The following is a 115,343-nucleotide window of genomic DNA, read 5'->3' as shown; positions in this document are numbered from 1 at the left end:
TGCCGCAATATGACGAGTTAGATCCGACACCATTTATGGCGCCTTTTTACATGGTGGCATTCGGGATGATGGTTGCCGATTTTGGCTATGGGTTGCTCTTGTTTCTGGCGACATTCCTGGGGAAAAAGCTGTTCCACCTCAGCAAAGGCCTGGAACAAAATTTGACCCTCTTTCAGTTGTGCTCGATCCCTACGATTATTTGGGGCTTGATCTATGGCAACTTCTTTGGATTTGAATTCTCATTCCAACTGTTGTCTGCCCAGGATGATGTCAATCAGATCTTAGTCTTATCCGTGATCTTTGGGTACATTCAGATCATGTTTGGCTTGGCGCTGAAATTCTATATTTTATGGAAGAAAAAAGACCAGAAACTGGCTGCGATGTTCCAAGCCGGTTCGTGGATCGTCTTTTTGATCAGTGTCGTTTTTGTCGCCGCAGGAATGCTGCTTTTCCCTGACACCCCGTTACAAATGATTGGGATCGTAATGATCGCTGCCAGTCTTTTAGCAGTGGCAATCGGAGGCAGTTTAGAAGGAAAAACGTTGGCAGGAAAAATCGGTTCTGGATTGTACGGATTGATGGATGTGACCAATTATGTTGGTGACTTGATCAGTTACACCCGTCTGATGGCGTTAGGGGTTGCCGGCGGAAGTATCGCCTCAGCCTTCAACTTGATCATTAGCTACTTGCCGCCAGCAGCCCGGTTTACCGTCGGTATCTTATTATTTGTGGCGCTACATGGCCTGAATATTTTCTTAAGTTACCTTAGTGCGTATGTTCATGGTATTCGCTTGCAGTATTTGGAGTATTTTGGAAAATTCTTTACGGGGGGCGGACGTGCCTTTGACCCGTTCAAATCAAATGAAAATTATGTAGAGATCATCTCAGAAGAAAAGTTACAGGAGGATAATAATGGAAAATTGGATTAGTTTCTTTTACGAAAATGGTGGAATTGTTTTTGCAGCTTTAGGTGTAGCGACCGCAACGATTTGTGGTGGTATCGGATCAACGATCGGTGTTGGGATGACCAGTGAAGCAGCATCAGGCTTGATCTCAGAGCAGCCAGAGAAATTCGGGCAAGCGTTGATTTTGGAATTGCTTTCTAGTACCCAGGGGCTATACGGCTTTGTAATCTCCTTTATGATTTTTGGTCAGATCAGTGGTTCGATCTCATTCGATCGCGGGTTGTATTTGTTTATCGCTTCATTACCGATCGCGTTAACAGCAATTATCGCCGGTAAATGGCAAGGACGTGCCGCAAGTGCTGCGATGCAGATTTTAGCAAAAAAACCAGAACATGTGACCAAAGGAATTATCTTGGTAGCGATGATGGAAACGTATTGTATTTTAGGGTTCGTGATTTCCTTCTTGCTTGTCTTGAATTAAGAGGAGGGAAAAGTGAATGTCTGATATTACACGTTTAACTGACAAAATAACCGCTGATGCGGAAAAGAAATACCAGCTTCAAATCAAAGAAGCACAAAAAGAAAGTGAAAACCAAGAAAATTTAAAACGAGCACAGTTAGAAAAAGAGCTTAATGAACGGTTAGCTTTTTATGAAAAAGAAAAACGTGCTGCGATGTATTTGGAAATCTCAGATGTGCATATCCAATCAAGAAACAAGGTCTTGGCAGCAAAGCAGTCCGTCTTAGATGAGCTGTTTTCTGAGGCTTTGACCCGTTTAAACACGATGGATCAGGCAGCATTTTATACGTTTATCGCGAAAGGCTTGGCGAATGCACGGTTAACTGGTGAGGTCGAGTTGCTTTTAGGTGAGAAGTCCCGTCATTTTGTAGATGAGGAATTCCTTACTAAGTTGCAAGCATCGGTCCCAGAGGTTCAGCTGAAACTGGTAAATAAAACGATCCCTCGCAAGGGTGGCTTTTTGTTGCGACAAGAAGCAATTGAGTTGAATTTTACCTTTGATGCGCTACTAGAAGCCAACAAAGAAGAGTTAAGCAATACGTTACTGCAATTGATTTTTGAACAGTAAGCAGGTGCAAACAGATGAATGACATCAAATATAATACGTTGAATACGAGAATTCGGACGTATGAATCGCAATTATTCGATCGTAGTCGCTATGAGCGAATGCTCTCAGCTGCCAGCGCAGAGGAAATCTATGGGATGCTGCAAGAAACGGTTTATGGTGACTTCATCAATGAAGATGATCGTGTACACGATTTTGAACAAGTCCTGATGGCTGAGTTGAAACGGGTATACGAAACGATGTATCAGTTGACACCAGAAAAAGCGATCGTTGATTTCTTTGCTTTGAAATATGACTATCAAAATCTGAAAGTTTTAGTAAAAGCGGCGTATATGCAAGAAGATTTTTCGGCGTATCTCGTCCCAATCGGCACCCAGCCACTTTCCGTCCTTAAAGATCTGGTCAAGACCAGAAAAAGTACTCAGGTCGCGCAAGAGATGGTTGCCTGTGTGGAAGAAGTCTTTTCTTATATTGAGAACTATCATGAAGTCCAGTCCATCGATATCATCTTTGACAACCATTATTGGGAGCAATTATGGACGATCGGTAAAGAATACCAAGACGAGTTGCTGCAAAGCTTGATTCGCCGTCAAATCGATATCTTCAATATTTCAACAACGTTGCGCAGTTACGCGATGAAACGCAAGCGCGGCTTTATCAGCGCAGTTTTAGCCGACCATGGGAATTTACCTGCAAGTGAGTTGTTAGCAGAAATCACGACTTCTCTTGAGGCGTTTGTGGGATACTTGCAAGGAACCCCTTATAAAGAGCTGATCAATCATAGTTATGAAGAATTGGTAGAAAAGAAGACCTTGAATACCTTTGATATACGTAAAGACAATTTTCTAATGGCGAAGCTCAAAGAACAAAAAATCGTGCCTTTTGGGCCGTCAGCATTGGCAGGGTATCTGTATGCCAAGGAAATTGAAAGCAAGAATTTGCGTATTCTCTTGATTGGTAAAATCAATAAGGTGCCAGAAGAGATTTTAAGAAGTCGGGTGCGTGATAGTTATGCATAAAAAAATAGCAATGATGGGTGGTAAGAACTCGATCTTGCCTTTCAAAGGGCTGGGGATCGATATCTTTCCAGTCAGCGATTTGGATGAAGCCGCCCAACAATTAGAAGAGATAGCTGAAGCGTATGGTGTGATCTTTTTGACCGAGCGGTTGATCGAACAATTAGAACCGATCGTTCGTCGTTACGAAGAAGTACCGACACCAGCGATCATTCCGATTCCAAGTAGTACGGGTAGTTTAGGGATCGGCATGGCACGCATTCAGCAAAATGTGGAAAAAGCGGTAGGAATGAATATATTAGATTCATAACAGACAAGTCAGCCAGCTAGGAGGAATAAATGTGGCATTTGGCACAATTGAAAAAGTATCGGGACCACTGGTCACCGCCTCAGGATTAAGTGGCGCAAAAATCCACGAAATCTGCAAAGTCAGTGACAAGGGCCTTATCGGTGAGATCATTGAGATCAAAAAAGGGCTGGTTTCGATCCAAGTATACGAAGAAACAGCGGGGATCGGACCAGGCGAGCCCGTAGAAACGACAGGCGCACCATTGTCTGTCGAACTAGCACCAGGTTTGTTGACTCAGATGTTTGATGGGATCCAACGACCATTAGATACATTTATGTCGCAAACAGAGAGTGATTTTTTGGAGCGGGGGGTCACCATCGATCCACTGAATCGCCAAAAGAAATGGACCTTCGTCCCACAAGTACAAGTCGGCGATACTGTACAAGCCGGTGATATTTTAGGTTCAGTACAAGAAACTTCGGTGATCGAGCATAAGATCATGGTGCCACCAAACTATGAAGGAACCGTCAAAGAAATCATGGTGGGAAATTTTGCGATTACTGAAGTCATCTGTGTTCTAGAAACCATCGAGGGTGAAAAATCCTTGACAATGGTACAGAAATGGCCGGTTCGTCAACCACGTCCCGTTACTGCTAAATTAAATCCAGGCGAACCGCTAGTCACTGGACAGCGAGTCATCGACACCTATTTTCCAGTGGCAAAAGGCGGATCAGCTGCTGTTCCTGGACCTTTTGGTGCCGGAAAAACAGTCGTTCAGCATCAGATCGCTAAATGGTCAGATGTGGATATCGTGGTTTATGTCGGCTGCGGTGAGCGGGGCAACGAAATGCGGGATGTCATGAACGAATTTCCTGAGTTGATCGATCCGAATACCGGCAAGTCGATCATGGAACGAACGGTCTTGATCGCCAATACATCGAATATGCCAGTTGCTGCTCGGGAAGCCTCGATCTATACAGGAATCACCATCGCGGAATATTACCGCGACATGGGCTATAGTGTTGCCATCATGGCAGACTCAACATCACGTTGGGCAGAAGCGCTGCGGGAAATGAGTGGGCGCTTGCAAGAGATCCCGGGAGATGAAGGCTATCCGGCTTACCTTGGAAGTCGAATTGCGGAATACTATGAGCGAGCAGGGCGTTTCCATTCATTAGGCACGCAGCCTCGGGAAGGAAGCATTACCGCAATTGGTGCGGTTTCACCTGCTGGAGGAGACATCTCAGAACCGGTCACTCAAAATACCTTACGAATCGTGAAAGTTTTCTGGGCATTGGATAGCATGCTGGCGCAAAAACGGCATTTTCCATCCATCAACTGGATGAATTCCTATTCCCTTTATGAGGATCAAATCAATTCTTATTTGGATCAATTATTAGGTGATCGCTGGTCGGAGCTAGTCAATGAATCCATGGCGATTCTCCAAGAGGAAAGCCGATTAGAAGAAATCGTTCAGCTGGTAGGGATGGATTCTCTTTCCCAAAAAGACCGCTTGACGATGATGACTGCTCGTTCTTTAAGACAAGACTACTTGCAGCAAAACGCCTTTGATGACGTTGACACGTATACATCTCGTAATAAGCAGTTCAAAATGTTGGAGAATATTCTTTACTTTAATGAACAAGCCCAACGTGCACTGCAGCTAGGTGCTTACTTAGATGAGATCACCAAAGGAACGGTTGATCTGCGTGAGCGCATCGCCCGCAGCAAATACATTCCTGAAGAAGAATTGACCCGCTTGGATACGATCAAGCATGACATCAAAGAAATGTTACAACGAATCATTGAAACTGGAGGTGTTCATTGATGTTAAAAGAATATCGTACAGTTTCCGAAATCGCCGGCCCCTTAATGGTGGTCGAAAATGTTCGAGGTGTTAAATTCGACGAACTCGTTGAGGTCCGCATGGACACAGGCGAGATCCGTCAAGGACAAGTACTGGAAGTCAGTGATGACAATGCTGTTGTCCAAGTCTTTGAAGGAACCAGTAATTTGAGTGCAGAAGAAAGCAAAGCAAGGTTTCTAGGGACTGGTTTGACCCTAGGGGTTTCTCTAGATATGATGGGTCGGGTGTTTGACGGTTTAGGAAAACCGAAAGATAATGGCCCGAGAATCTTGCCAGAAAAACGCATCGATGTAAACGGTGAAGCCATCAATCCGATGGCACGAGACTTCCCAGATGAATTTATCCAAACGGGGATCTCAACCATCGATCATTTAAATACATTAGTTCGTGGACAAAAACTACCAATCTTTTCTGCGTCTGGTTTGCCGCATAAAGAGATCGCTGCTCAAATCGCACGACAAGCAACAGTACCTAGCCAAGAAGGCAATTTCGCGATCGTCTTCGCAGCAATTGGGATCCCTTTTGAAGAAGCTGAATTTTTCGTGGATGAATTCCGCAAAACCGGTGCGTTAGATCGTTCTGTTTTGTTTATGAACCTTGCCAATGATCCAGCAATCGAACGGATCGCTACCCCTAAGATGGCATTGACCGCAGCAGAATATTTGGCTTTTGAAAAAGGCATGCACGTTTTAGTGATCATGACCGATATGACGAACTATTGCGAGGCATTGCGAGAAATCTCCGCTGCCCGCCGAGAAGTTCCAGGACGTCGCGGCTATCCAGGGTATCTATACACCAATTTAGCGACGCTGTATGAACGGGCAGGACGTTTGATGGGCAAAGAAGGATCGGTCACACAAATACCGATCTTAACGATGCCAGATGGCGATAAAACCCACCCGATTCCTGATTTGACCGGCTATATCACGGAAGGACAAATTATTTTGTCGCGGGACCTTTACAAGCGCAATATCAACCCGCCAGTGGATATTTTACCAAGTCTTTCACGGTTGAAGGACAAAGGAACGGGAGAAGGTAAGACCCGTGCCGATCATGCGGCAACGATGAATCAAATCTATGCCGCCTATTCCGATGGGAAAGCTGCCAAAGAGCTATCGATCGTTTTAGGGGAGTCTGCCTTATCTGATCTTGATAAAAAGTACGCGCGCTTTGCTGATCTTTTTGAAAAAGAGTACGTCAATCAAGGATTTGAAACCAATCGGACGATTGAAGAAACGTTAGATTTGGGCTGGAAGCTATTAGCTACCTTGCCAAAACAAGAGTTGAGCCGTATCAAAGAAGAATTTATCGACGCCTATTACCCGACGGACGAGGATGTGAGTTCTTAATGGCGATCTTAAATGTCAATCCGACACGGATGGAACTAAGTCGTTTGAAAAAGCGGCTGACGACGGCAACCCGTGGTCACAAATTATTGAAAGACAAGCAAGATGAGCTAGTACGTCAGTTCATTCAGCTAGTAAAGAAAAACCAGGAACTTCGCAAAAAGATGGAGACCGCATTGCAAGCAGGAATGGAAGAGTATGTGCTGGCTTCTAGTAGTATTCCCGATGTCGTTTTGCAAGAAGCCTTTATGATCCCTTTGAATAAAGTGACCTTAGATGTGCAAAGCCGAACCATCATGAATATGGATGTGCCAGTGTTGAACCCTGTTTACGAAGAAGAAAGCTCGGATGATGATTTTTCCTACGGTTTTGTGAGTACCACCAGTGAGCTGGATCTCTCGTTGTCCCATCTGGATCAAATGCTACCAGTGATGCTGCAGTTGGCCGAGATCGAGAAAACCTGTCAACTGATGGCCAATGAGATCGAACGGACGAGACGAAGAGTCAATGCGTTAGAGTATATGACGATTCCCAAGCTGACAGAAACCATTCAATACATCGAAAGCAATCTGGCAGAAGACGAACGAGCAACATTGACTCGCTTGATGAAGGTAACGGACATCATTGCAGAAAATGAAGCGAAGTAAGGCTTTTGCAAGCAGTGTGATTACAGCAAAAGGCACGTAGAAAGGAGGATTCTTTCTACGTGCCTTTTTTGCTTGTTAAGAGCGTAAGAGCAGTTGGTCATCTTTCAACTCAGCACCACTATTTTGATGGAACATTTCCATCAATTCAGGGACCGTCAAATGCTGCTTTTGCTCACCGGCAATGTCTACGACGATCTTGCCTTGATGAAGCATGATCAGGCGATTGCCATAACGAATGGCATCTTCCATGTCATGAGTGACCATGAAAGCCGTCAACTGTTGGGACCGAATCAACTGATCGGTCAATGCCATGACCGTCAATGAGGTTTTAGGATCAAGGGCCGCGGTATGTTCATCTAATAAAATCAATTTAGGCGGCTGCAACGTTGCCATCAAGAGGGTGATGGCTTGACGCTGTCCGCCTGATAGCAAACCGATCTCAGCAGAAAGGCGATTTTCTAAGCCTAAGTTTAGGCTGGCTAACTTCTCTTGGAAAAACGCGCGGTTTTTCGCTTTGACGCCTGTTGCAAATCCGCGGACTTGGCCGCGTTTGTAAGCCAATGCTAAATTTTCTTCAACGGTCAAACGAACCGCGGTCCCCATACGTGGATCTTGAAAGACCCGACTAATATCTTTTGACCGTTTGGTCACGGATAAACGAGTAATGTCTTTCCCATCTAAGGTGATTTTTCCTTGTTCTGTTGGGATCGTTCCTGCGATACTGTTTAAGAGGGTCGATTTTCCAGCACCATTCCCACCGATGATCGTAATAAAATCACCGGTATTCATCGTCAGGTCAATGCCTCGCAAGACATGGTTTTCATTGATCGTTCCTTTTTCAAAGATTTGGTGTAGATTCTCGATTGTTAAGACTGAAGTCATTAGGATTGGCCTCCTTTGGTTTTTGGCAGCATCTTTTTGAGTCCTAGTTTTGAACGAAGCTGCGGTAAGGAGAGGCAGATGACTAAGACGATTGCAGATGCCAATTTGATATCGTTGGCCTCGACATTGAATTCAAATACGACGGCCAAGATAAAGCGATAAACGATTGCCCCGATCACGATGGTGATCAATCGCAAAAGCAAAGATTTATTGGCAAATAAAACTTCTGCAATAATGATCGATGCTAAACCGATCACGATTGTACCGATCCCTGAGTTCAAATCAGCGAAGCCATTGTTTTGGGCTAAGAGGGCACCAGAGAGGGCGATACAGCCGTTAGAGATCATATAGCCGATAATCTTCATGTTATCAGTGTTGATGCCGTTGGCCTCGCTCATAGCTAAATTGTCGCCCGTCGCTCGCAACGCTAAGCCGATTTCTGTACGGAAAAAGAGGAACAAGCACAAAATGACGATTGCTGCGAAGAGAAAGCCTGCAAGAATCACGGCATTGTTTTTGGTCAGTCCCATGGCTTGAAATTGGGTGAAGACCGTGTCTTGTCCCAGCAAGGCGATGTTGGGAGCACCCATCACACGATTTGTGATGGAATACAGTCCAGTCATCGTGATGATCCCCGCCAATAAGGCAGGGATTTTTAGTTTTGTGTGCAGCAGACCAGATACTAAGCCGGCTACCATGCCGCCGCCAAAGCCCATCAGACTCGCTAAAATAGGCGAGAGACCATTCGTAATACTGATTGCTGCGATCCCTGCGCCTAAGGGGAAACTCCCTTCTGCAGTTAAATCAGCGATATCTAAAATTCGGAAGGTCAAAAATACCCCGATCGCCAGCAATGCCCAAAGGATCCCTTGAGAGGTGGCAGATTGTAGTAAGAGCAAGAATGTGTCGACTAAATTCATATGATTTCCTCAAATCTAAGTTAGTATGGTTATTCTGGTGCAGTGATGCTGGCAGGATCAATTCCTAAAGCAGCAGCCATCTCTTCATTGACGACTAACTCTAAATTATCCGCTGTTTCAACGGGCGTCGTTGCTGGCTCTGCATCGCCATCCAAAATTTTCGCTGCTAGTTTCCCTGTTTGAATGCCAAGGGATTTATAATCAATACCGTAAGTTGCTAGGGCACCATCATCGACTTGTTCTACGGAACCAGCGACGATCGGTGTTTTGGTTTCTTTGGCCACTTCGCCGACGATTGCAGCAGCAGAGGCAAAGGTATTATCTGTTGGAACATAAATGCCGTCAACCTCTTTTGCAAGGCTGGTGGTTACTTGTTGCACATCATTGGTTGTATTGGCGGTCAATACTTTTACATCAACGCCCGCAGCTTTTAAGGCTTCTTCTGCCAAGTCAGCTTGGATTTTTGAATTGGCTTCACCTGCGTTATACATAATGCCGATCGTTTTGGCATCAGGCACGATGCTTAACAGCAAGTTGATCTGTTGCTCAATCGGTACCATGTCTGAAGTACCGGTGATGTTGCGACCAGGTTCTTCATTTGAATCGGCCAATTTCGCTCCAACTAAGTCAGTGACTGCGGTAACTACGATTGGGGTATCGGTCGTTTCATTTGCTAAAGATACAGCAGCAGGGGTGGCAATGCCTAATAAAAGATCTGGTGAGGCATTCACTAGGCGTTCGCTCATACTTTTTAAATTGTCTTGACTGTTTTGCGCATTTTGGTATTCGATCGTTAGGTTTTCACCTTCTGTGTAGCCCGCTTCTGCTAAGCCTTCTTTGAATCCTTCGTAGGCTGCATTCAAGGAGCCATGTTCGACCAATTGTAAGACACCGACTGTTTTTGTTCCGTCGTTTTCTTCCGAAGTGTTGCTTGATTCTCCGCAAGCTGCCAATGCCAGTAGGGAAGCTGTCAGTAACCCAGTCGTGATCCATTTTTTCATTTTCATTGTAATTCCTCCTATGATCGTCTCTTTTTTATGGGGGTTTACCTGAACAAAAAAATCCATTCAGACAATCGTCTAAATGGATTCGATCCTATACCAAGCGTAAACGTATATTGGCAACCATTTAGAAGATTTTCTACATGGCAGCAAGTTCAAGTTAAAATGCTTTAGCCATCATAGATACAAACAAAACTCGTTTTTGGTTTGCATCCATAATGTGATATGAATACAAACTATCTAAAGTAGCTAAAGTAAAAGGTATTCAGTTGTGGGGATACGGTCGTGTTTAACATAAAAAGTTCCTCCAAACTTGAATTGATTTTAGTATAGACAAAAAAAAGCGGACTGTCAAATGTTTTTCCTGAATTATCTGAAAATTTTTGAATAACATGCAGAAAATGTTTGGAAAACAAGTTTTGTTTCAATCATTTTCAAAGAAAGAAAAAAACTTTGTTCCTTCAAGCTTTTTAGCTAAAAAAGAAGCAAAGTTTTTTTCAGGGTCATTCGTTTTCTTCTTTATAATAACGAATGGTATTTTTGATTTCACGAATACTATAAAGCAGATCATCTTCGAAGGATTGATCTTGATCGATATCGATCGTCTCATTGAACATCGCTTCGTATTCAGCGATCGTTAGCTTTTGACGGTCATCGAGCAACGCTTGGTGTGCCGCTTGCGCCAACTGTTTTTCATAGCCAGGTACCAACAAGCCGCTGAAAAATTCAGCAACCGCTCCTGATCCGTAGCTAAATAATCCGATTCGATCATTTGCTTGCAGGCTAGAGGAATTTTCCAATAAAGAGATCAAGCCCAGATACAGTGAACCAGTATACAAGTTGCCGGTACGACGGCTGTAAACGATCGATTCTTCATAGCGAGCCATCAGGCGTTTTTGTTCTGTTTCATCTTCTTCGGCAAAAACAGCCAACAAGGCTTTTTTACCCATTTTTGTATAAGGGATATGGAAGCTCAAAGCCGCATAATCTTTTGCTGTCCGCTGATTTTTTTCGCAATGGGCTTGCCAAACTTGTTTGAAAGAATCGATATAAATGGCATTTGACAAATGACCATCTACCATTGGATATTGATGTCCTACTGGACGCCAAAAATCATAAATATCTTGCGTCAACATCAAATTATCATTTTCAAGCTGCAAAATTGCTGGATCCGCCGAGATCAACATAGCAACAGCGCCCACACCTTGAGTGGGCTCGCCACCAGAAGCTAAGCCATAACGGGCGATATCTGAAGCCACGACCAAAACTTTGCTTTGTGGATTGGCTTGTACATGGGCTTTGGCAAATTGTAAGCCCGCCGTTGCGCCGTAACACGCCTCTTTGATTTCAAAGGACCGTGCAAATGGCTGGATACCTAATAGGCGATGCAAAACCACTGCCGAAGCTTTTGATTCATCGATGCCAGATTCTGTTCCGACGATCACCATATCAATTGCTTGTAAATCTTCTTTCGAAAGGATATCTTTTGCCGCGTGCATGGCAAAGGTGACGATATCTTGTGTTTTTTTATTGACCGCCATTTGATCTTGACCGATCCCGATCGTAAATTTATTCGGGTCTACCTCTCGGGCGTGAGCTAGATCAACCATATCTATAAAATAGGGGGGGACAAAAAAATTTATTTTATCAATACCAACGTTCATTCCGTCGCTCCTTTATGTTCTACATACTTAGTAGGCTACACGTTCTAAGGTATCATATTTTTTGAAAAAAATGAAAAAGAATTGATTAGAATTTAAACTTTATTAAAGAAAGTAGAAAAGGGTGCGACAACCGAATGTGGGGTATTCTTTTTTGGAGGATTTAATGATATATTTCAAGAGGAGGTGACGTACGTGGAAGAAGTTGTCATTATCGACGCACTAAGAACGCCAATTGGCAAATACCATGGGTCATTAAAAGAATATTCAGCAGTAGAATTAGGAACAGTTGCTGCAAAAGCCTTGTTGGCAAGAAACCAACAAGCAAAAGAACATATCGCACAAGTGATTATCGGAAATGTGCTACAAGCTGGCAGTGGTCAAAATCCAGGACGCCAAGTTTCCTTGCAAAGTGGGCTTTCCTCAGATATTCCAGCCTCAACGATCAACGAAGTATGTGGTTCGGGAATGAAAGCGATTCTAATGGGGATGGAGCAAATTCAATTGAACAAGGCATCCGTCGTATTGACTGGTGGGATTGAAAGTATGACGAATGCGCCGCTCTTTAGTTATTATAACAAGGCGGAAGATCAGTATTCAGCTCCGGTGTCAACAATGATGCATGACGGATTAACAGATGCATTCAGTAGCAAGCCAATGGGACTGACGGCTGAGACGGTAGCAGAAAGATACGGGATCACTCGCAAAGAGCAAGATGAGTTTGCCTATCACTCACAAATGAAAGCTGCCAAAGCGCAAGCAGCAAAGAAATTTGATCAAGAGATCGTGCCGTTGACTGAAAAATCAGGAACCGTTTTACAGGACGAAGGCATTCGCGCCGCTACGACAGTCGAAAAATTAGCTGAATTAAAAACAGTTTTCAAAAAAGACGGTACGGTGACTGCTGGGAACGCCTCAACCATCAATGATGGGGCGGCCATGGTCTTGATCGCGTCAAAAAGCTATTGTGAAGAGCATCAGATTCCTTATCTGGCAGTGATCAAAGAGATCGTCGAAGTTGGCTTTGCCCCAGAGATCATGGGAATCTCACCGATCAAAGCAATCGATACGTTACTGAAAAAGCAAGCACTGACGATTGAAGATATCGGTATTTTTGAGATCAATGAAGCCTTTGCAGCTTCTTCGATCGTAGTAGAACGTGAACTTGGTTTGGATCCGAAGAAAGTCAACCGTTACGGCGGGGGCATTTCACTGGGACATGCCATTGGAGCGACCGGCGCTCGGATCGCAACGACCGTCGCTTATCAGCTAAAAGACACCCAAGAGCGCTACGGAATCGCCTCTTTGTGTGTCGGCGGCGGATTAGGGCTAGCGATGCTGTTAGAAAATCCTTCGGCGACAGCAAGTCAAACGAATTTTGATGAAGAGTCGGCATCACAAAAAACAGAAAAAAAAAAGTTCTACGCCCTCGCGCCTAATGAACGATTAGCCTTTCTTGAAGCACAAGGAGCGATCACAGCAGCAGAATCCTTGGTTTTTCAAGAAATGACACTAAACAAGGAAACTGCTAATCACTTGATCGAAAACCAGATCAGTGAAGTAGAGATCCCGTTAGGCGTAGGGCTGAACCTGCAAGTGAATGGCAAAGCATACAATGTCCCGTTAGCCACAGAAGAACCCTCGGTGATCGCAGCGATGAGCAATGGAGCAAAAATGACTGGTCCCATTACAACGACCAGTCAAGAACGTTTGCTTCGGGGCCAGATCGTCTTTATGGATGTTCAGGATCCGGAAGCGATTTTGGCAAAAGTTGAATCCGAGCAAGCAGCGATCTTTGCAGTGGCGAATGAAACGTATCCTTCCATCGTGAAACGCGGCGGTGGATTGCGAAGAGTGATCGGTCGGAACTTCTCGCCAGCAGAATCTGACTTAGCAACCGCTTATGTGTCGATCGATTTAATGGTTGATGTCAAAGATGCGATGGGCGCCAATATCATCAATTCGATTTTAGAAGGAGTGGCAGAGCTTTTTCGCAAATGGTTCCCAGAAGAAGAAATTCTCTTTAGTATTTTAAGCAATCTCGCTACGGAATCGTTAGTAACAGCCACTTGCTCGGTGCCTTTTGACAAATTGAGCAAGACCGGAAATGGCAGACAAGTTGCCGAAAAAATCGTTCATGCAGCTGATTTTGCCAAGATCGATCCATACCGTGCCGCTACCCATAACAAAGGGATCATGAATGGCGTTGAAGCGCTGATTTTGGCTACCGGAAACGACACTCGCGCCGTTTCTGCCGCTTGTCATGGCTATGCTGCCCGTAATGGCCGCATGCAAGGGTTGACTTCCTGGACAATCGTAGAAGACCGTTTGATTGGTAGTATCACATTACCGTTGGCGATCGCCACAGTCGGGGGTGCCACGAAAGTATTGCCAAAAGCCCAAGCGGCGTTGGCATTGACTGGTGTTGAAACGGCGAGTGAGTTGGCTTCGCTGGCGGCAAGTGTCGGGTTGGTTCAGAATCTGGCAGCGTTGCGGGCATTGGTTTCAGAAGGTATCCAGCAAGGCCATATGAGCATGCAAGCCCGTTCATTAGCCATTTCAGTAGGAGCAAAAGGATCCGAGATTGAACAGCTGGCAGCTAAGCTGCGAGCTGCGACTCAAATGAACCAAGAGCAAGCCCGTAAATTTTTAACCGAAATACGCAATTAAAAAAGGTTCTCTAGGCATTTGTCTAGAGAACCTTTTGTTTATCGTTTCAAAATCGCCGTGTGGGCATACGCCTCGATCAATGGAATGACTTCTAATTTTACTTTGTATTTGCGCTCTAGCGCAGTTTCGATGGTAAAAGTATCACTTTCTGTTTCAGAAATCGTTGCTAGAACACGATCTTCTTTCGGGGAAGCTTCGATCACGATCGTTTCTCCTGAAGATTGTTTGGCAGAAAATTTAGGGAATGCTGCGATTTTTTCAGCAAATGCTGAAAAAGTCATTGTGTCGTCAGCAGTATCAGCCATTGTTTCAGTTGCTTTTTCTACTTCTTTAGTTGATGCAGAGGTAGTCGGTGCAGCCGCTTCAGCTGGTGCTGATTCTTCCTTCACTTTCGCTGGTTCTTTTGCAGGAGCGGGTGCCGCACTTTCTTGCGGATTGGTCGGCAACCAGTAAGCAGCGATCTCATCGACTAAGTTATCGCTGAAACGATCAAGCAAACCAGCTTCTAAGCGTTGGATTCGTTTCACGACGATCTTGAAGTTCTCATCTAAAGGAACAGCGATTTTTTGTTCTTTTGGCGTTTCCTTCAACAATTCAATCAATAATTCCTCTTGGTTTTTAGGATTGATATACACAGTCGTCGGAAGGTCAAACTTATCTGCTGTTTTGCGCTCGATCGCTGTAAACAACTGTTGTCGAGCTGTTTCATAAGACGGGCGGAATTGTTGTTTCAATTTTGCTAATTGTTTCTTTTTCATAATCTTCTCCTCTCGATCACTATCGATTATAAGGAAAATTTGCAGAAAAGAACAGTGATTCTCATGAAAAAATACAAAAAAATTTATATACTTCCTGAAAAAACACCAACGCTGCTAAAAAAGCGGCGCTGGTGTTTCTACTAGATCATTGATTTGATGGTACTTGGGCATCAGGACCAAAAGGTCATTTTCTCCAGTTGCGACTAAGTAGTTTTCCCAAAGAAAAAAGCGTGGTTCCCCAGTAAGTTTCTCGGTCAGCATCTGCTGATAGTCGCTGGTCGTCCATTGACGTGCTGGAAAGTGTTGGACTTTGTCTGGCCAAACGAGAAAAACAAAATCAGCATGTAAGGCTTTTTGAACAGCAGGGGAGAGATGATTCAAATCAGTTTTTTTCATAGGCTTCTCCTTTATAGAGAGTGAAATTAAAACCCTGTCGTATCTGGATTGGTCGCTTTCCCAACCACACCATCTAATTGATCGATCGTTTTCATGTCCTCTTCAGATAGCTCAAAATCAAAGACGTGAATGTTTTCTTCGATCCGACTTGGTGTGACTGATTTTGGTAATGGCAAGAAACCATGTTGTAAAGACCAGCGTAATGCAACTTGAGCGATTGATTTTTGATGCTTTTCAGCTAATGCTTTCATTTCTGGTACATCAAAGATCTTCCCAGTACCTAATGGGCTGTATGCTTCAAGCAATACATCGTGTTCTTGGCAATAAGTCACGACTTCTTCTTGTAACTCGCCAGGTGCAAGGAAAATTTGATTGACCATTGGGAAGATAGTCGCTGTTTTTTTCAATTCTTCAAAATGATGTGGTAAGAAGTTGCTGACGCCGATCGCTTTGATTTTGCCTGCTTGATACAACTCTTCAAAAGCACGCCATGTTTCTGCGTTCGCTGTTTGCCAATTGTCGCGAAAAGCCACTGGATTTGGCCAATGGATCAAGAAAAGATCGATATAGTCTGTTTGTAATTTTTCTAAAGATTCTTCAAAAGAGGACATCACAAGATCATAAGAATGGTTCGCATTCCATAATTTTGTAGTCAAGAAAAGCTCTTCGCGGGGAATGCCGCTTTCTTTGATCGCTTGACCAACACTGGCTTCGTTTTTATAGCCTTGTGCTGTATCAATATGGCGGTAACCTACTTCTAGTGCTTTTTTGACTGATGCTACGGCAACGTCGCCGTCTGGTGTTTGCCATGTGCCAAAGCCTAGCTCAGGGATGGTCACATTGTTTGATAACGTATAGCTGTTCATGTTCATTCCTCCGTTTTCTGTGATACTTCTAGTTTAGCAGACGAGGCAGGAATTTCCAATGATTGCACCTTTTAAAAAGAAAGCGAATGTTGAAGGAAAATGCCGATTCGCTCTTGTCAGTTCGCCTATTTATTTTGTACACTAGACAAATGGATAAGGAGCGTAACCAATGGATATTTATTTGAAACATGCGATTTTACACATTGTGGACCGTCAAACAGGCGATCCAGTTTTTTCTCAAGTTGAACTTGATTTAACAACGGAATACATTCGTGATTATTTGACGAAGAAAATACAGAAACTTGCTACACCGCAAACCAAAACAGGTCGTTTACTCGAAACTTCAACGATCGCTCAATTAGTCAAACAAGCACCAGACGACTTTATCGCAGCCAGTGAAGCGATCGTGCAACGCTGGTATGAAGCGTACAAGGAAAGTGAAGATGCGCCAAGTGCGGATGCGTTTGTCGTCTTATATGAATTAGATACAAGAATGCAGCTGGCTTTTTTGAAGGTCAATTATCAAGATGGCTATACGCATTTTATTGATAATGGGGAGGCTGGGATCGAAAATAATTTGATTTTGCATCGTGCCTTACTAGCAGGTAAAACCCAAAAGGCAGATGAAGGGATCACGATCGATGTGGAGAGCTTAGACTTTGAACTGATTGAAAAGAAATATAGCTTTTCAGGTGAAAAATACGCCTACTTTTCAACAAAAGTCATTGATGCCGAACCGATCCCATCTTTAGAAGAAAATGTCAAAGTCATCAAAAAAGTAGCCGAAAAAATTGGTCAGAAATTTGAAACACCCACCTATAACGTTGTTGCCGATTTGAAAGAAGCGGTCTACGATACGATCGAAGAGTCTGGTCATATCGATGTGAGTGAAGTGGCGCAAAAAGTCTTTAAAGACAATATTACTGCTCAGCTTTCATTTCAAGAAGAAGTGGTTGAAAAAGGATTCGTCAATCAAGCACCGATGATGCGGGATGTTCGTGAGATCTCGGAGAAAAAATTTGGTAAGCAAAAACTAAAACTATCGAATGGAATCGAATTGATCGTTCCTTTGGATGTTTACCGAGATCCGAATTTGATCGAATTTATCAATAACCCCGATGGCACGATTTCCGTAACGATCAAAAATGTAGAAGAAGTGATTAATCGGATGTAACAAGAGCTGTTTCTAAGCAGACGATGGCAAAACAAGTACAAAAAAGCGGCTCTTTGTCAATAATGAAAATGGGGCTGAAGAATCAATTCTGATTCATCAGGCCCATAAATTATAGAGCACAAAAAGCAGGGCGTCCTCATTTAGAAAGAGGACGCCCTGCTTTTATACAGACGCTTGCTTGATAGCAGCAATTATTGAGGGGTCAACTTTTCAAGAGCCGCTTGAGGAACGTCTTCTTCAGAAACTTCTTCCCAGCTTATAACGCCTTTGTTTGGATTGACCAATAGTTTCAAATAGGCGCCTTCTTTCAAAGGAGCGGAACGGTGTTCATTCATTTTGACCGTTTTGACGTCACCAGAGGCGCTGTAGGCTGTTTGTGTATAATGATAGATGTTTTCAACGACCCCCTCGTCACTGACTTCGGTATCGTGTTCCCCCGCACCGTTGATAACTGTATAGTAGTCACTTCCACCATAGTAATAGTCATAAGTAAGGAAGCAGCCGCCAAGAAAAATTGCTGTAAAAACCAGCGCTGCAATGATTTTCTTCACATTTCTCACCTCATCTTCTATTATTCATAAAAACTAGGCTTGCGTCCAATGGATCACAAAAAGCAAAGAAATTCTTAGGGATTAGCTGCCGAGACCTCTTGCTTGACTTTGACTAATTTTGACCTATAATAAGGGTAGATTTAAACTTACAAAAAATAAGTTAATCCTTATCTCTTTGGAAGCGTAAATCGCAAAAATATGATTCGAGTCAACCAACGACTCAACTTTCTCTAGGAGGGAAACAATATGGCAAAACAACATTATGATCGTAGCAAACCCCATGTCAACATCGGAACGATTGGACACGTCGACCATGGGAAAACCACCTTGACTGCTGCAATTACCACAGTTCTTGGGAAAAAAGGGCTTGCCAATCCGCAAGATTACGCAAGTATCGACGCGGCTCCTGAGGAACGCGAACGTGGTATCACAATCAATACTGCTCATGTGGAATATGAAACGGAAAAACGGCACTATGCCCATATCGATGCACCGGGACACGCGGATTATGTGAAAAATATGATTACAGGGGCTGCTCAAATGGACGGTGCAATCTTGGTCGTATCAGCGACAGATGGCCCAATGCCACAAACACGGGAGCATATTTTGCTTTCTCGTCAAGTGGGTGTGAAACATTTGATCGTCTTTTTGAATAAGACGGACCTTGTCGATGATGACGAGTTGATCGATTTAGTTGAAATGGAAGTCAGAGAATTGCTGACTGAATATGATTTTCCTGGCGACGACATTCCTGTGATCAAGGGCTCTGCGTTAAAAGCCTTGGAAGGGGACCCAGATGCTGAAGCAGCGATCTTAACGCTGATGGATACAGTAGATGAATATATCCCAACGCCAGAACGTGATACTGACAAACCATTGTTGTTACCGATCGAAGATGTCTTTTCGATCACAGGACGGGGGACCGTTGCTTCTGGTCGGATCGATCGCGGCATGGTAAAAGTCGGGGATGAAGTAGAAATCGTCGGAATCAAACCTGAAACACAAAAAGCAGTCGTGACAGGGGTAGAAATGTTCCGCAAAACGATGGACTTCGGAGAAGCTGGCGATAACGTAGGGGTATTGTTACGGGGCATCACCCGTGATGAAATTGAACGTGGCCAAGTGTTAGCAAAACCAGGTTCTATCACACCGCATACGAAATTTCAAGCGGAAGTCTATGTGTTGACAAAAGAAGAAGGCGGTCGCCATACCCCATTCTTTAATAACTATCGCCCACAATTTTACTTCCGTACAACGGACGTAACTGGGAATATCGTTTTACCAGAAGGAACGGAAATGGTGATGCCTGGTGACAACGTAACGATCGATGTGGAATTGATCCATCCGATCGCTGTAGAAAATGGAACGACCTTCTCGATTCGTGAAGGTGGACGAACAGTCGGTTCTGGTATTGTCACCACGATCGAAAAATAATGATGAGTGAAACAGTGCTTCCTTTTGAAGAAGCGCTGTTTCCTTTTTCTTGTCAAAAGATCGCCAATCCCTCAGTCAGCTTAGGATTGCTTGTTTTTTTCTAAATAATCTTGTGATTTTATTAAGGATTTTTTAGGAGAGAAAAAATTCTAGTCAGCCCGTTCATTTCATAGTACGATAGATTCTGACTTAGAAAAGATGGGATGTATTTGATGAGAAAAATTCGACGTTTCCTAGGATTTATACTGAAGCTGGCCCTCGTGTTGCTGCTGATCGGGGCAGGGGTTTGGGTCTATCGAAACTACACGGCATTGAAAGCTGTCTATGCGTATGAAGAAGCAATCGCGCAACAGACGCAAGCCCATGACATCTCTGAATATCAGTCATTAGCCATGAGCATCATGCTGACGGAGTCAAAAGGACAAGGCAACGACCCGATGCAAAGTTCTGAAAGTGTTTATGGAAAACAAAATCAGTTCGATACGCCAGAACAAAGCATCGAACAAGGTGTTTCCTATTTAGCAGAGTTGATTGAAAAAGCCGAGCAAATGAACTGTGATCTTTGGACCGCCGTACAGGCATATAATTTTGGTACAGATTATATTGATTATGTCGCTGCCCGAGGGGGAGTGAACACCTTAGAGTTAGCAGAAACATATTCCAGAGAGGTTTTATCTCCATTGTTAGGCAATGATACGGAACAAACCTATCGTTACTGGGGCATCCAATCCGTTTTTTATAATGGTGGTCACCTGTATCATAACGGCGGCAATTTATTCTACGCTGATTTAATAAAAATGAATCAATGGAAGATCAATGTTACGGCGCGTTTCTTTTCATAAGCGTTGTAAAATAACTGAAACAAAAAAGCTTGAAATACAAACAAAATATGGTAAAATCATTATGAGTGATTCTGTCTAATTATTCTTCGCACTGATATCTATTAGTGCGTTTTTTTACCTAGTAAACCGATGAATACTTACCAAATGGAGGTGAGTGGATGGCACGAATTCCTCAAACGGTCATTGACGACATTCGCGAACGTAGCAATATCGTCGATATCGTGGGACAGTATGTCCAGTTAAAGAAGTCTGGAAAAAATTATTTTGGTTTGTGTCCGTTCCATAATGAAAAATCACCTTCTTTTTCCGTTGCAGAGGACAAACAAATTTTTCATTGCTTTGGTTGTGGTCGTGGTGGAAATGTGTATGGTTTCTTACAGGAGCTTGAAGGCATCAGTTTTCCAGAAGCAGTCGTCAAAGTAGCAGAAATGAACGATATTCCTCTTGATCCGCAATATCAGCAGTCTGAAGGCATCAATGAAGCGACCTCACAAACGAGTCAATTGATTGCGTTACATGAAAAAGCCGCCGAAGTCTATCATCACATGTTGGTGAATACAGCTGCTGGACAAGAAGCGCTTGATTATTTATTAGATCGTGGATTGACGATGGCACTGATCGAAGAGTTCAATATTGGCTTTGCACCGAATGAACGCTCGTTTTTGGAGAAAGTTTTTTTGAATGAAAAAGCCAAAGCAGAGTTTTTTCCTGATACAGGACTCTTTGTTCAGCGCAACGATGGCTCACTGGCGGATCGCTTTTACCAGAGAATCATGTTTCCGATCCGCAATCCTCAGGGGAAAACGATTGGTTTTTCTGGTCGGTGGTTAGCAAGCGAAAAAGTCGGTGATCAAGACCAACCAAAATATTTAAATAGTCCTGAAACGATTCTTTTCAATAAACGCGAGGTTCTTTTCAACTTTGACAAAGCGCGACGAGCGATGCGTAAAGATGGTCAAGTGTATTTATTTGAAGGATTTATGGACGTGATCGCCGCTTGGCAAGCAGGGATCGAAAATGGGATCGCCTCGATGGGGACCAGCCTGACCAATCAGCAGATCGCTCACATCGAGCGAGTGGCACAAGAAGTGATTCTTTGTTACGATGGAGATAGTGCAGGGGTTGAAGCCACGAACCGTGGGATCGATCTTTTGCAAAACAATAGCCGCTTGAAATTATCTGTGGTTCGAGTGCCGGAACGGATGGACCCAGATGACTATTTGCGCAAATATGGGACAGAAGCTTTTTATAAATTAGCTGTACATGGGAAAGAAACCGTCTTTGCTTTCAAAATGGATTACCATCGAGCAAATCGAAATTTGGCCAATGAGAAAGAGCAGCTAGATTATGTCCAAGTCGTTTTAAAGGAATTACAGCGGGTGGATTCTTTGCTGGAGCAAGACCGTTATTTGACTCAGTTGTCCACAGAGTTCAATTTGAGCCGTGAGACCTTGCAGCAGCAGCTCAAGCAAAACCGGCAAGAGCAGCAGCCGCGGCAAGATGCACCGCCGCCAGCGCCAACAACCAATAATCCTATGGTCTTTACGCCGCCAACGCGGCAGCAGCCCAAAACACAGGTAGAAAAAGCACAAGAATTATTATTGTACCGTTTGTTTCATGACAGTACGTTAAACCATCGCTTTCGAGCGAGTGGCATATCCTTTATCCATGATCGTTACCAACAGCTTTATCTGCTGTTTGATGCGTATATGGAAACAGAAGAACACTTTGTTTTAGCAAAGTTCTTAGATTTTTTAAAAGAAGATTCAATGAAAAAAATGGTGATCGATATTGCAGATCTTAAAGCTTCTGAGGAAGGGACTGAACAAGAATTTCAGGACATTCTGCAGGTATTTCAAAAGTCGGGCATTGCTGAAGAAATCAATCAAAAACGAATCCAGCAGCAAGAAGCAAGACAAAAAGGAAACCAGCAATTAGAACTTGAACTTGCGATCGAAATCATTGATTTGACCAAACGGTTGAAACAAGCTAAATAGCGAACTGAAAGGGGCTTTCTTTCATGGCAGAAGAAACAAAAAAAACGTATGACAAAGCAGTTGCCGAATACATCCGAGAAAACAAAACAAAGGGGCAAGTTGTTTACGATGACATTACGAATCGTTTAGCAACGCCGTATACTTTGGATGCTGATGCAATGGACAAATTAATTCAAAAACTGGAGGATTCAGGCATCAGTGTCGTGGATGAAAATGGAGAGCCTTCAGTCCATAGTCTAAAGAGCAATGAAAAACGACAAGAAACACAACCTCAAGAAGATCTGTCTGCACCAACTGGTGTGAAAATCAATGACCCCGTTCGGATGTACTTGAAAGAAATCGGTCGTGTGCCGTTATTGACCGCAGAAGAAGAAGTGGCGCTCGCACTGAAAATCGAAGAAGGCGATCAAGAGGCAAAACAGCGTTTGGCAGAAGCCAACCTACGTTTGGTCGTTAGTATTGCCAAACGTTATGTGGGTCGAGGAATGCAATTCCTTGATTTGATCCAAGAAGGAAACATGGGCTTGATGAAAGCCGTTGAGAAATTCGACTACCGCAAAGGGTTCAAATTTTCGACGTATGCGACCTGGTGGATCCGTCAAGCGATCACCCGTGCGATCGCTGACCAAGCGCGAACCATTCGTATTCCTGTGCATATGGTGGAAACCATCAACAAATTGATCCGTATTCAACGGCAATTGCTGCAAGACTTAGGGCGCGAACCGACACCAGAAGAAATCGGCGCAGAAATGGATCTGCCGACGGAAAAAGTTCGTGAAATCTTGAAGATCGCTCAAGAACCTGTTTCATTAGAAACACCGATCGGTGAAGAAGACGATTCTCATCTAGGTGATTTTATTGAAGACCAAGATGCCACAAGTCCAGCAGAGCATGCGGCTTATGAGCTGTTGAAAGAGCAGCTAGAAGATGTACTGGATACGTTGACTGACCGTGAAGAAAACGTGCTGCGCTTGCGTTTCGGAATCGATGATGGTCGTACTCGGACATTAGAAGAAGTCGGCAAAGTCTTTGGGGTAACGAGAGAACGGATTCGTCAGATCGAAGCAAAAGCATTACGGAAACTACGCCATCCATCTCGTTCAAAACAATTGAAAGATTTCTTAGAATAATCAAGGTTTATCGACTTTCCAAAGGAACCCTTTGGAAAGTCTTTTTTATTAAGATTCTGTCCTCTCGACACAAGATTGGTAAAGAACTTAATAAAAACGTAACCAAGCAAGTGTTGGCTAATTGCCAAGAATGTGATAAATTTAATTTTGTGCATCTGCATCAAAACGTAACAAACAACGAAGTGTCAAAAAAGACCCATTATTTGCTGGTCTAAAAAAAGAAGCAGTAGGTACAGCAAGCGTCTGATGAAAGAGGCGACTGCTTCATAAAAGGAAATGCAAAAAACAAAAGGAGTCAGTTTGAATCAATGAAGAAGACATGTCCTGAATGTGGATTTCAAGCAATAGAAGAAACACCCGTTTGTCCCAATTGCGGGTTCCAATGGAACCAGGCAAAGGAGAATGAACTGGAACCAACATCTGACTCTTCCGTTACGCCAGAAGAGCCCCAGAATAAAAATGATGATATTCGCTGGTCAGACTTTAAAAACGTCCCAATCGGAAAAATGGAGGAGCACTTAGGTGATCGGCCATCCTCAAATGAAGAAACGATCGACCTCGCGCAGCAAGGGACTCTTTCCGATGAGCAACACGTAACCCCCACATCAGCCTCTAAGAAAGAAGCTGAGGAAAAAACGGAAGTAGAAAGCTCTAGCGCAACGCAAGAGCAAACGACATCAGCCAGTGAGGAAGCAAGTGAAACCGATGCATTAAGTACGGAGGAACAGCATGACGCTGATATTTTGGCTGCTTATATCCGCCAACACAAACTTGATGAAGAAGAAAAAGCCGCTGCTCTAGAAGCAGAAGCCGACGCTGATGATTTGTCTGCTACTGAAGAAGAAAGTCAGGAACAAGCCAGTGAGGAACCTCTACTGATAAGCGAAGATGAACCAGTGACGGATCCAGTCATTAAAGAAGCGAAGAAGCAGCCAGAACCAGTGATCGATCCAATTCCTGAGCCGATCACCGCAGCGGATGAAGCACCGAAAAAGGCGACTACTGAAGAAAAAACGTCGACGCCTAGCGAAAAAAAGAAGCGTCCTCGCAAAGCACTCTATATTACAGCGGCTTGTTTATTAGTGGCAGCTGGTGGCGGTTGGGCGTATTACTATCAACAGCAGCAACAAGAAACTGCCCGAGAAACGCAACTGGCGCAAGAAAACCGTACACTCGATCAAATTGAAAATGAGCTGAATGATTTTTACACAAATGATGAACGAGTGTTCATTAAAAACGACAAAACATCAGAACAGCTGACGGCTGTGACGAATCAGTTGGCAGAGTTTCAAGACCATGAACGGTACGATGCCTTGTCACAAGAAGCTGCGACGATCGCTGACAAACTAGCAACTTTGACCGAGATCAACAGCTATTTTAGCAGTCCTGCCGTTGTGGAAGATCAATTGGAAGAAGTCTCATTGAAAGAAGCGGCTGCCGTCACAATGGCGAAGCGTGAGAACGGGGATGCCTTTGATGAGTTGATCAATCAAGCCATCGACATGGGACAAAAAGAGTTCAGTGCGATCGAGGAAGTTCAAAATGCGGTGAAGAGCATGGTGGCTTTAAGTGGTGATGGTGAAGCACCTGCAAGTGTCACCCGCGAGAACTACAATGCCTTGATGAAAAAAGTCCAAGCTTTGCCGATCGATTCACTGGTTGAAAGTCTTACGACGGAACTACGTAAAGTCGATACTGCCTTGACGAAGCGTGAAACAGCTACCCAACAAGCAGCGGCACAACAACAAGCGGCCCAAGAAGCAGCACAAGCGGCGGCTTCTGAGAACAACGCTTCCGCTTCAAGCGGCGGTTCTACAAGCACTGCGACGCCTGCACAAAGCACGTCTGAAGAAGAGTATGTGCTTTCGCCAAATACGCCAACAAATACCAATAATCAGCCAATTATTCCAGCCCGTCAAAGTGATTTGAATGATGTAAACAATAGCGCTTGGGTGTGGGCAGATGGTGTCCAAGAAAAAATCATTGCCACAGCGATTGCCCGTGGTTACGTGGTTGATGGTGGTTATACTTTTGAACGCGTGCGGATCGTCAACGGCGAAGGCTATTACAATTTTTATGCGACAAATGCCCAAGGCAGCTTGCTTAAAGGAACGGATGATTCAGCGTTCCCGCTATACTTATTTACGGTAAACGCCAAAACTGGCTATTTCAGAGGCAATGGGAACGATCACACCGTTCGCTAAGTCTCATGAGTCACTAGAAAACTTTCAGAGTTATTACATGCACATGTGAAAAACACTTGTTTCCCCTCCCTGTTTTCGATATGATGAAAGATAATCGTTCAAATAGGGAGGGGTTTTTGTGCAGAAAATAGAAAGATATGATCGCTTTGAAGATGGGGTCATTGCTTGTGTACCAACGATTCTTGGGTACTTAGGGATTGGTTTTGCGATGGGGGTCGTAGGAAAAGGTGTTGGGTTGTCGATTCTTGAAATTATTTTAATGTCTATTATTGTCTATGCAGGCAGTGCTCAATTTATTATTTGTGCATTACTCGCGATTCAAGCACCTTTCATGACGATCGTCGCAACTGTCTTTTTAGTGAATTTACGACATTTCTTAATGAGCTTATCAGTGGCTTCCTATTTTAAAAAGACTCCGTTGCTTTCTGCTATTGGGATTGGGACGCTTTTGACTGATGAGTCCTATGGCGTTTTGACGACGGCACTGCAACAAGACAAACCAGTCACAGCGAAATGGACCCATGGGTTGAACGTGATGGCGTATTTGAGTTGGATCTTCGCAACCTTTTTGGGCGGACTATTAGGCTCGTTTATTCCAGATCCAGAAGCGTTAGGCTTAGATTTTGCCTTGGTAGCCATGTTTGTTGGTCTTTTTTTATTTCAAGTAGAGCGACCCCTCAAGAAGAAAACCCAGCAAACGCTCTTCGTACTCGGGGCAGTTGTGGGGACATTGATTTTATTTATGCGTTTTTCTACTGCTGAGATCGCGGTAATTGCTGCGACCTTGGCAGGATGTTTGGTTGGGACGGTGACACATCATGACTAATTTTGTTATACTAATGCTAGCATGTGGGTTGGTTACTTGGATTCCGCGGATCGTTCCTTTTTTATTTTCTAAAAAGCTCGTATTTCCAAAACCTTTCACCATCTTTTTGAGTTACTTGCCGTTGTGTATTTTGGCGGCATTGTTGGTTCAAAATTTGCTGATCTTTCGAGAAGGGCAATTTCCCATCTTGAAAGTCAAAGAAACTGTTGCCTGTATCCCAGCATTGTTGGTGGGGTATTATACAAAAGATTTGATGAAGATCGTTATCACAGGCGTTATTGCTATGGCACTGCTGCGTTTCTTTTTCTAGCAACGGGCAGTTTTTATGAAGAAGGAGAGAATAGATGAAAGACTTATTAGCATCCGTATTTAGCGGATTGATCATTGATGAAAATGAACAGAATTATTTTGTTCAAAAAGGCGGGGTTACCTTCCGACTAGCCAAGGAAGAAGGCGAACATCATTTAGGTGAAGCCGTCGAAGGGTTTGGCTATCAAAACCAAAAGCAAGAAAATGTGCTCACTACGAATATTCCGAAAAGCCGCAAAGGGCATTATGCCTTTGGTACAGTCACAGGAAGCCGTCGCGACTTAGGCGTTTTCGTCGATATCGGTTTAAAAGACAAGGATATGGTGGTTTCATTAGATGAATTGCCAACAATGCGGGAACTTTGGCCCAAAAAAGGCGACCGTTTGATGGTCAGCTTGCGCGTCGATGACAAAGAGCGTATATGGGCTTCGTTAGCAGATGAGAAAATCTTCAAGGCACTGAGTAAAAATGGTACGGAACAGATGAAGAATCAAGATGTTACAGGTACCGTGTATCGCTTAAAACTAGCGGGAACCTACTTATTGACGGATGATTTTTATATTGGCTTCGTCCACCCATCAGAGCGCTATCAAGAGCCGCGTCTTGGGGAAGTTGTCAAAGGACGAGTGATTGGGGTTCGTCCAGATGGGGTCTTGAACCTTTCGTTGAAACCAAGAGCTCACGAGGCGATTTCAAATGATGCCGCCATGGTCCTAACCTTTTTAGAACGAGCACCAGAAAATAAAATTCCTTTTACCGATAAATCAGCACCAGAAGAGATTTTACAAACGTTTGGTATTAGTAAAGGCCAATTTAAACGGGCGTTAGGAACCTTGATGAAACAGCGTTTGATTGAGCAAAAAGATGGCTTTACGATTCTTGTTAAAAAACCTAATTGAGAATACTTGTTTCTTTTGCTGTTCTAATTTATAATGATTACAATGTTTGTCTTGAGTGATTCTCACTCAAATTAGAATCGTTATAAATTAGCGGCATACGGAGGCAACTATGAACACAACAGCAGCGTTAAAAAAGACCAAGAAACAATTGCACGAGTCGGGGTTCAAATTAACTCCTCAGCGAGAAGCGACGTTGTTGGTCTTATTAGAAAATGAGAAAGATCATTTATCCGCCGAAGAGATTTTCTTCTTTGTGCGCAAAAAAAATTCTGAGATTGGCTTAGCAACCGTCTATCGAACATTGGAGATTTTGACGGATTTGAAAATCGTCGATAAAGTCAGCTTTAATGACGGTGTCGCTCGTTATGACCTACGTAAAGAAGGCGCCAAACATTTCCATCATCATTTGTTGTGTTTGGAATGCGGCAATATTGAAGAGGTTGAAGAGGATCTGTTGGGCAGTGTCGAAGAGATCGTCGAACAAAAGTACCATTTTTTAGTAAAGGATCATCGGTTGACATTTCATGGTGTCTGCCAAAAATGCCAAAACAAAGCCTAGTGTCTGTAGCTGGGCAATTTGAAAAGATTTTGTTATCACCCGAATGATAGTCAGATGGTTTCAATAGGAAGAGTGTCCTTTTTTCCGATTTGAAAGAAACCAAAAAATCTGCTATGATTCGGGTGTTTCCTTGGGAAAAAGATACGGGTAAATGCCTCTTTTTTGTTGGCAAGCTACTATCTAAACGAGCCAGAATTTGATATGATAAAAAAGCTGAAAGTAGAGGAAGCCCCATGAACGAACAAATTATTGATTATCTTCATTATTTGACCATTGAGCGCGGGCTATCCCAAAATACCCGTGCCAGCTACCAGCGGGATCTGCAACAGTATCTTGCGTTTTTACAAAAAAAACAAGTGACGCAGTGGCAACAGATTGACCGAGTGATCGTTTTGTCTTTTTTGCAAAGTTTGCAAGAGGCGGGAAAATCCTCGGCAACCGTGATTCGGATGGTTTCCAGTTTGCGAAGATTCCATCAATATTTGCGTCAAGAACGGTTGACAGATCATGATCCGATGCAGCATATTGATTCGCCGAAAAAACAGCAGAAGCTACCTGACACTTTGAGTTTGCAGGAAGTGGAGCGCTTGATCGAAACACCAGATACTCGAGCGGTGTTGGGCATTCGCGATCGAGCGATTTTGGAAGTGATGTATGCGACAGGTTTGCGCGTCAGCGAGTTGATCGGTTTGAAATTGAATGATTTGCATTTAAGTATGGGCTTGTTGCAAACAACCGGGAAAGGCGACAAAGAACGGATCGTCCCATTAGGGGATTTAGCGATTCAATGGATCGAAACGTATCTCAGCGATGCACGTCCGTATTTGACGAGAAAAACACCGGATGAAAGCCACCTGTTTGTAAACAACCATGGCACGCAGCTGTCTCGTCAAGGAATCTGGAAAAATTTAAAAGCCTTGGTTCGACAAGCTGGGATCACCAAAAATGTGACTCCCCATACGTTGCGCCATAGTTTTGCGACTCATCTATTAGAAAACGGCGCAGATCTGCGAACGGTTCAAGAGCTGTTAGGACACGCAGATATCTCGACCACTCAGATTTACACGCATATAACGAAGAAACGGATGACGGAAGTGTACAAGCAGCACTTTCCGCGCGCCTAGAAATCGAGGATGGAATGGAAGAAATCAAAATAAAATTAGCTGTCTTTGAAGGACCGTTGGATTTGCTGCTTCATTTGATCAAAAAACTGGAAATCGATGTTTATGACATTCCAGTTGCAACCATCACCGAACAATACATGCAGTATATCCATGCCATGAAAATTTTAGAATTAGAAGTCGCTGGTGAATATTTAGTCATGGCGGCAACTCTGATGGCGATCAAAAGCCAGATGCTGTTACCGAAACAAGAGCTGATTGCTGAAGTGGAAGAGTACGAAGAAGATCCACGGGATATGCTGGTGGCACAGCTGCTAGAATACCGCAAATTTAAGTATGCAGCCGAGCAGCTTTCCGAAAAAGCGGAAGAGCGAAGTTTGTATTATACGAAAGATCCGATGGATGTCGATGAATACAAAGAGGAAGAAGATCAGTTAAGAGCCAATCAATTCAATACGATCGATCTCTTTTTGGCTTTTCAAAAAATGATCGAGAAAAAGAAAAATCGCCAAGTACTAGAAACCAAAATTTCTCCTGATGAAAGCACCATCGATGAAAAGATGGCGGCGATTCAGCTGGAGATGCAACATGTCAGTGCCAAAAAAGGCCGCAGCTTTGATTCGTTTTTTACGACCTACAATAAAACAGAAGTTGTGGTAACTTTTATGGCACTATTAGAATTAATGAAAAAAGGAACGATTCGAGTAGAGCAAACAGACAATTATGCGTCGATTCTGCTCTATCCAACAGGTAAAGAAGATGAGTAAATATAGTGAATTAGAAGCGATCTTATTCGTCGTCGGTGATGAGGGGATCGGACTTGAAGAATTGAGTTACTTAGTCAAAAGCAATACTGCCAGTGTCTATCAGCATTTGCAGGAACTAAATCAGCAATATGAAGAAAATGAACATACTGCGTTGCATATTCTTGAAGTGGGCAATCATTTCATTTTGACCACCAAGAAACAATTTGCCCCTTTATTGAAGAAATATGCTGAATCACCGATGGGCAGCTCGTTGTCTCAGGCCGCTTTAGAAACGTTGTCGATCATTGCTTACAAGCAGCCGATCACTCGGATGGAAGTAGAAGAGATCCGCGGCGTCCAATCTAGCGGATCGGTTCAAAAATTGGTGGCAAAACGACTGATTGAAGAAAAAGGCCGCGTTGACGGACCAGGACGAGCGATCCTATATGGTACGACGGAATACTTTATGGATTATTTTGGCTTAAAAAGTTTGGCTGAATTACCCGATATCCAATCCATGGAAGATGAACTTGAAGAAGATGCACCGTTTGATCTTTTTTACGACCGCTACAAACAAGCAGAAACAGAAGGAGAATGAAGATGGAACGTTTGCAAAAAGTGATTGCCCATGCTGGCATCACCTCAAGAAGAAAAGCTGAAGGATTGATAACTGAAGGCCGAGTGCGTGTCAACGGGCAAGTGATCAAAGAATTAGGGGTCCAAGTTAGCTCAAAAGATGTTGTTGAAGTCGATGGTGTACCAATCGAACAAGAACAACACGTCTATTATCTATTCTACAAACCTCGTGGTGTGATCTCAGCTGTAACGGATGATAAAAAGCGCAAAGTCGTTTTGGATTATTTTGCTGAAGTCCCTGAACGGGTGTATCCAGTCGGCCGCTTGGACTATGATACCTCCGGTTTGCTGCTACTGACAAATGATGGGGAATTATCACAGACACTGATGCATCCAAAACACGAAGTCGAAAAAGTGTATGTTGCCAAGGTCAAAGGCATTGCGGATAAAAAGCAACTGCTCCCATTGACAAAAGGAATTCGGATCGAAGGGCGTAAGACCGCGCCTGCTCGCTTTGAAATCTTATCGACAGACCAAACGGCACAATCTAGTATTGTGCAATTGACGATCCACGAAGGTCGCAATCATCAAGTCAAAAACATGCTAAAAGCAGTTGGTTTGCCTGTGCAAAAACTAAAACGGGAAAACTATGGTCCGTTAGATTTAAAAGGTCTTCGTCCAGGGGAATACCGAGAGTTGTCGAAGAAAGAAGTCAGCCAGCTGAAAAACAGTGCAAAATAGTTGAAAAGTATCTGAAAACGTAACTATTGTTAATTTTTAGATTTTGTGTATAATAGAACATGTAATAAATAGAATAAAGGTTCGTCTTCAGGGGCAGGGTGCAATTCCCGACCGGTGGTTATAGTCCACGACCTATTTCTTCGGAAATAGCTGAATCGGTGAAATTCCGATACCGACAGTACAGTCTGGATAAAGAAGATAGAGCGTATTTGATTTGCTTATGGCTATTTCGAATGCCCTCTTTTTTCCCTGTGGAAAAAAAGAGGGCATTTTTTGTCTGGCGCCGACAAGAAAGCCGAGGAAATTTAATAGGTTCGTTTGAAGAGGAATCCTGAACTTAGGAGGATTTATACTGATGAACAACAAAACAAGAAAAATGGTGACGATCGCCATGTGTGCTGCTATGGGAACAATTTTGCAATTTATCGCTTTTCCAATTTTTCCGGCATTCAGCTTTTTAAAGATCGATTTTAGTGATATTCCCGTGATGATCATGATGTTTTTATTTGGTCCTTGGAGTGGGGTAGTGACTGCCTTCATTCGTTCGGTCCTGCATTTGTTCTTATCTGGTTTTTCACCTGCTGATATGGTGGGAGATACGGCAAGCTTTTTAGCATCATGTGCCTTTACTTTGCCAATGTACTACTTTTTCCGCAAAGGTATCCACACCAAAAACAAAATGGTTGGTGTCATCAGCGGTATCTTGTCGGTAACGATTTTTATGAGTGTGGCGAACCTATTTGTGATCACACCGCTTTATCTACGCTTTTTCGGGGTCACAGCCGATCAATTTTTAGGAATGTCTTTGCCGCAATATGTGGCGATCGGGATCTTACCTTTCAATTTGGTCAAAGGCGCAATCGTCAGTGCCGTCTTTTTAGCACTTCACGCCAAACTGCTGCCATGGTTGGCTCGTAAGCAGCCTCATCATTCTGCTATAGGAAAATAAAAAAATGAGCCGACTTGCTGTTGCAGATGAAAGGTCTGTCAATGGCAAGTCGGCTTTTTTTATTTTTCCATGATAATCGCACGGGTAGGGCATTTGCGATAAGCAGTTTTGACTTTTTCTTGTTGGTCTTGTATGATAAACTGTTGCCGAGCATTCGGTTCTTGGGCAAATAAAACGATCCCGTCTTCATCATAATCGAAGATCTCGGGGGCATAGATCGCACATAGGCCACAAGCAATGCAGCGCTCAGGAATAATTTTACAGCGTTGTGACATTTTTTAGTCCTTTCTGGAGGGGAAATATGGATTCTTTTATTTTAGCGCTGTTTTCTGATAATGACAAGCTGCGCCCATCGACACTTTATCAAATTCTCATTGGTAAGCGTACTAGCTCTGTCTTGAGTTATGCCTTTTTTTATGATCGCTTAGGTCTCTTTCAAGCGTTGCCCCAGTTCAATGAGAAAGCGTATCAACAGACGCTCGCGGACTTGATCCAACGAGGGGCTCTAAGTCGAGATTCAGATGGTCTGCTGCTCAAAACGACCGCTATAAACAGCCAGCAGCCAGGTGAACGATTGTTGCGGTATGCGAATTACTTTCGTTATGGACGAACGACGGAGGAGGCTTGGCGTTTTGTTCGGCTGCTGGTTCAAGCAGCTGCGTATCAAGGCGTGACCAATCAGTATATTCCCGTTGAAAACACGCCACTCTATACAGAACCTGTCCGTCAGCTGATCCGTCACGATCCTGACATCAAAAAGTGCCTGTATCAAGAGCTATCAGCAATTTTTGACCAGCTTCCCGCAGAAGTGGCAGATTTTTTAGCGGGCACCTTATCGGGTCCAGATATTCTAGGGCAGGCGTTTTTTCAGCTTTTACCAGAAAATGTTCAAAGTAAGCCTTGGGACACTCTTTATGTAGGAGCTTCGATCCATCAATTTTTAACCTTGATCGAAAAAACGCCCCTGACGATCCTGTTTCGAGGATTGTCGCCTTTTCTAAAGAGAAATTTAAACCAAAGCATGGTGGAAAGCCGAGCATTGTTTTTGCGAGGCGATTCTGTCGAGCAGATTATGGAAAAAAGAAGGATCAAACGAGGAACTGTTAATGATCATTTGATTGAGTGGGCATTGCTTGATCCAACGTTTCCTTTTCAGCGCTTTGATACAGCGTTGTTGAAAAAGCTGCCAGAAGCTTCTTGGAAAAATAGCTATCAAGAATTACAGGCGATTCTTACGACTGATTTTTTGACGATTCGTTTGTTACAGATTGCTCAGAAGCGGGGGATTCGATGTTAGAAGATGCACTGAATCAGTATTTTGGTTTCAAAACATTCCGCCAAGGACAAAAAGAAGTCATCGAAAGTGTTTTAGCACAGCAAGATACGTTAGCGATTCTGCCTACTGGGAATGGCAAAAGTCTGTGCTATCAGCTGCCAGGGTACCTAGTAGACGGGATCGTGATCATTATCTCGCCGTTAGTCTCTTTGATGGAAGATCAAGTCTACGGCTTACAAAAGCAAGGGGAAAAACACGCGATTGCGTTTAATAGTCAATTGGACCTTGCTGATCGCCAGTATGTGATGCAGCATTTGCAGAAGTACAAGTTTTTGTTTTTAAGTCCAGAAATGATCGTACAAGAAGCTGTTTTGCATCAATTGGAACAGGTTAAGATCGCCATGCTCGTGGTGGATGAAGCCCATTGTGTTTCGCAATGGGGCATTGATTTTCGACCAGAGTACTTGCAGCTTGGTGAAGTAAAGAAACGCTTGAAGGCACCTGTTACGTTAGCCTTGACGGCTACAGCAACAGCACAAGTGGAAGCAGACATACGGCAAGTATTATTAGCAAAGAACGCCAATGTCTACCGTTATTCGATGAACCGCAGCAATATCGGCTTGTTCGTAGAGCAAACGACAGACAAAGATGCGGCATTAGCAGACTATCTCAGCCGTTTGGGTGGGTCAGGGATCATTTACTGTTCGACAAGAAGCAAAGTCGAAGAAGTCTATAACAAACTGCGTCAGCGCTATTTGGTAGGCTATTATCATGGTGGTCTCGCGAGTGATCAAAGAAAATCCCTGCAACAGCAGTTTTCTCAGAATAAATTAAAATTACTCGTTGCTACCAATGCGTTTGGGATGGGGATCAATAAGGAAGATATTCGCTTTGTGATCCATTATGATCTACCTGATTCATTAGAGAATTACAGTCAAGAAATCGGGCGAGCTGGTCGTGACGGCAAACAAAGCAATGCGATTTTGCTTTATCAGGAACATGATGAGCAGATCCATTACTTCTTTCAGCGAGAAAACAAAGAAGAACGCCTTGCTTTAGAACGAATGGTTCAGGAGAAGAGGAAAGAACCCTTGACACCGTTGCAAGAAAAGTGGCAGCAAAAAATGAAAGAGTTGGGAACTTCCTTTTGGCTGGAAACATTAAAACGCAATGAACAGCAAAAACAAGAACAATTACAGAAAATGTTGGCTTATATTCATTTTACAGGTTGTCGCCGACAATTTTTACTGGCGCATTTCGGAGAGGAAGCCCAGGAGAATCCTTATTGTTGCGACAATGACGGGATCGAAATAGCGGGTGAAGAACAGCTGCCCGAGAAAAAGGAAGCCCATCATTGGCAGGAACGTTTAATAAAAATTTTTAAAGATATAAATTGAATCGTATTTTGTAGGACAGTTTTTATTTACCTATGGTATAATACATCGGAAGGAAACTAGGAGGGAATACGAGTGAGCAAGAAAGACAATGACTACAATTCAGAAAATCAAGAACCGTGGGAACAACCAATCTATGATACAGAATACGATGATTCTGCATCAAGATCCCAACAAAGAAAACAAAAGCGTGGGAATTCACTCTTTTTGACGATCGTTTTAGTTTTGCTTTTCTTGATCGTGGCAATTCCGGTTGGTGCCGGTATTTGGGTATTGAACCATAACAATGATGCCCCAACCACAGCAAGTTCGAGCAGTACTGTAGAAAGTACGACAGAGTCTTCAACAACCGAATCATCAACGACGGAATCATCCACTACGGAATCGACAAGTGAAACGAGTTCGTCAACAAGTGAATCAAGTTCTTCTAGCAGTTTTTCTGCGCCAGCTTCATCAACACCTTCAAGCAGTGAGCCGGCACAAGAACAAAACAATGCTGGACAAGATACTACCCAAAATAACCAAGGGCAAGGCGCTGCTGGTAATGAACAGTATACCACTGTGCAAGCAGGTGAAGGTCCTGAACAAGTGGCAGCTCGTACAGGTATCTCAGTTGAAACCCTATATCAATTAAATGGGATTGATCCGAACAACTACATGCTTTACCCTGGCGACACGTTAAGAGTTAAATAAAAAACCGCTTTGGCGGTTTTTTTTCTTGAAAGAGAGAAGCCAAGGTGGACGATAAGCAGAAACGATGAAGGAATACACATCGTTGGGAAACGAGGAGTAAGAAAAATGAAAAAAATCAACATCGCTATTGATGGTCCTGCGTCATCTGGGAAAAGCACAGTGGCAAAAATCATCGCGAATGACCTGGGATTTATTTATACGGATACCGGTGCCATGTATCGAAGCATCACGTATTTAGCTTTAAAAACGGGCTGTTCACTTGAAGATGAAGCGGCGATCGCTGCTTTGATCGATCAATACCCCATCACTTTTGAACCGACTGAACACGGTCAAGAGGTCTTTGCGGGAGGAGAGCAAGTCACAGAAGCGATCCGTCAGCCAGAAGTAACCAACGCAGTTTCGAAGGTGTCGGCATACCCTGCGATCCGCGAAAAACTCGTCCAACAACAGCAGATGATCGCTAAAGATGGCGGTGTCGTGATGGATGGCCGCGATATTGGTACGGCGGTTTTACCACAAGCAGAAGTCAAAATTTTTTTGGTAGCAAGTGTGGAAGAACGCGCACAGCGCCGTTTTAAAGAAAATCAGCAAAAAGGGATCAAAACCGATTATGGGACGTTGAAAGAAGAGATCCAGCAAAGAGATTATCTGGATTCTCACAGAGAAGTCTCCCCTTTGAAACAAGCGGAGGATGCGGTTCGAATCGATACGTCTGGTTTAACGATCGAGCAAGTCGTCGAAGCAATCAAAAAAACCATCAAAGAAAAAATTGATTAACAAAAACAATGGGTGAACAATGGGTGTTCCCCATTGTTTTTTTATTTTTCGAAACCAAAAGATGAAAGTGAGTAAGAAAACAGAGGTGAAAAGACTTTTTTAACGAAAAAACCGTAGTTTTTTAGGAAAATAAGAGAAATCGCTTTATTTTTTTTTCATTCTATTTTAAACTAAAAGATGTAGTGCAATTATTGCAGAATTGTTGGTTAGGAGGACATGAGAGATGACAGAATTTGAAAATAATCAGGTTGAGAGTGGAAATGAATCAATGGAAGCCGCTTTAGACAATTTCCAAGAAGTAAAAGTTGGAGATATCGTTAAAGGTGAGGTATTGGCCATTGAGGATAAACAAGCGATCGTAGGGATCGAAGGCGCCGGCGTTGAAGGCGTTGTTCCTGCAAAAGAATTATCAACTTTACCTGTTGAAGACATCAACGAAGCAGTCAAAGTTGGGGATGTCTTAGAATTGGTTGTGATTTCAGCAATTGGTAAAGACAAAGAAAACGGCAGCTATCTCCTTTCTAAACGTCGCTTAGACGCGAAAAAAGTTTGGGAAGATATCGAAAAAGATTTCCAAGAAGGAAAAATCATTGAAGCACCAGTCACCAACGTCGTTAAGGGCGGGTTAGTGGTTGATGTAGGTGTTCGTGGGTTTGTCCCAGCATCAATGGTCGAAGACCATTTTGTTGCGGATTTCGAAGATTACAAAGGGAAAACATTGACCTTCAAAATCGTTGAGATCGAGCCTTCAGAAAACCGTTTGATCCTTTCTCATAAAGCAGTTGTCGAAGCAGAAAAAGCAAAACAAAAAGAAGCTTTATTAGCTGATTTATATGAAGGACAAGAAGTAGAAGGAAAAGTAGCGCGTTTGACCGACTTTGGTGCCTTCGTAGACCTTGGCGGCATCGATGGACTTGTCCATGTCTCTGAAATTTCTCATGGACATGTTGGCAAACCGAGTGATGTTTTATCTGTTGGCGATACCGTCAATGTGCGTATCTTATCTGTTGATGCAGACAAAGAACGTGTGTCACTTTCGATCAAAGACACATTGCCTGGACCTTGGACCAATATTGAAGAGCAAGCGGCTGTTGGCAGTGTCTTGACGGGGACTGTTAAACGCTTGACAAGCTTCGGTGCGTTTGTGGAAGTCTTCCCAGGTGTTGAAGGGCTGATCCATATTTCACAAATCTCCCATAAACACATTGCGACACCACATGAAGTCTTACAAGAAGGTGATGAAGTGCAAGTGAAAGTGCTTGAAGTGAACCCTTCAGAACACCGAATCGCATTAAGTATCAAAGCATTAGAAAAAGCCGAAAACACCAATGAAACACAAGAGGTTTCAGAGGATGATTATCAATTGCCAGAAGAATCAACTGGTTTTACTATGGGTGATATCTTAGGCGATGCCTTAAAAGACAGCGACGAAGAGTAATTGTATGCCATCAGCTTATAACGATTCGATGTTTGAATTTGTTATAAGCTGGTTTTTTGTTTGTCAGGAAAGCTTGCAACTTTCCATGGCTTTAGGTAAACTAAGTAAGATTGAATACAAGAAGCAGCGTACAAGGACTGCTTTTTTAAATGGAGGGTAAAAAATGTCAAATCCAACAATAGCGATCGTTGGACGTCCGAATGTGGGGAAATCGACCATTTTCAACCGGATAGCTGGAGAACGAATTTCGATCGTTGAGGATACTCCAGGAGTGACCAGAGATCGTATTTATGCCACTGGTGAATGGCTAGGCCGTGAGTTTAGCGTGATCGATACAGGTGGGATCGATTTAAGTGATGAGCCGTTTATGGATCAAATCAAGCATCAAGCAGAAATCGCCATCGATGAAGCAGATGTCATTGTTTTTATTACGAGTGCTCGTGAAGGAGTAACCGATGCTGATGAGCTTGTGGCTCGTTTGCTGTACAAAAGCAATAAACCCGTGATTTTAGCCGTCAACAAAGTTGATAATCCCGAGATGCGTACCGACATCTATGAATTTTATGGTTTGGGTCTAGGCGATCCATACCCAATCTCAGGAAGTCATGGATTAGGGATCGGGGATGTCCTTGATGAAGCTGTCAAACACTTCACCAATGAAGCAGAAGAAGAAGATGATTCCATCATCAAGTTTAGTTTGATTGGTCGACCAAATGTCGGTAAATCCTCTTTGATCAATGCAATTCTTGGGGAAGAGCGAGTGATCGTTTCTGATATCGAAGGAACGACTCGTGATGCGATCGATACCCATTTTACCAGCGAAAGCGGTCAAGAATTTACCATGATTGATACGGCAGGGATGCGTAAAAAAGGGAAGGTCTACGAGTCTACTGAAAAATACAGTGTGATGCGGGCGATGCGGGCCATTGAACGCTCAGACGTCGTCTTGATGGTCTTGAACGCCGAAGAAGGGATTCGCGAGCAAGACAAACGGATCGCTGGCTATGCCCATGAAGCAGGCCGTGGAATCATTATTGTTGTCAATAAATGGGATACATTGAAAAAAGAAACGAATACGATGCGTGATTTTGAAGAAGAAATCAGAGATGAATTCCAATATTTGGATTACGCGCCAATCATTTTTGTTTCCGCAGTGACGAAACAGCGCTTGAATAAGCTGCCGCAATTGATTGAAGAAGTCAGCATGAATCAAAACATGCGTATTCCATCTGCGTTGTTGAATGACGTCATTATGGACGCTGTGGCGATCAACCCAACCCCAACAGACAAAGGCAAACGTTTGAAGATTTTTTATGCGACGCAAGTAGCTGTCAAACCGCCAACTTTTGTTATTTTTGTCAACGAAGAAGAACTGATGCATTTCTCTTATGCACGTTTCTTAGAAAATCAAATCCGCAAGGCATTCACTTTTGAAGGAACGCCGATTCGGATCATTCCTCGCAGAAGAAAATAGAGATTTTATCATACTTTGTTTCTTTTTACAAAGAAATCTGTCCTTTTCTAGAAAAATGGGAAAAAACCAAAAAAAAACCCCCTAAAAACGTTAAAATCCTTGATATTACAAGGTTCTTATGATAACGTTATATCAGAATATTGATGGTAATCAATATTTGACAAAAACCTTGGACCACTCAAGATTTTTGTTGATGCATGACATCAAAAAAAATATCAGGAGGTGAAACCATCCATGGCAAATAAAGCAGAATTAATCGAAAAAGTTGCAGCAGCTACTGACTTAACTAAGAAAGACGCAACTGCAGCAGTAGACGCTGTATTCTCAACAATTCAAGACGCTTTAGCTAACGGTGAAAAAGTTCAATTGATCGGCTTTGGTAACTTTGAAGTTCGTTCTCGTGCAGAACGCAAAGGACGCAACCCACAAACTGGTGAAGAAATCAAGATCCCTGCTAGCAAAGTACCTGCATTCAAACCAGGTAAAGCTCTTAAAGACGCAGTGAAATAATTGAGTCTTGTAGAAACCCTTGAGTAATCAAGGGTTTTTTCTTTTGTCTAACTAGGAACTGCCACCATGCAGGCGGATCGAATGGGAAAAGAAACGGTTATTATTGTCAGAAAATTCAAAAATATTTTTTGTTTTTCTTTTGATCTAAAAAAAACAAGGGTTGCGGGCACACCCTAAATTCTCAAGCAAGAATAAAGGTGATTTAAAAGTCATTTTTATCAAAAGAAGCAAGCGATTAAATGACATCTAATGTGAGGAAGGGTTCCTTGAAATTGTCATTATTGAAAAAAAATTCAGAAAATTCGTTGACAAGTGTTTTTGCAAAGGGTATATTGGTAAACAATTACAAGAACGTTACTATTTCTAATGAAGGAGCCATTTTCTATGCGCAATTTTAATCAATATTTATTAGTCATTATTATTGATACCAGGACTTAGAACACGGAAGCAAAAATTATCCGTTTGTTTGAGTCCTATTTGCGTAAGTAAAATGGGATTCTGGCAAAGCATCCCAGTTTTTTATAACCGGGATGCTTTTTTTTATTCCAAAATGCAGGAGATGATGAGTGTGAGAAGTGATCAGATTAAAAAAGGGATCGATGCAGCGCCAGCTAGGAGTCTGCTCTATGCCACAGGACAAGTAAAAAATATCCATGACATGAACAAGCCATTTATTGCGATATGTAATTCCTATATCGATATTGTGCCTGGACATGTGCATTTACGGGAGTTAGCAGATATCGCTAAGGAAGCGATTCGTGAAGCTGGCGGCATCCCTTTTGAGTTCAATACGATCGGTGTGGATGATGGCATTGCGATGGGCCATATTGGCATGCGTTATTCGCTACCCAGCCGAGAATTGATCGCTGATTCCGCAGAAACCGTGATCAATGCTCACTGGTTTGACGGCGTATTTTATATCCCGAATTGCGACAAGATCACTCCTGGCATGATTTTAGCAGCGATGCGGACGAACGTACCGGGGATCTTTTGTTCTGGCGGTCCGATGAAAGCCGGTATTGATCCACGGGGCCACCAGATAACCTTGTCTTCCATGTTTGAAGCCGTGGGGACTTACAAGACTGGCAACATGACGAAAGAAGACTTTGAATTTATGGAGCAAAATGCCTGTCCGACTTGCGGTTCCTGTGCAGGGATGTTTACTGCCAATTCAATGAACTGTCTCTTAGAGATCTTAGGATTGGCAATGCCAGGCAATGGTACGATTCTTGCCGTGTCTGAAGAACGACGAGAACTAGTTAGACAAGCCGCCTTTAAGTTGATGGATCTTGTTGAAAAACAAGTGAAACCTCGAGACATCGTGACCAAAGAAGCTATTGATGATGCCTTCGCTTTAGACATGGCGATGGGGGGTTCCACCAACACAGTGCTGCATACCTTAGCGATCGCCAATGAAGCTGAGATCGATTATGACTTAAGACGGGTCAATGAAATCGCTAAAAGAGTGCCTTATCTCTCAAAAATCGCGCCATCATCAGCCTATTCGATGCACGATGTTCATGAAGCTGGCGGCGTTTCGGCAATCATAAGGGAGCTTTGTGATATCGAGGGAGCGATTCATCCTGATCGACCGACTGTCACAGGCAAGACGTTACGAGAAAATGTCGCTGAAGCGAAGATCCACAACGAAGAAGTTATTCATCCCAAAGAAAACCCGTATAGTCCTGTGGGTGGTCTATCGATCTTGTACGGTAATATCGCCCCAGAAGGCAGTGTCATCAAGGTCGGTGGGGTCGATCCAAGTGTCCAAGTGTTCAAAGGCAAAGCGATCTGTTTTGATTCACATGATGAAGCAGTTGCTGCCATCGACAATCATACCGTACAAAAAGGACATGTTGTAGTGATCCGCTATGAGGGACCAAAAGGAGGACCAGGTATGCCAGAAATGTTGGCGCCTACCTCAAGTATCGTTGGACGTGGGTTAGGCAAAGATGTCGCCTTGATCACCGATGGCCGCTTTTCAGGAGCGACCCGAGGAATCGCCGTGGGCCATATTTCGCCAGAAGCCGCTGCAGGGGGTCCATTAGGCCTTGTCAACGATGGCGATGAAATCATTATAGATTTACCAAATCGAACGCTGAATCTGCAAGTATCCGATGAAGAGCTTGCCCAGCGTGCACAAGAACGACCGAAGTTTCGTTCAAAAGTGAAAAAAGGATGGCTTGCACGTTATACCGCTTTAGTGACTTCTGCCAATACGGGCGGGATTATGCGAGTACCTGATGAGGAGGAGTAGCAATGGAAAATATCGAGTATCAAGCATCGCATCTAAGGACTGGCGCACAAGTATTAGTGGACAGCTTACAAGAGCAAGGCGTCGAAATGATCTTTGGCTATCCGGGCGGCGCCGTCCTGCCGTTATATGATCAATTATATGATGCAGCGATTCCGAATATTTTGACGCGTCACGAGCAAGGCGCGATCCACGCCGCTGAAGGCTATGCCAAAGCTACTGGCAATGTTGGGGTCGTTTTAGTGACGAGCGGACCAGGTGCTACAAATGTCGTCACGGGCATTGCCGATGCTATGAGTGATTCCGTACCATTGGTAGTTATCACGGGACAAGTGGCGGTACCAGGAATTGGCAAAGATGCCTTCCAAGAGGCGGATATTCTGGGTATCACGTTGCCGATCACGAAGCACAACTACCAAGTCCGCTGTGTCGATGAGCTGCCAAAAGTGATCGCTGAAGCCTTTCATATCGCTTCCACAGGGCGAAAAGGACCGGTTGTCATCGACCTTCCGAAAGATATTACCTTACAAGAAACCGCTGAAACCTGCTCGTTGCCAATCACAAGGAAAAGCTATCAACCAACGGCAGAGCCTTCCCGTCTGCAAATCGAAAAACTGATGCAAGTCTTGGAAAAAGCTCAGCGACCAGTGGTATTGGCGGGTGCAGGCGTGATCGCTGCCGAAGCTGCGGCTGAACTAAATGCATTTATTGCCAAGTACAAGTTGCCGACAGTGACAACGTTGCTTGGCTTAGGCTTACTGCCAAGTGATCATCAATTTTTCTTAGGCATGGGCGGTATGCATGGCACCTATGCGGCGAACATGGCTTTATCAGAAGCCGATTTGATTATCAATATCGGCTCTCGCTTCGATGATCGCTTAGCAACGGCCGGCAGTCAGTTCGGCAAGCAGGCCATCGTTGCTCATATCGATATTGACCCAGTGGAGATCGGCAAGATCGTAGAAACAAAGATCCCAATCGTCGGCGATGCCAAGGCTGCTTTGCAGCAAATGCTGCGGTACCCACCAACAAGAGGAACCTGGACGACTTGGTTGGATCTATGCCAAAAACGGAAAAAGGAAAAACCTTATCGCTATGATCGCACTCAGACACAAGAAATCAAACCACAAAAAGTCATCGAAGAAGTAGGGCGTTTGACCAAAGGAGAGGCTTACGTCATCACCGATGTTGGTCAGCATCAAATGTGGGTCGCGCAGTATTATCCTTTTCGCTTTCCCAAACAATTGATCACCAGTGGCGGACTAGGGACGATGGGCTATGGCATCCCTGCAGGAATCGGCGTTCAATTTGCTCATCCAGAAAAAATGGTCGTGGTGTTCGTTGGCGATGGTGGATTTCAAATGACGAACCAAGAATTTGCGATTTTGAATGAGTATGGCTTGAATGTCAAATTTGTGTTATTGAACAACTGCTCTTTAGGAATGGTTCGCCAATGGCAAGAAACATTCCATGGCAAGCGGCGCTCTGCCTCCGTTTTTGCGCAGCAGCCTGATTTTGTCAAACTGGCACAGGCTTATGGCATTGAAGGCTGTCGGATCGATGCCCCAGAGCAACTGGCTGATCAATTGGCAGCAGCTTTTTCTCAAGCAGGGCCGCAGCTGATCGAAGTAATGGTCTCGCCATCTGAGCATGTGCTACCGATGATCCCACCGGGGAAAGCCAATCATGAAATGATGGGGGTCTAAGGGGATGAAACGGGTATTAGCAGCAATCGTCCATAATGAAGCAGGTGTTTTGAGCCGTATCACGAGTGTCTTAAACCGCCGGCAGGTCAATATCGAGAGTATCTCTGTCGGCACAACGGAACGGCCAGAATTTTCACGAATGACGATCATTGTCAACGTGAACGATTTGGCAGAAACAGAACAAGTGACTAAGCATTTGAACAAGCAGATCGATGTCTTGAAGGTTTCTGATATTACAGAAGTTCCTCATATCGAACGGGAGCTGGTGCTGATCAAAGTCAATGCGCCAACCACAAGCCGTTCGGAGATCCAAGCAGTGATCGATCCATTTCGAGCACACATTGTCGATGTGGCACTGAAAACGATCGTTGTGCAAGTTGCCGGCGATACGAAAAAGGTAGAAGCATGCATCGAAGTTTTACGTCCATACGGCATCAAACAATTGGCACGGACGGGTGTCACTGGCTTTACAAGAGGGTAAGTGCAATTTTGAATTGATTAAAATAAAGAAAGAATTCGGAGGAAACAAGTATGGTAAAAGTATATTACAACGAGGAAGTTACAGATAATCTAGGAGACAAGAAGATTGCGATCGTCGGCTACGGCTCTCAAGGGCACGCTCATGCGCAAAATTTACGGGACACAGGTCATGAAGTCTTTATCGGCATTCGTGAAGGAAAGTCAGCAGAAGCTGCAAGAAACGACGGATTTGAAGTCTTTCCAGTAGCCGAAGCCACTCAAAAAGCGGACGTAGTCATGATCTTGGCACCCGATGAGATCCAAGGATCGTTGTATAAAAATGAGATCGAACCGAATCTTTCTGCCGGCAATGCATTAGCATTTGCGCATGGTTTTAATATTCATTTTGATGTGATCGCGCCGCCAGAAGAGGTGGATGTGTTCCTAGTTGCGCCTAAAGGACCGGGCCACTTGGTGCGTCGAACCTTTACCGAAGGGTTTGCGGTGCCAGCCTTATTTGCAGTCTATCAAGATGCGACTGGCAACGCACAAGCGACAGCTTTATCTTATGCAAAAGGCATTGGTGCCACACGGGTCGGCGTTTTGGAAACGACCTTTAAAGAAGAGACCGAGACCGATCTTTTCGGGGAACAAGCCGTACTTTGTGGCGGTTTGACCAGCATGATCGAAGCTGGCTTTGAAACATTGGTAGAAGCGGGGTACCAACCGGAATTGGCTTATTTTGAAGTTTGTCATGAATTGAAACTGATCGTTGACTTGATTTATGAAGGAGGCTTCAAAAAAATGCGCCATTCGATCTCGAATACGGCTGAGTATGGTGACTACGTTTCTGGTGATCGGGTGATCACTGCACAAGCCAAAGAAAACATGAAAGCCGTATTGACAGACATCCAAAACGGCCAATTTGCGAAAGGATTCATTGAAGACAATCAAAACGGCTTCCCTGAATTCCATAAAATGCGTGAGGAAAACGGCAATCATCAAATTGAAAAAGTCGGCAGCGAGTTACGGAAAATGATGCCGTTTGTTGCGAAAGATTAGGAGGGACGCGTTTGTTGGTGACAGTTTCTGCAATCGAACAAGCCTACGAGCGACTGCGGGGAGCAGTGAGTCATACGCCGCTGCAGTATGATCGCTTTTTATCTGAGAAGTATCAAGCGACGGTCTTGTTGAAGCGAGAGGACTTGCAAAAAGTCCGCTCCTTCAAATTACGCGGTGCCTACTATGCGATCACCCAGGCAGATCCTGAACTGACTCGTCGTGGCGTCGTCTGTGCCAGTGCCGGGAACCATGCGCAAGGTGTTGCTTATACCTGTCAAGAACAGCAGATCCGAGCGGTTATTTTCATGCCGACAACGACGCCACAGCAAAAAATCGCGCAAGTCCTCTTTTTCGGTGGAGATTATGTCAAAATCGAATTGGTGGGAGATACGTTTGATGCGGCAGCCCAAGCGGCTAAACACTTTGCAAAAGAACAGCAAATGGCTTTCATTGCTCCCTTTGACGATCCTAATATTATCGCAGGACAAGGAACCGTTGCTGTAGAGATGCTGGCGGATGCTGAAAAAAAACAAGTAACGATCGATCTGGTCGTGGCAGCGATTGGCGGGGGCGGCTTGATCAGCGGAACCGCAGCCTATTTGAAAGAAAAGCAACCGAAGATAAAAGTTGTTGGAGCAGAACCTGTAGGGGCAGCCTCGATGCAAGCCGCCTTTGATCATCAAGGACCAGTGGCACTGGAGCATATTGAAACCTTTGTGGATGGTGCAGCGGTCAAACAAGTCGGAGCTCAAACCTATGCCCATGCCAAACGTTACGTGGATCAATTGGTAGCTGTGGAAGAAGGCGCAATCTGTCAAACGATTCTGGAATTGTACAGCAAGCAAGCGATCGTCGCTGAACCAGCTGGTGCCTTGAGTGTGGCAGCTTTGGATCTGATCAAAGAGCAAATCAAAGGCAAAACAGTCGTCTGTATTGTGAGTGGTGGTAACAATGATAGTTCCCGTATGGCAGAGATCGAAGAGAAATCACTGATCTATCAAGGATTGAAACATTATTTTATCGTCAATTTCCCACAACGTCCCGGTGCGTTGAAGGAATTTGTTAGCCATGTATTAGGTCCCGATGATGATATCACTAGGTTTGAATATACAAAAAAAATCAATCGTGGAACAGGACCAGTAATGCTGGGAATCTTGTTGAAACACAAAAAAGATCTCCCCGCATTACTGTCACGAATTGAACAGTTTGACCAAAACTATATCAACCTTCAGCAAAATCAATCACTCTACTCACTTTTGGTTTAAGAAAAAACATGATTTTCCTTTGGAAGAAGAGGAAATCATGTTTTTTGCTTTTTATCGGATCATTGAACCAATCACAGGAAAATACTTCCTAATCATTAGCGATTTAGTAGGTGTTTAAGCGGCTTCTTGTTATAATAGGAAGTAGTAGCAAAGGAGTGAGCCGATGGAAGCTGTTTTTTTCCGAAATGAACAAGAAACCCAAATTTCTTATGGTGAAACACTAGCATCGGTCATGAGAGAACAGTCGATCGAGCCGCAGCAGGTGATCATTTTGACGAATCAGCGCTATTATGACCGCTTTTCAGAAAAATTGACCCGCCTGTTTTTGCCACGAGAGGTCAATTGGTATATTTGTACCAATCAAATGTATTGCAACAACTTTAGCGAGTTTAAAGCTGCAATGGATTTCTTCGGTCGCTTTTCAAAACAAGAGCCGCTGTTGATCGTCGGCTTTGGGAATGAAGGCGTGTTGGCATTGAGCAGTTTTATCCACGCGACGTCGGTTCTGACGACACAGCTTTGGCTGATTCCCGTTTCCTTGCGAGCCTTAGCTAAAAGTGTGAAAGAAACAGCGATCGTTGTGAAAAAGCCAGATATCCCGATGCTGGAAAATCCTAATACACCCGAATTTGTTATTTACGATCAGACGATCGCAGAAAAACAGATCGATGGGAAATTGGTCGATTTTTTGACTCTGATTCGTTGTGGCGCGCTTGCCGATAGTGATTTTTTAAAAGAGCTTTATCGAACCTATCCCAGTCATCAGGCGTTGATGAGACATTCGTTGGCTGCGTATACCGATCGGTTGATCCAACTATACCAGCAATCAGGCAGCGAATTGGAGGAGTTTGGCCAACTCTTTGCCGATGCTGCTTATCGAACGGAAAATGGGCACTTGCTGTCTGATGCGATGAAATTATTCTTTGGCTTTTTGTTTCATTTTATGTGGACAGTCCAGCAGCAGCAATTGACTGTCGATCTGCCCGTGTTCTGCCAATGGCTTGCCCGATTGGGTTTTCCTATCGAATTGCCCGAGTCTTTTTCATTAAGCGAATATTTTAGTCATGTACTGGAATTGCAGCAAAAAGAAAAAAAACTGTTATTTTTGGCAAAAGTTGGTACAATAGGGGGCAGAACAAAAATCGAGGAAAAAGATCTCGTCCAGACGATGGAGACTTATCAGCGATTAATCAATGAGATTCGAGGGGTTTAAATGGAAACATATAGTGAAAAAATGTTAAAAGCATTAGCCGCGGAAGAACTGGCTGAAGCACAATTAAATTTTACCGAAGCTCTGCAAAAAGATGATGATGAGACATTAGGCGCTTTAGGTGATGAACTATTGCAGATCGGTTTTTTGGAAGAGGCGAAAACGTTATTTGAAACCTTGCAGCAACGACATCCTGATAATGAAGCTTTGCTGCTTCCTTTAGCAGAAATTGCGATGGAAGAAGACCAGATCGAAACGGCTTTTGCCTATATTGATCAAATACCACCGACCAGTGAAGCGTATTTGCAAGCCTTGCTATTGAGTGCGGATCTTTACCAATTGATCGGTATCCCTGAAGTTAGTGAAGCCAAACTAAAAGAAGCGCAAAGCATTGTGCCAGATGAACCTTTGATACGGTTTGCCTTAGCTGAGTTAGCCTTTTCGACTGATCGCTATCAAGAAGCCGTTGACCTTTATCAAGGATTGCTGGAAGAAGAAATCACGGATATTTCGGGGATCTCGATCGTTGAACGGACTGGTACATCATTGAGTATGGCGGGCAAGTTTGAAGAGGCATTGGAATATTTTGAAGCAAGCCTAGAAGACGAACAGACCGATGAGCGTCTTTTTCAAACAGCTTTAGTCTATTTGCAGCTAAAAGAAAATGAACAAGCGATTCGCTACTTGCAGCAGTTGCGGGTCATGAATCCGCAATACCGTGCCTTGTATCTTTATCTTGCAGAAGCATTGCAAGAAGAAGAGCAGCTGGAAGAAGCGCAGCGTGTGATCGAAGAAGGGATTCATGAAGATCCATATCAAGTGGATTTCTATCATTTTGCTGCCGAGAATGCTTACCGACTTCATGACAGTGAAGCAGCAGAATCATTTTTACTAAAAGCATTGGAGACTGGTGACAAAGAAGATGATACGTTACTGACCTTAAGTAATTTATACTTGAATGAAGAGCGTTGGCAAGAAGCGATCTTGACCATCGAACGAATGGAAGACGATGAACAGCCGCATGCCCTTTGGAATTTGGCGCAAGCGTATAATGCGCTGGAAGATTTTGACAAAGCAGCAAACTATTACGAAGAAGCCAATGCTGATTTGCACCATGAGCCAGCATTTATGAAAGAATATGGCATTTTCTTACGTGAAGAAGGGCGTTTACCTGAAGCACTTCATTTGCTGCAACATTATTTGGCGCATGAGCCAGGTGATTTAGAAGTACAGTCGATCGTGGAGGACTTATTAGAAAGATAGGTGAGAGAAATGAACATCAATGTACAAGAAAAGAAAAAGTTTCTTAATTGGTTAGTTTCGACCGTTTCCTTCAGCCGCCGAGAAGTCTCTTGGGTGTTAAACTATCTGGCGAACCATGAAGCGATCTTGACCAATGTTCATTTTGTAGAAGGGGCAGCCGCAGCCAAACGGGGCTTGAGTGTCCGCAGTACAGAAATTGGGGGCGAACCGTTTGTCTTGAGCATCGAAGGGCAGACCTTTTATGACATTGATCAGATTTTTCATGAGATTCGCATGAATTGGAAACAACCCTTGTATCTTGAATGTCTCTTCCCAGATTCTTGGTCGCAATCCTTTTATTTAGCAGTTTTAGAAGACAATCCTTATGAACGTTGGAACGACCACTTGGATCAAGAAATGACCCAACATGTTACCCAGTATCTTGAAAAAGAAGAAACAAAAACCAAAATCGATACCTTGTATCGGCAAATCGATCTAGCCTTGGAAAATGGGGATCGTGATGCCTTCTTAGAACTTTCCGATGAAGTAAATCGACACTTGCTCCAGCAAAAAGAAGAAAGCCGGTAACAAGCAAAAAGCAGCCCTTTAACCGGGGCTGCTTTTTTCAGTCTCTATTTTGTTTTAGGAACAGCGGTTTTGCGCTGTAAGAACCGCGACTTAGGTCTTAAGTAGGTAAAGCCTTCACCTTCGACTTCATGGACATTAATGACAGAAACAAACGCTTGCGGATCAAAGTCATGAACGATACGCTTGACTTCAGAAATCTCCCGCCCGCTGACCACCATATAAATGATTTGTTTCGACACTCTTGAGTAAGCCCCTTCGCCCTGTAAAAACGTGACGCCTCGTTCTAATTCATCCATTAAAACAGGAGCCATCTCTTCGCTGTGATTGCTGATCACTAAGATCCCTTTGGCTGAATAGCCGCCATCTAGGATCGAATCGATCACGCGCGTGAAGACATAAGAAAAAATCAAGGTATACATCATGCGGTTCAAATCTATATAAGTCAAAGAAAGCAACAGGACGAACACATCAAAGATCAAAAGGGAACGACCGATTGTCACCCCAAAGTTTTTCTCTAAAATACGTGCCAATACATCGACTCCGCCAGTCGTTCCCCCGACCTTGTAGACGATCCCACTACCGATCCCTGCAATCAAACCAGCCAAGAGCGCAACGATCAGCAGATCGTGCTGCAGATCGATCAATAGGGGAACACTCTGCCAAAATGCCAACCAAAAAGACAAACCAAAAGTTCCTAAAATCGTATACACTAATGAGCGTCGACCAAGAATTTTGCCACCGATCAAAATGATTGGAATATTTAAGATCAGTGTACTGATGGCAGGATTGATTCCCCATAAGGCTCGCAGGATCAAGGTGATCCCCGTCACACCGCCTTCTGCTAAGTCATTTGGGATATTTAGATAGACTAGACCGAAGCCATAGATACTTGTACCAAAAATAATCAAAACAATATCGCGAATCGTTCGCCATGAAAAAAATGCCCGCATCCTGTTTCCTCCGTTATTCAACTTCCACAAGTATCAATGTAGCACGAAATCATTGAATGCACAACAAATCCTGAAGGGGGCTCTATCTAGGCAGGCAGCCATTCTTTTGGTAAGATAAACGAGAAAGGGTGGAGAAAATGACAGAAAAACGTTCTTTGGCATCGATGCAAGAAGAAGTCGATGCGTATATTCAGCAATTCAAAACTGGCTATTTCAGCCCCCTCGCCCAAATGGCTCGTTTGACCGAAGAAGTCGGCGAATTGGCGCGAGAAGTGAATCACTATTACGGGGAAAAAAATAAAAAAAGCGATGAAGTTGAAAAAACAGTGGCAGAAGAGCTCGGTGATGTACTCTTTGTGACGATGATCATGGCCAATTCACTAGACATCGACCTGACTGAAGTGTTTGAGGAAAATATGGCAAAATTCAATCAGCGGGATGCGTATCGTTTTGAAAGAAAAGATGGGAAAGTAAATGAAACTGACTAAACTACCAAAAGAATTTGCAGAAGCTGCACCGCTTTTAAAAAAAATCGAAGCCGCAGGCTATGAAGCATACTTTGTCGGCGGCAGCGTGCGAGACACGATCTTAGGCCAGCCGATTCATGATGTCGATATTGCTACCAGTGCATTTCCAGCCGAAATCAAGGCGCTTTTTCCTCGAACCATTGACATTGGCATAGAGCATGGGACGGTGTTGGTTTTGTGGGAGCAGGCGCAGTATGAGATCACTACGTTTCGAACGGAAGCAGCCTATCAAGATTACCGCAGACCCGACAAAGTGGATTTTGTCCGTTCCCTGAAAGAAGATCTAAAACGGCGGGACTTTACCATCAATGCGTTGGCACTTCAAGAAGATGGTGTCATCATTGATCTTTTCGATGGTCTGGCAGATATCGATAATCAGATTTTACGAGCAGTGGGTCACCCCCAGGAACGTTTCCATGAGGACGCCCTACGAATGATGCGGGGGCTGCGTTTTGTCAGTCAATTGGGCTTTGTTTTAGAAACAGAAACATTGGCTGCTATCCATGCGAATCATGCCTTGTTGGGAAAAATCTCTGTTGAACGGATCATGATTGAATTCGTGAAATTGCTGTTAGGCAATCATCGGAACCAAGCACTACGGGCGCTAGTAGAAACCGAATGCTATATCTATTGCCCAGGCTTGCGGGAATACGGTGAGGCGTTACTGCGGATGGCAGACCTGCCAGCGATCCCATTAGAAAACGAAACGGCGGCCTGGGTTTTGCTCATTGACCAAATGGGTTTAGCGCCAGAGGCAGTCCGCAGCTTTTTAAAAGCTTGGAAATGTTCCAATGACTGCATCCGCCAAGTACACACGGCTTATCAAGCACTGCTCGCGCGTCGAAACGGCGAATGGAATGACCTAGTGTTGTATCAGTTCGGTCTAGAAGCAACCTGTTTAGCCGAAGGATTATTGCGTTATGACAATCAGCCCAACGATCCAGCAAAAATCAGTCAGCGCTATCAGCAGCTGCCGATCCATTCACTGAAGGAGTTGGCGATCAATGGACGTGATTTACTACAAACGATCGATCGTTCTTCTGGTCCGTGGCTCAAAGAAGTCTTGACCGCTGCCGAAGCTGCAGTCATCACACGAAAAATCCCTAATGAAAAAGAAGCACTATTAGCGTTTGTCCAAGCGTATTTAGCAAAGGAGGGATAACTGAAAAATGGAAAGCAAAAAAGAATTTATCGTGGGACAGCAAGACACTGCGGCTGTTTTGGGTTCTGGGGGATTAGACGTTTTAGCAACCCCACGATTGGTAGCAATGGTGGAAAACACCTGTTGGGAAGCCCTTGAGCCTACTTTAGATAAAGGGTTTACTACCGTCGGTACAAAGTTTTCGATCAATCATTTGAAGCCTTCACCAGTTGGAGCGACAATCACAGTTCTTGTGCAGTGGGAAAAAGAACAGGGGCTCCAATTTCATTATCAGGTAATAGACGCGAAACAACAGATCATTGCCAATGGGACGCATCAACGAGCAGCAGTGGAAATCTCTCGGTTTATGAAAAAAGTCAACGAAAAACAAAGTTAATTTGTGTCCCGATGGCGACTATGTGTTAGAATTAAAGTGTATTACTAATAAAAAGGAGCGTTTTGTCATGGCTAGAGAAATGAAAGCTTTAAAATTTTACTTCCGTAATGGAGAAACATGGACGATTGAGCGCCGTTACATCGGTGACTTGTGGATCAAACAAATCACGACCAGTTTTGGCCGCATCCACGGAAGCGAATTTGTTGAGATTCATCCATGTGCTGGGTTCAAAATTGAAATCTTCCAAGAAGGCGATCATGTGGCAACGCATGACATCAACTTAGGTGGGCTTGAATTAGGGATGTTTGCCCGTGCGTTGAAATATGAAGATATCGAACGGATGGAAATTCTTTACCGTAACGGTACACCGGATCTTGTGTATTTCCCATATAAGGACAAAGATACGGAAGGATTGGATAACGTATACCAATCAACAAAAATCAGTGAGAAAACGAAGAGCCTTTATATCGTGATCGACCCGAACCAGACAGTCGATGATGTTTATAAAGAACATTTCGAAGAATAAGAAAAACGCAGAACCAGTTGGTTCTGCGTTTTTTTTAGAATGATTCTTGGAACATATCCGTATACTTTTTTAATAAAAGATAATCTTCGGCATATTCATCTTTTAAAACGATCGTATCGCCAAAGAAACTCTTACGCGCATGTTGGATGATACGATGCTGAATATCTTTTTCTAAAAGGTAATCGATCTCAGACTGTTTCAGGTTTTGTGCAGCAGTCGCCCGATTCTTTTCTAAATATTGCAGCAAATCGTATTCAAGGTGTCCCGCACCGTTGATGACTCGTTTGTATTCGATTTTGTCAATTTTCATCTGCTCACACTCCTTGCTATTAAAGTACCTTAGAAAAGAACAAAGGGGGAGGTGGGCGAATCGAAATTACATAAATCTTTAAAAAATGGACTGTTTGTTAATGTTATCTTAAGATTTGTCAGCAAAAAGGAAAGAAAAACGAATCAAGTGCCAGTATTTTTCGAACCATCAGCAAACGGTTCTTTTTCCTTTTGCTGATGGACGGGTCCTATATTAGCGATCCCATCTAGACCACCGGCATGTCCGCCGACTAATTTGCTGCGAGCAATGGCGCGAGCGCCTTCCATTCGGCTTGTGGCATGAACGATCGAAGTGAAGCCATATTTCTCACGAATCTTATCGATGATCAAATCTAATTTACGCTGGCGCAACTGCGCTTCTGCTTGCTCAAAAAGATCCAGCTGGACATTTTCTGTATAAACCAATTTTGAATAGGTAATACCAATGTGGCGAACGACTTGCCCGGTATAAAATTTTCGAAAGAGAAATAGGCAATGAGCGACAAGTTTACGGGTATTGTCAGTTGGCGGGATTTTCATTTGCCGGGAAAAACCAGAAGCAGTTTCACCAAAGGCTACGCCGATGTAAACATTGATACAAGCGGTCTGACAATGATGGCGGCGAATTCGAGCGGCAACTTGCTCCGCCATTTCCTTGATGACGATCTCGATTTCTTCTTGTAAATAATAATTGCGATGTAGAACTTGGCTATTGCCGTAGCTTTTTTCCATCACTTGTGGTGTCGGTTCAGATAAAATCGTGCGATCAATGCCATGGGCGTGATGATAGAGCTGCTCGCCAATGATCCCCATGCGACTGCGTAAAAGATCAGGACTGGCGTAAGCCAATTGCTCGATCGTTTCAATCCCCATCAAGTGAAGTCGTTTTTCTGTGCGCCGACCGATCCCCCAAAACTCTGTCATAGGGGCGATCTGCCAAACTTTTGTCGGTACATCGTCATAGGTCCATTCAGCGATCAAGGAACGATTGTGTTTGGATTCGTTATCTAAAGCTAGTTTTGCTAACAATGGATTGTCGCCCATGCCGATGGTGACATACAATTTCGTTGTTTCGTAAATGTCTTTTTGAATTTGCTGGGCAATCAACCAACGTTTTTCTTCGCGAGAGATCGTTTTATCGGGAATGAAAAGATCCAATGTACGGGTCAGATCCATCATCGTTTCGTCGATCGAATAGAGCAGCAAGTCGTCTTGTCCAACATATTTGCGAAAGACATTATTGACTTTGGTGTTTTCTTTGATATAAAAACTCATACGCGGCGATGCTTTGTACAAATCGGGATGTGTCGGCAGGTTGTCATTGCGAGTCACATTTGAAATTCCCAATACCGATTTTGCCTTTGGGGAAGCTGCTAAGACTAAGCCGTTACCAGTATTGTCAGAATGTGACATGACGACCAGCATCGCTTGGATAGGATCTAATCCACGAGAGATGCATTCTACAGAAGCATAAAAACTTTTGACATCAATAAATAAGATATCGCGTTTTGGCTCGAGCGCATAATTAAAACCACCCATTTTTATCACTCCTTACCGAAATTATACGAACGTTTGTTCTTTTTTGTCAAGCGAACAGGAGCGGATGAGGGGGATTTGTTTTTTTATAGAGAAGTTATTTTTGTTTTATAATGATGGGAAACGTTGGTTTATAAGGAATACATTCATTTCAGATTATCAGAATTCGATTGGACATACATACGGGGTTTTGTCTTTTTACCCGAAAAACGGATAAAAAAACAGCCGATCCATTGGACCGACTGTCGTAGCTTAAATCAATTTTCGGCAGGTAGAGTTGCAAACAAACTTAAGAGATTGCCGTCTATGTCTTTGACAATGGCATAGCGTTGTCCCCAAAAGGCAGACCAAGGTTCTTTGAAAGACTGATACCCAGCAGCAACGACTTTTGCATGAAGGGCATCAACTTCTTCAGGAGAATCACATAAAAAGGCTAATTCAATCGTATCACCCACAGTCATTGGTGCATGTCCGTAGATCCCAGCAACCATCTTGCGGCTATTCAAGGAGATGCGAACCCCGTCGTTTGCTAATTCCATATAATCTTCTGAGTGCTGACCTAATGGCGTGAAGCCAAGTACTTGATAAAAAGCCAGTGCCTGTTCCATGTTTTTTGTGATAATACCGACCATATCTAGTTTCATTGTTTTCTTCCTTTCATGTGGGCGTTCTTTACATAACAGTCAATGCAGTTGCTAGTAATGATGATCACCTCGTTTCTGTCAGACGGTAATGGTGCAACCGTTCAGCCAACGTACCAGTGTGTAGTTCAAACAAATGGTTGTCATCGTCATAAAAATAAATAGAAGCACCTTCGCCTTTGATGCGGGAACGATCTTTTTCGATCTTCAATCCTAGTCCTTGTATGCGCGTAATCAAGGAATCGATTTGAGCTTGATCGATTTTAAAGGCAATATGGTTATACGTTTTCGGCAGCTTCTGGGAGGCATCCTCCATAACAGCAAGCCATAAGCCATCGATCAAAAAGAATTTTTCTGGGAAGTAAGAATGGGCCTGATCTTGACTATCATAAACTTCCTCTGCATCAAACAATGTTTCCAGCATCGTTGTCGTCTTTGCTAAATTCTGTACGATCAACGTGATATGGGAAATCTCCATCGCATCAACACTCCTTTGCTATGACGAAATAGGGGAAAGAGAAACAATCAGTATCAAAAGAAGCATTATGTTAGTGATTGTGAAATACCAAGAGGAAGAGCAGAACATAAAACAGTGTATCTGTTGCGCAAGGAATAAGTTTCTTCGTGTATTTTGTCCAAAAGAAGACATTTATTAAGAAGAGGACAATCACCGTCGGTAGGCTAAAGGTCCAAGCAGGGTGTTTGATGAAAATGAAAAGCATATTTCCAATAAGAGCAAAAAGAAAAGCGCCATAAAACAGACGATAGTTACTAGGTAGATACGCAAAATTGCCAAGCATGGGTTCACCTCCTATAGGCAGTATAGCATGAAAGAGCTGACTGGCACTCAAAGTATATTGAAAGGGCAGCTGGTTGTATCAATTGTATCCATACTGAAATTTTCCATCTCGCTTCTCCTCTGGGAGTCACTCGGTATAGGGTGTGGTCGCTTTATTTGGCCGACAAAAATTCCTTCAAATTAATCTGGTTACCATATTTTTTCGAAGCTTCTTTATCTTTTTCTAATATTACGGAGGTTAAATCAATGTTAGCAACACTAGCAATAGCAATTGTGTAATGTAAAACATCAGCAAGCTCTTTCTCAAGAGATGTATCCACTCCGTTTTTTCTTCCATTTGCTTGATTGAGAGCCTCAGCTACTTCTCCAATTTCTTCGACGAGTTTCATGAATAAACTTTCAGGTGTTCCTTTATCATTGTATTTATTTGACAGGTAATCTTGAATATCTTTGATTGATAAACTTTCCATTAAAAACCTCCTCATTGAACTGAAATTTTTTATTATCATTTATCAAAATCTTAGAAGTAGTATATTACTAGACAAAGTTTATAGCAACAGCTAATTGTAGTGGAACAGGTTGTAGCAACTGTACAACGTCGTGTGAATCAACTGTTAAGAAACAAAAATCTCGCCTTACATAAGTAGAGTGGTTGTACACAATTTTACTGTCAAATAATTTTTTCTTTTTTTTATATCTCCCCGTGAAGTTTTTTATTGTTAGGTAGTTTGATTATAAGCTAATTAGTAAGATAGAATGGAAACTAAATCGGAAACATCGTATGAAACAAAACTCGAAATAAAAAAATTAAAATCGACTGATGAAAGTTGATTCCGCTTGACTTGAGTGATAAATCAACATAATATAAATAAAGGAATAGTTTTAAAATTAGTTTAGAAACTAGCTATGTATTTAGCTTACAAATTAGCTAACGGTTTTACTTATAATTTCGATGTGAAGGAGATGATCGGAATGAGGTTAGATGTCAAAAAAAACCCGTCAGTCAGAGTGAAGAATGATAGGGAGTTTCGAAAAGTGAAAGAACTTGTGACGAGTAAACGAGTAACTCTTTTGGATGAAAAAGAATATCAAGAAAGCGTACAGACGGCATCAAACTTGCTCAAAAAAGCTGCCTTTATTATTAGGTGATTATGGAAAATACAGTAGAGAAAATATTTTATAATTCATGTATCGCTTTTGAAGAAATAGCGTCATTTGATTGTGGTAACGCCAGAATAAACCGTTTTTTTCATGAGGAAGCCTCTGAAACAGAAAATAGCGGATTTGGTGGGACGACAATCTTTTTTGATTCAATTAATAGGATGGTTTTAGGATTCTATACAATTTCATTAGCCAAACTAAATATAAGTAAATACGAACTCTACCCGAGATTTCAAGATGTGTTCGTGACTAAAACAATAAGTTCATTTGTTCAGAAATTTAGTGAAAAAGAGTTTCCCGTATTAGAAATATTAAGAATTGCAGTACATAAAGATGTTCAAGGACAAAAAGTTGGAACATCTATGGTACTAGAATTGTACAATGATATTCTTGATCTCAAATTAAAGTATAATTTGCCGATAAACAGTATATATATAGATGCACTTTATGAGGTTACTGAATTTTACGAGCGTTTAGGGTTTGAGTTTATATGTAACACTGATGGGGAAGAGATGCTGGAAAAGTATCCTATGATGATAACCATAGATAAGATCATGCTGATTATTTCAGAAATTGGATATTTTAGAACGTAAATTGAATCCCTATCACTCAGAAGCGAGTAGGAGGGATTTTTTGTGTTCTTCAATTAACTGATCTAATTCCTTTAATTCTTCAAAGGATGCATTCTTGATATATCTATCCCTTAACTCCAGAGCGATTGCGGAGGCGTTTCATTTCTTCTTTTCTTGCCATCTTCTCGATGCTTTAAGTTGAGCATCAGATGTTTTCTTTTCAATCAACACTCGCTCTCCATCCTAAAAAGTTGAATAAGTTTCATTACGATAGAGATGGCGATTAAAACCACAAGTATCACCAAGGCGGAATTTAGAATTTTCCTTCTTTTCATATTCTTCGACATTAGATTCATTCTTTTCATTTGCATCAAGATAAAGAGTAGTGACGATTGATGATGAACTGCAAAAAAAGTAGCACTAGTTTCAAAATTCGTGGTTGCTGTTTACGTCTGACTAGCTGGATCGGAGCAGTTGAAACCGTCGTTATTCGGCAGTAATCTAAGTCAATTACTGCAAAATTAACCCCTCGCCTATGAAAAAGTAGGCGAGGGGTGTTTATGTTCGAATGGTACTACTAAATCTAAGTTAAAGTCTACGTTGAAAGTATTGATTCAAAAAAGAAGTTCGCAAACGCCTTGGTTATCAGCGTTTGCGAACTTCTTAAATAGCATTATTTTGTTTCGCGGTGTAAAGTAACTTTTCTTTCACGTGGGCAATATTTTTTCTTTTCCAAACGATCAGGATTGTTACGTTTGTTTTTGTTTGATAAGTAGTTGCGTTCTTTACAAGAAGTGCACTCTAATGTGATGTTTACGCGCATGATTTTCCCCCCTAACGATACAAGAATCCTCTAAGAAATCTCTCAGACTAAAATATAATAGCATGTTTCGTGAGGGAATGCTAGCTTTTTCCTGAAATTTGTTAAGTAGTTTTACTTGACGAATTTCTTGAAACCCATTAGTCCAATTTGCTCTGGATATCTTCGATCATTTTGGTATAGGCGATCGGACCGTTGTAGAGCCAGCTTGATTCAGGGCCGAATTCCCATAAACGATTGTTTTTGACTGCATCAAGATTTTGCCAGACTTGTTCACTGAAAAAATCAGCGCCTTTATCACTATTCACTAAAATCAAGTAATCGGCATCCAATTCTGCTAATTTTTCCAGAGAAACGGCAGACCAGTCCGCAGTGGCACTTTCACTGATTTCTGAAACAAGCGAGGGAACTTCAAACCCGAGTTCGTGATACAGCAGTTGACCGCTTGATTTTGTTTCTGAAACCATGAAGACAGAATTATTGACCACCCATAATACAGCAATCGACTTGCCTTGGATTTGATCAGCGTACGTTTCCTTGGTAGCAGCGACTAAGTCATCATAATCAGCTTCTACTTGGGCAGCTTGCTCTTCTTTGTGTAACACCTTTGCGATATCTGTCAGACGTTCCCGCCAGGTCACGTCTTCGCCATTTGTGACCACATAGGTCGGCGCGATTTTACTGTATTGATCATATTTGTCGCCTTCCACCATGGAATTGCTATCCATCAGTAGCAGGTCTGGCTCAAAGCTCAAGACATCTTCATAGGGCAGATCATAGTTGATTCTTGGCACATCTGCTAGTTTGTCTTGCAAGTATGCTTGATCACTGTCATTGCCGACTGTCCATTGAGCAACCGGGGTTACCCCTAAAGCGACCAAATAATCTTCCAAGTAACTACCAATCACCCGCTGTGGGTTTTCGGGAACAGTGACTTCATTTCCCATCGCATCGGTAAAGGTTGTTGCTATTTCTGAAGAAGTAGTGGCTGATCCACTGCTATCCGTTGAGTCATTATTCGTGCCGCAAGCACCCAGTAGGGTAAGGGAGCAGGCAGCTAGCAGGGTAAGCCAAGTACTTCTTTTTGACCATTGTTTCATAGAAACACTTCCTCCTTTGTTACATGTTGAGCACTTATTATTTTAATTGAGAATAGTTCTCATTTGTTGATAGCTATTATCACGAAGAAACGCTCCTTTGTCAATCTTATTTTTTTATTTCCTTTTTTTAGAACTATTGACGAATAGTAGGATTACATTCATAATTGATAAGCATTATCAATCATTTATTTTGGGGACGAATATGGCGAAATTACGAACAGTTGACTTGAGTGTCGGCTATCAAAAACAAAAAATTGTGCAAAATCTAACAATTGAGATGCCAGAAGGGAAAATCATCGGCTTGATTGGTCCGAACGGCAGTGGGAAATCGACGTTTTTAAAGGCACTTGCCCGAATTTTACAGCCATTGTCTGGTGAGGTCCTCTTAGATGCACAAAACCTGCAAAACATCAAAACCAAAGAAGTAGCGAAAAAGATTGCGCTGCTCTCACAAGTTAGCGATTCATCGATTGGCTTGACGATTCGCGAAATTGTTTCTTATGGTCGTTTTCCCTATCAAAAAGGACTAAATAGTTTATCGGAACAAGATCTTGCGGCGATCGAATGGTCTTTGCAGGCAACGGGTTTGACGGCACTAGCAGATGAAACGATCAGCACGCTGTCAGGGGGACAAAAACAGCGCGTATGGATTGCCATGGCACTGGCGCAAGATACGGATATCGTGATTTTAGATGAACCAACGACTTTTTTAGATCCTGCGCATCAATTAGAAATTTTGCTCTTATTACAGAAAATCAATAAAACCTACGGAAAAACGATCATTATGTCGATTCATGACCTGAATCATGCGTCACGTTTTTCTGATTATATTTATGCATTAAAAGGTGGAGAGCTTTTGGTTTCCGGTACACCGGAAACAGTGCTGACCAAAGAATGGCTGCAACGTTTGTTTGAGATCGATGCCGTATTAGGAACCTTTCCTAATAGTACAAAGCCGTTGGTCTTGACCTATGAGTTAGGAGCCCAAGCATGAAAAAATTTCCTTGGTTGCTGCTGCTTTTTAGCGGCTGCTTTATTATCTGTTTCTTTTTAGCGATCACCCAAGGAGCGGCCGACCTTTCTTTTGAAACGATTTGGGATGCTGTCTTTGCTTTTGATTATGAGAATCAGCTGCATCAAGTCTGGCGCAATATCCGATTGCCCCGTGTGTTGGCTGCTTTTCTAGTAGGAAGCTGTTTTGCTGTTACGGGAGCTATCATGCAGGGAATTACGAAAAACGCTCTGGCAGATGGCGGTCTTTTAGGTGTCAACAGTGGGGCTGCGATGGGATTAGCGATCGCATTTATCCTATTTCCTAGTATTCAACCGAGTCAAGCGGCGCTATTTTCGTTTTTGGGTGCCTTTGTGGCAACTGCGCTGCTTTTTTTACTGACTCGCTATGCCAAATTAGGTATGTCACCTACAGGTTTGATTTTGGCTGGTGTGGCACTAAGTTCTTTTTTCTCAGCCATCAGTCAGACCCTGTCACTGCAATTTGATTTAAATCAAGAGCTAGCCTTTTGGTTTATCGGTGGTGCCGCAAATGTGACTTGGCAGCAACTGCGTTTTGTGGGCCCCATCTATCTGATCGCCATCGTTTTTGTGCTACGGCTAGGAAAAGCCCTCAATCTGTTAGCACTAGGAGATGACACCGTCATTTCATTAGGCAAGCACCCGCATCTGATTCGGGCATCTGCCTTACTGTTAGTCGTAGTTTTGGCGGGAATGGCGGTTTCGCTTGTAGGACCGGTCAGCTTTGTCGGCTTAATGGTTCCTCATGTCGTGCGGGGGATGGTGGGCAAAAACTACCAATTAATTTTGCCTTTGACGATCATTGGAGGTGGGACCCTAGTGATGGCCGCTGATCTGGCAGGTCGCTTGATCAATCCCCCTTTTGAGACACCCTTTGGGATACTGATGGCATTGATCGGTGTGCCTTTTCTATTGGTCAAGATACGGAGGGAAGACTGATGAAAAAAACACTCTTTGTTTTTTTTCTACTGGTGATGGCCGCTTTTTTAGGAAGTGTCATGGTGGGAAAAACAATCTTAACCTTTCAGACATTAGGGGCAATCTTTCAAGGTACGGCTTCTTCGAGTCAGGTACTGACGTTTACTGAGTTTCGACTACCACGGGCTTGTCTGGCGCTGATCGCCGGCGGTGCCTTTGGTTTTTCTGGTTTTGTCTTGCAGGGGGTGACGAGAAACGAGCTGGCTGATGCAAGTATCGTAGGAATCAACAATGGCGCGGGTCTCTTTGTAATGATCTACTTAGGGGTTTATACCCAAGGATCGCAGCTTTTACCTGTCGTTGGGATCTTCGGTGGCTTGTTGGCTGCTGTACTGGTCTATTTGATTGCCTATAAGCACCGCCAATTGTTATCGATGGAGCGAGTACTGCTGGCGGGAATCGCCGTCAATGCAGGGCTGGCGGCGGCTACCTTACTCTTTACGGTGGAATTATCAAAAGACCGCTATCGCTTTGTAACAGCGTGGCTTTCTGGTTCGATTTGGGGAACTTCTTGGCAGCAAATCACCAGTCTGCTTCCTTGGGTCATCGTATTGTCTGCCGCAGCTTTCTGGACCGTACCAAGGCTTAACTTACTTGGCTTTGGCGAGGAGCAGGCAATTAGCTTAGGGGTTTCTTTGACCCGTTTGCGGACGTGGTTTTTAGTGATCGCGGTTGGTTTAGCTGCCAGTACGGTTGGCTATACTGGTAATTTAGCCTTTGTGGGCTTATTGGCGCCTCATATCGCTAAGGGACTCATCGGCAGAGAATCTCGCAGTGCCTTTTTCTTAGCGGGAATGATCGGCAGTCTGCTAGTCTTAGTCAGTGATACGATCGGTCGTTTGCTATTGACAAGCGGCGAGATCCCAGCTGGTATCATCATTTCTATCGTAGGGGCACCATACTTTGTCTTTTTGCTGATCCGACGTAAAGAAGGATGAGCAACTAGTCATGATCTTGTCAAGAAAACTGCGATTCTAGTTTGCTATTTGGACACAGTTTTTGGTACTATTTCTGAGAGGAGTGATCCAATGGAAAAACCAGTCATTAGAGAGCACATGATCCAAACATTAAAACAAATGCCAATCAAACAAAAGCAGCAGAAAGAAACGCTGATTTTGCAGTTGCTGTTTTCTTCTCAGATTTGGCAAACAGCTGAGTCAGTAGGTGTGATCCGTTCGTTGCCATTTGAATTTGATACAGCGGCTATTTTTGCTAAAGGATTTGAACAAAACAAACGAATCGCAGTGCCGAAAGCACAACAGAAAAAATTGCAGTTTTATCATGTGGAGCCGACAACGCGTTATGAAGCGTCGGCATTTGGAGTTGAAGAGCCGATCAGTGAGCAAGAAGCCCATCACTTGGATTTACTCATTGTTCCCGGCTTGGCTTTTTCGAAAAAAGGCTATCGCATCGGCTTTGGCGGTGGCTATTATGATCGTTTCTTGTCAGCTTTCGATGGCAAGACCGTTTCTTTGGTCTTCGGAGAGCAATTCAACGATCAATGGACACCAGATGTATTCGACATCCCAATCGATAAAATCTATACGGATTCTCTTATTCGCACGTAAAGGAGCACGTCAATGAATTCTCAAATGAAAAGATGGCTGAATCAGCCGGTCTTCACGTATCTGTTTTTAGCTATCCAAACAATTGTGTTTATCTTAGGTTATTTTAGTCCCTCTATTCAATCAGGCGGGGTGATGTTTGGTCCGTTTGTCGTTTATTTAAATGAATATTGGCGTTTCGTTACCCCGATCTTTCTACATTTCGGTTTGGCTCATTTTGCGATCAATTCTGTGATTCTGTATTATATGGGGCAGCAAGTAGAAGCCATCTATGGTCATAGCCGTTTTTTTGCCTTGTATTTGCTAAGCGGCATCATGGGCAATACCATGAGTTTTGCCTTCAACCAAATAGGGGTTCAATCAGCAGGCGCGAGTACTTCTTTATTCGGACTTTTCGGGGCATTTTTGATTTTAGGTTGGCATTTTAGAAATGATTACCGCATCCAAGCAATGGTACGGCAATTTGCCCTATTCGTTGGATTGAACCTGGTTTTTGGTGTGTTTGATCAAACGATCGATATGTGGGGACACATTGGGGGGATCCTCGGTGGGTTATTACTAGGGAATCTTTTGGCATTGCCAAAGAACTACGGAAAATATTCGATCCACACCAGAATCCTCTCTGGCGTACTCTTTGTTTTCTTATTGGCTATTTTTGTGATATATGGTTTTAAAAAATATTAATTACTTGTATAATAAGCAGGAAGTGGTTAAATGGAAACGTTATATGACGTACAACAATTACTGAAACAATTTGGTGTTTACGTATATGTCGGCAAGCGGATCTACGATATAGAACTGATGCAAATCGAGCTGAAAAACTTTTATGACAGTCGCTTGATAGATCGGGATGTATATCTGACTGCCCGGCGAATTCTTACGCGGGAGCATCGAATTGAAGAAAGCCGGGAGGAAAACAAGTGATGGACAAAAAAATCATCGGAATTGATTTAGGCGGAACAACGGTGAAATTCGCTATTTTAACGAGCGAAGGCGAGATTCAGCAAAAATGGAGTATTGACACCAATATTCTTGATGAAGGCTCACATATTGTGCCAGAAATCGTGGCATCGATCAATCATCGCCTAGAATTATATGGCTTACAGCCAGAAGCATTTATCGGTATTGGTATGGGGACACCAGGAAGTGTCGATCGTGACAAAGGAACCGTCATCGGTGCCTACAATCTGAACTGGAAAACACTTCAGCCAGTCAAAGAACTGATTGAAAAAGGCACAAAAATCCCCTTTGCCATCGATAACGATGCCAATGTAGCAGCTTTAGGTGAGCGCTGGAAAGGGGCAGGGGATAACAATCCTGATGTCATCTTTATCACACTAGGTACAGGTGTTGGCGGCGGTATCATCATGGAAGGGCAATTGCTTCATGGGGTTGCTGGTTGTGCTGGAGAAATCGGTCATATCACTGTTGATCCTGAAGGGTTTGAATGTACTTGCGGCAAACGTGGTTGTTTAGAAACGGTTTCTAGTGCGACGGGTGTTGTGCGAGTTGCTCGACAGTTGGCAGAAGAATATGCTGGCGATTCGGCATTGAAACAGCAGCTGGACAATGGGGAAGATGTTTCAAGTAAAGATATTTTTGAAGCGGCTCAAGCAAACGATCCATTTGGCTTGATGGTCGTTGATAAAGTGTGCTTCTACCTTGGGTTGGCATGCGGAAACTTAGGAAACACATTAAATCCATCGAGTATCGTTTTAGGTGGAGGCGTATCAGCAGCCGGTGAATTTTTACGTGAACGGGTTGCTGCCTACTTTGCTCAGTTTACCTTCCCACAGGTAACGGAAAGTACCGAAATCAAATTGGCAGAACTTGGGAATGATGCCGGTGTGATCGGGGCAGCATCATTAGCTTTGCAATTTGCAGCAAAAGCTTAGATGCCAAGCTGCTAGGCAATGATACATTCAAGCAGCATAAATCAAAAAAAGAATGATTGTTACAATAGAGAGGAATAGAAGAAATGACACCAATTATGTGGCTAAACTTGGTTTTGGGATTAATCATCTTAGCAATCGCTTTGAACTGGGCGTATTTTCAAATCATGGGACGCCGTTCAGCAACGATCATCTCAGAAGATGAATTCAAAGCAGGAATGAAGAAAGCCCAAGTGATCGATGTTCGGGAAAAAAATGAGTTTGACAGTGGACATATTTTAGGGGCGCGTAATATTCCTTTTACTGTTTTGACGAATTCCTTCAGCGCATTTCGTAAAGATCAACCGATCTACTTATATGACACGCGTAAATCGTTGAGTATTCGCGCAGCGAATAAATTACGTAAAGAAGGCTTTACCAATGTCTATATCCTAAAAGAAGGATATGAAGGCTGGAGCGGCAAGACGAAAAAGAAAAATAGTTTATAAAATAGAGAACTCAAGGCAAAAGAACACAAGCAAATTTGAATGAGTGACGAAACACCAAACGGAGTGTTTCAAGTAAGTCATTGTTCAATTTACATTGTGGGCTTTTGCCTTTATTTGAACTTAGGTCTATTAATAAGGAGAGTGTGCGTTGATCAAGCGAAAAAGAATTTATGAAGCGGCAGAAACGACAGATGGCTATCGGGTATTGGTGGATCGCATCTGGCCTAGAGGGATGAAAAAGGAAACAGCTCAGATCGATCTATGGCTCAAAGCAGTCGCACCAAGTACTGAATTGCGCAAATGGTTTGGGCATGATCCTGAACGTTTTGATGCGTTTAAAGACCACTATCTACAAGAATTAGAGAAAGCGCCCGCTAAAGATGCCTTGGCACAGTTAAACGCGTTGGTTGCTGAACAAGAGACCGTGACCTTACTATACGGAGCGAAAAATGAAGAACAAAATCAAGCCGTGATTTTGCAGGACTTACTGGAGAAGGCAGAATGATTACCTAAAAGAGCCGCCAGCCTATTGAAGGCTGACGGCTCTTTTGTAGCAAATGATTAGCGGGCAACGCTTTTACGCATCGCGCGTTTCCGTTTTTCATCATGATCTGCTTGTTGTTCGTCAATTGGATCAATCACTTGTTTCTTGACCGTCATAACAACACTTGCAGCTGCAGCAACCGTTGCGACTGTTCCTACTAAAAATCCTGAAAGAAATCGTTTCATCATTAAACACCTCGCCTTTAGTTATAGGTTCATTATGAATGAAAACGGAAAAAATATCAAAAAAAATCACTTTTGGGATTGAAAACGCTTGAAATAATTTAGTAAATAATTTACAATAAGTTTACTAAAAAAGAAAGTGGGAGTGAGAAAAATGGAGCAATTGCAACAGATATTTATTGATAAATTTGGAACAGCAGGCACAGGCATGTATTTTGCGCCAGGGAGAATCAACTTGATCGGTGAACACACAGATTACAATGGCGGTTATGTTTTCCCGGCGGCAATCACATTAGGGACGTATGCAGTAGCACGAAAACGTGAAGACCAGTTGATCCAACTCTATTCAGAGAATTTTCCAGAAAAAGGCGTGATCTCCTTTCAGTTAGATGAGCTAGATTACCGAAAAGAAGATGATTGGACAAACTATCCGAAAGGGGTCGTTCGTTTCCTGAAAGAAGCGGGGCAAGGGATCGATCGTGGCTTTGACATCGCTTTTTATGGCAACATTCCGAATGGCGCAGGTCTTTCTTCTTCTGCATCGATTGAATTGCTGACGGGGGTTTGTCTAAAAGATCTCTTTGATTTAACCCTGAAGACCTTGGACTTAGTTAAAATCGGCAAAAAAGTCGAAAATGAGTTTATTGGCGTTAACTCAGGGATCATGGATCAATTTGCGATCGGAATGGGTCAAAAAGACCATGCATTGCTTTTAGATACGAACACTTTAAATTATGAAGTCGTACCAGCGGCATTTGGTGATTATGTCGTAGCGATCATGAATACCAATAAGCGCCGCGAATTGGCTGATTCTAAATACAATGAACGACGTGCAGAATGTGAAGAAGCATTAGCTCGTTTGCAAAAATCATTAGCCGTTGATTCATTGGGCGCATTGGACGAAGTAACCTTTTTTGCAAATACAGCATTGATCGATGATCCACGCTTGATCAAACGGGCGAAACATGCAGTGACGGAAAACCAACGGACATTAAAAGCAAAAGCCGCTTTGACTGCTGGTGATCTTGAAGAATTCGGCCAGTTGTTAAATGCTTCGCATGCTTCATTGCGGGATGATTATGAAGTGACAGGGCGTGAACTAGATACATTAGTCGCAGCTGCTCAAGCGCATCCTGCTGTTTTAGGTGCGCGGATGACTGGTGCGGGCTTTGGCGGCTGCGGGATCGCATTGGTCAAAGCAAGTGAATGGGCTGATTTTGAAGCGTCCGTCAAAGCAACCTATTTAGCAGAAATCGGCTACGCAACCGACATTTATCAAGCAAGTATTGATGATGGTGCACGAAAACTGTAGAATAAGAAATGATGAAGGAATTTAGAAAGAAGGCTGAAAATATGGCGATTTTAGTATTAGGAGGAGCCGGCTATATCGGTTCTCATGCAGTCGATCAATTGATCGGACAAGGAAAACAAGTCGTTGTCGTTGACAATTTGCTGACAGGACATCGCCAAGCGATCCATCCAGCAGCAACCTTTTATGAAGGGGATATTCGCGACAAAGCATTTTTACAATCGGTATTTGAAAAAGAAACGATCGATGGCGTGATTCACTTTGCTGCTAGCTCTTTGGTGGGCGAATCCGTAGAAAAACCATTGAAATATTTCAACAATAATGTGTATGGGATGCAGGTCCTCTTAGAAGTGATGAAGGAACATCAAGTGAAACATATTGTCTTTTCTTCTACAGCAGCAACCTATGGGGAACCTGATCATAGTCCAATCACGGAAGAAACCCCAACAAATCCTAAAAATCCTTATGGCGAAAGCAAGTTGATCATGGAAAAAATGATGCGTTGGTGCGATGAAGCCTATGGTATGAAGTATGTCGCATTGCGTTATTTCAATGTGGCTGGCGCGAAGTCGGATGCTTCGATCGGTGAAGACCATGATCCAGAAACACACTTAGTACCGATCATCTTGCAAGCTGCTTTAGGACAACGAAAAGAAGTCGCGATTTTTGGGGAGGATTACGATACTCCAGATGGGACTTGTGTCCGCGATTATGTTCATGTCGAAGATCTGATCGCTGCTCACCTGTTAGCATTAGAGTATTTACAAAAAGGCAGTGAGAGCAATGTCTTCAATTTAGGCAGCAATCATGGGTACTCTGTGAAAGAAATGGTGGAAGCTGCTCGCAATGTAACGAAAAAAGAGATCCCAGCCAGAGTGGCGCCTCGCCGTGCCGGTGATCCAAGTACCTTAGTGGCATCGAGTGAAAAAGCACGAAAGGTTTTAGGCTGGAAACCAGTCTATACCGACGTCGAAGCAATCATCGAGACTGCTTGGAATTGGCATGTCAGCCATCCAAATGGGTATCAAGGGCAGGAGGAATAACCAATGACGATCAGCCAAACAATCAGCGATTTCGTCACTTTAGCAATCAAGGCTGGCGGCTGGATGGAAATGGATCGTATTTATTTGCAAAACCGAGTACTAGCCATGATCGGGGAAGCTGTTTTTGAGCCCAGCGAAATTCGTTCTGTCGATCGTTCCTCCATTGATTTGATGGACGAGCTGGTGGCATGCGCTTTGAGCAATCAGCAAATTGACGATTCTCACGCAGAAAGAGAAATCTTTGAAGCACAGTTGATGGACTTTTTGACGCCACCGCCTTCAGTAGTCAATGCTTTTTTTGCGCAGCATTATGCCAATGATCCTAAAGAAGCGACGGATTATTTCTTTGAGCTGTGCCGTCAAAATGATTACATCAAGACTCGGGCCATCGCAAAGAATATCGTGTTCCCAGTTGATACCGAATATGGGGAGATCGAGATCACGATCAATTTATCAAAACCTGAAAAAGATCCCAAGCAAATAGCGAAAGAAGGAGCTGCTGCTTCTGTAGATTATCCGAAATGTATGTTGTGTTTGGAAAATGAAGGCTACCAAGGACGAGTCAATTATCCAGCGCGGACCAACCATCGGATCATCCGTATGAATTTGGATAATGAAGCATGGGGCTTTCAATATTCACCCTATGCCTACTACAATGAGCATTCGATTTTTCTCTCTTTAGACCATCGTCCTATGAAAATCAATTTGCAAACCTTCGCTCGCTTGTTGCAGATCATTGAAGTGATGCCGCATTATTTTGTCGGGTCCAATGCCGATCTGCCGATCGTTGGGGGTTCGATCTTGTCTCATGACCATTATCAAGGAGGACGGCACACGTTTGCCATGGCAAAAGCGCCGATCGAGCAACGCTTTTCTTTAACTGGTTTTCCTGATGTCGCTGCGGGGATCGTGAAGTGGCCAATGTCGGTGATACGACTACAAGCGAAAAACAAACAAAAATTAGCCGCCGCTTGCCAATATGTGTTAGCCCAATGGCAACAGTACTCAGATCCAAGTGTTTCGATCAATGCCTTTTCAGAAGATGGAACGCCTCATCATACGGTGACACCGATCGCACGCAAGCAAGGAGAGCTGTTTGAAATGGACTTAGTCTTGCGGGATAATAATGTTTCTGAAGAACATCCTGACGGCATTTTTCATCCGCATCAAGAAGTGCAGCATATCAAAAAAGAAAATATCGGATTGATTGAAGTCATGGGCTTGGCAGTTCTCCCGCCGCGTTTAGCTCCGGAACTTGAAGAAGTGACTGCTTATCTATTGGATCAGCCCAATCAGATCGCGGCATACCATATTCCTTGGGCAGATGCGATCAAAGCCCAGCACCCAGAATGCACTGCCGAAAACGTGTCGCAGATTTTACGTAATGCATTAGGGGAAGTCTTTACACAAGTATTGACGCATGCAGGCGTCTTCAAGCGAGACCAGACAGGGCAAGCGGCCTTTGCTCGCTTTATAGCTACTTTATAAAAAAGTTCCCCGCAAAAAAAGGAGGCTGGAAGATGGCAACGATTAAAGATATTGCACAACAGGCTGGCGTCTCGCCAGCCACTGTATCACGGGTGCTGAATTACGATTCAGAATTATCGGTCAGTTCTGAAACCAAAGAGAAAATTTTTAAAGCCGCAGAAGCACTCAATTACACAAAACATAAAAAAAAGAGTCAGCCAGAAACCAGTAGTATGCGCTTGATCCAATGGTTTGATACCGAGGAAGAATTAGCGGATCTTTACTATTTAGCGATCCGTATCGGGATTGAAAACAAAACCGAAGAATTAGGGATTCGTTTGCTGAAAGAACCCTACGAAGGACTGACTGATACCGCAGTCGATGGAACGATTGCACTAGGGAAATTCGATGATCACCAGATTCGACAATTGAAAAAAAGCCAAGCCAATTTGTTGATGGTCGATTTTGACGCATTGGCTCAAGGCGTCAATTCCCTGGTGGTGGACTTTCAACAAGCGGTGGATTTAGTGATCGATGACTTTATTGCAAAAGGCCACCAAAGGATCGGCTTGTTATCAGGCGTTGAGTTTACCAAGGATCATCACCAAGAAATCGAAGACCCTCGGCGCCGAATTTTTGAGGAACGGCTCCGTCGGTTGAAGCTGCACCACCCACAATATCATCTCAGCGCACCGTTTACAGTAGAGGGCGGTTATGAGGCGATGAACGAGTATTTGCAGCAAAACAAAGAGTTGCCAAGTGCTTTATTTGCTTCCAGTGATGCCTTAGCGATTGGCGCTATGCGTGCTTTGCAAGAAAAAAACATCAAGATTCCTGAGGAGATCGCAATTATCGGCTTCAACGATGTCAGTGTTGCAAAGTACGTCTTTCCCACTCTGTCAACCATCAAAGTTCATACGGAATGGCTGGGGGAGCTGGCAGTGACGACCTTGCTGGATATCATTACGAATGCAGCCCCCGTTCCTCGCAAAGTTACAATCGCAACGGAACTGATCACGCGCCAATCCTCCTAGCAACCAGTTGAATCACCGAAGGATGTCGTTACACACGTCAACTGAGTTTTAATAGAATAACAAAAAAAATGACTATCGCCTTACCCGAACCTTTAAACAGCCTCGTCGGTTTGCAGCTGCAGCCGTGCTTGCTTTTTTCAAAGGTTCGGGTATTGTTGTCCTATTGCTTTTTTTCTAAACGCAGGCATCTTTTGGGAGACTTGGTTGGGCATTTGATTAGAATATGGTAGAATATGAGAGAGTTTTTTGAATGGGGAGAAGATAGATGAAAACATTAGCGATTGATACCTCAAACCAGACACTGGCGGTTGCGGTGGTCGATGGTCAAGAAGTGTTGGGACAAAGCCAGACGATGGCGATCAAAAACCACAGCACAGCATTGATGCCTGCCATTGATGGATTGATGCAAGCGGTGGGGATGGCACCTAAAGAGCTGGAACAAATCGTTGTTGCGAAAGGTCCTGGTTCGTATACGGGTTTGCGAATCGGCGTCACAACAGCAAAAACGCTGGCGCAAACATTGAACATCCCGCTGATTGGTGTTTCCAGTTTGAAAGCAGTCGCTGCCAATTGCGTGGGCGTATCTCAAGTGATCGTCCCGTTGTTTGACGCTCGCCGTCAAAATGTCTACACAGGTGCCTACCAATGGCATAATGGGACCTTACAAACAAGGATCAAAGACCAGCATATCTCACTGTCTGAGTTATTGGCCCAGCTAAAAGCAGTCGATGGTCAAGAAGTGCTATTTGTCGGCGCCGATACCATCAAATTTAAAGACATGATCGAGGCGGAACTGCCGACAGCCCATATCAATCAAGTGTCGTTATGGAATTACCCGAATGGCGTTGTTTTAGCTGCTATTGCGAAAGAAGAAGCGCCGGTAGCTTCGATCCATGATTTTGTACCAGACTATTTAAAATTAGTTGAAGCCGAAGAAAAATGGTTAGCCTCGCATGAACCGGGAGTGGATGCCTATGTTGAAAAAATTTAAAACGATGACGGGAAAGCTGGCTCTTTTCCGTCAGATTCAATACCCAGAGCGTAAAAAAGAGATACGAGGGGAAACGTACGTTGTTCGTGAATTAGTCGGAGATGACATTAAAGAGCTGCTGCAGGTGGAGCGTCTCGTGTATGCGGGGGAACTACCTTGGACCAAGAGCGCCTTTTTGTCAGAGCTTTATTCACGGGTCAAACATCTTTATTTGGGCATCTTGCATAATGAGCGGATGATTGGGTTTATCGGGGTGCGGATTTTAGGCGCTGATGCCCATATCACCAATATCGCGATCATTCCTGATTATCAAGGAAAAGGGATCGGGTCTTTCTTGCTAGGAGAAATCGAACGTTATGCAAGGAAAAACAAATGCGACCGTTTGACGTTAGAAGTGCGCCTGGGCAATCGTGATGCGCAACGTTTGTATCGGACCCTCGGGTTTGTTTCACAGGCGATCAAAACGGCGTACTACACCGAAGGCAATGAAGACGCATTGGATATGGTGAAATTTTTAAATGACTAACGAACAAGCAGATCAAACGATCCCGACACCGCAAATGCTCTGGTCATTGGCAGATCAGAGCTATCCCTTTGGCTCGCCTTGGAATGTGCAGCAATTTCAACAAGATTTGCAAAACAGCAACAGTCGCTATTTGTTCCGTTATGGAAAAACCAATCAAGAGCTAATTGGGTTTCTCTGTTATCAGCAAGTGCTGGATGAAGCAGAGTTGTTTAATGTAGCGGTTTTACCAGCGTATCAAGGTCGTGGTTTGGCGAAAGATTTGTTGAAGCAAATGGAATCGCTCGTGGAACAAACCGATGGTCGGCGCATCTATCTTGAAGTGCGTGTGTCGAATTTGCAAGCACAAGCTCTTTATTTACGTATGGGCTATACAGTCATCGGTCGTAGAAAAAAATATTACAGTCATCCAGAAGAGGATGCGTTGATTATGGAAAAGAAAGTAGGCGGACAAAAATCAAATGAATGAATTGATTTTAGCCATTGAAAGCAGTTGTGATGAAACCAGTGTGGCAGTGATTAAAAACGGCGACACCATTTTAAGTAACATTGTTGCTTCGCAGATCAAGAGCCACCAGCGCTTCGGCGGTGTCGTACCAGAAGTCGCTAGTCGTCACCATGTCGAACAGATTACTTTATGTATCGAAGAAGCATTGACACAGGCCGACACCCAACCTGAAGAGTTGTCAGCTGTTGCTGTTACCTATGGTCCAGGGTTGGTTGGGGCACTGTTGATTGGGCTTTCTGCAGCAAAAGCCTTTGCCTGGGCCCACAGCTTACCGCTGATTCCGGTCAATCACATGGCAGGACATATTTATGCAGCTCGCCTAGTGAAGCCATTGGTTTTTCCTTTAATGGCATTATTGGTCAGCGGTGGCCATACCGAATTGGTGTATATGGCAGAAGATGGCTCTTTTGAGATCATCGGTGAAACGAGAGATGATGCCGCTGGTGAAGCCTATGACAAAGTCGGTCGTGTTCTGGGGTTGCCTTATCCTAGTGGGAAAGAAATTGATCGCCTTGCGCATCTAGGCAGTGATACGTATCACTTTCCTCGAGCAATGATACAAGAAGATAATTTTGATTTTAGTTTCAGCGGCTTAAAGAGTTCCTTTATCAATTTTGTGCATAATGCACAGCAAAGAGGGGAAGCTTTGTCAGTAGAAAATCTAGCAGCTAGTTTCCAAGCCAGCGTTGTCGAAGTATTGGTTCACAAAACGTTGCGGGCATGCCAAGCCTATCCTGTAAACCAGCTGATCGTTGCTGGGGGAGTCGCGGCGAATCAAGGCTTGCGTGACGCTTTACAAAAAGCGATGCAGGAATTGCCGGAAGTGGAATTGTTGATTCCACCGTTGCGTCTTTGCGGAGATAATGCGGCCATGATTGGTGCCTATGCCCATGTTGCGTTGAAAAAGCAGCGCTTAGCAGATCTTTCATTGAATGCTGATCCAAGTGTCAGCTTTGCCCATACGATTTCTTAAGATGATTGCACCTAAGATCCGTTCTTAGGTGTATTTTTTTAGTTTCTTTATGAGCAAACAGAAGATTTTGTTGTATTTTATTTCATTATTTGATATTATCATGTATAATTATTAGTTAATTGGAGGGCGGGTATGCAATGACATCGGTTTTTAAAGGACGCAGTTTTTTAGCAGAAAAGGATTTTACAAAAGAAGAACTACAATATTTGATTGATTTTTCCCAGCACTTGAAAGGGATGAAGGCCAACAATCAACCACATCGCTACTTAGAAGGAAAAAATATTGCACTTCTGTTTGAAAAGAATTCGACACGGACGCGAGCAGCCTTTACGGTTGCAGCGGTGGATCTGGGGGCACATCCGGAATTTTTAGGGGCCAATGATATTCAGTTGGGGTCTAAAGAATCTGTTGAAGATACCGCCAAAGTATTCGGCCGCATGTTCGACGGGATCGAGTTTCGCGGCTTTAGTCAACAGGTTGTCGAAGATCTGGCCAGCTATTCAGGCGTACCTGTTTGGAATGGCTTAACGGATGAATGGCATCCAACGCAAATGATTGCTGACTTTTTAACCATTCAAGAAAACTTCGGTGAGTTGACTGGCTTGACCATCGCATACTGTGGGGATGGGCGCAACAATGTCGCTAATTCTTTATTAGTGACCAGTGCGATTTTAGGGGTCAATATTCATGTCGTCACTCCGCAGGCCTTGCAGCCAGAAGCAACCATCATCGCACAGGCACAAGCCTATGCCAAGGAATCTGGGGCAAAGATTTTGGTGACTGATGATGTGGATCAAGGTGTTCTAGGCGCCGATGTCGTGTATACCGATGTTTGGGTATCAATGGGTGAAGAAGAAAAATTCCAAGAACGGATCGAACAGCTGCTGCCGTATCAAGTCAACCAATCGTTGATGAAAAAAACCCAAAACGATCAAGTGATTTTTATGCATTGTTTGCCAGCATTTCATGATGATCAGACCACGTATGGCAAAAAAGCAGCGCAGGCGTATGGAATTTCTGAGATGGAAGTCACTGATGAGGTCTTTCGTAGCAAGTATGCCCGTCAATTTGATCAAGCCGAAAATCGTTTGCACTCAATCAAAGCGATCATGGCAGTGACTGCTGGAGATCTATTTATTCCTAAAGTATAAAATAATTTTTTTTTGAAAATGCCAAAATCTCGCTAGCCAAACAAACATTTCTTTGCTATACTTTCTGGGAAGTAAATAGCCTTGATTTGATGAAACAAGAGAAGTAGCGATTCGAGTATCAGTTAGCGAGTTCGGGGTGGTGGAAGCCGAATTGATCAGATTGTGAAACGCACTTGTGAGAATTTGCCAAGCAAACGGAATTCTGCCGTTATCAGAAAAAAGTAGGTCCGAAAAGGACAATCAGAGTGGTACCGCGGGAAATCTCGTCTCTAGTGCATGTTATGCGCTAGAGGCTTTTTTGTTTTTATCAATCATTTCTTGCATGAAAAACATACAACTGTTTGCTTGCTTCAAACAACGTTTCATCAAAAAATGGGTTCAGTCATTATAGGAGGGATACTATGAATAACAAAGAAATCGTCGCACAAGCGATCCATCAAGTAGTAAAAGAAGATCTATCGATCGAACAAGTTCAGCAATTACTGGAAAATCCAAAGTCAGCCGACCATGGGGATGTGGCATTCCCAGCCTTCTCGCTAGCAAAAGTCTATCGGAAAGCGCCGCAGCAAATTGCCGCAGACTTAGCAGAAAAAATCGATCAAGCGTCTTTTGAAAAAATTGAAGTGGTCGGTCCATATTTAAACTTCTTTATGGATAAAAAAGTAATCTCTGCCCACGTCTTAGAGATGGTTCTCAAAGAAAAAAATCATTTTGGCGATCAAACCATCGGCAATCAGCAAGCAGTACCCATCGATATGTCTTCACCCAATATTGCCAAACCCATCTCAATGGGGCATTTGCGTTCCACTGTGATCGGTAACTCGATCGGCTTTATTTTAGAAAAAATCGGTTACCAGCCAATTCGCATCAACCATTTAGGCGACTGGGGCACACAATTTGGGAAATTGATCGTGGCCTATAAAAAATGGGGGTCAGAAGAAGCGGTCAAAGCGGAACCAATCAACGAACTGTTGCGTTTGTATGTTGATTTTCATGAAGCTGCCGAGACAGATAAACAATTAGAAGATGATGCGAGAGCTTGGTTCAAGAAACTAGAAGATGGTGACCAAGAAGCAATGGATTTATGGCAATGGTTCCGTGATGAATCATTAAAAGAATTCAATAAAATCTATGATATGTTGGAAGTTTCCTTTGATTCATTGAATGGCGAAGCTTTCTATAATGATAAAATGACAGAAGTCGTGGAATTATTAGAGGAAAAACACTTGCTGAAAGAAGACCAAGGGGCAGAAATCGTTGATTTGGCTGCGTATGACTTAAATCCAGCCTTGATCCGCAAATCCGATGGTGCGACCCTTTACATCACCCGGGACATGGCTGCTGCATTGTACCGCAAACGGACCTACAATTTTGCTAAATCATTGTACGTGGTAGGAAATGAGCAAAGTTATCACTTCAAGCAATTAAAAGCTGTTTTGAAGGAAATGGGCTTTGAGTGGGCAGATGATATGACCCACGTACCATTTGGATTGATCACCAAAGATGGGAAAAAATTATCTACGAGAAAAGGGAAGATCGTTCTTTTAGAAGAAGTATTGAATGAAGCGATCGATTCAGCGAAAGAACAAATCACTGAAAAGAACCCAACCCTTGAAAACAAAGAAGAAGTTGCAAAACAAGTCGGTGTCGGGGCAGTCGTTTTCCACGACTTGAAAAATGACCGTTTGAATAATTTCGACTTTACGCTAGAAGAAGTTGTCCGTTTTGAAGGAGAGACCGGACCCTATGTGCAATATTCTCATGCCCGTGCCATGAGCATTCTTGAAAAAGCCGACTTTGATCCTGCTGCTGTCAGCAGTTTGTCATTGGCAGATACTGAGAGCTGGGAAGTCATCAAATTGATTCAGCGCTACCCAGAAACCGTGCTGCAAGCAGCAGAAAAATATGAACCATCCGTCATTGCTAAACATGCCATCAAATTGGCACAGGCCTTTAATAAGTATTACGCCAATGTGAAAATCTTGGCTGAAGATGCGGAAAAAGACGCACGTCTGGCTCTAGTTTATGCAGTAACGACCTTATTAAAAGAAGATTTACGGTTGCTTGGTTTACATGCACCCGACAAAATGTAACAAAAAAAGCTGTGTCCTTGTTTCGACAAGGACACAGCTTTTTTGTAGTAAAAATACAGATAGGTCATGTTCGGTGTCTTATAAGACCGCGTGGTTTCTGATAAATTGATAAAAAATTTCGGCATCTTCGTCGCTGCGGGAAATCACCGCTACTGTATCAAAGCCCGCCAACGAGCAAACTTTTTCTGGCATAGTCACTTCATCGATCGCAGCCGAAAGCAAAGGCGCATTGTCCGCAACGGTATGGATCAACGTCATAAATTGCACACGATCTACTTTAGTGACAACGTCTTCGATCATTTGTATCAAACGCTGCTCTTCTTCTTTTTCATCTTCTGACGATTGCATTCCTTGAAAAATGACAAACTTCGTCTGACCAGTTTCATCGGGCACTTTCACGATTTTCAAATCACGAATATCGCGAGAGATGGTCGCTTGCGTGGCGGAGACGCCTTGGGCTTCCAATTGCTGCAATAATTCTTCTTGCGTGCGTACAGTATGTTCAGTAATGATTTGTCTAATAAGTAAATGGCGATCAGCTTTTCGCATAGGTAAACTCCTTTAAGCATGATTGATTAAGTCAGCCTTATCATAGCAGATAAAGCCGAAAAAACCTAGATATAATAAGAAAAGAATTAGAACGTTAAAAAAAAGCTGGACCACGAATCGTAGTTTTTCATTTGAATCAGTTGCATTTCTTTTTTAGCTACTGTATACTGTTTAAGGCGTGAGTTTTTCACGTCAATCCCACATCTTGTTCCATCTGCGAAGCGGTGCTGATCGATTCAGTTCTTCAAGGAGTAAAAGAGCAAGAGAGGAAAACAAAAAAACCAAATTGGAGGAAACACAACATGGCAGTAATCTCAATGAAACAATTACTAGAAGCCGGCGTACACTTTGGTCACCAAACTCGTCGCTGGAACCCAAAAATGAAGAAATATATCTTCACAGAAAGAAACGGCATCTACATCATTGATTTGCAAAAAACAGTGAAATTAGTAGACGCAGCTTACGACTACATGAAAAATGTTGCTGAAGAAGGCGGCGTTGCATTGTTCGTAGGTACTAAAAAACAAGCACAAGAAGCAATCAAAGAAGAAGCAATCCGTTCAGGTCAATACTATGTTAACCATCGTTGGTTAGGTGGAACTTTGACAAACTGGGAAACAATCCAAAAACGTGTTGCTCGTTTGAAACAAATCAACAAAATGGAAGAAGATGGCACATTTGCTGTTCTTCCTAAAAAAGAAGTCGTTGGCTTGAACAAAGAGCGCGAACGTCTTGAAAAATTCTTAGGCGGTATCGCTGATATGCCAAGAATTCCAGATGTAATGTACGTTGTTGACCCACGTAAAGAACGTATCGCGATCCAAGAAGCACGCAAATTAAATATCCCGATCGTAGCGATGGTCGATACAAACTGTGATCCAGACGAAATCGATGTTGTTATCCCATCAAATGATGACGCTATTCGTGCCGTTAAATTGATCACTGCGAAAATGGCAGATGCTTTCATCGAAGGTAACCAAGGCGAAGACCAAGTAGCAGAAGAAGATTTTGCTGCTGAATCAACAGAAAACGCAACTTCAATCGAAGAAATCGTTGATGTTGTCGAAGGCGACAACGCATCAGCTGAATAATAAATGATGGAGCTGTTTCAAAGGCTAGGCGCCAAGCCTCACTCTCCTTTGAAACAGCTTTTTTTAAAGACAAGCAATCTTGTTTAAAAACATTTAGGAGGAAAAAAAAATGGCAGAAGTAACAGCTAAATTAGTAAAAGAATTACGCGATATGACTGGTGTAGGAATGATGGACGCAAAACGTGCATTAGTTGAAGTAGAAGGCGACATCGAAAAAGCCGTAGACTTGTTACGTGAAAAAGGTATGGCAAAAGCTGCGAAGAAAAACGACCGTATTGCTGCTGAAGGTTTAGCATCTGTAGCGATCAACGGCAACACAGCAGCAATCGTTGAAGTGAACTCAGAAACTGACTTCGTTTCTAAAAACGAAATGTTCCAAGACTTAGTAAAAGAAATCGCTGAAGTAATCGCAGCGAACAAACCAGCTGATATGGATGCTGCTTTAAAATTAGAAACTTCTAAAGGCACAATGGATGCTGCGTTGATCGAAGCAACACAAGTAATCGGAGAAAAAATCAGCTTCCGTCGTTTTGAAGTTGTTGAAAAAGATGACAATGCTGCTTTCGGCGGTTACCTACACATGGGCGGACGTATTGCTGTACTGACTGTTCTTGAAGGAACAACTGACGAATCAGTTGCGAAAGATGTTGCAATGCACGTTGCAGCGATCAACCCTCGCTACGTGAACGAAGCACAAATCTCTCAAGAAGAATTGGATCATGAAAAACAAGTCTTGACAGAACAAGCATTGAACGAAGGCAAACCAGCGAACATCGTTGAAAAAATGGTTGAAGGACGCTTGAAGAAATTTAAAGCAGAAATCGCTTTGGTTGACCAACCATTCGTTAAAGACCCAGATATGACAGTTGAAAAATATGTTGCATCAAAAGGCGCAACTGTGAAATCTTTTGTCCGCTTTGAAGTCGGCGAAGGTATCGAAAAACGCGAAGACAACTTCGTTGAAGAAGTAATGAGCCAAGTGAAAAAATAATTCTGTTCCTCGAACAGATGGGAACGCATGGAAGTGCGCTCCCTTTTTTTAAGCAAAAACGGTTTTTGAAGAAATAGTGTAGATAATTTTCAACGAAAGAGCACCAATATGCTACAATAGTATTGGAGAATGTACGGAGGAATCATGATGGGCAAACCAAAATATCAACGTGTTGTATTAAAATTAAGTGGTGAAGCATTAGCGGGTGACGAAGGCTTTGGGATCAAACCACCGACGATCCAAGAGATCGTTAAAGAGATCAAGGAAGTCCACGAATTAGGCGTACAGATGGCGATCGTGGTCGGCGGCGGAAACATTTGGCGTGGACAAATCGGCGCGCAAATGGGGATGGAAAGAGCACAGGCTGATTACATGGGCATGTTAGCGACTGTGATGAATGCTTTAGCATTACAAGACACGCTAGAAAATGCTGGTGTACCAACGCGTGTCCAAACTTCGATCGAAATGCGTCAAATCGCAGAGCCTTATATTCGTCGCAGAGCAGAACGTCACTTAGAAAAAGGGCGGGTCGTCATTTTTGCAGGCGGAACCGGAAACCCTTATTTCTCAACTGATACGACCGCAGCCTTACGGGCAGCTGAAATCAACGCTGATGTCATTTTGATGGCGAAAAACAATGTTGATGGCGTCTACTCAGCAGATCCTAAAACGGACCAAAGTGCTGTGAAATTTGAAGAATTGACCCATTTAGAAGTCATTTCTAAAGGATTGCAAGTAATGGATTCAACCGCAAGTTCATTAAGTATGGACAACGATATTCCATTAGTCGTATTCAACTTGAATGAGCATGGAAACATTCGCCGCGCCATTTTAGGTGAACATATTGGAACGACAGTAAGGGGGAAATAACATGGCTGACAAAATTTTAACAGAAGCAAAAGACAAAATGAAAAAAGCAGCAGAAAACTTGCAGCGGGAATTAGGACAAATCCGTGCTGGCCGCGCGAACGCGAGCATCTTAGACCGCGTAATGGTTACTTACTATGGTGTACCAACACCCTTGAACCAAATGGCTTCAATTACGATTCCAGAAGCAAGAATTTTGATGATCACACCTTTTGACAAAACAATGATCCAAGAAGTAGAAAAAGCCATCATGCAAAGTGATATTGGTATCACGCCTGCCAATGACGGAACAGTCATTCGTTTGGTGATTCCTCAATTAACGGAAGAACGTCGTAAAGAATTAGCCAAAGACGTGAAAAAAGAAGCTGAAAATGCGAAAATCGCGGTCCGTAACATTCGCCGTGATGCGATGGAAGCTTACAAGAAACAAGAAAAAGCTGGCGATATTACAGAAGATGATTTGCGTGAATCTGAAAAAGAAGTGCAAACTGCTACAGATAACAGCATCAAAGAAATCGATACGATCGCAGCTGAAAAAGAGCAAGAGCTACTTGAGGTTTAAAAGGAATGACGAAGAGTCGCTTCAGCGGCTCTTTTTTTATGGTCGAAAGTGCCGTATGTACTTGAATATCACGACTGTTTTTTTGTTTTTTCTTAATATGGAAATCTTTTCTTGGTTTTCATAGGCAAGAAATCTGATTATTGTTATAATGTAAAAGATGAATTTCAAGAATTGGAAGAGGAGCGAATACGATGCTGCGTTTTTTTCCACAAAAAGACAAATATATCAAAGAAGCGGCTGAACATGAATTTGATCCATCACTGCCGATTCCCCAACACATCGCGATCATTATGGATGGCAATGGCAGATGGGCGCAAAACCGGCGCTTGCCAAGAGTAGCTGGTCACAAAGAAGGCATGGAGACGGTAAAAAAGATCACGAAACATGCTTCACACCTTGGTGTGAAAGTATTGACTCTTTATGCGTTTTCAACAGAGAATTGGAAACGGCCAAACGAAGAAGTGGACTTTTTGATGCAACTGCCCGTCGACTTTTTCGACACGTTTGTTCCTGAGCTGATCAAAGAAAATGTTCAAGTCAAAGTGATGGGGTTCACGGAATCTTTACCCGCGCATACACAAGAAGCGGTCAAGCGAGCGATTGACCAAACCAAAGATAATACCGGGATGATCTTGAATTTTGCTTTAAATTACGGCAGCCGCGCAGAAATTTTGACTGCGGTCCAAGCCCTTTATGAAGAGCTTGCAGCTTCGGAGGAAGCCCTGCCCAAGCTCACGGAAGACATGCTGGCGACACATTTGATGACTGGTTTTTTGCCAAACGCGTTACGTGATCCTGAATTGGTGATTCGCACGAGTGGCGAAGAACGTATCAGCAACTTCTTGTTATGGCAGATTGCTTACAGCGAATTATTCTTTACGAAAGCGCTCTGGCCTGATTTCGATGCTGCTTTACTAGAAGATGCGATCGGGAGCTTTCAACAACGAAACCGGCGTTTTGGCGGTTTGAAAACGAAGGAGGAAGAAGAGTGAGACAACGTGTAATCACTGCGGTCGTCGCATTAGCCTTTTTCCTGCCAATTATTTACGTTGGCGGCATTGCCGTCGAATTGCTGGCAGCAGCGATGGCAGGGATTGGTGTTTATGAATTATTTCGGATGAAAGGACTAGCTGTTTTCAGTTTTGAAGGAATTCTTTCAATCATCGGTGCGGTGATTTTAGTTTTACCTCAAGAACGCTGGTTTTTCTTTTTGCCAGAGGGCACAGATAAAAGTGCCTTGTATTATGTAATCGTCCTTTTATTACTAGGGATCGCGGTTATTTCTAAAAATACGTATACTATCGATGAAGCTGGTTTTCCAGTGATCGTCAGCTTATATACGGGTGTCGGTTTTGAACGTTTCTTGACGGCACGTTCAGCAACAGATGGCTTAGTCGTTTTAGTTTTCGGTCTGTTTATCGTGTGGGCAACAGATATTGGGGCTTACATGGTGGGACGGCGTTACGGTCAACGAAAATTATGGCCAGAGATTTCCCCTAATAAAACGATCGAAGGGGCCTTAGGCGGGATTGCTGCTGCGGTGGTCGTAGCCGGTTTGTATCTGCTAGCATTTCCAGGGAAAGATTATTTTGGACATGGTAGTGCCATCATGATCTTATTGACGGTTCTCTTTTCGATCGCTGGTCAATTCGGGGATTTAGTGGAATCGGCAATCAAACGTCATTATGGCGTGAAGGATTCAGGCAATCTTTTGCCAGGACATGGCGGGATCTTGGATCGCTTCGATAGCATGCTGTTTGTGTTTCCAATCATGTATTTATTCGGTGTTTTTTAGAAATTATTTAGAAGTGCAGGCTTGGCTTGCGCTTCTTTTTTTAAATTCTTGTTACAACGGGAATGTGAGTTCCTCAACGGGAATCGGTGTGATAAAATAAGGAAAGGCTGCCCTGAATGAGAGGGATGCTGTGAAAGAGAGGAACGAGCATGAAAACGATACTTGTATTTATCATTATCTTTTCCGTAGTGGTAGTGATTCACGAGTTTGGACACTACTTCTTTGCAAAACGGGCAGGTATTTTAGTAAGAGAGTTTGCCATCGGTATGGGGCCTAAATTGTTCGCGCATCAAGCGAAAGATGGGACGACCTACACGATTCGGATGCTGCCATTAGGCGGGTATGTCCAAATGGCGGGCTGGGGTGAAGATGAAACAGAATTAACACCAGGTATGCCAGTCTCCTTGGTTCAAGATGCAACTGGCAAAGTTATCAAAATCAATACGAGCAAAAAGATCCAATTGCCGCAAGCGATCCCTATGGAAGTGACCGACTTTGACTTGGAGGAGAAGTTGACGATCACAGGGTTCATCAACGGCAATGAACAAGAAGCGATGACGTACGCTGTGGATCATGACGCAACGATCATTCATGAAGATGGCGTTGAAGTTCGGATCGCACCAAAAGACGTTCAATTTCAGTCCGCAAAGCTTTGGCAGCGAATGTTGACGAATTTTGCCGGACCGATGAACAACTTTATTTTATCATTGGTCTTATTCACTGGGTTGGTGTTTGCACAAGGTGGTGTTGCGAATCAAGATGCAACCATCGTGACAGGAATCGAAGCAGGAACACCGGCAGCTGAAGCAGGGCTGCAAAATGGCGATGAAATCTTAGCTGTCGAAGGCGTCGATGTTTCCAACTGGTCAGAATTAACGACTGAGATCCAAAAGTACCCAGATACTCAGATTGCTCTAGCAGTCAAACGAGGATCAGAAACACTTGATTTGACGGCAACTCCTGCGAGTCAAGAATCAGGGGAGACCACGATTGGTTTCTTAGGGATCACCTCTTCCTTAAAAACTGGGATCGGAGATATCTTACTGGGTGGCTTGCAAACGACCATTGACAATTCACTGGTGATTTTTAGAGCAGTCGGCAACTTGATTGCCCAACCAGATATCAATAAATTAGGTGGACCGGTAGCGATTTTCCAACTGTCTTCTCAAGCTGCATCGCAAGGGGTAACAACGGTGATCGCGATGATGGCGATGATTTCTATCAACTTGGGGATCTTTAATTTATTACCAATTCCTGGATTGGATGGCGGTAAGCTGGTTTTAAATATTTTAGAAGGTTTGCGAGGCAAGCCAATCAGCCAAGAAAAAGAAGGCATCATTACTCTGATTGGGTTTGGGTTTTTGATGCTACTGATGGTTCTCGTTACCTGGAATGATATCCAACGTTTCTTCTTTTAAAAATAAGACGCACAAGCAAATCAATTGTTGATCGGGTGAACATGATTTTTTGTAGCAAAGGAGAAAAAAATGAAACAGTCAAAATGTTTGATTCCGACATTGCGGGAAACCCCCAGCGATGCGGAGACGTTAAGTCATCAACTGTTAGTTAGGGCAGGGTATATTCGACAAGTGGCGGCAGGCATTTATGTTTACTTGCCGCTAGCACAAAGGGTGTTAGAAAAGATCAAGCGGGTCATCCGTGAAGAATTGGCACAAATCGATGCCGTAGAGATGGCGATGCCTTCTTTGCTTCCGTATGAGCCATGGAAGGAGTCAGGACGTGCCTCATTGTATGGTGAATCCTTGTATCGATTAACAGATCGAAACGAACGAGAGATCGTTTTAGGACCTACTCATGAAGAGCCGTTTACGACATTGATCAAAAACGAGATCACGTCTTATAAACGGCTGCCATTGAGCTTGTATCAGATCCAAACGAAATATCGGGACGAACAGCGGCCGCGCTTTGGATTGATTCGCAGCCGCGAATTTATCATGCAAGATGGCTATTCCTTTCATGCCGATGAAGCCAGCTTAGATCAAACCTATAATCGTTACGAAATGGCTTATCATGCAATATTGAAACGCTGTGGGATCGAGTATCGGGCAGTGGTCGGGGACAATGGCTTGATGGGTGGCAGAGATTCGAAAGAATTTTTGGCATTGTCGGGGATCGGCGAAGAGCTGATCTGCTACTCGACCGAAAGCGATTATGTCGCCAATTGGAAATTAGCAACCAGTCAATACATCGCCAAAAAATCTCACGAGACCTATTTAGAATTACAAAAAGTCGTTCAGGATGAGCCTTTAACGTTAGAGGAGCTGGCGCAGGCATACGAAACAGACTTGCAAAAAATCGTTCAAGTATCTTTATTACTCGTTGACGAGCAAGTCATTATGGTGTTATTACGAGGCGATCACAGCCTCAATGAAACAAAGGTCAAGCATTACTTAGCCGCTGATCAAGTGAAGGTGCTGACTGTTGAGGAAGCGGAGTCTTATCTGACGAGTGAGACGCAGCTGCGCAGTCCCATTGCGCTTGCTGATTCGATCCAGTTGTACGCCGATCAGCATGTCCAAGATATGGCGAATCTGATCGTTCCAGCGGCAGAAAAACAAAGCTATTATCTCAATGCGAATGTGGGGCGTGATTTTCAACCATTAGCCTTTGCCGATTTTCGCTTGGTTCAAGAAGGTGATCCTTCCCCAGATGGAAAAGGAACCTTAACCTTTACGCGAGGAATCGAAGTTGGCCATATCTTCAAGTTAGGAACCAAGTACAGTGAGGCGCAAGAAGCGACGGTTGTCGATGAAAACGGCGATGAGCAACCAATCATCATGGGCTGTTATGGGCTGGGGGTTTCTCGGCTGCTTTCAACGATCGTCGAACAATACGGCAATGAATTTGGGATCGATTGGCCCCAAGAAATTGCCCCATTTGATGTGCATATCATTCAAACGTCGATTGAAGATAGCTATCAAAATGCCTTAAGTGAAGAAGTAGAAGAAATGATGAACCAAGTCGGCTATCAAGTGCTGGTAGATGACCGCAATGAACGTGCAGGGGTCAAATTTGCAGATGCCGATTTGATTGGCTGTCCGATTCGCTTGACTATCGGTAAAAAAGCCGTAGAAGGCATCGTAGAGATCAAAATCAAGCATACTGGTGCGACCGTTGAAGTGAGAAAAGAAGAAGTCGCTTCGACCCTGACGATTTTGTTAGCCAATCAGGAATAAACAGGAACGAACAAGAATGAATAGCAGATCGAGAGAGGAAATCCTTTCTCGATTTTTTAATGAAAATGAGGGCAAAAAGAGGTATACTAGTGAGTACTGAGAAAAGGAGGATCTTCAATTGTCAAAAGAAAGAGAGACCTTTGAGATATTATTAGACCAAATTGCAGCTGCCCCAAATCTTCGGCAGCATCCGTTGATGCAGACTGCCCAAATCAAACAAGTGACCGTGCATCGACAATCAAAAGCGTGGACGTTTTATTTCCAATTTGAACGTTTATTACCGGTGATGGTGTATCAGTCCTTTAAACAACATATTGAATTGGCGTTTAAAGAGATTGCGGAAGTTCGTATCATCATTGAAGCTCAAGATGGTTCCTTTGATGAGCAATTCATTCAAGAATATTGGCCATTAGCGTTAGCCAATCAAAATTGTGATCGACCATTGGTTCATCAAGTGATCAAAAACCAAATGCCTGTGCTGCAAGAGAACAAAGTGATTTTGCCAGTCAACAATGATGCGGTCATCACGATTTTGCAGCAGCAGTACTTGCCGATCATTGAGGAAAATTATAGTACCTTCGGCTTTCAAAAATTTCGGATCTTGCCGCAGCTAGACCAAGAGCAAGCGGAGGCGGCCTTAAAAGAACTTGAAGCACGCAAGGAAGAGCAAACAGCAGCGTTCCAACAACAAGCTGCTGAGAACTTAATGGCGCACGAGCAACGCAAAAAAGAAGTCAAAACAGTCGAATTTGACGGACCAATCGCCTTGGGACGTAATATTCCTGCCGATGAACCTGTGACACCGATGATCAATATCATCGAGGAAGAACGCCGAGTTACGATCCAAGGGTATGTCTTTGATAAAGAAGTCCGCGAATTGCGTTCAAAACGGAAGATTTTGATCTTGAAAATCACCGACTATACGTCATCGTTTAGTGTGAAAAAATTCTCCAACAATGAAAAAGATGAACAAGTTTTTGATGCCATCGCCAAAGGTAGTTGGGTCAAAGTACGCGGTAGCGTCCAAGAAGATACCTTCATGCGAGATCTCGTTATGAATGCGCAAGATTTGCTGGAAGTCAAACACGAAGCCCGCAAAGACTATGCACCTGAAGGCGAGAAACGGGTCGAACTCCACCTGCATTCCAATATGAGTACGATGGATGCCACCAACAACGTGGCGGATTTTGTCGCTCAAGCAGGCAAATGGGGCCATAAGGCGATTGCGATCACCGATCATGGTGGAGCGCAAGGGTTCCCTGATGCCCATCATGCAGGAGAAAAGGCTGGTGTTAAAATTCTTTACGGTGTGGAAGCCAATATCGTGGATGACGGCGTAGCGGTTGCCTACAATCCTCAGCCTGTTCCACTGACCGATGCTACTTATATCGTGTTTGACGTGGAGACCACTGGGTTGTCTGCAGTATACGACACCATCATTGAGTTGGCTGCTGTGCGGATGCATAAAGGCAACGTGGAGGCATCCTTTGATGAATTTATCGATCCAGGTCATCCCTTATCGCGAACGACCGTAGAACTGACGGGAATCACCGATGAAATGGTTCGCGGGTCAAAATCAGAAGAAGAAGTCTTACGTTTGTTCCGTGAGTTTTCTGAAGGAGCCATTTTAGTTGCCCACAATGCGTCATTTGATATGGGCTTCTTAAATACTAGTTATCGAAAATACGGTATTCCAGAAGCGGAAAATCCCGTCATTGATACATTGGAACTCGCTCGTTATTTGTATCCAGAGTTTAAGCGATTCGGTTTAGGTGTCCTTTCCAAAAAATTCGGTGTCAGCTTAGAACAACATCACCGAGCGATCTACGATGCGGAGGCAACCGGTCATTTAGCATGGATCTTTGTCAAAGAAGCAATGGAAAAACATGAGATGTTGCTGCACGAAGAGTTGAACCGACACGTGGGGGGCGAGAACTCCTACAAAGCAGCTCGACCTTTCCATGCCACGATCTTGGCTCGAACACAGGCAGGATTGAAGAATTTATTCAAGCTGATCTCGATGTCGAATGTGAAGTACTTCCATGATAAAGTCCCACGAATCCCACGTTCAGAATTGGTGAAATTGCGGGAAGGATTGTTAGTCGGAACCGCCTGTGATAAAGGAGAAGTCTTTGTCGCAATGATGCAAAAAGGGGTCGATGCAGCACGAGAACTTGCCAAGTTTTATGACTACATCGAAGTCATGCCCAAAGCAGTTTATGCCCATCTTTTGGAAACGGAACTCGTGAAAAGTGAAAAAGACCTAGAAGACATCATTCGGAATCTGGTAAAAATGGGGGAAGAGTTAGGGAAAATCGTTGTGGCTACTGGGAATGCCCATTACCTAAACGAAGAAGACGCCATTTATCGCAAGGTCTTGATCAATTCAATGGGAGGCGCCAATCCGTTGAATCGTCATAGCCTACCAGACGTGCACTTCCGTACTACGGATGAGATGCTGACTGCTTTTCAATTTTTAGGTCCGGAAGCGGCGAAAGAAATCGTGGTGACGAACCCGAATAAAATCGCCGATCTTTGTGAAAAAGTCATTCCGGTAAAAGATGATCTGTATACACCAAAGATTCCCGGATCAGAACAAGAGATCACCGACTTAAGTTACAACCGTGCCAAAGAGTTATACGGCGATCCATTACCAGAGATCGTGGAAAAACGTTTGAAAAAAGAGCTTGATTCGATCATTGGGAACGGCTTTTCCGTGATCTATTTGATCTCACAAAAACTCGTTCATAAAAGCAATGAAGACGGCTATCTAGTAGGGTCACGGGGATCAGTCGGTTCTAGTTTCGTGGCAACCATGACGGGGATCACTGAGGTCAATCCATTAGCTCCTCATTATTATTGTCCCGATTGCCAGTATTCGGAGTTTTACGAAGACGGTTCGTATGGTTCTGGTTATGATATGCCAGAGAAAAAATGTCCAAAATGCGGCACCCGTCTGAACAAAGATGGCCACGATATTCCCTTTGAAACGTTCCTTGGTTTCCACGGCGATAAAGTACCCGATATCGATTTGAACTTCTCAGGGGAATATCAGCCAGAAGCCCATAACTATACGAAAGTACTCTTCGGTGAAGAATACGTCTATCGTGCAGGAACGATCGGTACCGTAGCCGATAAAACAGCCTTTGGTTTCGTAAAAGGCTTTGAGCGCGATCATAATCTTCATTATCGAGCAGCCGAAGTCGATCGCCTGGCAAAAGGTGCCACAGGCGTCAAACGGACGACTGGTCAGCACCCGGGGGGGATTATCGTTATTCCCGACTATATGGATGTTTATGATTTCACCCCGATCCAATACCCAGCGGATGATCAAAATGCGGAGTGGAAAACGACCCACTTTGATTTCCATTCGATTCATGACAATATCTTGAAACTGGATATCCTCGGACACGATGATCCGACAGTCATTCGGATGCTGCAGGATCTATCAGGCATCGATCCAAAAACGATCCCCACCGATGATCCAGAAGTGATGCGTATTTTTGGCGGCACGGATGTGTTAGGTGTGACCGAAGAGCAGATCTATTCGAAAACCGGTACATTAGGCATCCCGGAATTTGGTACCCGATTTGTGCGAGGGATGCTGGATCAAACCCATCCATCGACCTTTGCTGAACTCTTGCAGATCTCTGGTCTTTCCCATGGTACCGATGTATGGTTGGGCAATGCGGAAGAATTGATCCGTCGCGGAGATGCCAGCCTAGCGGAAGTAATCGGCTGTCGGGATGATATCATGGTGTATTTGATCCACGCCGGTTTAGATGACGGGATGGCCTTTAAAATCATGGAGACGGTCCGTAAAGGACAATGGAACAAGATCCCTGACGACTTGCGAGATACTTACTTGCAAGCGATGCGGGAGAACAATGTCCCAGAATGGTATATCGATTCTTGTTCGAAGATCAAGTACATGTTCCCGAAAGCCCATGCGGCGGCGTATGTCTTGATGGCGTTGCGGGTGGCTTACTTTAAAGTGTACTTCCCAATTCTCTATTACTGTGCTTATTTCTCTGTCCGAGCAGACGACTTTGATTTGATTGCCATGTCAAAAGGAAAAGACGCCGTAAAAGAACGGATGCAAGAAATCAATGACAAAGGAATGGATGCATCAACGAAAGAAAAAAATCTGTTGACGGTTCTCGAATTAGCCAATGAAATGCTGGAGCGCGGCTATGAATTCGGGATGATCGATCTGTATAAATCCGATGCAGAAAATTTCGTGATCGATGGGAAAAAATTGATCGCACCGTTCCGAGCAGTACCGAGTTTAGGGCTGAACGTAGCGAAACAAATCGTGGAAGCACGAAAAGATGGTCCCTTCTTATCGAAAGAAGACCTCGCCAATCGCGGGAAAGTTTCTAAGACATTGATTGAATACATGACGGACAACGGTGTTCTAAAAGATCTACCAGATGAAAATCAGTTGTCGTTGTTCGATATGTTGTAAGCCAACGGCTGTTCACTTAAAAAAATAAGCCCATCATCGCAGCATCTAGTATAGCTAGTTTCTGCATGATGGGCTTTTTTGTCTTGTTTATGAAGGTAACCTAAGCAGTCACAATCTGGCGAAAATCAGAAAAATCGTGATCTATAGTGACAAATCATAAGGGGAGTTGCCGTTCGGACAGCGAATCAAAAAAAACATTACCATACAAAGAGAAGAAAAATACTCGTTACCGAAAGAAGCGAATGCCTTTGGTAACGAGTATTTTTCGACAAAGTTCGTTAACTAGCTAAAAAAAGAAAAAAAGCAAAACAGGCAGATACACCATGTACAGTAAGACGGAATAGCCTAGACATGAAGTTGCAAATTCTTCATCCCCTTGGTAGTTTCGTACAAGGATCGGGACAGAGTTTTGGACGGGCATAGAGGCTTGAATAATAAACACAGAAAGCATCAATTCAGGAACAGGGATGATTCTGCTTAATAGCCATACAACGAGAGGCGAAAGAACGAAGCGACCAAACAGGACACCAGCAATGTCTTTGGTCATTCGCAAGTTCTTGAGCCCGCCAAAGTACACGATGATCCCGATAATAAACATTGATAGAGGCGTCGTTAAATCTGCTAGGTAGCTTCCAAGCCCATCAACAAAGGATGGCAGTGGGAATGTGAACAGCATCCAGATCAAGCCGATAATGAAACCAATCAAGGCTGGCGAAAAAATCTTTTTTAGCATGACCAATGGATGAAAGGAAATGCGGGCTTCGCCGAAATCGGGGTTATCTTTTGCTAACTCAAAAATACCGATGGTCCAAAATAATGTCGTATTTACGATGTAGTACAACAATACATAGGGAACGGCTTTTTCACCAAAAATGGCTAAATTGATCGGTAAGCCGATGAAAATCGTATTGGAAAAGGTAAACATGGCGGAAAATGCCCCTTGGTGTTTGGTTTCAACTTGCGCGAAACGGCGCCATAAATAACCGGCGAAGTAAGTGATCATCATGGAAAGCAAAGGGATGATCATCCCGGAAACTAATGAGAGAAACTCGTCTTTCGTAAAGTTTTTAATGATCGTCAAAAACATATTGGCGGGTAATGAGACATTTAACACCAGTTTTGAAAACGTGTCGGCGGTTCGATTAGAAAACCATTGTTTGTAAGACAACCAATAACCGATAAACATGAGACTGAAAATGACAAAAATATTGATATATGCTTGAAACATGCGCTCACCTCTCATTTACTATAGCGAAAGGCAATAGAAGAAGCAACTGATTCCCATTTGAAAACAACAAAAAACCAAACCGCCCAATGAGCGATTTGGTCAAGAATTACTTCCGTTGCTGCTTGCCAGCGTTACGACCTTTTCCGTTAGGCTTTGTCGTGTTCAACGCTTTTTTGACAGCTTCTGTTTTTTCAGGCGTTACGTCTTTACGAGGCGTAACTACCGTTTTAGGCGGATTTGCTTTCATTTCCGCTTCGACTTGGGCACGAATTTTTGGTTTCATGATGACATTCGTGATAAACGTTTGGATACAACTGAAGACCCCACCAACTACCCAGTAAAGTGTCACACCAGCTGGTGCACTCATGGACATGAAAACGATCATCAATGGAGAAACGATCAACATGGTTTTCATCGTTTTTTTCTGTTCCTCAGGAATCCCGATGGTTGAGATATATCCTTGTGCCAAGTAGGAAAGACCAGCAATCGCCACAAAGAGGATGCTGGGGTCGCCTAATGATACGCCAAAGAATTCAGAGTTTTGGATTCCTTGTGTGTAACGAGCGGTGAAATAAAGAGCAGAGAAGATCGGCATCTGAATCAGCAAAGGGAGACATCCGATACCGCCAAACATACTGACGTTGTTTTCAGAGTAAATTTTTTGCATCTCCGCTTGCGCTTGCATTTGTTCTTCCCGAGTGGTTGCTTTTTTCAAATTGGCTTGTGCAATATCCACTTGAGGTTTCAGAAACTGCATTTTTTCACTTTGAACCATCGTTTTTCGAGACTGATGGATCCCTAATGGTAAGATAATGACACGGACAACGATCGTTACGGCGATGATCGCCCAGCCGTAAGACCAGTTGAAGTTTTCTACGAGCATCGTGATCATATCCCCTAATGGTTTCACCAAAAAGCGATAAATCATTCCTGTTTCTTTCGGCGTACCATCAGCATTGGTACTGACACAGCCTGATAATGCTAATAACAGGCCAAATAATCCTGATGAAAGCAGCCATTTATTCATTTTAGACATTCTATTCTTCCTCTTCACAATAAATTTAGACAAAAATAACTATACTAAAAAAGACCGACTATTTCAATGTACAAAGAGAAATTCATTGAAAAATCAATCTTTCGACTTAGAAAACATTCAATTGTTAATAGTACACTACATCAAAACTCCGACGCTCTTTGATAGCATCGTCTGGTTGGACGTCGATCTGATTTACTTTCCCAGCGGGTGAAGGAGAATCCTTAACCCCAGCAACAAAGGCATCGATGGCTTTGTCATCGCCAATTGCTTCAATCGAAACAGAACCATCCGCTTCGTTTTTTACAGATCCGGTGACGCCCAACTGATCGGCAAGCATTTTTGTGGTATAACGAAAGCCGACGCCTTGGACACGTCCTTGCACATGGATTCGTAGTTTCTTCATGGACAATCCCTCCTCTGCTTTATATGATAGCGTTTTTTCAGTAAAAGAACAAGTTAGATCGATTGACTCATGCTATAATGAATCGAGGTGACAAGATGAAAGAAATTCAATCGAAAAAAAATACCTTTATCAAGGAAATCAAAAAACTAACACAAAAAAAACATCGGACACAAACCAATAGCTATTTGATTGATGGCTGGCATTTGGTGCAAGAAGCATTGCATGCACAAGTACCCATCAAAGCATTGTTGGTGACCCCGCGAGGGTTAAGTGAAGCCAACGGGCAACTCGATGATTATCAGGAAGAAAGCTATTTGATCACAGAGGAGATCGCAGCGATGCTTTCTGATTTGCCAACACCACAAGGGATTTTTGCCGTGGTGGAAAAGCAAGAACAAGACTTACAGACACTGACGGGCAATTGGCTGATTTTAGATAATGTGCAAGATCCTGGAAACGTTGGCACCATGATTCGAACAGCGGATGCCGCTGGATTCAGCGGGGTTTTTCTCGGCGAAGGAACAGCCGATCTCTACAGCACCAAAGTCTTGCGCAGCATGCAAGGTAGCAACTATCATCTGCCGATCGTAGAAGGAGCGATCCCGCCATTTTTGAAGCAGCTGCAGGCAGCTGGTGTGGCGATTTATGGTACCGAGTTAAACAAAGAAACAGTCCCTTATACCGAGCTTCCTAAAGGACAAGCGGCTGCCTTCATTTTAGGCAACGAGGGGCAAGGGGTCAATCAGGAACTGTTGGCATTGACCGATAAAAATCTATATATTCCTATCTATGGTCAGGCGGAATCATTGAACGTCGCCATTGCGGCAGGTATTTTGATGTATTTTGCTGTCAGCTAGATTTTTAAGGAACTGTTAAACTATTTGAATCTATTGCACCTCACCTAGAAACTTGCAGGAATAGGTGCTATACTTTGTCTTGTAACAATCAAGCAGATCAAAAAAGGTGGCAGACAAAAATTTATGACAGAAAAATGGCAAGAAGATAGCGAATATATGTCTTACGTGGCTGACCTGTTAGAAACAGAAGCTGTAAAAAAATTAGCCAATTTTGTGCAGCATATGAACTCCACACGTTTGGAACATTCGATCAGCGTCTCTTATTATAGTTACAAATTGGCCAAGAAATGGGGCGGCGATGCTCGTGCAACAGCTCGTGCAGGACTCCTTCATGATTTATTTTATTACGATTGGCGTACTACAAAGTTTGACGAAGGTACCCATGCGTACATGCATCCACGAATCGCAGTAAAAAATGCCGAAAAAATCACTGAACTTAGTGATCTTGAAAAAGATATCATCCTGAAACATATGTGGGGAGCAACGATTGCACCGCCACGCTATAAAGAAAGCTATATCGTCACGATGGTGGACAAATATTGTGCGATCAAAGAAGCATCAGAACCCCTTACAGACAGCATGAAAGAAAAATGGCAACAACGCTTCTGGAAGAAACATCGCACGATTCAATAAGAAAAAAGTTCTTCGAACCAACTGGTTCAAAGAACTTTTTTGTTTGTTTAGCCAAAAATAAGTTGGAGGATCGCTGCACCTGCATAGAGAATCAGTAAGGTGATCAATACTGTTAGATGTCGTCTTTTGTGCATAAAAAGGATTGCCACAAATTCTCTTAAAAAGGCATTCGGTAAATAGTAAAAGGCAGTAGGTGCTCCGATACCATCCGCTTTAAGTTGGGCTTGATCTGCATAGAGACCAGCACGAAAAATATGGTAATTGTTTGAGGCAAAGATTGCTTTGTAGCCGTTTGGCTTAAGCGAATCCATGATTTCTTTCGAAAATTTCATGTTTTCATAAGTAGTCGTGGAATTTGTTTCCACTAAAATCTCACCTTCTGGTACGCCTTGGGCAATCGCATATTCTTTCATAGCAACAGCTTCCGGCAGCTGCTCATCGCTTCCTTGTCCGCCTGACATCAGTAATCGAGGCGCGGTTTTTTTCGCTTTAAATTGCGATTCGTAGAACGAGATCGCTGTATTGATGCGTTTTGCCAATAAAGGGGAGACCGTGGTGCCATTCAAAAGGCCTGCACCTAAGACGATGATAAAGTCCTGATTATAGCGAGGATGGTTGAACTGATAAATGACTGAAATGGATAAAAAGTTCAAAAAGACTACAAACAGATACAAAAGACTTAGGGGAACAATGCCGAATAAGGTTCGGATCCAATCTGGGAAAAAGTGCAAAAGGGTATCTGAAAATAGTAAAACGGTCAAAACCACCGCTAAGATCAGGGTTAACAAATTGGCGATCGATCGCGATTCTCTTCGTAGTACGATAATGGAATTCCAGTAAAGAAAGACCACGAGTGTTGCCAAACCGAATAATAGTACAGCAACGAAGATTGCCAGTAATACAGCGAGTAAACCACCTACGAGTATGTCTTGGGTTCGGTATAAATTAATGACTAAGTAGCCGCCAAAAGCCAGCACGAACAAATTAAAAAGCAAGCCATTTACAAGTTGGTGCTTGTTGCGCCGATAAGAAAATAAAAAAAGGCCGGCGAAGGCGACGGGTATCAGAATAAAGAAACTACCTGTCCGTAATTCTGAGACAGCTAAATAAATTAGCAGGGCTAGAATCGTCCAACAACATTCAAAAAAGAAAATATCCGGATCATCTTTTTTCTTGCGCCATTTTTGAACGACGATCACGCCCGACACATAGCTGATGGCAAAAATCAGCAATTGCGTAAAATCCATGTTTTTCACTCCTTTAACGATACACTTAGTATACCGAAAAATGGCAGAAATTGCTTGTTGCTAAGGTCAAAGTTGCTGAATTTCTTGCAATTCGCTAAAATGAAGGAAAGAAGGAGGAAGGAACATGCAATTAGGTGAAGTGATTCGCGTCGTACGACCCGCTTTTTATGTGATTGGAAAAGAGGGCAAGGGGTTAGCAGAAGAAGGTGCTTCTTGGGTACCAGCGCTTTGGGAACTTGCAACAAAGGATTTTGAAGAGATCGAATTTCTCGTAAGTGATCAAAAGGCAGAAGAACTGGAATTTTGGGGCTTGATGAGTGATGGCACCAATTGGTTAGAGCCTTGGCAAGAAACCGGTCGCTACTTGGCAGGCGTTCAAGTCCAGACAGAAAATTTTCCTCCTGTCGGTTGGGTCCGTTGGGAAATGCCCGCAATGACCTATCTCGTTGTAAAAACGGATGAAAAAAACTTAACGATGATGACTGAAAAAATGCTGATGGAAGTTTTACCAGAAAACAACGTCCAGTTGTCAGCAGCCATTCAAGAAAGGTATCTTCCTCATTTTAAGGAGGGGGAAGTTGAATTGTTTTTCCCTGTGGAGCCATTGGCAACAGCAACGGTGGAAACAGTAGAATAAAAAAAATCTGTCCGAGAAGCAGTCTTTGCTTCGGACAGATTTTTTCGTTTAGGTTAAAAAAGATTACTGAAAAAGTTGGACACGCCGCGCCAAGCACGAACAAAGATGTTGGCTTTTTCCACTGTTTGTGTTGTGATCAATCCTGCAGTCTCGTCATGATCGGAATCATCAATATAACCAAGCGTATCAGCTGGAATCGAAGCACTTACGGTACCGACTTCTGTGCCCTCAGTCAATGGCGCTTGCAGGGCAGAATCACGATAATGCTCATTAAAGTCAATGGTTGTTTCAAAGGCGGTGGCATCCATATCTCCACGTACCCATAAGGTCAAACCTTGATTTAAGGCAACGGGCACACTCAATTCTTTCCCATCTTTGACTGCAACCGTCTGGGTATCTTCTAGTTGCGCATTTTCTGGTAAAATCTCTACTTGTTCCCAAGCGTCAAACGAGTAATCCATCAAACGGCCTGTTTCAATAAAACGAACACTAGGATTTTCTGCATGACCATTGACGTTTAGCACCACGGTGATGATTCGTTGCCCATCTTTAACGGCGGTTCCGACAAAGCAGGCGCCTGCCATATCTGTCGTACCAGTCTTCAGACCGTCGACACCATCTTTCGTATTCGTAAAACCTGGAAGCATCCAGTTCCAATTGACCATCTCGACAGGCGAATAGGAACCTTCACCAAATTGTTTTGTTGAAAGGCTGGTTACTTCCAAAACATCTGGAAAGTCTTGTAACAAATGACGGGCAATCAATGCCACATCTTTTGCGGATAGTTCGTTTTCATCAGTTGAAGTTGATCCTGGGTAAATATTTTCCCCAAGATAAGCATTGTTTAAGCCAGAAGCATTGACGATCTTTGCATCGGTGATGCCCCATGATTGCACTTTTTCTTGCATTAAATCCACAAAGGCACTTTCAGACCCAGCAATCAGCTCCGCGAGCGCGACGATTGCAGCATTTGCAGATTGGATATAACTGGCATCATACAAATCTTTTACTGTATAGGTAACGTCTTGATGCAAAGGGACATTTGATAAGTTAGGGGACACGCTGAGATTTGCGGCATAATCGGAAATCGGCACAGGATCATCCCAAGCGATCGCTCCTTGTTCTACTTGCTCAGCGACAAGGTAGAGGCTGATGATCTTGGTGATGGAGGCAATACCCATGGCTGTCTCGCCATCTTGATCATACAACACTTTCCCTGTGTCAAAATCAATGGAGTAGGCGGCTTTGGCGTCAATCGAAAAATCTTGGATCTCTTCGATGCTCATTGCTGTATCATCAGCATATGAAACGAGGGGGATGCCGACAGCAGCAAAGAGGATTGCCAAAGCAGCAACGAAGGAATACCCGAACTTGGTTATTTTCTGCATATATGTTGTAGCTCCTTTTAAGTTGTATCTAAGCAAAAATTTTAACAAAGAGTATCCGCTGTTGCAATACTCTAAGAGAAAACTTAGCATTTAATTGCGAGAAGACCGCTCAAAGGGGGAATGGGCGTTGTTAAACCATTACAAAATAGAAGACCTAAGGGCAACAGACAGCAAAAAAAACTTGCCTTCCTATTTAATAAAGAAGACAAGTTTTTCTGAATTGACATTGGGTCAAACGATTTCACTTAGCGACGATTGGAATGGATTCTCGGGTTTTGGTTTTGGGCTCTGACGGGAACTTTCACTGCTCTCGTTTCTTGTTGCATGGCCAATTTTGCTAAAAAGAATGTCCCAGCTAGTAACGCAGCTAAAGCAAAGATGGAAAAGAGTGAAATAAAGGTCGTTAACATAAAAATCCCTTCTTTCTGTTTAAAATAAATGTGGAAGGTAGGAATCGAACCTACACCTTAATCTATGAACGATCAAACATCACTCAACGGAACACCTTGTTCAACCACTTGTTAAGTTAATGATAGCATGGATTGCCAGGAAATGCTGATAAAAAGTCTGAGAATTGACCGAAGAAAATGTGAAGAAAACATGAACTCGATCTTCTCATGTCCCTTAGGCGATTTTTGTCAAAGAATAGTGGCAATCTTCTGCTTCATCATATAAAGTAATAACGGAGCCTTTTTGTTCCAGGACTAAATGATAGCCAAATGTATCCAGTAACACTAATCGTGTCGGAGTCAGTTCAACAATGGAAACAGGCAACGGTTTGCCTTCGATGGTCAATGAATAATCATTGGCAATTTCTAAAATGACATCTTCTTTTGTCTTTGAAGTAAAACGCCAATTTCCAATGAAATTTTGGCGGTTTTCATTTTTTTGTTTTTCCTTTCGCAACAGCAAGGAGCTGACCACGCCCGTTGCTAGAGATAAACCAATCAATAGAGACCTTTTCTTCATTTATACACGTCCTATCACTTACGATTCATCTAGTTGCACCTTGTGAACAAGATGCCCGCTTCTGCACACTAGAAAATAATTGCCATAAGTATACCATGAGAAGGTAAAAAAGCATGGTACTTTAGTTTGAAGTTTAGAAGTTTTTATCAAAATATGCTATGATTCAAAAGAGCAGGTGAGAAAATGAATTATCCGAATACCCTATTAGCCACGTTTCTCGTTCGAGACAACCGATTCATTGCCCGATGTCTAGTCGATGGGCAAGAAGTGATCGTCCATGTGAAAAATACGGGACGAGGAAAAGAACTATTGCACAAAGGGGCACTCGTGACCCTCCAATATTGGGACAATCCGAAACGTAAAACCAATTACGATTTGATCTCAGTCAAGAAAGAAGACCAATGGATCAATATTGATAGTCAAGTACCCAATCGGTTAGGCTATGAAGGCCTTTTGGATGGCACGATCCAGTTGCCAAATATCAAAGGGAAAATTGCCCTCTTGCGGCGTGAAGTCGTCTATGGGATGTCTAAGTTTGATCTTTATTTTGAAACAGACGAACAAGAAAAAGGGTTTATAGAAATTAAAGGGATGACACTTGAAAACAAGCAAATCGGCGCTTTCCCAGATGCGCCAACGATTCGCGGCTTGAAACACGTCAATGAATTGATCCATGCCAAAGAAGCAGGCTATTATGCGGCGGTTTTGTTCATGATCCAATTTGAAGTGGTACAAAGCGCCACGATCCATCGACAGATGCAGCCGGATTTGGCCGATAAGATCGCTGAAGCGCAAAGCAAAGGTGTCGAAGTATTTGCTTATAATTGCCAGGTAAACCAAGGGATGATCGCGGTCAAAGAACCGATCCCTTTTGATTTGAACATCGAATTTGACGACCCCAATCTATAGAAGAAAGAAGGAAAACACATGATTCATTTAGGGATTATCGGCACAAATTGGATCACCGATCAATTTGTACAAGCAGCCCACGAAACCAAACGGTATCAATTGGTAGCCGTATACTCAAGGAAATTAGCCACAGCGCAACGCTTTGGGGAAAAATACGGGGACATCGAATATGCGACCGATTTGGCCACTTTTTTTGGCTTAGCTCATATGGACACGGTCTATATCGCTTCTCCGAATAGTTTGCACTTTGAACAAGCCAAGCAAGGTATTTTAGCAGGAAAAAATGTCATTGTGGAAAAGCCAGCCTTTTCAACGCCTGAGGAAATGGCGGAGATCATTGACCTAGCAAACCAACAACAGGTTTTATTCTTTGAAGCAGCTCGCAACATTCATGAAGCGAGTTTTTCAACCGTAGCCGAATTCTTACCGACACGCGGTGCCATTCTTGGGGCGAACTTTTCTTATATGAAATACTCGTCTCGTTATGACGCTGTACTAGCTGGGGAGGAACCAAATATCTTTTCTCCGCATTTTTCTGGCGGAGCTTTAGCCGACTTGGGTGTGTATCCAGTATATGCGGCGGTCGCTTGGTTTGGTAAACCGCAGGACGTTCATTATTTTGCGCGCAAATTACCGACCGGTGTAGATGGTATCGGGACTGCTGTGCTACGCTATGCTGATTTTGATGTCACGATCCAAACAGGCAAAATCGCTGATTCAGAGTTACGATCAGAAATTTATTTTGAAGACGGGACATTAGATTTGAATGCCGTCAATGCTATTGAAGAAGCAGCATTTTATGAACGCCAAACAAAACAAACGCATCCATTAGCAGTCGCTGCTTTAGACAATCCGATGATCGAAGAAGCGCAAGACTTTGCAGACATCATTGAAAACAAAGATGATCCTAAACAAGGACAACGCTATGAGGAATGGGTGGAACTTGCCCTCAGTGTCAATGAAACCGTCTCTTTGATGCGTAAGCAGGCCGACATCATTTTTGATGCAGATAAAAAATAAGGAATGGAACATTTATGACAGTATTTGAATTGACACAATTGCCAGACGTCTGGCAGGAAAAATGGCAAGCGGCTGGTTATCACGCACCGTCCTTGATCCAAGAAAAAACCTTTGGTCCTTTAAAAGACGGCGCGTCTGTCATAGGAATCTCACCGACCGGTTCAGGTAAAACTTTGGCGTATCTCTTGCCATTGTTAACGAAGGTTGAAAAAAAGCAAGGCAATCAGCTGTTGATTTTGACTTCTTCACAAGAATTAGCGATGCAAGTCACAGAAGTAGCAAGGGAATGGGCCCAAGCCATTGGTTTGACCGTTCTGCCGCTAATTGGCGGCGCAAGTACAAAACGCCAAGTGGAAAAACTAAAAGACAAACCCGAGGTCTTGATCGGTACCCCAGGCCGTGTGTTAGAGTTGATCAAAGCCAAAAAAATCAAGACCCAGCAGCTGCAATCGTTGGTATTGGATGAGGTTGACCAATTATTGAAAGAGGGTGCCTTCACCCTGGCAGCCAAGATCAATCAAACATTACCAAAACAAATCCAGCGTAGTTTCTTTTCAGCAACCGCGAACGAAGTGATCGATGAGATTCGACCATTCGTGTCAAAAGAGCCGCTGATCATTGATGTTACCCAAGAAGATCAGAGCAAAGGCGTCATCCATCATTACTATTTGAACTATCCGCAACGACGAATCGTGGATGCTTTAAGACGCTTTGCTCATTTACCAAACTTTCAAGCCTTGGTTTTCTTCAATGAATTAAGCACAATGGGGAATGCGGAAGAAAAGCTATTGTTTCATGGCTTGCCGGTGGCCTCTCTGGCATCTGATCAAAACAAACTTGCACGAAAAGGTGCATTAGAGAGCTTTCGTCAAGGAAAACTAGTGGAACTATTGACGACCGATGTCGCCTCTCGCGGCTTAGATGTCGTGGATCTGCCTTACGTGATCAATACAGAAGTCCCTTTAGAAAAAGAATCCTATTTACACCGCGCAGGACGCGTTGGAAGAATGGGCAAAGAAGGAACTGTCGTTACGATCGTTCAAGACCATTCGTTGAAGGATTTGAAAAAAATCGCAAATCAGTTGTCCATAGAACTCAAGGAAGTCTATCTGCATGGGGGACAGTTACACACAGAAGCACCTGTTGTCGAAAAAGAAAGCAAGAAAGAAATGAAAACAACAAGTGTGCAGAAAATTTCCAAGAAAACACCAGAAAATTTACACACTCCTGTTAAAAAGAGCAAGAAAAAGACGAAAAAGCAAAAAGACAAAGGAAAAAGACGCCATTGAGCGTCTTTTTGTGTTACCATTAACGTTGTTTATTATTAGTGTGTAAAAAAATGAGGAGGCTATCGAATGAATTCGCGAAAAGAAGAGATTTTTCAAACGATCGAACTGCATAAGCAAGGGTTGACCGCAGTTGATGTCGCTAAAATCTTACAAATCGATCGCAGCAATGCAAGCCGTTATCTCAGTGAGCTTTATAAAGAAAAGAAAATCGGCAAACGTTCCGGCCGTCCGGTTGTTTATGAGCCTTTAGAAGAAACGGTCCATGTGGATGTTTCCTCTGAAGTTAGTTTTGAAAGTCTGGTTGGAGTCCAAGCTTCCTTGAAAGTAAGTATCCAGCAAGCCAAAGCGGCGATCTTATATCCACCTAGAGGACTCCATACCATTATTTTTGGTGAGACAGGTACCGGTAAATCCTTATTTGCCGAATGTATGTATCACTTTGCGGTTGAATCAAATATGTTAGAAAAAGATGCCCCATTCGTATCCTTTAACTGTGCGGATTATGCACAAAATCCGCAATTGTTGTTTGGTCACATCTTTGGCATCAAAAAAGGCGCCTACACAGGTGCTGCAGAAGATAGTCCAGGACTTATGGCAAAAGCCGATGGCGGCATCCTGTTCTTAGATGAGATCCATCGACTGCCGCCAGAAGGCCAAGAAATGCTCTTTACCTTCATTGATAAAGGGATCTACCGTCCATTAGGGGAAAGTAATCAAGTTCATGAAGCCGCCGTGCAGATCATCGGTGCCACCACGGAATCATCAGAAACCTTTTTAACGACCTTCAATCGGCGAATTCCCATGGCTATTACTTTGCCAAATGTGGAAAGTCGTTCCTTAGATGAACGGTATGAAATCATTTCGTTGTTTATCAAGCAAGAGGCGACCCGTCTAAATCAACGAATCGATGTCGAACGAGATGCGATATTGGCCTTTATGCTCTATGATGCAGAAGGCAACATTGGTCAAATCAAGCGCGACCTTAAACTCGTCTGTGCCAAAGCATTTTTGCATTATCGAACCTATGGAAAAAAACACTTGCTGATACGAAAAGGCGACTGCTCCTTGCAAGTTCAAAAAGGCTTGTTGAAGATCAAAGAAATGTCGGAACGCTTGGATCGGTTTTTAGATGGCAAAGGCGACTTTCTAAGTTTTGAACCTGGCGACCCAGATGTCGTCTGGTCTCGTGATCCACAACGGAATATGCAAGTGTATAATGAGATCGAAGAAAAAGTCAGCTCACTGATTGAAACGGGTGTAGCCAATGTCGATCTAGAAAATTTGATCTCCAAAGATGTCGATGCGTACTTTGAAAAGTATGTCGAAGAATTGATCCAAAATCCCGTTCATAAAGAACTGATTCCAGAAGACATCTGGAAGCTGACAAATGTTCTTTATGATCTAGCTGGGCAAAGATTGTCTCGAACCTATAGTGAAAAAGCCCGCTTTGCCTTTGCACTGCATTTGCAAAGTACACTGGAACGTGTCAAGGAAGGACATATGATCGTTCATCCAGATTTGAATACAGTCAGAAAAAACTTGAAATCCGAGTTCCAAGTGGCAATGGATCTATCGACCATTATCGAAGAAGAACGACATGTCGAGATCCCCTTCGATGAGATCGGCTTTATCAGTATGTTTTTAGCGATTCAAGTCAAGCAACCTTCGCCGCTGCCCCTTGAAAAAGTCGAGATCATTGTCTTGATGCACGGCAAGGCGACTGCCAGCAGTATGTTGGAAACGGCACAAGAGCTGCTGGAAACCTATCACGGCAAAGCGATGAATATGTCTTTGGATATGGAAGTCGGTCAAATGTATGAGCAGCTATTGAACTATGTCACTGACAATAAGGAAAAGATGAGCAACGGCTTATTGCTTTTAACTGATATGGGTTCCCTCAATTCATTTGCGAATTTGATTTCTGAAGAGACCGGGATTCGTACGAAAGCCATCTCGATGGTCAGTACGATGATCGTCTTAGAGGCTTTGCGAATGGCGGAAAGTGGCCGAAGTTTAGAAGACATTTATCAAAACATTCAGCGTTCTTTTGAAACCATCGTGCAAGAACAGTTCCGCACAGTTCGCGAAGCGAAGGGGAATAAAAAGGCAGTCATCGTCACTTGCTTTACTGGAGAAGGTGTCGCTGCCAAACTTTATCAACGAATTTATCCCGTCGTTGATCAATCAAAAGTCGAGATCATTCAAATGCAGTTTATTGAAAAAGAAACCTTCAAGAAACATATTGATGGCTTGCTAGAAGAATATGAGATCAAAGCCATTGCGGGCACCGTCGAGATCGATTATCAAAATATCCCGTTCTTTTCCGCCTATGATGTCTTTGATGACAATCGGTTGAATGTACTGAAGCGGATCGTTTCAGATGAAGTGCCGATTGAAAAAATCGTACGTTCATTAGAAAATACTTTAACGCATGTGGGGTCCGTCTATCATCTGATCGAAAGTCTGCAGCGAATCGTTCATCAAATTCAAAATCAATTGCATGTGATTGTTGAACCTACCGTTGACGCCGGCATAGTGATTCATTTAGCCTTTCTAGTGGAAAGTTTATTGAAGAAGGAACATTCCCGTACCTTCCCCAATTTGGCGGCCTTCCAAAAACGCTATCGTATCGAAACAGATGTGTTGCGAACTCATTTATTGCAGATAGAGAAAAACTATCAAATCAAAATCTCTGAAGATGAGATCGCCTATTTAACACAAATGTTTTTAGAAAATGAAATAAAAAGTTATGATGAATCCGCACACAATATTAGTGTGTAATGATAAATCCGCAAGTGTGCAAAAGAAAAATTGGTTCAGACCATTGATATATAAAGGTCTGAACTTATTTTTTTTTGGCACGCTTTTTGCTTTATAGTAAAGTGTAACTTACAACAGAAAGGAGCGGATACGCGATGGCGAAAAAAACGATTATGCTTGTTTGTTCAGCAGGAATGAGTACCAGTCTATTGGTGACGAAAATGCAAAAAGCAGCCGAAGCAAAAGGAATGGAAGCGGATATCTTTGCTGTTTCAGCTTCAGAAGCCGACCAACATTTGGAGTCGAAACCAGTCGATGTTCTTTTATTAGGACCACAAGTACGATTCATGAAATCACAATTTGAACAAAAACTAGCACCAAAAGGCATTCCTTTGGACGTGATCAACATGGCAGACTATGGCATGATGAACGGCGAAAAAGTATTGCAACAAGCAGAAACATTAATGAACTAAGATTTTTAGGATCGAAGTGTAAGGAGGATTTTTAAAGATGGATGAGCAAAATTTGGAAGCCATTATGGGATTGATCATGTATGGTGGTAATGCAAAAAGTGACGCAATGGAAGCAATCGCGGCAGCAAAAGAAGGGGACTTCGAATTAGCTGACCAAAAAATCAAAGATGCTGAAGCATCTCTTGTGGAAGCGCATCATTCGCAAACAGGATTGTTGACACAAGAAGCGCAAGGCAATCATATGACCGTGACATTGTTAACAGTGCATTCACAAGATCACCTAATGACGTCAATCGCATTTACCGATTTAGCGAAAGAAATCATTGATGTCTATCGACGTCTAAATAACGAATAATCTTTGAACGGATAGAAGTAGTTATTGTCGATGAATCAAAAAATCTTCTTTGACGAATAGAACTTATAGGAGGAATTAAGAATGGATGGATTAACAAGTTGGATGGAGAAGTACATTCTCCCTGTAGCTGCAAAAATTGGAGCCCAGAAGCACTTAGTTGCATTACGTGATGCCTTTATTGGAACAATGCCTGCTACTATGGCTGGTTCGATCGCAGTAATGATCAACGCGATCATTCGTGACTTACCACCGCAATTTTGGCCGAGTTATGATGCCAGTACCATTCCAGTTATTCGTGAAATTATTAGTATCAATGGCTTCGTATGGAATGGTACATTGGCTGTTGCTGGTTTAGTATTTGCCTTTTCTTGGGGATATAATCTGGCTCGTGCTTATCGAGTGAATGATCTCGCAGGTGGGATCGTTGGAGTAGCGACACTGATTCAAGGAATTGCTTTTTCATACAGCACTTCTGTGGCGACAGCTGTTCCAACAGCTTTGATGGATGAAATCAATGCTGGGTCAGCAACTTCCGGATGGTCTGCAACAGCAGATGCAATTACAGCAGGTGGATGGGGTTGGTTGAAACTCGATCATCTAAACGGAAACGCTTATTTTACCGTAATGATCATGGGGGCTATTTCAGTTATTATTTTCTGTAAATTGATGTTAGCTGATATCACTATCAAAATGCCTGATTCAGTACCGCCAGCAGTATCGAAAGCGTTCGCTGCGATTTTGCCGGCAACAATTGCCTTATATGTCATTGCTATTATTAACTTTATTGTCGGTAAACTGACTGATGGACAATTAATTATTGATCTTGTCCAAAAATATATTGCAGAACCATTCCTAGGCTTGTCTCAAGGGCTTGGTGCAGTACTGATCGTAACTGTTTTTGTTCAAATTTTCTGGTTCTTCGGAATCCATGGTCCAAACGTACTAGCTCCAGTTTTAGAAGGTATTTGGGGACAAGCGCAGTTGATCAATATCGATATTTTCCAAAAAGGATATGAAGGACAAACCGGTACAAACGCGGTTCTTGCCGCAATCGAAGATGGCAAGGCATATATGTGGGTACGCGGATCCTTTGACTCATTTGCTTGGTTTGGTGGTTCAGGCGGTACAATTGTATTGCTGATTGCTATTTTGATCCTATCAAAACGTGCGGATTATCTAACTGTTGCAAAATTGTCAATCGGACCTGGTGTGTTTAATATTAATGAGCCGGTAATGTTCGGTCTGCCAATCGTATTGAATGCGATCATGTTTATTCCGTTCATTATTGCTCCGCTAGTAGCCACTTCAATCGGTTGGTTAGCAACGTACTTTGGTTTAGTAGCACCTGTTTCACAACAAGTAACGTGGGTCGTTCCACCAATGTTGCTATCATTCTTGGCAACAGGAGCTGACTGGCGTGCCCCAATCGTAACGTTGGTATGTATGGTCGTTACATTCTTCATATGGGCACCATTCGTTATTTCAGCAAATAAAATTGATCCAAAACTAGGCGAATAGACCTGTAGATTGTGGGGGACTGCTATGGCTTCGCTTGAAGTAAAGCAGCTCCTCCTTTTATTATTGATTATTTAGGAGGAAAAGAATATGATTTCAATAGCAAGTGCAATGCAGCAAGATGCCATCAAAGAATTACTTGAAGGATATAACGAAGATGGAATTTCTTTTACATTCAAAGAAAAACAAGGGATTAAACTTATTTTTACTACCACAGCTTCCGATTCAGAAGCGGCGGCAAAAAAAGCAAAAGAATTGATCAAAGCACAGCCTTGGGGTTCTGTTTTATACTTTCAAGCAGTTGGTGTTTGAGTAGGTTCTCTGTGGATCAACGAATAGATAGGATGATTGAAAATGATAAAAAACGGCTTGTTTATATGTAGTATCGGTCTACTCGTAGTCCTATACAGTATGAATCCAAGTAATCAGCAGTTAGATATATTCAGTTTTACAACAGGTATTTTCTTGCTTATTTCTGGCAGTCTTTTGTTCATGAAAGGAAAGAAGAAAGCCGAAGAGTCAGATAGGAGGAAGTCTTAATGAGAATTGAAAAAGATTTATCGATTCCAGCAAATGTCTTTTACGATCAAATTATGGATTCTGTTATCTTTGACGTACGAAAAGCAACTGGAAAAACACTTTCTAGAAAGCAACTGGCAGGATTTCAATATGTAAAGGAATTTTCTACTACGAGTCGTGCGAAGATAGAGATCGAAGAAATCATTGAAAATCAAGTTTATCAATTCAAAACAGAAACGACGAAAAATGAATTTGTCGCACGCTATGAAGTAGCGCCGCTTGATGAAAAGAGCAGTAAAGTCATTTATACGGAAACCATGAAATCACATGGCTTCATGCAGCAATTGAATGACATGCTCTTAGGCACCATTCTAGGATATTTCAAACGCAAGCAATTTAAAAAAATGTTGAGTATGATGGAAGAAGCATATTAAGGGGTCGACTGACGCCTTTTTTGCGTTTCTTGCGTGTTTTCAAGTAGAGGAGATGAAGGAATGACAGATGTCAAAAAAATGACCGAATTCGGTTCGCAAGAAGTACTGGAATTGGTTTCTTATGCCTTTCAGTGGGAGTTGAATGAAACAAATATCAAGCGCTATCGCAAGCTTGCGGAGAATTCATGGAATTATGGTTCCTACGACGAGGATGGAAAACTAGCGAGCCAAATCATGGCAACTATTTTTGATGTGAATTTTCATGGAACGACTTATCCAATGGCAGGGATCGGTTTTGTGGCTTCTTATCCAGAGTATCGCAGCCAAGGTCGGATCGATCGGATCATGAAACAAATCATTAAAGATTGCTATGAACAAAAAATCGTTCTGTCCTATCTGGCACCTTTCTCCTTTGCGTTTTATCGCAGATATGGGTATGAATATACCTTTGAACGTACCGTTTATGAAGTTGATGCGCATCAATGGCCCGATGGCAAGAAAGTGAACGGAAGGATCCAACGCATGAATTGGGAGGAAGCACAGCCGATCATTCACGAGATTTATCATCAATTGCCGCGCCATCAAAAAGGTGGGCTGATTCGCCAAGCCTGGTGGGAAGAAATCAAGTTTGTTTTGCGCAGACCGTATACGTTTGCGATTTATCGGAATGAAGCGGGCGTTCCTGAAGGGTATTTGATCTACTTTGTTGAAGGGGGACGCTTTGATATTCAAGAGTGGGGCTATTTGACCGCTGACGCGTATCAAGGATTCAATCGGTTTATCGTTTCCCATGCAGATTCAGTAGCGCAGATCCATTATCGACCAGGGTTTGATGGGGAAGTCCTGCAAGTAAATGCAGCCAAACCATTGGCTCACTACCAAGTGCGCCCGGACATGATGGCACGAGTCGTCGATGTGGAAGGGTTTCTAACAAGCTATCCATTTACGTTGAAAAAAGCTGGTCGTTTTGCCATAGAAATTCAAGGGGATGAATATGCCCCATGGAATAATGGGTGTTATGAAGTGACGATCGAAAACGCTCAGCATCATGTCACGAAAACGACCGCCACCCAGCTGCCAAAAGCAACCTTGTCGATTCAGCGTTTTGTGCAACTGTTCTTGCAGGCACAATCCCTTGATTCCTTGGTCTTTTTCCAGCAAATGGAAACGGAGAAGGAAGCTGCAGTGATGATTCAGGAAAACTTACCAGACGGAAAGCCGATTCTGGAAGATTATTTCTAAGCAAATCGAGGCAGAGGTATTTGCTTTCCAACAAAAAAAGATTCCTTAAAAATAAGGAATCTTTTTCTTCAAAAAACGTTCCCTGCCGGAATCGAACCAGCAACTAATCCTTAGGAGGGACTTGTTATATCCATTTAACTAAGGGAACACAATAGCTATATTTTACCTGTTATTCGTGTTTCTCGCAAGATGAGAAGGAAAAGAAAGGAAGAAAAACATGGTCAAACGATTGATAAGTGCAAACTATAGTGAAATCAAAGAAATGTCGGCGCAAGAATTGAAACAATCCATTAAAGCGAGCGAAGGACGAGTGATAATCTGTGAAACGGTGGTTCAAACCATGCCGCAAGCTGGCGACATCACCAACGCAGAAGTCGCGGCAGCTTTTGGGGCTGACTTGATTTTGTTGAATGGCTTTGATTGTTATCGTCCAGCTATTTTTGGGATGCCTGGTATCACATTGGAGCAGCTGCTTGATCCTACACAGCCCATTGAAAATCCGATTCCTCAACTAAAACAACTGATTGGACGACCTGTCGGCATCAATCTTGAGCCGATCCCAGCTACGACGGAAATGATGAGTGAAAAGATCAGCATCAGTCAAGGCCGAACAAGTTCGGTGGACACCATCAAAAAAGCCCAAGAACTCGGGGTGGACTTTCTCTGCTTTACAGGCAATCCTGGAACGGGTGTGACCAACCGAGAAATCGCTAAAGCAGTAAAATTGGCAAAAGAACATTTCTCTGGTTTGATCATCGCTGGAAAAATGCACAGTGCCGGCTCAGATGAACCTGTGGTTGATCGAGAAGCCATCATTTCTTACGCTGAAGCTGGGGCAGATATTTTGTTACTGCCTTCCGTGGGCTCGATTCAAGGCTTTCTAGAAAAGGATCTGATCGAAGCTGTTCAAATTGCCAAACAATATGACTTATTGACGATGTCAGCGATCGGAACGAGTCAAGAGAGCGCGCGTCCAGAAACGTTGCGACAATTAGCCATTATCAACAAAACTTGTGGGGTCGATCTGCAGCATATCGGTGATGCTGGCTATGGCGGCATGGCACCGACCGAAAATATTTTCGAAACATCAGTTGCAATTAGAGGCATGCGCCATACGATCAATCGTGTCGGGCGTTCAATCAACCGTTAAATCAGAAAAAATTACTAGCGAAGGAAAACGGAGAATCGTTCTGCTTCGCTTTTTGCATTTTTTTCGCTAAGTTAGAAAGAAAGGAGGAAACACAAAATGAAACAAGCATTGATCATTTACGGAGGTTGGGAAGGACACGCCCCAAAAGAAACCAGTCAGTTTTACCAAACGTTGCTGGAGTCAGAAGGATATCAGGTGACACTCGCCTCAGATTTTGAACCTCTCTATCATAAAGAAGAATTAAAAAGGCTGGATCTGTTGATCATGAATTGGACGCGAGGAGAATTGCCTGATGAGCCGCTGCAAAATGTCACTCAGGCTGTAGCAGAAGGGTTAGGATTAGCAGGCGTTCATGGCGGCTTTGCCTCGGCTTTTCAAGCCAGTAAAGGCTGGTTGTTTCTGACTGGCGGCTGTTTTTTGGCACATCCTGGTGGATTGGAAACGACCTATAGCATCGATCTTACGACAGATCACTATATTACGGCAAATACGCAATCGATCCCTCAGTTGACGACGGAGCAATACTATTGTCTGGTTGATCCAGCCGTCACTGTGTTAGCTACCTCAACATTTGCCGCTAAAGATCATCCGAATGCAGCTAACCAAGAAGTCATACTGCCAATGATGTGGATCAAAAAATGGGGCAAGGGCAGAGTCTTTTTCCAATCCGTTGGACACAGTCTAAAAGAGCTAGAAGAGCCTACCATTCAGACTTGGACCAAACGAGGCTTTCTATGGGCCACCAGAAATACCTTGGCTGATCCGCTGAAAAATAGCCAGTATAGTGAGTAATCAGAAAAACGAATGAGTAAATAAACGCGTGCAATCGTTTTACTTTATGGAAGAAAATAAGCATGGTACACTTTATTTGTATTTGATTAAGCAGGAGGTAATGTGGAATGGGAAAATTTGGAAAAAGTTTTTTATCGCAGGTAATATCTGACGGAATCAAAGGACCATTTGTCACGATCATGCTCAATACGCATGTCGGCCACCAGAATGTCGAAAAGGATCAAATCAAATTTAAGAACTTTGCCAAAGATGCGAAGCGCCGCTTTGAAAAGAAATACCCAGAACATTCTTGGGATCTTTTTCAAACGAAAATTGATGAACTGCTTGCAGATCAATCATTTTGGCGTAACAGTACAACGAGTGTGGCGGTGATTATCACACCAGAAGATGTACTAGTTCATCGGTTAAGTATTCGTGTGGATGATCAATATTACGTAGGGGAAACCCCGTATGTATTAGCTGTCATCAAAAACGCACAATTTAATTACCCATTTTATCTCTTAGCGTTGAATCGCGATTCAATGCAAGTCTATCAAGTTGAAAACAATCAAGTGCGTGAAGTCGAGTTGCCAGAAGAGGCACCGACAACGATCGAAAAAGCGCTGGGGGAAGAAATCACTGGCGGCGGCAACTTTAATTACAGTGCCCAAGGTGGCCCTAACTCAGGAGGAGAAGGCGTCGCTTATCACGGCTTTAGTGCCAAAGATGAAGAAGTCGAGATCGATCACGTCAACTACTATCAAGCAGTTGATGCATTTTTTAAGAATGACTTTTCAAACGAAGAGCATTTACCAATGTATCTTTTTGCTTTACCAGAAAATCAAACGCTGTTTAAAAAAGTGGCAAAAACGAACTTTTTCAAAGCAGAACCAAGCATTTCCTCTTCACCAGCATCATTATCTTTGAAAGAGATCCAAACGTGTACGCAAAAGCTGATTGTGGAGTTGACACAAAAAGAAGTTGGGGAATACGGCAAGCTGTTGGATCGGAAATTTATTGACCAATTGGTTGATATCGTACCTGCAGCTAAAGAAGGCAGGATCGCCAATCTGTTTGTAGCGACTTCCAATCTCGCTGATGGGTTTGGAGAAGATCCTGACACGGAATACGATCGTCGCCAAGTGTTAAATACGCTGGCAATCGATGTTTTAGAAAACGGCGGCGAGGTATCTATTTTGGAACAAAAAGATGCCCCAGGAGAAAAAAGTTTGACTGCGATTTTGCGCTACTAAACGCAGTTGTGTCCTTCGTAAATAAATCGTTTCCAAAAAAGAAAAGACTGTTGCAGATCTTTAGTGCAGCAGTCTTTTTGCGAATCATAAAAAAATAAAGGCGTTTTCATTTTTTTTGATTTTCTATTAGTCATAATGAAGATAATGTGCTATAATACAAAGTGTAGTTTTTGTTACGGTAAATTATGGTAGCTTGTTTCATCTTAAACATCTTCCACATTTTCACCTTATACAAGTAATTGCAAAATATGTGTATAAACACAAGGAGGATTTTTATTATGGAAACAGGTACAGTTAAATGGTTTAACTCAGACAAAGGTTTTGGATTCATCACTGCAGAAAACGGTAACGATGTATTCGTTCATTTCTCAGCTATCCAAGGCGAAGGCTTCAAAACTTTAGAAGAAGGTCAAGCAGTGACTTTCGATATCGAAGACGGACAACGTGGCCCTCAAGCGACTAACGTTAACAAAGCGTAATTTGTGAATGCCTTTTAAGAGCAGCTTAGCTGCTCTTTTTTTTTGTGCGCGTGATATTTGCTTGCGGAGAAAGTAGTTGTTATACTCTTAGAAAAAAAGGAGGCAGACTGATGGGATTGAATGAATTTATTCTTGGATTGGCTAATTTAGAAAAAATCCAACGCGCACCTGGATTTTTTAAGTTTACCGAGCACAGCGTGGCCGCTCATTCGTTTCGAGTAACCATGATTGCCCAGACCTTAGCCGATATCGAAGAACAAGCAGGAAATCAAGTCAATTGGCAAATTCTTTATGAAAAAGCCTTGAACCATGATTACACGGAACGTTTCATCGGCGACATCAAAACGCCAGTCAAATATGCAAACAAAGAATTGCGGGCGATGTTATCAACCGTTGAAGAAAAAATGACCGATGCCTTCATCGAAGAAGAAATCCCCCAAAGCTTTCAAACGACGTATCGCAGACGCTTGGCGGATGGCAAAGACAACAGCCTTGAAGGACAACTTTTGGCAATTGCGGATAAGATCGATCTTTTGTATGAATCTTTTGAAGAGATCTCAAAAAGCAACCCCGACAAAGTGTTCAAAGAAATGTTTCGTGAAGCGGTTTTGACGGTCAAAGCGTTTCAGCATCGTCCATGTGTGACCTATTTCTTTGAAGCCATTTTTCCCGAGTTATTGAATGCAGATTTTTATGGCAAGACTGCTTTTCTAGAAGAAATCGCAGCTTTGGTGGAAAAATAAACAAAAAGAAAAAACGAAAAATCAAGAAATGATCCATCTCACAGGTTTTACTTGAAACAAGTGAGGGGATCAGGTTTGATTTTTCGTTTTTTTGTTGTATTAAAGCAAAGATTCCGCTCCATCAATATAGACTTCCGTTCCAGAAATATTGCCCGCAGCCTCTGAAGATAGAAAAAGCACAAGGTTGGCGACTTGTTCTGGCACGCCTGTTTCTTGTTTTAATGGTCGAGAACGATCTGGATATTTGACGGGGATCTCAACGCGAGCAACCTCTTCTTCAATTTCTGTGCTGGCATCGATATTCGTTGCGATCGCCCCAGGGCAGATAGCATTGACCCGAATATTATAACCAGAAAGTTCCAGCGCAGCCATTTTTGTAAAGGCGACTTGACCTGCCTTAGATGTACTGTAAGCAGTCGCACCAAAATTGCTGAAGATGCGGTTTCCATTGACCGAACTCGTAATGACAATGCTGCCGCCGTTTGCTTTCATAAATGGGATCGCAGCTTTGACGGTAATAAAGGTACTGCGTAAATTTGTGTTGAT

119 protein-coding genes, 1 tRNA gene, 1 riboswitch and 1 other annotated feature (2 of these 122 running past the window's edge) are annotated in these 115,343 nt (G+C 43.1%); of the genes, 91 read left to right on the top strand and 29 right to left on the bottom strand.

What is annotated here, in order from left to right:
* The 8 genes in view from IGI69_RS11185 to IGI69_RS11150 are tightly spaced (at most 31 nt apart) and all read left to right on the top strand, a layout consistent with a single transcriptional unit that may run on beyond the window.
* Window positions 1–929: the end of a V-type ATP synthase subunit I gene (locus tag IGI69_RS11185; RefSeq protein ID WP_115232591.1), read on the top strand. It extends 1,063 nt beyond the left edge of the window; 929 of the gene's 1,992 nt are visible here — the last part of the coding sequence; its start codon lies off the left edge, out of view; it ends in the stop codon at window positions 927–929.
* On the top strand, window positions 913–1,386 hold the full coding sequence (locus IGI69_RS11180; protein WP_005229236.1) for a V-type ATP synthase subunit K: 474 nt from the start codon (window positions 913–915) through the stop codon (window positions 1,384–1,386). Before IGI69_RS11185 ends, IGI69_RS11180 begins: the two co-directional genes overlap by 17 nt.
* Before the next feature lie 16 nt (window positions 1,387–1,402).
* Window positions 1,403–1,993, top strand: a complete 591-nt coding sequence (locus IGI69_RS11175) for a V-type ATP synthase subunit E (protein WP_005229237.1) — start codon at window positions 1,403–1,405, stop codon at window positions 1,991–1,993.
* Between the two features lie 14 nt (window positions 1,994–2,007).
* The gene (locus IGI69_RS11170; protein ID WP_005229238.1) at window positions 2,008–3,009 is read left to right on the top strand and encodes a V-type ATP synthase subunit C; all 1,002 of its coding nucleotides are present in this window, start codon (window positions 2,008–2,010) and stop codon (window positions 3,007–3,009) included.
* Entirely contained in the window at window positions 3,002–3,316 is a 315-nt protein-coding gene (locus IGI69_RS11165; protein ID WP_016613063.1) for a V-type ATP synthase subunit F, read from the top strand. The genes IGI69_RS11170 and IGI69_RS11165 overlap by 8 nt, the downstream gene beginning before the upstream one ends.
* Window positions 3,317–3,347: 31 nt before the next feature.
* The gene (locus IGI69_RS11160; protein WP_438740852.1) at window positions 3,348–5,123 is read left to right on the top strand and encodes a V-type ATP synthase subunit A; all 1,776 of its coding nucleotides are present in this window, start codon (window positions 3,348–3,350) and stop codon (window positions 5,121–5,123) included.
* The gene (locus IGI69_RS11155; RefSeq protein ID WP_005237151.1) at window positions 5,123–6,511 is read left to right on the top strand and encodes a V-type ATP synthase subunit B; all 1,389 of its coding nucleotides are present in this window, start codon (window positions 5,123–5,125) and stop codon (window positions 6,509–6,511) included. The genes IGI69_RS11160 and IGI69_RS11155 overlap by 1 nt, the downstream gene beginning before the upstream one ends.
* Entirely contained in the window at window positions 6,511–7,155 is a 645-nt protein-coding gene (locus tag IGI69_RS11150) for a V-type ATP synthase subunit D (protein ID WP_005229243.1), read from the top strand. Before IGI69_RS11155 ends, IGI69_RS11150 begins: the two co-directional genes overlap by 1 nt.
* 75 nt (window positions 7,156–7,230) lie before the next feature.
* On the opposite strand, the gene IGI69_RS11145 is transcribed toward IGI69_RS11150, so the two are convergent.
* The 4 genes from IGI69_RS11145 to IGI69_RS11130 all read right to left on the bottom strand — a co-directional run bounded on the left by IGI69_RS11145 (window position 7,231) and on the right by IGI69_RS11130 (window position 11,622).
* Window positions 7,231–8,037 carry an ABC transporter ATP-binding protein gene (locus tag IGI69_RS11145; protein WP_438740850.1) on the bottom strand — a complete coding sequence of 269 codons (807 nt, stop codon included), beginning with the start codon at window positions 8,035–8,037 and terminating at the stop codon, window positions 7,231–7,233.
* Complete coding sequence (locus tag IGI69_RS11140; RefSeq protein ID WP_005229245.1) at window positions 8,037–8,957, bottom strand: ABC transporter permease; 921 nt, start codon at window positions 8,955–8,957, stop codon at window positions 8,037–8,039. Before IGI69_RS11140 ends, IGI69_RS11145 begins: the two co-directional genes overlap by 1 nt.
* A gap of 29 nt (window positions 8,958–8,986) precedes the next feature.
* Complete coding sequence (locus IGI69_RS11135; protein WP_438740848.1) at window positions 8,987–9,964, bottom strand: ABC transporter substrate binding protein; 978 nt, start codon at window positions 9,962–9,964, stop codon at window positions 8,987–8,989.
* Between the two features lie 497 nt (window positions 9,965–10,461).
* On the bottom strand, window positions 10,462–11,622 hold the full coding sequence (locus tag IGI69_RS11130) for a hydroxymethylglutaryl-CoA synthase (RefSeq protein ID WP_438740845.1): 1,161 nt from the start codon (window positions 11,620–11,622) through the stop codon (window positions 10,462–10,464).
* Window positions 11,623–11,814: 192 nt separating this feature from the next.
* On the opposite strand from IGI69_RS11130, the gene IGI69_RS11125 reads away from it, so the two are divergent.
* Window positions 11,815–14,289 carry a hydroxymethylglutaryl-CoA reductase, degradative gene (locus tag IGI69_RS11125; RefSeq protein ID WP_438740843.1) on the top strand — a complete coding sequence of 825 codons (2,475 nt, stop codon included), beginning with the start codon at window positions 11,815–11,817 and terminating at the stop codon, window positions 14,287–14,289.
* A 38-nt stretch (window positions 14,290–14,327) separates the two neighbouring features.
* Here the strand turns inward: IGI69_RS11125 and IGI69_RS11120 are convergent, their stop codons facing one another.
* The 3 genes from IGI69_RS11120 to IGI69_RS11110 form a co-directional block, all read right to left on the bottom strand.
* Window positions 14,328–15,047 (bottom strand): hypothetical protein, encoded by a 720-nt coding sequence (locus IGI69_RS11120; protein WP_438740841.1) that lies wholly within the window; start codon window positions 15,045–15,047, stop codon window positions 14,328–14,330.
* Window positions 15,048–15,161: 114 nt separating this feature from the next.
* Window positions 15,162–15,443: a hypothetical protein gene (locus IGI69_RS11115; protein WP_015510084.1), complete on the bottom strand. Its 282-nt coding sequence runs from the start codon at window positions 15,441–15,443 to the stop codon at window positions 15,162–15,164.
* A gap of 26 nt (window positions 15,444–15,469) precedes the next feature.
* Window positions 15,470–16,315: an aldo/keto reductase gene (locus IGI69_RS11110; protein ID WP_005229282.1), complete on the bottom strand. Its 846-nt coding sequence runs from the start codon at window positions 16,313–16,315 to the stop codon at window positions 15,470–15,472.
* Window positions 16,316–16,478: 163 nt separating this feature from the next.
* On the opposite strand from IGI69_RS11110, the gene IGI69_RS11105 reads away from it, so the two are divergent.
* Window positions 16,479–17,483 (top strand): nucleoid-associated protein, encoded by a 1,005-nt coding sequence (locus IGI69_RS11105; RefSeq protein WP_005229284.1) that lies wholly within the window; start codon window positions 16,479–16,481, stop codon window positions 17,481–17,483.
* A 191-nt stretch (window positions 17,484–17,674) separates the two neighbouring features.
* Here IGI69_RS11105 and IGI69_RS11100 read toward each other — a convergent pair whose 3' ends face one another.
* On the bottom strand, window positions 17,675–18,034 hold the full coding sequence (locus IGI69_RS11100; protein WP_438740840.1) for a YxeA family protein: 360 nt from the start codon (window positions 18,032–18,034) through the stop codon (window positions 17,675–17,677).
* A 246-nt stretch (window positions 18,035–18,280) separates the two neighbouring features.
* On the opposite strand from IGI69_RS11100, the gene tuf reads away from it, so the two are divergent.
* The 14 genes from tuf (at window position 18,281) to IGI69_RS11030 (ending at window position 32,367) form a co-directional block, all read left to right on the top strand.
* A complete protein-coding gene (gene tuf / locus IGI69_RS11095; RefSeq protein ID WP_005229289.1) occupies window positions 18,281–19,468 on the top strand; it encodes an elongation factor Tu in 1,188 nt (395 codons plus the stop codon).
* A 212-nt stretch (window positions 19,469–19,680) separates the two neighbouring features.
* Window positions 19,681–20,310: a lysozyme family protein gene (locus IGI69_RS11090; RefSeq protein ID WP_005229291.1), complete on the top strand. Its 630-nt coding sequence runs from the start codon at window positions 19,681–19,683 to the stop codon at window positions 20,308–20,310.
* A gap of 158 nt (window positions 20,311–20,468) precedes the next feature.
* A complete protein-coding gene (dnaG, locus tag IGI69_RS11085; RefSeq protein WP_015510081.1) occupies window positions 20,469–22,307 on the top strand; it encodes a DNA primase in 1,839 nt (612 codons plus the stop codon).
* Window positions 22,308–22,330: 23 nt separating this feature from the next.
* Window positions 22,331–23,437: an RNA polymerase sigma factor RpoD gene (gene rpoD, locus IGI69_RS11080; protein ID WP_005229298.1), complete on the top strand. Its 1,107-nt coding sequence runs from the start codon at window positions 22,331–22,333 to the stop codon at window positions 23,435–23,437.
* 308 nt (window positions 23,438–23,745) lie between these two features.
* Entirely contained in the window at window positions 23,746–25,641 is a 1,896-nt protein-coding gene (locus IGI69_RS11075; protein WP_438740836.1) for a cell division site-positioning protein MapZ family protein, read from the top strand.
* A gap of 118 nt (window positions 25,642–25,759) precedes the next feature.
* Complete coding sequence (locus IGI69_RS11070) at window positions 25,760–26,467, top strand: AzlC family ABC transporter permease (protein WP_231435155.1); 708 nt, start codon at window positions 25,760–25,762, stop codon at window positions 26,465–26,467.
* The gene (locus tag IGI69_RS11065) at window positions 26,460–26,777 is read left to right on the top strand and encodes an AzlD domain-containing protein (RefSeq protein ID WP_010749225.1); all 318 of its coding nucleotides are present in this window, start codon (window positions 26,460–26,462) and stop codon (window positions 26,775–26,777) included. Before IGI69_RS11070 ends, IGI69_RS11065 begins: the two co-directional genes overlap by 8 nt.
* 34 nt (window positions 26,778–26,811) lie before the next feature.
* Window positions 26,812–27,675, top strand: coding sequence for a CvfB family protein (locus IGI69_RS11060; protein WP_015510077.1), 864 nt, complete (start codon window positions 26,812–26,814; stop codon window positions 27,673–27,675).
* Between the two features lie 109 nt (window positions 27,676–27,784).
* A complete protein-coding gene (fur, locus tag IGI69_RS11055; protein ID WP_010749227.1) occupies window positions 27,785–28,234 on the top strand; it encodes a ferric iron uptake transcriptional regulator in 450 nt (149 codons plus the stop codon).
* A 233-nt stretch (window positions 28,235–28,467) separates the two neighbouring features.
* A complete protein-coding gene (gene xerD, locus IGI69_RS11050; protein ID WP_015510075.1) occupies window positions 28,468–29,358 on the top strand; it encodes a site-specific tyrosine recombinase XerD in 891 nt (296 codons plus the stop codon).
* Window positions 29,359–29,372: 14 nt separating this feature from the next.
* Window positions 29,373–30,122 (top strand): segregation/condensation protein A, encoded by a 750-nt coding sequence (locus IGI69_RS11045; RefSeq protein ID WP_005229314.1) that lies wholly within the window; start codon window positions 29,373–29,375, stop codon window positions 30,120–30,122.
* Complete coding sequence (gene scpB / locus IGI69_RS11040) at window positions 30,115–30,699, top strand: SMC-Scp complex subunit ScpB (RefSeq protein ID WP_005229316.1); 585 nt, start codon at window positions 30,115–30,117, stop codon at window positions 30,697–30,699. Before IGI69_RS11045 ends, scpB begins: the two co-directional genes overlap by 8 nt.
* 2 nt (window positions 30,700–30,701) lie before the next feature.
* Window positions 30,702–31,418, top strand: a complete 717-nt coding sequence (locus IGI69_RS11035; RefSeq protein ID WP_221692970.1) for a pseudouridine synthase — start codon at window positions 30,702–30,704, stop codon at window positions 31,416–31,418.
* Between the two features lie 79 nt (window positions 31,419–31,497).
* Window positions 31,498–31,622: riboswitch (FMN riboswitch) on the top strand.
* Between the two features lie 151 nt (window positions 31,623–31,773).
* A complete protein-coding gene (locus IGI69_RS11030; protein ID WP_016613081.1) occupies window positions 31,774–32,367 on the top strand; it encodes an ECF transporter S component in 594 nt (197 codons plus the stop codon).
* 59 nt (window positions 32,368–32,426) lie between these two features.
* Here the strand turns inward: IGI69_RS11030 and IGI69_RS11025 are convergent, their stop codons facing one another.
* On the bottom strand, window positions 32,427–32,642 hold the full coding sequence (locus IGI69_RS11025; protein ID WP_438740831.1) for a ferredoxin: 216 nt from the start codon (window positions 32,640–32,642) through the stop codon (window positions 32,427–32,429).
* Window positions 32,643–32,668: 26 nt separating this feature from the next.
* On the opposite strand from IGI69_RS11025, the gene IGI69_RS11020 reads away from it, so the two are divergent.
* The 15 genes from IGI69_RS11020 (at window position 32,669) to IGI69_RS10950 (ending at window position 49,715) form a co-directional block, all read left to right on the top strand.
* Window positions 32,669–33,664 (top strand): helix-turn-helix domain-containing protein, encoded by a 996-nt coding sequence (locus tag IGI69_RS11020; RefSeq protein WP_438740829.1) that lies wholly within the window; start codon window positions 32,669–32,671, stop codon window positions 33,662–33,664.
* Complete coding sequence (locus tag IGI69_RS11015; protein ID WP_142968323.1) at window positions 33,658–35,040, top strand: RecQ family ATP-dependent DNA helicase; 1,383 nt, start codon at window positions 33,658–33,660, stop codon at window positions 35,038–35,040. Before IGI69_RS11020 ends, IGI69_RS11015 begins: the two co-directional genes overlap by 7 nt.
* A 72-nt stretch (window positions 35,041–35,112) precedes the next feature.
* Window positions 35,113–35,730, top strand: coding sequence for a LysM peptidoglycan-binding domain-containing protein (locus IGI69_RS11010; RefSeq protein ID WP_010749235.1), 618 nt, complete (start codon window positions 35,113–35,115; stop codon window positions 35,728–35,730).
* Window positions 35,731–35,835: 105 nt separating this feature from the next.
* Window positions 35,836–36,507, top strand: coding sequence for a (d)CMP kinase (gene cmk / locus IGI69_RS11005; protein ID WP_438740827.1), 672 nt, complete (start codon window positions 35,836–35,838; stop codon window positions 36,505–36,507).
* Window positions 36,508–36,730: 223 nt separating this feature from the next.
* Complete coding sequence (gene rpsA / locus IGI69_RS11000) at window positions 36,731–37,945, top strand: 30S ribosomal protein S1 (RefSeq protein WP_005229333.1); 1,215 nt, start codon at window positions 36,731–36,733, stop codon at window positions 37,943–37,945.
* Window positions 37,946–38,108: 163 nt separating this feature from the next.
* Window positions 38,109–39,419, top strand: a complete 1,311-nt coding sequence (der, locus tag IGI69_RS10995) for a ribosome biogenesis GTPase Der (RefSeq protein ID WP_005231911.1) — start codon at window positions 38,109–38,111, stop codon at window positions 39,417–39,419.
* Window positions 39,420–39,653: 234 nt separating this feature from the next.
* Window positions 39,654–39,929: an HU family DNA-binding protein gene (locus tag IGI69_RS10990; protein WP_003126821.1), complete on the top strand. Its 276-nt coding sequence runs from the start codon at window positions 39,654–39,656 to the stop codon at window positions 39,927–39,929.
* Window positions 39,930–40,497: 568 nt separating this feature from the next.
* Complete coding sequence (gene ilvD, locus IGI69_RS10985; RefSeq protein ID WP_015510070.1) at window positions 40,498–42,186, top strand: dihydroxy-acid dehydratase; 1,689 nt, start codon at window positions 40,498–40,500, stop codon at window positions 42,184–42,186.
* Between the two features lie 2 nt (window positions 42,187–42,188).
* Window positions 42,189–43,889: a biosynthetic-type acetolactate synthase large subunit gene (ilvB, locus tag IGI69_RS10980; protein WP_010749292.1), complete on the top strand. Its 1,701-nt coding sequence runs from the start codon at window positions 42,189–42,191 to the stop codon at window positions 43,887–43,889.
* A gap of 4 nt (window positions 43,890–43,893) precedes the next feature.
* On the top strand, window positions 43,894–44,370 hold the full coding sequence (ilvN, locus tag IGI69_RS10975; RefSeq protein ID WP_005229349.1) for an acetolactate synthase small subunit: 477 nt from the start codon (window positions 43,894–43,896) through the stop codon (window positions 44,368–44,370).
* A 50-nt stretch (window positions 44,371–44,420) separates the two neighbouring features.
* Window positions 44,421–45,410, top strand: coding sequence for a ketol-acid reductoisomerase (ilvC, locus tag IGI69_RS10970; protein ID WP_438740824.1), 990 nt, complete (start codon window positions 44,421–44,423; stop codon window positions 45,408–45,410).
* Between the two features lie 11 nt (window positions 45,411–45,421).
* On the top strand, window positions 45,422–46,675 hold the full coding sequence (gene ilvA, locus IGI69_RS10965; RefSeq protein ID WP_034695989.1) for a threonine ammonia-lyase IlvA: 1,254 nt from the start codon (window positions 45,422–45,424) through the stop codon (window positions 46,673–46,675).
* A gap of 163 nt (window positions 46,676–46,838) precedes the next feature.
* Window positions 46,839–47,888 (top strand): hypothetical protein, encoded by a 1,050-nt coding sequence (locus IGI69_RS10960; protein WP_438740823.1) that lies wholly within the window; start codon window positions 46,839–46,841, stop codon window positions 47,886–47,888.
* Window positions 47,889–49,148, top strand: a complete 1,260-nt coding sequence (locus tag IGI69_RS10955; protein ID WP_115232576.1) for a tetratricopeptide repeat protein — start codon at window positions 47,889–47,891, stop codon at window positions 49,146–49,148.
* Window positions 49,149–49,157: 9 nt separating this feature from the next.
* Window positions 49,158–49,715 carry a YpiB family protein gene (locus tag IGI69_RS10950; protein WP_005229358.1) on the top strand — a complete coding sequence of 186 codons (558 nt, stop codon included), beginning with the start codon at window positions 49,158–49,160 and terminating at the stop codon, window positions 49,713–49,715.
* A gap of 44 nt (window positions 49,716–49,759) precedes the next feature.
* On the opposite strand, the gene IGI69_RS10945 is transcribed toward IGI69_RS10950, so the two are convergent.
* Complete coding sequence (locus IGI69_RS10945) at window positions 49,760–50,665, bottom strand: YitT family protein (protein ID WP_128432492.1); 906 nt, start codon at window positions 50,663–50,665, stop codon at window positions 49,760–49,762.
* Between the two features lie 137 nt (window positions 50,666–50,802).
* Between IGI69_RS10945 and IGI69_RS10940 the strand changes: the two genes are divergently transcribed.
* From IGI69_RS10940 to IGI69_RS10925, 4 genes are all read left to right on the top strand, one after another.
* Window positions 50,803–51,153, top strand: a complete 351-nt coding sequence (locus IGI69_RS10940; protein WP_005231912.1) for a nucleotide pyrophosphohydrolase — start codon at window positions 50,803–50,805, stop codon at window positions 51,151–51,153.
* Entirely contained in the window at window positions 51,140–52,354 is a 1,215-nt protein-coding gene (locus IGI69_RS10935) for a CCA tRNA nucleotidyltransferase (protein WP_005229364.1), read from the top strand. The genes IGI69_RS10940 and IGI69_RS10935 overlap by 14 nt, the downstream gene beginning before the upstream one ends.
* A 7-nt stretch (window positions 52,355–52,361) precedes the next feature.
* Window positions 52,362–52,730: a thioesterase family protein gene (locus IGI69_RS10930; protein WP_005229366.1), complete on the top strand. Its 369-nt coding sequence runs from the start codon at window positions 52,362–52,364 to the stop codon at window positions 52,728–52,730.
* 67 nt (window positions 52,731–52,797) lie between these two features.
* Entirely contained in the window at window positions 52,798–53,256 is a 459-nt protein-coding gene (locus IGI69_RS10925) for a hypothetical protein (protein ID WP_005229368.1), read from the top strand.
* A gap of 34 nt (window positions 53,257–53,290) precedes the next feature.
* On the opposite strand, the gene IGI69_RS10920 is transcribed toward IGI69_RS10925, so the two are convergent.
* The 6 genes from IGI69_RS10920 to IGI69_RS10895 all read right to left on the bottom strand — a co-directional run bounded on the left by IGI69_RS10920 (window position 53,291) and on the right by IGI69_RS10895 (window position 57,011).
* A complete protein-coding gene (locus IGI69_RS10920) occupies window positions 53,291–53,566 on the bottom strand; it encodes a hypothetical protein (protein ID WP_005229370.1) in 276 nt (91 codons plus the stop codon).
* Between the two features lie 143 nt (window positions 53,567–53,709).
* Window positions 53,710–55,104, bottom strand: coding sequence for a Y-family DNA polymerase (locus IGI69_RS10915; RefSeq protein WP_438740820.1), 1,395 nt, complete (start codon window positions 55,102–55,104; stop codon window positions 53,710–53,712).
* Window positions 55,105–55,358: 254 nt separating this feature from the next.
* Window positions 55,359–55,745 carry a VOC family protein gene (locus tag IGI69_RS10910; protein ID WP_081116279.1) on the bottom strand — a complete coding sequence of 129 codons (387 nt, stop codon included), beginning with the start codon at window positions 55,743–55,745 and terminating at the stop codon, window positions 55,359–55,361.
* Window positions 55,746–55,809: 64 nt separating this feature from the next.
* On the bottom strand, window positions 55,810–56,220 hold the full coding sequence (fosX, locus tag IGI69_RS10905; protein WP_060792282.1) for a FosX/FosE/FosI family fosfomycin resistance hydrolase: 411 nt from the start codon (window positions 56,218–56,220) through the stop codon (window positions 55,810–55,812).
* Between the two features lie 70 nt (window positions 56,221–56,290).
* Window positions 56,291–56,542 (bottom strand): hypothetical protein, encoded by a 252-nt coding sequence (locus IGI69_RS10900; protein WP_081116278.1) that lies wholly within the window; start codon window positions 56,540–56,542, stop codon window positions 56,291–56,293.
* Between the two features lie 151 nt (window positions 56,543–56,693).
* Window positions 56,694–57,011 (bottom strand): MazG nucleotide pyrophosphohydrolase domain-containing protein, encoded by a 318-nt coding sequence (locus IGI69_RS10895; RefSeq protein WP_213335545.1) that lies wholly within the window; start codon window positions 57,009–57,011, stop codon window positions 56,694–56,696.
* A gap of 681 nt (window positions 57,012–57,692) precedes the next feature.
* Here IGI69_RS10895 and IGI69_RS10890 point away from each other — a divergent pair.
* Window positions 57,693–58,295 (top strand): GNAT family N-acetyltransferase, encoded by a 603-nt coding sequence (locus tag IGI69_RS10890; protein ID WP_061053915.1) that lies wholly within the window; start codon window positions 57,693–57,695, stop codon window positions 58,293–58,295.
* A gap of 652 nt (window positions 58,296–58,947) precedes the next feature.
* Here the strand turns inward: IGI69_RS10890 and rpmG are convergent.
* Together rpmG and IGI69_RS10880 are read right to left on the bottom strand one after the other, a co-directional pair.
* On the bottom strand, window positions 58,948–59,097 hold the full coding sequence (gene rpmG, locus IGI69_RS10885; RefSeq protein WP_005229384.1) for a 50S ribosomal protein L33: 150 nt from the start codon (window positions 59,095–59,097) through the stop codon (window positions 58,948–58,950).
* A gap of 137 nt (window positions 59,098–59,234) precedes the next feature.
* Entirely contained in the window at window positions 59,235–60,194 is a 960-nt protein-coding gene (locus tag IGI69_RS10880) for an ABC transporter substrate-binding protein (protein ID WP_438740816.1), read from the bottom strand.
* Window positions 60,195–60,396: 202 nt separating this feature from the next.
* On the opposite strand from IGI69_RS10880, the gene IGI69_RS10875 reads away from it, so the two are divergent.
* The 9 genes from IGI69_RS10875 to IGI69_RS10835 all read left to right on the top strand — a co-directional run bounded on the left by IGI69_RS10875 (window position 60,397) and on the right by IGI69_RS10835 (window position 66,654).
* Window positions 60,397–61,188: an ABC transporter ATP-binding protein gene (locus IGI69_RS10875; RefSeq protein WP_438740814.1), complete on the top strand. Its 792-nt coding sequence runs from the start codon at window positions 60,397–60,399 to the stop codon at window positions 61,186–61,188.
* Window positions 61,185–62,165 (top strand): FecCD family ABC transporter permease, encoded by a 981-nt coding sequence (locus IGI69_RS10870; RefSeq protein ID WP_438740812.1) that lies wholly within the window; start codon window positions 61,185–61,187, stop codon window positions 62,163–62,165. Before IGI69_RS10875 ends, IGI69_RS10870 begins: the two co-directional genes overlap by 4 nt.
* Complete coding sequence (locus IGI69_RS10865) at window positions 62,165–63,142, top strand: FecCD family ABC transporter permease (RefSeq protein WP_438740810.1); 978 nt, start codon at window positions 62,165–62,167, stop codon at window positions 63,140–63,142. The genes IGI69_RS10870 and IGI69_RS10865 overlap by 1 nt, the downstream gene beginning before the upstream one ends.
* 90 nt (window positions 63,143–63,232) lie before the next feature.
* On the top strand, window positions 63,233–63,772 hold the full coding sequence (locus tag IGI69_RS10860; protein ID WP_194194041.1) for a 5-formyltetrahydrofolate cyclo-ligase: 540 nt from the start codon (window positions 63,233–63,235) through the stop codon (window positions 63,770–63,772).
* 12 nt (window positions 63,773–63,784) lie between these two features.
* The gene (locus tag IGI69_RS10855) at window positions 63,785–64,453 is read left to right on the top strand and encodes a rhomboid family intramembrane serine protease (protein WP_005229393.1); all 669 of its coding nucleotides are present in this window, start codon (window positions 63,785–63,787) and stop codon (window positions 64,451–64,453) included.
* Window positions 64,454–64,483: 30 nt separating this feature from the next.
* Window positions 64,484–64,693, top strand: coding sequence for a YqgQ family protein (locus IGI69_RS10850; protein ID WP_005229394.1), 210 nt, complete (start codon window positions 64,484–64,486; stop codon window positions 64,691–64,693).
* Window positions 64,693–65,664, top strand: a complete 972-nt coding sequence (locus IGI69_RS10845) for an ROK family glucokinase (protein WP_005229395.1) — start codon at window positions 64,693–64,695, stop codon at window positions 65,662–65,664. Before IGI69_RS10850 ends, IGI69_RS10845 begins: the two co-directional genes overlap by 1 nt.
* 83 nt (window positions 65,665–65,747) lie before the next feature.
* Entirely contained in the window at window positions 65,748–66,149 is a 402-nt protein-coding gene (locus tag IGI69_RS10840; protein ID WP_005229396.1) for a rhodanese-like domain-containing protein, read from the top strand.
* Between the two features lie 148 nt (window positions 66,150–66,297).
* Entirely contained in the window at window positions 66,298–66,654 is a 357-nt protein-coding gene (locus IGI69_RS10835) for a DUF488 domain-containing protein (protein WP_438740808.1), read from the top strand.
* 56 nt (window positions 66,655–66,710) lie between these two features.
* Here the strand turns inward: IGI69_RS10835 and IGI69_RS10830 are convergent, their stop codons facing one another.
* Window positions 66,711–66,878: a DUF3042 family protein gene (locus IGI69_RS10830; RefSeq protein ID WP_017144401.1), complete on the bottom strand. Its 168-nt coding sequence runs from the start codon at window positions 66,876–66,878 to the stop codon at window positions 66,711–66,713.
* A gap of 151 nt (window positions 66,879–67,029) precedes the next feature.
* Between IGI69_RS10830 and IGI69_RS10825 the strand changes: the two genes are divergently transcribed.
* The 10 genes from IGI69_RS10825 (at window position 67,030) to argS (ending at window position 77,967) form a co-directional block, all read left to right on the top strand.
* Window positions 67,030–68,187, top strand: coding sequence for a galactokinase (locus IGI69_RS10825; RefSeq protein WP_438740806.1), 1,158 nt, complete (start codon window positions 67,030–67,032; stop codon window positions 68,185–68,187).
* A 41-nt stretch (window positions 68,188–68,228) separates the two neighbouring features.
* The gene (gene galE, locus IGI69_RS10820) at window positions 68,229–69,227 is read left to right on the top strand and encodes a UDP-glucose 4-epimerase GalE (protein ID WP_034872195.1); all 999 of its coding nucleotides are present in this window, start codon (window positions 68,229–68,231) and stop codon (window positions 69,225–69,227) included.
* A gap of 3 nt (window positions 69,228–69,230) precedes the next feature.
* Window positions 69,231–70,715 (top strand): UDP-glucose--hexose-1-phosphate uridylyltransferase, encoded by a 1,485-nt coding sequence (gene galT / locus IGI69_RS10815; RefSeq protein ID WP_438740803.1) that lies wholly within the window; start codon window positions 69,231–69,233, stop codon window positions 70,713–70,715.
* Window positions 70,716–70,747: 32 nt separating this feature from the next.
* Complete coding sequence (locus tag IGI69_RS10810; RefSeq protein ID WP_438740801.1) at window positions 70,748–71,728, top strand: LacI family DNA-binding transcriptional regulator; 981 nt, start codon at window positions 70,748–70,750, stop codon at window positions 71,726–71,728.
* Window positions 71,729–71,993: 265 nt separating this feature from the next.
* On the top strand, window positions 71,994–72,719 hold the full coding sequence (gene tsaB / locus IGI69_RS10805) for a tRNA (adenosine(37)-N6)-threonylcarbamoyltransferase complex dimerization subunit type 1 TsaB (RefSeq protein WP_074536777.1): 726 nt from the start codon (window positions 71,994–71,996) through the stop codon (window positions 72,717–72,719).
* A complete protein-coding gene (gene rimI / locus IGI69_RS10800) occupies window positions 72,703–73,245 on the top strand; it encodes a ribosomal protein S18-alanine N-acetyltransferase (protein ID WP_005237007.1) in 543 nt (180 codons plus the stop codon). The genes tsaB and rimI (IGI69_RS10800) overlap by 17 nt, the downstream gene beginning before the upstream one ends.
* Complete coding sequence (rimI, locus tag IGI69_RS10795; RefSeq protein WP_438740799.1) at window positions 73,238–73,711, top strand: ribosomal protein S18-alanine N-acetyltransferase; 474 nt, start codon at window positions 73,238–73,240, stop codon at window positions 73,709–73,711. The genes rimI (IGI69_RS10800) and rimI (IGI69_RS10795) overlap by 8 nt, the downstream gene beginning before the upstream one ends.
* Window positions 73,704–74,723: a tRNA (adenosine(37)-N6)-threonylcarbamoyltransferase complex transferase subunit TsaD gene (gene tsaD / locus IGI69_RS10790; RefSeq protein ID WP_438740797.1), complete on the top strand. Its 1,020-nt coding sequence runs from the start codon at window positions 73,704–73,706 to the stop codon at window positions 74,721–74,723. The genes rimI (IGI69_RS10795) and tsaD overlap by 8 nt, the downstream gene beginning before the upstream one ends.
* Window positions 74,724–74,860: 137 nt before the next feature.
* Window positions 74,861–75,874 carry an ornithine carbamoyltransferase gene (argF, locus tag IGI69_RS10785; protein ID WP_438740795.1) on the top strand — a complete coding sequence of 338 codons (1,014 nt, stop codon included), beginning with the start codon at window positions 74,861–74,863 and terminating at the stop codon, window positions 75,872–75,874.
* A gap of 80 nt (window positions 75,875–75,954) precedes the next feature.
* Window positions 75,955–76,148 (top strand) — a binding site (T-box leader).
* A gap of 127 nt (window positions 76,149–76,275) precedes the next feature.
* Window positions 76,276–77,967, top strand: coding sequence for an arginine--tRNA ligase (gene argS, locus IGI69_RS10780; RefSeq protein WP_218212690.1), 1,692 nt, complete (start codon window positions 76,276–76,278; stop codon window positions 77,965–77,967).
* Between the two features lie 78 nt (window positions 77,968–78,045).
* Here argS and IGI69_RS10775 read toward each other — a convergent pair whose 3' ends face one another.
* Window positions 78,046–78,516 carry an arginine repressor gene (locus IGI69_RS10775; protein ID WP_060792268.1) on the bottom strand — a complete coding sequence of 157 codons (471 nt, stop codon included), beginning with the start codon at window positions 78,514–78,516 and terminating at the stop codon, window positions 78,046–78,048.
* A 302-nt stretch (window positions 78,517–78,818) separates the two neighbouring features.
* Between IGI69_RS10775 and rpsB the strand changes: the two genes are divergently transcribed.
* From rpsB to IGI69_RS10730, 9 genes are all read left to right on the top strand, one after another.
* Window positions 78,819–79,607 carry a 30S ribosomal protein S2 gene (gene rpsB / locus IGI69_RS10770; RefSeq protein ID WP_005229426.1) on the top strand — a complete coding sequence of 263 codons (789 nt, stop codon included), beginning with the start codon at window positions 78,819–78,821 and terminating at the stop codon, window positions 79,605–79,607.
* 109 nt (window positions 79,608–79,716) lie between these two features.
* Window positions 79,717–80,598: a translation elongation factor Ts gene (gene tsf / locus IGI69_RS10765; RefSeq protein ID WP_005229432.1), complete on the top strand. Its 882-nt coding sequence runs from the start codon at window positions 79,717–79,719 to the stop codon at window positions 80,596–80,598.
* Window positions 80,599–80,745: 147 nt separating this feature from the next.
* Window positions 80,746–81,468, top strand: a complete 723-nt coding sequence (pyrH, locus tag IGI69_RS10760) for a UMP kinase (RefSeq protein ID WP_005229433.1) — start codon at window positions 80,746–80,748, stop codon at window positions 81,466–81,468.
* A 1-nt stretch (window position 81,469) separates the two neighbouring features.
* Window positions 81,470–82,027, top strand: a complete 558-nt coding sequence (gene frr, locus IGI69_RS10755) for a ribosome recycling factor (RefSeq protein WP_438740792.1) — start codon at window positions 81,470–81,472, stop codon at window positions 82,025–82,027.
* A 191-nt stretch (window positions 82,028–82,218) separates the two neighbouring features.
* Window positions 82,219–83,019 (top strand): isoprenyl transferase, encoded by an 801-nt coding sequence (locus IGI69_RS10750; protein ID WP_010749317.1) that lies wholly within the window; start codon window positions 82,219–82,221, stop codon window positions 83,017–83,019.
* Window positions 83,016–83,822 (top strand): phosphatidate cytidylyltransferase, encoded by an 807-nt coding sequence (locus IGI69_RS10745; RefSeq protein WP_010749318.1) that lies wholly within the window; start codon window positions 83,016–83,018, stop codon window positions 83,820–83,822. Before IGI69_RS10750 ends, IGI69_RS10745 begins: the two co-directional genes overlap by 4 nt.
* Window positions 83,823–83,971: 149 nt before the next feature.
* Entirely contained in the window at window positions 83,972–85,240 is a 1,269-nt protein-coding gene (rseP, locus tag IGI69_RS10740) for an RIP metalloprotease RseP (protein WP_221692951.1), read from the top strand.
* A 69-nt stretch (window positions 85,241–85,309) separates the two neighbouring features.
* Window positions 85,310–87,019 carry a proline--tRNA ligase gene (locus tag IGI69_RS10735; protein WP_005229438.1) on the top strand — a complete coding sequence of 570 codons (1,710 nt, stop codon included), beginning with the start codon at window positions 85,310–85,312 and terminating at the stop codon, window positions 87,017–87,019.
* Between the two features lie 118 nt (window positions 87,020–87,137).
* Window positions 87,138–91,487, top strand: a complete 4,350-nt coding sequence (locus tag IGI69_RS10730) for a PolC-type DNA polymerase III (RefSeq protein WP_086295594.1) — start codon at window positions 87,138–87,140, stop codon at window positions 91,485–91,487.
* A gap of 286 nt (window positions 91,488–91,773) precedes the next feature.
* Here IGI69_RS10730 and IGI69_RS10725 read toward each other — a convergent pair whose 3' ends face one another.
* The 3 genes from IGI69_RS10725 to IGI69_RS10715 all read right to left on the bottom strand — a co-directional run bounded on the left by IGI69_RS10725 (window position 91,774) and on the right by IGI69_RS10715 (window position 94,154).
* A complete protein-coding gene (locus IGI69_RS10725; protein WP_005229444.1) occupies window positions 91,774–92,715 on the bottom strand; it encodes an AEC family transporter in 942 nt (313 codons plus the stop codon).
* Between the two features lie 106 nt (window positions 92,716–92,821).
* Window positions 92,822–93,751 carry a membrane protein insertase YidC gene (gene yidC / locus IGI69_RS10720; protein WP_010749323.1) on the bottom strand — a complete coding sequence of 310 codons (930 nt, stop codon included), beginning with the start codon at window positions 93,749–93,751 and terminating at the stop codon, window positions 92,822–92,824.
* A gap of 124 nt (window positions 93,752–93,875) precedes the next feature.
* Complete coding sequence (locus IGI69_RS10715) at window positions 93,876–94,154, bottom strand: acylphosphatase (protein ID WP_142968304.1); 279 nt, start codon at window positions 94,152–94,154, stop codon at window positions 93,876–93,878.
* A 95-nt stretch (window positions 94,155–94,249) separates the two neighbouring features.
* Here IGI69_RS10715 and IGI69_RS10710 point away from each other — a divergent pair, with 95 nt between their 5' ends.
* On the top strand, window positions 94,250–95,011 hold the full coding sequence (locus IGI69_RS10710; protein WP_438740788.1) for a TrmH family RNA methyltransferase: 762 nt from the start codon (window positions 94,250–94,252) through the stop codon (window positions 95,009–95,011).
* Between the two features lie 123 nt (window positions 95,012–95,134).
* On the top strand, window positions 95,135–95,644 hold the full coding sequence (locus IGI69_RS10705; RefSeq protein ID WP_005229452.1) for an HD domain-containing protein: 510 nt from the start codon (window positions 95,135–95,137) through the stop codon (window positions 95,642–95,644).
* Window positions 95,645–95,691: 47 nt separating this feature from the next.
* On the opposite strand, the gene IGI69_RS10700 is transcribed toward IGI69_RS10705, so the two are convergent.
* Window positions 95,692–96,891, bottom strand: coding sequence for a YdcF family protein (locus tag IGI69_RS10700; RefSeq protein WP_016610745.1), 1,200 nt, complete (start codon window positions 96,889–96,891; stop codon window positions 95,692–95,694).
* 124 nt (window positions 96,892–97,015) lie between these two features.
* On the opposite strand from IGI69_RS10700, the gene IGI69_RS10695 reads away from it, so the two are divergent.
* Complete coding sequence (locus tag IGI69_RS10695) at window positions 97,016–97,528, top strand: GyrI-like domain-containing protein (protein ID WP_142968301.1); 513 nt, start codon at window positions 97,016–97,018, stop codon at window positions 97,526–97,528.
* Between the two features lie 53 nt (window positions 97,529–97,581).
* Here the strand turns inward: IGI69_RS10695 and IGI69_RS10690 are convergent, their stop codons facing one another.
* The 3 genes from IGI69_RS10690 to IGI69_RS10680 all read right to left on the bottom strand — a co-directional run bounded on the left by IGI69_RS10690 (window position 97,582) and on the right by IGI69_RS10680 (window position 99,885).
* Window positions 97,582–98,916 (bottom strand): serine hydrolase, encoded by a 1,335-nt coding sequence (locus IGI69_RS10690; protein WP_195961146.1) that lies wholly within the window; start codon window positions 98,914–98,916, stop codon window positions 97,582–97,584.
* 245 nt (window positions 98,917–99,161) lie between these two features.
* Window positions 99,162–99,326: a hypothetical protein gene (locus IGI69_RS10685; protein ID WP_005229460.1), complete on the bottom strand. Its 165-nt coding sequence runs from the start codon at window positions 99,324–99,326 to the stop codon at window positions 99,162–99,164.
* Window positions 99,327–99,540: 214 nt separating this feature from the next.
* The gene (locus IGI69_RS10680; protein ID WP_195961147.1) at window positions 99,541–99,885 is read right to left on the bottom strand and encodes a DUF4828 domain-containing protein; all 345 of its coding nucleotides are present in this window, start codon (window positions 99,883–99,885) and stop codon (window positions 99,541–99,543) included.
* 183 nt (window positions 99,886–100,068) lie between these two features.
* Between IGI69_RS10680 and sfsA the strand changes: the two genes are divergently transcribed.
* From sfsA to IGI69_RS10625, 11 genes are all read left to right on the top strand, one after another.
* Window positions 100,069–100,794, top strand: coding sequence for a DNA/RNA nuclease SfsA (sfsA, locus tag IGI69_RS10675; protein WP_438740784.1), 726 nt, complete (start codon window positions 100,069–100,071; stop codon window positions 100,792–100,794).
* 18 nt (window positions 100,795–100,812) lie between these two features.
* Window positions 100,813–101,814, top strand: coding sequence for a Gfo/Idh/MocA family protein (locus tag IGI69_RS10670; protein ID WP_428209289.1), 1,002 nt, complete (start codon window positions 100,813–100,815; stop codon window positions 101,812–101,814).
* 14 nt (window positions 101,815–101,828) lie between these two features.
* Window positions 101,829–103,103 carry a DEAD/DEAH box helicase gene (locus IGI69_RS10665; protein WP_159160910.1) on the top strand — a complete coding sequence of 425 codons (1,275 nt, stop codon included), beginning with the start codon at window positions 101,829–101,831 and terminating at the stop codon, window positions 103,101–103,103.
* 66 nt (window positions 103,104–103,169) lie between these two features.
* Complete coding sequence (locus tag IGI69_RS10660; protein ID WP_087627743.1) at window positions 103,170–105,884, top strand: sigma 54-interacting transcriptional regulator; 2,715 nt, start codon at window positions 103,170–103,172, stop codon at window positions 105,882–105,884.
* A 134-nt stretch (window positions 105,885–106,018) separates the two neighbouring features.
* On the top strand, window positions 106,019–106,336 hold the full coding sequence (locus IGI69_RS10655; RefSeq protein WP_005229471.1) for a PTS sugar transporter subunit IIB: 318 nt from the start codon (window positions 106,019–106,021) through the stop codon (window positions 106,334–106,336).
* A gap of 37 nt (window positions 106,337–106,373) precedes the next feature.
* Window positions 106,374–106,691 (top strand): PTS lactose/cellobiose transporter subunit IIA, encoded by a 318-nt coding sequence (locus IGI69_RS10650; RefSeq protein WP_005229473.1) that lies wholly within the window; start codon window positions 106,374–106,376, stop codon window positions 106,689–106,691.
* An 81-nt stretch (window positions 106,692–106,772) separates the two neighbouring features.
* Window positions 106,773–108,209: a PTS sugar transporter subunit IIC gene (locus IGI69_RS10645; protein ID WP_010749334.1), complete on the top strand. Its 1,437-nt coding sequence runs from the start codon at window positions 106,773–106,775 to the stop codon at window positions 108,207–108,209.
* 87 nt (window positions 108,210–108,296) lie between these two features.
* On the top strand, window positions 108,297–108,518 hold the full coding sequence (locus IGI69_RS10640) for a hypothetical protein (protein WP_010749335.1): 222 nt from the start codon (window positions 108,297–108,299) through the stop codon (window positions 108,516–108,518).
* A gap of 42 nt (window positions 108,519–108,560) precedes the next feature.
* Window positions 108,561–108,746, top strand: a complete 186-nt coding sequence (locus IGI69_RS10635) for a DUF3188 domain-containing protein (protein WP_010749336.1) — start codon at window positions 108,561–108,563, stop codon at window positions 108,744–108,746.
* Window positions 108,746–109,159, top strand: a complete 414-nt coding sequence (locus tag IGI69_RS10630) for a DUF3284 domain-containing protein (RefSeq protein ID WP_015510041.1) — start codon at window positions 108,746–108,748, stop codon at window positions 109,157–109,159. The genes IGI69_RS10635 and IGI69_RS10630 overlap by 1 nt, the downstream gene beginning before the upstream one ends.
* Window positions 109,160–109,219: 60 nt before the next feature.
* Entirely contained in the window at window positions 109,220–110,401 is a 1,182-nt protein-coding gene (locus tag IGI69_RS10625; protein WP_325846009.1) for a GNAT family N-acetyltransferase, read from the top strand.
* Window positions 110,402–110,477: 76 nt separating this feature from the next.
* On the opposite strand, the gene IGI69_RS10620 is transcribed toward IGI69_RS10625, so the two are convergent.
* A tRNA-Arg gene (locus IGI69_RS10620) sits at window positions 110,478–110,549 on the bottom strand.
* A gap of 69 nt (window positions 110,550–110,618) precedes the next feature.
* Between IGI69_RS10620 and IGI69_RS10615 the strand changes: the two genes are divergently transcribed.
* From IGI69_RS10615 to IGI69_RS10595, 5 genes are all read left to right on the top strand, one after another.
* On the top strand, window positions 110,619–111,551 hold the full coding sequence (locus IGI69_RS10615) for a DUF7916 family protein (protein WP_128489171.1): 933 nt from the start codon (window positions 110,619–110,621) through the stop codon (window positions 111,549–111,551).
* Between the two features lie 96 nt (window positions 111,552–111,647).
* Window positions 111,648–112,343, top strand: a complete 696-nt coding sequence (locus IGI69_RS10610) for a ThuA domain-containing protein (protein WP_074536760.1) — start codon at window positions 111,648–111,650, stop codon at window positions 112,341–112,343.
* A 107-nt stretch (window positions 112,344–112,450) separates the two neighbouring features.
* Window positions 112,451–113,575 carry a baeRF6 domain-containing protein gene (locus IGI69_RS10605; RefSeq protein ID WP_074536759.1) on the top strand — a complete coding sequence of 375 codons (1,125 nt, stop codon included), beginning with the start codon at window positions 112,451–112,453 and terminating at the stop codon, window positions 113,573–113,575.
* A 278-nt stretch (window positions 113,576–113,853) separates the two neighbouring features.
* The gene (locus IGI69_RS10600; protein WP_003126918.1) at window positions 113,854–114,054 is read left to right on the top strand and encodes a cold-shock protein; all 201 of its coding nucleotides are present in this window, start codon (window positions 113,854–113,856) and stop codon (window positions 114,052–114,054) included.
* Window positions 114,055–114,164: 110 nt separating this feature from the next.
* Window positions 114,165–114,797, top strand: a complete 633-nt coding sequence (locus IGI69_RS10595; RefSeq protein WP_438740779.1) for a YfbR-like 5'-deoxynucleotidase — start codon at window positions 114,165–114,167, stop codon at window positions 114,795–114,797.
* 99 nt (window positions 114,798–114,896) lie between these two features.
* Here the strand turns inward: IGI69_RS10595 and IGI69_RS10590 are convergent, their stop codons facing one another.
* Window positions 114,897–115,343, bottom strand: partial view of an SDR family oxidoreductase gene (locus IGI69_RS10590; RefSeq protein ID WP_074536757.1) — the 3' portion only. 324 nt of this gene lie beyond the right edge of the window; 447 of the gene's 771 nt are visible here — the last part of the coding sequence; its start codon lies beyond the right edge, outside the window; its stop codon occupies window positions 114,897–114,899.

Origin of the sequence: Enterococcus sp. DIV1083b, from assembly GCF_051713705.1 — a bacterium.
Taxonomy (GTDB): Bacteria; Bacillota; Bacilli; order Lactobacillales; family Enterococcaceae; genus Enterococcus_D; species Enterococcus_D casseliflavus.
This window is presented reverse-complemented; position numbering and strand designations above follow the sequence as displayed.

Coding starts and splice junctions, on each gene's coding strand:
- IGI69_RS10695 (WP_142968301.1), top strand. CDS start 97,016: ATGCAATTAGGTGAAGTGATTCGCGTCGTACGACCCGCTTTTTATGTG.
- IGI69_RS11175 (WP_005229237.1), top strand. CDS start 1,403: ATGTCTGATATTACACGTTTAACTGACAAAATAACCGCTGATGCGGAA.
- IGI69_RS10920 (WP_005229370.1), bottom strand. CDS start 53,566: ATGAAAATTGACAAAATCGAATACAAACGAGTCATCAACGGTGCGGGA.
- IGI69_RS10690 (WP_195961146.1), bottom strand. CDS start 98,916: ATGCAGAAAATAACCAAGTTCGGGTATTCCTTCGTTGCTGCTTTGGCA.
- IGI69_RS10660 (WP_087627743.1), top strand. CDS start 103,170: ATGAATTCGCGAAAAGAAGAGATTTTTCAAACGATCGAACTGCATAAG.
- IGI69_RS10700 (WP_016610745.1), bottom strand. CDS start 96,891: ATGGATTTTACGCAATTGCTGATTTTTGCCATCAGCTATGTGTCGGGC.
- IGI69_RS11140 (WP_005229245.1), bottom strand. CDS start 8,957: ATGAATTTAGTCGACACATTCTTGCTCTTACTACAATCTGCCACCTCT.
- IGI69_RS11035 (WP_221692970.1), top strand. CDS start 30,702: ATGGAACGTTTGCAAAAAGTGATTGCCCATGCTGGCATCACCTCAAGA.
- IGI69_RS11180 (WP_005229236.1), top strand. CDS start 913: ATGGAAAATTGGATTAGTTTCTTTTACGAAAATGGTGGAATTGTTTTT.
- IGI69_RS11145 (WP_438740850.1), bottom strand. CDS start 8,037: ATGACTTCAGTCTTAACAATCGAGAATCTACACCAAATCTTTGAAAAA.
- IGI69_RS10900 (WP_081116278.1), bottom strand. CDS start 56,542: ATGCTTGGCAATTTTGCGTATCTACCTAGTAACTATCGTCTGTTTTAT.
- IGI69_RS10940 (WP_005231912.1), top strand. CDS start 50,803: ATGACAGAAAAACGTTCTTTGGCATCGATGCAAGAAGAAGTCGATGCG.
- IGI69_RS11065 (WP_010749225.1), top strand. CDS start 26,460: ATGACTAATTTTGTTATACTAATGCTAGCATGTGGGTTGGTTACTTGG.
- IGI69_RS10710 (WP_438740788.1), top strand. CDS start 94,250: ATGAAAGAAATTCAATCGAAAAAAAATACCTTTATCAAGGAAATCAAA.
- IGI69_RS11025 (WP_438740831.1), bottom strand. CDS start 32,642: ATGTCACAACGCTGTAAAATTATTCCTGAGCGCTGCATTGCTTGTGGC.
- galT (WP_438740803.1), top strand. CDS start 69,231: ATGACGATCAGCCAAACAATCAGCGATTTCGTCACTTTAGCAATCAAG.
- IGI69_RS10870 (WP_438740812.1), top strand. CDS start 61,185: ATGAAAAAATTTCCTTGGTTGCTGCTGCTTTTTAGCGGCTGCTTTATT.
- IGI69_RS10915 (WP_438740820.1), bottom strand. CDS start 55,104: ATGGGTGGTTTTAATTATGCGCTCGAGCCAAAACGCGATATCTTATTT.
- IGI69_RS11120 (WP_438740841.1), bottom strand. CDS start 15,047: ATGAAAAAGAAACAATTAGCAAAATTGAAACAACAATTCCGCCCGTCT.
- IGI69_RS10680 (WP_195961147.1), bottom strand. CDS start 99,885: ATGAAGAAAAGGTCTCTATTGATTGGTTTATCTCTAGCAACGGGCGTG.
- argF (WP_438740795.1), top strand. CDS start 74,861: ATGACATCGGTTTTTAAAGGACGCAGTTTTTTAGCAGAAAAGGATTTT.
- sfsA (WP_438740784.1), top strand. CDS start 100,069: ATGAATTATCCGAATACCCTATTAGCCACGTTTCTCGTTCGAGACAAC.
- fosX (WP_060792282.1), bottom strand. CDS start 56,220: ATGGAGATTTCCCATATCACGTTGATCGTACAGAATTTAGCAAAGACG.
- frr (WP_438740792.1), top strand. CDS start 81,470: ATGGCTGACAAAATTTTAACAGAAGCAAAAGACAAAATGAAAAAAGCA.
- IGI69_RS10855 (WP_005229393.1), top strand. CDS start 63,785: ATGAATTCTCAAATGAAAAGATGGCTGAATCAGCCGGTCTTCACGTAT.
- galE (WP_034872195.1), top strand. CDS start 68,229: ATGGCGATTTTAGTATTAGGAGGAGCCGGCTATATCGGTTCTCATGCA.
- IGI69_RS10655 (WP_005229471.1), top strand. CDS start 106,019: ATGGCGAAAAAAACGATTATGCTTGTTTGTTCAGCAGGAATGAGTACC.
- IGI69_RS10860 (WP_194194041.1), top strand. CDS start 63,233: ATGGAAAAACCAGTCATTAGAGAGCACATGATCCAAACATTAAAACAA.
- IGI69_RS10625 (WP_325846009.1), top strand. CDS start 109,220: ATGACAGATGTCAAAAAAATGACCGAATTCGGTTCGCAAGAAGTACTG.
- IGI69_RS10595 (WP_438740779.1), top strand. CDS start 114,165: ATGGGATTGAATGAATTTATTCTTGGATTGGCTAATTTAGAAAAAATC.
- tsaD (WP_438740797.1), top strand. CDS start 73,704: ATGAATGAATTGATTTTAGCCATTGAAAGCAGTTGTGATGAAACCAGT.
- ilvB (WP_010749292.1), top strand. CDS start 42,189: ATGGAAAATATCGAGTATCAAGCATCGCATCTAAGGACTGGCGCACAA.
- rimI (WP_005237007.1), top strand. CDS start 72,703: ATGTTGAAAAAATTTAAAACGATGACGGGAAAGCTGGCTCTTTTCCGT.
- IGI69_RS11165 (WP_016613063.1), top strand. CDS start 3,002: ATGCATAAAAAAATAGCAATGATGGGTGGTAAGAACTCGATCTTGCCT.
- IGI69_RS11030 (WP_016613081.1), top strand. CDS start 31,774: ATGAACAACAAAACAAGAAAAATGGTGACGATCGCCATGTGTGCTGCT.
- IGI69_RS10775 (WP_060792268.1), bottom strand. CDS start 78,516: ATGCGAAAAGCTGATCGCCATTTACTTATTAGACAAATCATTACTGAA.
- IGI69_RS10735 (WP_005229438.1), top strand. CDS start 85,310: ATGAAACAGTCAAAATGTTTGATTCCGACATTGCGGGAAACCCCCAGC.
- IGI69_RS10810 (WP_438740801.1), top strand. CDS start 70,748: ATGGCAACGATTAAAGATATTGCACAACAGGCTGGCGTCTCGCCAGCC.
- IGI69_RS10840 (WP_005229396.1), top strand. CDS start 65,748: ATGACACCAATTATGTGGCTAAACTTGGTTTTGGGATTAATCATCTTA.
- IGI69_RS11060 (WP_015510077.1), top strand. CDS start 26,812: ATGAAAGACTTATTAGCATCCGTATTTAGCGGATTGATCATTGATGAA.
- IGI69_RS11110 (WP_005229282.1), bottom strand. CDS start 16,315: ATGAACATGAACAGCTATACGTTATCAAACAATGTGACCATCCCTGAG.
- IGI69_RS10890 (WP_061053915.1), top strand. CDS start 57,693: ATGGAAAATACAGTAGAGAAAATATTTTATAATTCATGTATCGCTTTT.
- IGI69_RS10945 (WP_128432492.1), bottom strand. CDS start 50,665: ATGCGGGCATTTTTTTCATGGCGAACGATTCGCGATATTGTTTTGATT.
- IGI69_RS11045 (WP_005229314.1), top strand. CDS start 29,373: ATGGAAGAAATCAAAATAAAATTAGCTGTCTTTGAAGGACCGTTGGAT.
- IGI69_RS11170 (WP_005229238.1), top strand. CDS start 2,008: ATGAATGACATCAAATATAATACGTTGAATACGAGAATTCGGACGTAT.
- IGI69_RS10630 (WP_015510041.1), top strand. CDS start 108,746: ATGAGAATTGAAAAAGATTTATCGATTCCAGCAAATGTCTTTTACGAT.
- cmk (WP_438740827.1), top strand. CDS start 35,836: ATGAAAAAAATCAACATCGCTATTGATGGTCCTGCGTCATCTGGGAAA.
- IGI69_RS10830 (WP_017144401.1), bottom strand. CDS start 66,878: ATGAAACGATTTCTTTCAGGATTTTTAGTAGGAACAGTCGCAACGGTT.
- tuf (WP_005229289.1), top strand. CDS start 18,281: ATGGCAAAACAACATTATGATCGTAGCAAACCCCATGTCAACATCGGA.
- rpsB (WP_005229426.1), top strand. CDS start 78,819: ATGGCAGTAATCTCAATGAAACAATTACTAGAAGCCGGCGTACACTTT.
- IGI69_RS10880 (WP_438740816.1), bottom strand. CDS start 60,194: ATGAAACAATGGTCAAAAAGAAGTACTTGGCTTACCCTGCTAGCTGCC.
- IGI69_RS10645 (WP_010749334.1), top strand. CDS start 106,773: ATGGATGGATTAACAAGTTGGATGGAGAAGTACATTCTCCCTGTAGCT.
- rpoD (WP_005229298.1), top strand. CDS start 22,331: ATGGCAGAAGAAACAAAAAAAACGTATGACAAAGCAGTTGCCGAATAC.
- ilvC (WP_438740824.1), top strand. CDS start 44,421: ATGGTAAAAGTATATTACAACGAGGAAGTTACAGATAATCTAGGAGAC.
- IGI69_RS10850 (WP_005229394.1), top strand. CDS start 64,484: ATGGAAACGTTATATGACGTACAACAATTACTGAAACAATTTGGTGTT.
- tsf (WP_005229432.1), top strand. CDS start 79,717: ATGGCAGAAGTAACAGCTAAATTAGTAAAAGAATTACGCGATATGACT.
- IGI69_RS10930 (WP_005229366.1), top strand. CDS start 52,362: ATGGAAAGCAAAAAAGAATTTATCGTGGGACAGCAAGACACTGCGGCT.
- IGI69_RS11130 (WP_438740845.1), bottom strand. CDS start 11,622: ATGAACGTTGGTATTGATAAAATAAATTTTTTTGTCCCCCCCTATTTT.
- IGI69_RS10750 (WP_010749317.1), top strand. CDS start 82,219: ATGCTGCGTTTTTTTCCACAAAAAGACAAATATATCAAAGAAGCGGCT.
- IGI69_RS11075 (WP_438740836.1), top strand. CDS start 23,746: ATGAAGAAGACATGTCCTGAATGTGGATTTCAAGCAATAGAAGAAACA.
- IGI69_RS10845 (WP_005229395.1), top strand. CDS start 64,693: ATGGACAAAAAAATCATCGGAATTGATTTAGGCGGAACAACGGTGAAA.
- IGI69_RS10825 (WP_438740806.1), top strand. CDS start 67,030: ATGGAGCAATTGCAACAGATATTTATTGATAAATTTGGAACAGCAGGC.
- IGI69_RS10955 (WP_115232576.1), top strand. CDS start 47,889: ATGGAAACATATAGTGAAAAAATGTTAAAAGCATTAGCCGCGGAAGAA.
- IGI69_RS11090 (WP_005229291.1), top strand. CDS start 19,681: ATGAGAAAAATTCGACGTTTCCTAGGATTTATACTGAAGCTGGCCCTC.
- argS (WP_218212690.1), top strand. CDS start 76,276: ATGAATAACAAAGAAATCGTCGCACAAGCGATCCATCAAGTAGTAAAA.
- IGI69_RS10665 (WP_159160910.1), top strand. CDS start 101,829: ATGACAGTATTTGAATTGACACAATTGCCAGACGTCTGGCAGGAAAAA.
- rpmG (WP_005229384.1), bottom strand. CDS start 59,097: ATGCGCGTAAACATCACATTAGAGTGCACTTCTTGTAAAGAACGCAAC.
- IGI69_RS10875 (WP_438740814.1), top strand. CDS start 60,397: ATGGCGAAATTACGAACAGTTGACTTGAGTGTCGGCTATCAAAAACAA.
- IGI69_RS10725 (WP_005229444.1), bottom strand. CDS start 92,715: ATGTTTCAAGCATATATCAATATTTTTGTCATTTTCAGTCTCATGTTT.
- IGI69_RS11135 (WP_438740848.1), bottom strand. CDS start 9,964: ATGAAAATGAAAAAATGGATCACGACTGGGTTACTGACAGCTTCCCTA.
- IGI69_RS10610 (WP_074536760.1), top strand. CDS start 111,648: ATGAAACAAGCATTGATCATTTACGGAGGTTGGGAAGGACACGCCCCA.
- IGI69_RS10925 (WP_005229368.1), top strand. CDS start 52,798: ATGGCTAGAGAAATGAAAGCTTTAAAATTTTACTTCCGTAATGGAGAA.
- yidC (WP_010749323.1), bottom strand. CDS start 93,751: ATGTCTAAAATGAATAAATGGCTGCTTTCATCAGGATTATTTGGCCTG.
- scpB (WP_005229316.1), top strand. CDS start 30,115: ATGAGTAAATATAGTGAATTAGAAGCGATCTTATTCGTCGTCGGTGAT.
- IGI69_RS11115 (WP_015510084.1), bottom strand. CDS start 15,443: ATGAAAAAAACTGATTTGAATCATCTCTCCCCTGCTGTTCAAAAAGCC.
- IGI69_RS10865 (WP_438740810.1), top strand. CDS start 62,165: ATGAAAAAAACACTCTTTGTTTTTTTTCTACTGGTGATGGCCGCTTTT.
- IGI69_RS10605 (WP_074536759.1), top strand. CDS start 112,451: ATGGGAAAATTTGGAAAAAGTTTTTTATCGCAGGTAATATCTGACGGA.
- IGI69_RS10950 (WP_005229358.1), top strand. CDS start 49,158: ATGAACATCAATGTACAAGAAAAGAAAAAGTTTCTTAATTGGTTAGTT.
- IGI69_RS10910 (WP_081116279.1), bottom strand. CDS start 55,745: ATGAAACTAGATATGGTCGGTATTATCACAAAAAACATGGAACAGGCA.
- IGI69_RS11155 (WP_005237151.1), top strand. CDS start 5,123: ATGTTAAAAGAATATCGTACAGTTTCCGAAATCGCCGGCCCCTTAATG.
- IGI69_RS10990 (WP_003126821.1), top strand. CDS start 39,654: ATGGCAAATAAAGCAGAATTAATCGAAAAAGTTGCAGCAGCTACTGAC.
- ilvN (WP_005229349.1), top strand. CDS start 43,894: ATGAAACGGGTATTAGCAGCAATCGTCCATAATGAAGCAGGTGTTTTG.
- IGI69_RS10685 (WP_005229460.1), bottom strand. CDS start 99,326: ATGTTAACGACCTTTATTTCACTCTTTTCCATCTTTGCTTTAGCTGCG.
- rseP (WP_221692951.1), top strand. CDS start 83,972: ATGAAAACGATACTTGTATTTATCATTATCTTTTCCGTAGTGGTAGTG.
- IGI69_RS10715 (WP_142968304.1), bottom strand. CDS start 94,154: ATGAAGAAACTACGAATCCATGTGCAAGGACGTGTCCAAGGCGTCGGC.
- rpsA (WP_005229333.1), top strand. CDS start 36,731: ATGACAGAATTTGAAAATAATCAGGTTGAGAGTGGAAATGAATCAATG.
- IGI69_RS10705 (WP_005229452.1), top strand. CDS start 95,135: ATGACAGAAAAATGGCAAGAAGATAGCGAATATATGTCTTACGTGGCT.
- der (WP_005231911.1), top strand. CDS start 38,109: ATGTCAAATCCAACAATAGCGATCGTTGGACGTCCGAATGTGGGGAAA.
- IGI69_RS11020 (WP_438740829.1), top strand. CDS start 32,669: ATGGATTCTTTTATTTTAGCGCTGTTTTCTGATAATGACAAGCTGCGC.
- IGI69_RS10600 (WP_003126918.1), top strand. CDS start 113,854: ATGGAAACAGGTACAGTTAAATGGTTTAACTCAGACAAAGGTTTTGGA.
- fur (WP_010749227.1), top strand. CDS start 27,785: ATGAACACAACAGCAGCGTTAAAAAAGACCAAGAAACAATTGCACGAG.
- IGI69_RS10895 (WP_213335545.1), bottom strand. CDS start 57,011: ATGGAAAGTTTATCAATCAAAGATATTCAAGATTACCTGTCAAATAAA.
- IGI69_RS10935 (WP_005229364.1), top strand. CDS start 51,140: ATGAAACTGACTAAACTACCAAAAGAATTTGCAGAAGCTGCACCGCTT.
- IGI69_RS10635 (WP_010749336.1), top strand. CDS start 108,561: ATGATAAAAAACGGCTTGTTTATATGTAGTATCGGTCTACTCGTAGTC.
- pyrH (WP_005229433.1), top strand. CDS start 80,746: ATGGGCAAACCAAAATATCAACGTGTTGTATTAAAATTAAGTGGTGAA.
- IGI69_RS10650 (WP_005229473.1), top strand. CDS start 106,374: ATGGATGAGCAAAATTTGGAAGCCATTATGGGATTGATCATGTATGGT.
- xerD (WP_015510075.1), top strand. CDS start 28,468: ATGAACGAACAAATTATTGATTATCTTCATTATTTGACCATTGAGCGC.
- IGI69_RS10615 (WP_128489171.1), top strand. CDS start 110,619: ATGGTCAAACGATTGATAAGTGCAAACTATAGTGAAATCAAAGAAATG.
- IGI69_RS11105 (WP_005229284.1), top strand. CDS start 16,479: ATGGATATTTATTTGAAACATGCGATTTTACACATTGTGGACCGTCAA.
- IGI69_RS10960 (WP_438740823.1), top strand. CDS start 46,839: ATGGAAGCTGTTTTTTTCCGAAATGAACAAGAAACCCAAATTTCTTAT.
- IGI69_RS11015 (WP_142968323.1), top strand. CDS start 33,658: ATGTTAGAAGATGCACTGAATCAGTATTTTGGTTTCAAAACATTCCGC.
- dnaG (WP_015510081.1), top strand. CDS start 20,469: ATGGCACGAATTCCTCAAACGGTCATTGACGACATTCGCGAACGTAGC.
- IGI69_RS10640 (WP_010749335.1), top strand. CDS start 108,297: ATGATTTCAATAGCAAGTGCAATGCAGCAAGATGCCATCAAAGAATTA.
- tsaB (WP_074536777.1), top strand. CDS start 71,994: ATGAAAACATTAGCGATTGATACCTCAAACCAGACACTGGCGGTTGCG.
- IGI69_RS11150 (WP_005229243.1), top strand. CDS start 6,511: ATGGCGATCTTAAATGTCAATCCGACACGGATGGAACTAAGTCGTTTG.
- IGI69_RS10670 (WP_428209289.1), top strand. CDS start 100,813: ATGATTCATTTAGGGATTATCGGCACAAATTGGATCACCGATCAATTT.
- rimI (WP_438740799.1), top strand. CDS start 73,238: ATGACTAACGAACAAGCAGATCAAACGATCCCGACACCGCAAATGCTC.